110 protein-coding genes and 5 pseudogenes (2 of these 115 running past the window's edge) are annotated in these 115343 nt (G+C 59.4%); 51 read left to right on the plus strand and 64 right to left on the minus strand.

The features are described 5' to 3' along the window. The 5 genes from BI364_RS10555 to BI364_RS10575 form a co-directional block, all read left to right on the plus strand. Window positions 1-261 carry the end of a c-type cytochrome gene (locus BI364_RS10555; protein WP_197495680.1) on the plus strand. The gene continues 582 nt to the left of window position 1, outside the view, so the window shows 261 of its 843 coding nt (coding positions 583-843); its start codon lies off the left edge, out of view; the stop codon is at window positions 259-261. Between the two features lie 63 nt (window positions 262-324). Beyond that, complete coding sequence (locus tag BI364_RS10560) at window positions 325-1740, plus strand: cytochrome b (RefSeq protein ID WP_070078707.1); 1416 nt, start codon at window positions 325-327, stop codon at window positions 1738-1740. Next, complete coding sequence (locus BI364_RS10565; protein WP_070078708.1) at window positions 1737-2483, plus strand: cytochrome c1; 747 nt, start codon at window positions 1737-1739, stop codon at window positions 2481-2483. Before BI364_RS10560 ends, BI364_RS10565 begins: the two co-directional genes overlap by 4 nt. Before the next feature lie 114 nt (window positions 2484-2597). Beyond that, complete coding sequence (locus BI364_RS10570; protein ID WP_070078709.1) at window positions 2598-3065, plus strand: GNAT family N-acetyltransferase; 468 nt, start codon at window positions 2598-2600, stop codon at window positions 3063-3065. A gap of 42 nt (window positions 3066-3107) precedes the next feature. Then, entirely contained in the window at window positions 3108-3614 is a 507-nt protein-coding gene (locus BI364_RS10575; protein ID WP_070078710.1) for a DUF7931 domain-containing protein, read from the plus strand. Between the two features lie 13 nt (window positions 3615-3627). On the opposite strand, the gene dacB is transcribed toward BI364_RS10575, so the two are convergent. The 4 genes and pseudogenes from dacB to crcB form a co-directional block, all read right to left on the minus strand. Then, window positions 3628-5199, minus strand: a complete 1572-nt coding sequence (gene dacB / locus BI364_RS10580) for a D-alanyl-D-alanine carboxypeptidase/D-alanyl-D-alanine endopeptidase (RefSeq protein ID WP_070078711.1) — start codon at window positions 5197-5199, stop codon at window positions 3628-3630. Window positions 5200-5207: 8 nt separating this feature from the next. Then, window positions 5208-6481 (minus strand): annotated as a pseudogene (serS, locus tag BI364_RS10585) (serine--tRNA ligase). Between the two features lie 44 nt (window positions 6482-6525). Beyond that, window positions 6526-6840: a DUF190 domain-containing protein gene (locus tag BI364_RS10590; protein WP_070078712.1), complete on the minus strand. Its 315-nt coding sequence runs from the start codon at window positions 6838-6840 to the stop codon at window positions 6526-6528. Beyond that, window positions 6837-7214 (minus strand): fluoride efflux transporter CrcB, encoded by a 378-nt coding sequence (crcB, locus tag BI364_RS10595; protein ID WP_197495681.1) that lies wholly within the window; start codon window positions 7212-7214, stop codon window positions 6837-6839. The genes BI364_RS10590 and crcB overlap by 4 nt, the downstream gene beginning before the upstream one ends. 163 nt (window positions 7215-7377) lie before the next feature. Here crcB and BI364_RS10600 point away from each other — a divergent pair, with 163 nt between their 5' ends. Next, window positions 7378-8589, plus strand: coding sequence for a pyridoxal-phosphate-dependent aminotransferase family protein (locus BI364_RS10600; protein WP_083251317.1), 1212 nt, complete (start codon window positions 7378-7380; stop codon window positions 8587-8589). A 300-nt stretch (window positions 8590-8889) separates the two neighbouring features. Here the strand turns inward: BI364_RS10600 and BI364_RS10605 are convergent, their stop codons facing one another. From BI364_RS10605 to BI364_RS18710, 8 genes and pseudogenes are all read right to left on the minus strand, one after another. After that, window positions 8890-10287: a hypothetical protein gene (locus tag BI364_RS10605; protein WP_070078714.1), complete on the minus strand. Its 1398-nt coding sequence runs from the start codon at window positions 10285-10287 to the stop codon at window positions 8890-8892. Further along, complete coding sequence (locus tag BI364_RS10610; protein WP_233279491.1) at window positions 10284-11681, minus strand: ParA family protein; 1398 nt, start codon at window positions 11679-11681, stop codon at window positions 10284-10286. The genes BI364_RS10605 and BI364_RS10610 overlap by 4 nt, the downstream gene beginning before the upstream one ends. After that, complete coding sequence (locus tag BI364_RS10615) at window positions 11678-12097, minus strand: SAM-dependent methyltransferase (protein WP_083251318.1); 420 nt, start codon at window positions 12095-12097, stop codon at window positions 11678-11680. The genes BI364_RS10610 and BI364_RS10615 overlap by 4 nt, the downstream gene beginning before the upstream one ends. A gap of 655 nt (window positions 12098-12752) precedes the next feature. Continuing rightward, window positions 12753-13583: a co-chaperone DjlA gene (gene djlA, locus BI364_RS10620; protein ID WP_070078715.1), complete on the minus strand. Its 831-nt coding sequence runs from the start codon at window positions 13581-13583 to the stop codon at window positions 12753-12755. Next, window positions 13580-15859, minus strand: a complete 2280-nt coding sequence (ligA, locus tag BI364_RS10625; protein WP_070078716.1) for an NAD-dependent DNA ligase LigA — start codon at window positions 15857-15859, stop codon at window positions 13580-13582. Before ligA ends, djlA begins: the two co-directional genes overlap by 4 nt. Beyond that, window positions 15856-16662: a cell division protein ZipA gene (locus BI364_RS10630; RefSeq protein WP_070078717.1), complete on the minus strand. Its 807-nt coding sequence runs from the start codon at window positions 16660-16662 to the stop codon at window positions 15856-15858. The genes ligA and BI364_RS10630 overlap by 4 nt, the downstream gene beginning before the upstream one ends. Before the next feature lie 9 nt (window positions 16663-16671). After that, a complete protein-coding gene (locus BI364_RS18705) occupies window positions 16672-18564 on the minus strand; it encodes a coiled-coil domain-containing protein (RefSeq protein ID WP_407639317.1) in 1893 nt (630 codons plus the stop codon). Continuing rightward, window positions 18543-20111, minus strand: a pseudogene (locus BI364_RS18710) (chromosome segregation SMC family protein); the annotation flags it as partial. The gene BI364_RS18705 and the pseudogene BI364_RS18710, both read right to left, overlap by 22 nt. A 147-nt stretch (window positions 20112-20258) precedes the next feature. Here BI364_RS18710 and queF point away from each other — a divergent pair. Beyond that, window positions 20259-20648 carry a preQ(1) synthase gene (gene queF / locus BI364_RS10640; protein WP_070080018.1) on the plus strand — a complete coding sequence of 130 codons (390 nt, stop codon included), beginning with the start codon at window positions 20259-20261 and terminating at the stop codon, window positions 20646-20648. A gap of 10 nt (window positions 20649-20658) precedes the next feature. Further along, window positions 20659-21939, plus strand: a complete 1281-nt coding sequence (locus BI364_RS10645; protein ID WP_070078718.1) for an FGGY-family carbohydrate kinase — start codon at window positions 20659-20661, stop codon at window positions 21937-21939. Window positions 21940-21944: 5 nt separating this feature from the next. On the opposite strand, the gene rnhB is transcribed toward BI364_RS10645, so the two are convergent. Then, window positions 21945-22547 (minus strand): ribonuclease HII, encoded by a 603-nt coding sequence (gene rnhB, locus BI364_RS10650; RefSeq protein ID WP_070078719.1) that lies wholly within the window; start codon window positions 22545-22547, stop codon window positions 21945-21947. Between the two features lie 169 nt (window positions 22548-22716). On the opposite strand from rnhB, the gene BI364_RS10655 reads away from it, so the two are divergent. The 3 genes from BI364_RS10655 to lpxB are packed head-to-tail and all read left to right on the plus strand — an operon-like array spanning window position 22717 to window position 26002. Further along, entirely contained in the window at window positions 22717-23664 is a 948-nt protein-coding gene (locus BI364_RS10655) for a Gfo/Idh/MocA family protein (protein WP_197495682.1), read from the plus strand. A gap of 44 nt (window positions 23665-23708) precedes the next feature. Continuing rightward, window positions 23709-24806: a DegT/DnrJ/EryC1/StrS family aminotransferase gene (locus BI364_RS10660; protein ID WP_070078721.1), complete on the plus strand. Its 1098-nt coding sequence runs from the start codon at window positions 23709-23711 to the stop codon at window positions 24804-24806. Between the two features lie 11 nt (window positions 24807-24817). Continuing rightward, entirely contained in the window at window positions 24818-26002 is a 1185-nt protein-coding gene (gene lpxB / locus BI364_RS10665) for a lipid-A-disaccharide synthase (protein WP_070078722.1), read from the plus strand. A gap of 38 nt (window positions 26003-26040) precedes the next feature. On the opposite strand, the gene lpxA is transcribed toward lpxB, so the two are convergent. The 13 genes from lpxA to rpsB all read right to left on the minus strand — a co-directional run bounded on the left by lpxA (window position 26041) and on the right by rpsB (window position 38442). Next, window positions 26041-26814, minus strand: a complete 774-nt coding sequence (gene lpxA, locus BI364_RS10670) for an acyl-ACP--UDP-N-acetylglucosamine O-acyltransferase (protein ID WP_070080019.1) — start codon at window positions 26812-26814, stop codon at window positions 26041-26043. After that, window positions 26811-27263 (minus strand): 3-hydroxyacyl-ACP dehydratase FabZ, encoded by a 453-nt coding sequence (fabZ, locus tag BI364_RS10675; protein ID WP_197495683.1) that lies wholly within the window; start codon window positions 27261-27263, stop codon window positions 26811-26813. The genes lpxA and fabZ overlap by 4 nt, the downstream gene beginning before the upstream one ends. Window positions 27264-27297: 34 nt before the next feature. After that, window positions 27298-28329, minus strand: a complete 1032-nt coding sequence (gene lpxD / locus BI364_RS10680; protein ID WP_070078724.1) for a UDP-3-O-(3-hydroxymyristoyl)glucosamine N-acyltransferase — start codon at window positions 28327-28329, stop codon at window positions 27298-27300. A 30-nt stretch (window positions 28330-28359) separates the two neighbouring features. Further along, window positions 28360-28878 (minus strand): OmpH family outer membrane protein, encoded by a 519-nt coding sequence (locus BI364_RS10685; protein WP_070078725.1) that lies wholly within the window; start codon window positions 28876-28878, stop codon window positions 28360-28362. Between the two features lie 8 nt (window positions 28879-28886). Further along, window positions 28887-31112 (minus strand): outer membrane protein assembly factor BamA, encoded by a 2226-nt coding sequence (bamA, locus tag BI364_RS10690; protein ID WP_197495684.1) that lies wholly within the window; start codon window positions 31110-31112, stop codon window positions 28887-28889. A gap of 71 nt (window positions 31113-31183) precedes the next feature. Continuing rightward, window positions 31184-32545 carry an RIP metalloprotease RseP gene (gene rseP, locus BI364_RS10695; RefSeq protein WP_070078727.1) on the minus strand — a complete coding sequence of 454 codons (1362 nt, stop codon included), beginning with the start codon at window positions 32543-32545 and terminating at the stop codon, window positions 31184-31186. Beyond that, a complete protein-coding gene (ispC, locus tag BI364_RS10700) occupies window positions 32542-33777 on the minus strand; it encodes a 1-deoxy-D-xylulose-5-phosphate reductoisomerase (protein WP_070078728.1) in 1236 nt (411 codons plus the stop codon). The genes rseP and ispC overlap by 4 nt, the downstream gene beginning before the upstream one ends. Next, window positions 33753-34580 (minus strand): phosphatidate cytidylyltransferase, encoded by an 828-nt coding sequence (locus tag BI364_RS10705; protein WP_070078729.1) that lies wholly within the window; start codon window positions 34578-34580, stop codon window positions 33753-33755. Before BI364_RS10705 ends, ispC begins: the two co-directional genes overlap by 25 nt. Then, a complete protein-coding gene (gene uppS / locus BI364_RS10710; protein ID WP_070078730.1) occupies window positions 34573-35304 on the minus strand; it encodes a polyprenyl diphosphate synthase in 732 nt (243 codons plus the stop codon). The genes BI364_RS10705 and uppS overlap by 8 nt, the downstream gene beginning before the upstream one ends. A 37-nt stretch (window positions 35305-35341) precedes the next feature. Next, window positions 35342-35899, minus strand: a complete 558-nt coding sequence (gene frr, locus BI364_RS10715) for a ribosome recycling factor (protein WP_070080020.1) — start codon at window positions 35897-35899, stop codon at window positions 35342-35344. 2 nt (window positions 35900-35901) lie between these two features. Continuing rightward, window positions 35902-36630, minus strand: a complete 729-nt coding sequence (gene pyrH, locus BI364_RS10720; RefSeq protein WP_070078731.1) for a UMP kinase — start codon at window positions 36628-36630, stop codon at window positions 35902-35904. 117 nt (window positions 36631-36747) lie between these two features. Beyond that, complete coding sequence (gene tsf, locus BI364_RS10725) at window positions 36748-37632, minus strand: translation elongation factor Ts (RefSeq protein ID WP_070078732.1); 885 nt, start codon at window positions 37630-37632, stop codon at window positions 36748-36750. 39 nt (window positions 37633-37671) lie between these two features. Next, window positions 37672-38442 carry a 30S ribosomal protein S2 gene (rpsB, locus tag BI364_RS10730; RefSeq protein ID WP_070078733.1) on the minus strand — a complete coding sequence of 257 codons (771 nt, stop codon included), beginning with the start codon at window positions 38440-38442 and terminating at the stop codon, window positions 37672-37674. Window positions 38443-38714: 272 nt separating this feature from the next. Here rpsB and map point away from each other — a divergent pair, with 272 nt between their 5' ends. The 7 genes and pseudogenes from map to dapE all read left to right on the plus strand — a co-directional run bounded on the left by map (window position 38715) and on the right by dapE (window position 46264). Next, entirely contained in the window at window positions 38715-39503 is a 789-nt protein-coding gene (map, locus tag BI364_RS10735; RefSeq protein ID WP_070078734.1) for a type I methionyl aminopeptidase, read from the plus strand. Further along, window positions 39490-42213, plus strand: coding sequence for a [protein-PII] uridylyltransferase (glnD, locus tag BI364_RS10740; protein ID WP_070078735.1), 2724 nt, complete (start codon window positions 39490-39492; stop codon window positions 42211-42213). Before map ends, glnD begins: the two co-directional genes overlap by 14 nt. A gap of 61 nt (window positions 42214-42274) precedes the next feature. Beyond that, window positions 42275-43467: pseudogene (dapC, locus tag BI364_RS10745) on the plus strand (succinyldiaminopimelate transaminase). 20 nt (window positions 43468-43487) lie between these two features. Continuing rightward, window positions 43488-44309, plus strand: coding sequence for a 2,3,4,5-tetrahydropyridine-2,6-dicarboxylate N-succinyltransferase (gene dapD / locus BI364_RS10750; protein ID WP_070078736.1), 822 nt, complete (start codon window positions 43488-43490; stop codon window positions 44307-44309). Window positions 44310-44335: 26 nt separating this feature from the next. Next, window positions 44336-44752 (plus strand): YccF domain-containing protein, encoded by a 417-nt coding sequence (locus tag BI364_RS10755; protein ID WP_070078737.1) that lies wholly within the window; start codon window positions 44336-44338, stop codon window positions 44750-44752. Then, the gene (locus BI364_RS10760) at window positions 44749-45099 is read left to right on the plus strand and encodes an ArsC family reductase (RefSeq protein WP_070078738.1); all 351 of its coding nucleotides are present in this window, start codon (window positions 44749-44751) and stop codon (window positions 45097-45099) included. Before BI364_RS10755 ends, BI364_RS10760 begins: the two co-directional genes overlap by 4 nt. Window positions 45100-45115: 16 nt before the next feature. After that, entirely contained in the window at window positions 45116-46264 is a 1149-nt protein-coding gene (dapE, locus tag BI364_RS10765) for a succinyl-diaminopimelate desuccinylase (RefSeq protein WP_070078739.1), read from the plus strand. A gap of 87 nt (window positions 46265-46351) precedes the next feature. Here dapE and BI364_RS10770 read toward each other — a convergent pair whose 3' ends face one another. After that, window positions 46352-47194, minus strand: coding sequence for a hypothetical protein (locus BI364_RS10770; RefSeq protein ID WP_070078740.1), 843 nt, complete (start codon window positions 47192-47194; stop codon window positions 46352-46354). Between the two features lie 182 nt (window positions 47195-47376). Between BI364_RS10770 and BI364_RS10775 the strand changes: the two genes are divergently transcribed. Continuing rightward, a complete protein-coding gene (locus BI364_RS10775; protein ID WP_233279498.1) occupies window positions 47377-47859 on the plus strand; it encodes an RDD family protein in 483 nt (160 codons plus the stop codon). Here BI364_RS10775 and lptG read toward each other — a convergent pair. Together lptG and lptF are read right to left on the minus strand one after the other, a co-directional pair. Then, the gene (lptG, locus tag BI364_RS10780) at window positions 47809-48876 is read right to left on the minus strand and encodes an LPS export ABC transporter permease LptG (protein WP_070080021.1); all 1068 of its coding nucleotides are present in this window, start codon (window positions 48874-48876) and stop codon (window positions 47809-47811) included. The genes BI364_RS10775 and lptG overlap by 51 nt on opposite strands. Beyond that, window positions 48873-49970: an LPS export ABC transporter permease LptF gene (gene lptF / locus BI364_RS10785; RefSeq protein WP_070078742.1), complete on the minus strand. Its 1098-nt coding sequence runs from the start codon at window positions 49968-49970 to the stop codon at window positions 48873-48875. The genes lptG and lptF overlap by 4 nt, the downstream gene beginning before the upstream one ends. 107 nt (window positions 49971-50077) lie before the next feature. Here lptF and BI364_RS10790 point away from each other — a divergent pair, with 107 nt between their 5' ends. The 5 genes from BI364_RS10790 (at window position 50078) to BI364_RS10810 (ending at window position 56493) form a co-directional block, all read left to right on the plus strand. After that, window positions 50078-51577, plus strand: coding sequence for a leucyl aminopeptidase (locus tag BI364_RS10790; protein WP_070078743.1), 1500 nt, complete (start codon window positions 50078-50080; stop codon window positions 51575-51577). A gap of 16 nt (window positions 51578-51593) precedes the next feature. Then, entirely contained in the window at window positions 51594-52028 is a 435-nt protein-coding gene (locus BI364_RS10795) for a DNA polymerase III subunit chi (RefSeq protein WP_070078744.1), read from the plus strand. Then, window positions 52025-52888 (plus strand): hypothetical protein, encoded by an 864-nt coding sequence (locus tag BI364_RS10800; protein ID WP_070078745.1) that lies wholly within the window; start codon window positions 52025-52027, stop codon window positions 52886-52888. The genes BI364_RS10795 and BI364_RS10800 overlap by 4 nt, the downstream gene beginning before the upstream one ends. Window positions 52889-53147: 259 nt before the next feature. Further along, entirely contained in the window at window positions 53148-55913 is a 2766-nt protein-coding gene (locus BI364_RS10805) for a valine--tRNA ligase (protein ID WP_070078746.1), read from the plus strand. Between the two features lie 25 nt (window positions 55914-55938). Continuing rightward, window positions 55939-56493, plus strand: a complete 555-nt coding sequence (locus tag BI364_RS10810) for a hypothetical protein (RefSeq protein ID WP_070078747.1) — start codon at window positions 55939-55941, stop codon at window positions 56491-56493. 41 nt (window positions 56494-56534) lie between these two features. Here the strand turns inward: BI364_RS10810 and BI364_RS10815 are convergent, their stop codons facing one another. The 5 genes from BI364_RS10815 to pstS form a co-directional block, all read right to left on the minus strand. After that, window positions 56535-57872 carry a D-amino acid dehydrogenase gene (locus BI364_RS10815; RefSeq protein WP_267887957.1) on the minus strand — a complete coding sequence of 446 codons (1338 nt, stop codon included), beginning with the start codon at window positions 57870-57872 and terminating at the stop codon, window positions 56535-56537. A 41-nt stretch (window positions 57873-57913) separates the two neighbouring features. Next, window positions 57914-58777, minus strand: a complete 864-nt coding sequence (pstB, locus tag BI364_RS10820) for a phosphate ABC transporter ATP-binding protein PstB (RefSeq protein ID WP_233279499.1) — start codon at window positions 58775-58777, stop codon at window positions 57914-57916. Window positions 58778-58794: 17 nt separating this feature from the next. After that, window positions 58795-59637, minus strand: a complete 843-nt coding sequence (gene pstA / locus BI364_RS10825) for a phosphate ABC transporter permease PstA (protein ID WP_070078749.1) — start codon at window positions 59635-59637, stop codon at window positions 58795-58797. Between the two features lie 9 nt (window positions 59638-59646). Further along, complete coding sequence (gene pstC / locus BI364_RS10830; protein WP_233279500.1) at window positions 59647-60621, minus strand: phosphate ABC transporter permease subunit PstC; 975 nt, start codon at window positions 60619-60621, stop codon at window positions 59647-59649. Between the two features lie 172 nt (window positions 60622-60793). After that, window positions 60794-61855 (minus strand): phosphate ABC transporter substrate-binding protein PstS, encoded by a 1062-nt coding sequence (gene pstS / locus BI364_RS10835; protein ID WP_070078750.1) that lies wholly within the window; start codon window positions 61853-61855, stop codon window positions 60794-60796. A 286-nt stretch (window positions 61856-62141) separates the two neighbouring features. Here pstS and BI364_RS10840 point away from each other — a divergent pair, with 286 nt between their 5' ends. From BI364_RS10840 to BI364_RS10870, 7 genes are all read left to right on the plus strand, one after another. Further along, entirely contained in the window at window positions 62142-64463 is a 2322-nt protein-coding gene (locus BI364_RS10840; RefSeq protein WP_070078751.1) for a mechanosensitive ion channel family protein, read from the plus strand. Then, on the plus strand, window positions 64460-64933 hold the full coding sequence (locus BI364_RS10845; RefSeq protein WP_070078752.1) for an ATP-dependent zinc protease family protein: 474 nt from the start codon (window positions 64460-64462) through the stop codon (window positions 64931-64933). Before BI364_RS10840 ends, BI364_RS10845 begins: the two co-directional genes overlap by 4 nt. After that, entirely contained in the window at window positions 64930-65835 is a 906-nt protein-coding gene (gene rimK / locus BI364_RS10850; protein WP_070078753.1) for a 30S ribosomal protein S6--L-glutamate ligase, read from the plus strand. The genes BI364_RS10845 and rimK overlap by 4 nt, the downstream gene beginning before the upstream one ends. Before the next feature lie 5 nt (window positions 65836-65840). Continuing rightward, the gene (locus tag BI364_RS10855; protein ID WP_070078754.1) at window positions 65841-66893 is read left to right on the plus strand and encodes a succinylglutamate desuccinylase/aspartoacylase family protein; all 1053 of its coding nucleotides are present in this window, start codon (window positions 65841-65843) and stop codon (window positions 66891-66893) included. 82 nt (window positions 66894-66975) lie between these two features. Further along, on the plus strand, window positions 66976-67422 hold the full coding sequence (locus BI364_RS10860) for a phosphate-starvation-inducible PsiE family protein (protein WP_070078755.1): 447 nt from the start codon (window positions 66976-66978) through the stop codon (window positions 67420-67422). A gap of 65 nt (window positions 67423-67487) precedes the next feature. Beyond that, window positions 67488-68810 (plus strand): citrate synthase, encoded by a 1323-nt coding sequence (locus BI364_RS10865; RefSeq protein ID WP_070078756.1) that lies wholly within the window; start codon window positions 67488-67490, stop codon window positions 68808-68810. Between the two features lie 60 nt (window positions 68811-68870). Continuing rightward, entirely contained in the window at window positions 68871-69071 is a 201-nt protein-coding gene (locus BI364_RS10870) for a YgaP family membrane protein (RefSeq protein WP_070078757.1), read from the plus strand. A 33-nt stretch (window positions 69072-69104) separates the two neighbouring features. Here BI364_RS10870 and BI364_RS10875 read toward each other — a convergent pair whose 3' ends face one another. From BI364_RS10875 to BI364_RS10890, 4 genes are all read right to left on the minus strand, one after another. Next, window positions 69105-70700, minus strand: a complete 1596-nt coding sequence (locus BI364_RS10875) for a peptide chain release factor 3 (protein ID WP_070078758.1) — start codon at window positions 70698-70700, stop codon at window positions 69105-69107. Window positions 70701-70768: 68 nt separating this feature from the next. Next, entirely contained in the window at window positions 70769-71233 is a 465-nt protein-coding gene (gene rimI, locus BI364_RS10880; RefSeq protein WP_407639319.1) for a ribosomal protein S18-alanine N-acetyltransferase, read from the minus strand. Then, window positions 71230-71784 carry a uracil-DNA glycosylase gene (locus tag BI364_RS10885; RefSeq protein WP_267887982.1) on the minus strand — a complete coding sequence of 185 codons (555 nt, stop codon included), beginning with the start codon at window positions 71782-71784 and terminating at the stop codon, window positions 71230-71232. The genes rimI and BI364_RS10885 overlap by 4 nt, the downstream gene beginning before the upstream one ends. A 258-nt stretch (window positions 71785-72042) precedes the next feature. Further along, window positions 72043-73587, minus strand: a complete 1545-nt coding sequence (locus BI364_RS10890; RefSeq protein ID WP_070078760.1) for a 2-isopropylmalate synthase — start codon at window positions 73585-73587, stop codon at window positions 72043-72045. Between the two features lie 388 nt (window positions 73588-73975). On the opposite strand from BI364_RS10890, the gene BI364_RS10895 reads away from it, so the two are divergent. Genes BI364_RS10895 through BI364_RS10910 form a run of 4 tightly spaced genes read left to right on the plus strand, consistent with a single transcriptional unit; the run spans window position 73976 to window position 79355 of the window. Beyond that, entirely contained in the window at window positions 73976-75562 is a 1587-nt protein-coding gene (locus tag BI364_RS10895) for an ABC transporter substrate-binding protein (protein ID WP_070078761.1), read from the plus strand. Window positions 75563-75575: 13 nt separating this feature from the next. Beyond that, the gene (locus BI364_RS10900) at window positions 75576-76535 is read left to right on the plus strand and encodes an ABC transporter permease (protein ID WP_083251326.1); all 960 of its coding nucleotides are present in this window, start codon (window positions 75576-75578) and stop codon (window positions 76533-76535) included. Beyond that, window positions 76513-77337: an ABC transporter permease gene (locus tag BI364_RS10905; protein ID WP_070078762.1), complete on the plus strand. Its 825-nt coding sequence runs from the start codon at window positions 76513-76515 to the stop codon at window positions 77335-77337. The genes BI364_RS10900 and BI364_RS10905 overlap by 23 nt, the downstream gene beginning before the upstream one ends. Next, complete coding sequence (locus BI364_RS10910; RefSeq protein ID WP_070078763.1) at window positions 77334-79355, plus strand: dipeptide ABC transporter ATP-binding protein; 2022 nt, start codon at window positions 77334-77336, stop codon at window positions 79353-79355. Before BI364_RS10905 ends, BI364_RS10910 begins: the two co-directional genes overlap by 4 nt. Window positions 79356-79361: 6 nt before the next feature. Here the strand turns inward: BI364_RS10910 and pssA are convergent, their stop codons facing one another. The 5 genes from pssA to ilvB all read right to left on the minus strand — a co-directional run bounded on the left by pssA (window position 79362) and on the right by ilvB (window position 84135). Further along, window positions 79362-80147 carry a CDP-diacylglycerol--serine O-phosphatidyltransferase gene (gene pssA / locus BI364_RS10915; protein ID WP_070078764.1) on the minus strand — a complete coding sequence of 262 codons (786 nt, stop codon included), beginning with the start codon at window positions 80145-80147 and terminating at the stop codon, window positions 79362-79364. 40 nt (window positions 80148-80187) lie between these two features. Continuing rightward, window positions 80188-80790 (minus strand): phosphatidylserine decarboxylase, encoded by a 603-nt coding sequence (locus BI364_RS10920; RefSeq protein WP_070078765.1) that lies wholly within the window; start codon window positions 80788-80790, stop codon window positions 80188-80190. A gap of 84 nt (window positions 80791-80874) precedes the next feature. Continuing rightward, window positions 80875-81891 carry a ketol-acid reductoisomerase gene (gene ilvC / locus BI364_RS10925; RefSeq protein ID WP_070080026.1) on the minus strand — a complete coding sequence of 339 codons (1017 nt, stop codon included), beginning with the start codon at window positions 81889-81891 and terminating at the stop codon, window positions 80875-80877. 47 nt (window positions 81892-81938) lie between these two features. Further along, window positions 81939-82430: an acetolactate synthase small subunit gene (gene ilvN, locus BI364_RS10930; RefSeq protein WP_070078766.1), complete on the minus strand. Its 492-nt coding sequence runs from the start codon at window positions 82428-82430 to the stop codon at window positions 81939-81941. A 10-nt stretch (window positions 82431-82440) separates the two neighbouring features. Next, entirely contained in the window at window positions 82441-84135 is a 1695-nt protein-coding gene (gene ilvB / locus BI364_RS10935) for a biosynthetic-type acetolactate synthase large subunit (RefSeq protein ID WP_070080027.1), read from the minus strand. 654 nt (window positions 84136-84789) lie between these two features. On the opposite strand from ilvB, the gene BI364_RS10940 reads away from it, so the two are divergent. From BI364_RS10940 to BI364_RS10950, 3 genes are all read left to right on the plus strand, one after another. After that, a complete protein-coding gene (locus BI364_RS10940; RefSeq protein ID WP_070078767.1) occupies window positions 84790-85479 on the plus strand; it encodes a Pr6Pr family membrane protein in 690 nt (229 codons plus the stop codon). Window positions 85480-85547: 68 nt separating this feature from the next. After that, on the plus strand, window positions 85548-86246 hold the full coding sequence (locus BI364_RS10945; RefSeq protein WP_322111762.1) for an aspartate/glutamate racemase family protein: 699 nt from the start codon (window positions 85548-85550) through the stop codon (window positions 86244-86246). 173 nt (window positions 86247-86419) lie between these two features. After that, window positions 86420-86776 carry a DUF4870 family protein gene (locus BI364_RS10950; protein WP_070078768.1) on the plus strand — a complete coding sequence of 119 codons (357 nt, stop codon included), beginning with the start codon at window positions 86420-86422 and terminating at the stop codon, window positions 86774-86776. 115 nt (window positions 86777-86891) lie between these two features. On the opposite strand, the gene BI364_RS10955 is transcribed toward BI364_RS10950, so the two are convergent. Next, on the minus strand, window positions 86892-88514 hold the full coding sequence (locus tag BI364_RS10955) for a methyl-accepting chemotaxis protein (protein ID WP_070078769.1): 1623 nt from the start codon (window positions 88512-88514) through the stop codon (window positions 86892-86894). Between the two features lie 689 nt (window positions 88515-89203). On the opposite strand from BI364_RS10955, the gene BI364_RS10960 reads away from it, so the two are divergent. Genes BI364_RS10960 through BI364_RS10970 form a run of 4 tightly spaced genes read left to right on the plus strand, consistent with a single transcriptional unit; the run spans window position 89204 to window position 90318 of the window. Further along, the gene (locus BI364_RS10960) at window positions 89204-89419 is read left to right on the plus strand and encodes a MerR family transcriptional regulator (RefSeq protein ID WP_070078770.1); all 216 of its coding nucleotides are present in this window, start codon (window positions 89204-89206) and stop codon (window positions 89417-89419) included. Window positions 89420-89452: 33 nt separating this feature from the next. After that, entirely contained in the window at window positions 89453-89599 is a 147-nt protein-coding gene (locus BI364_RS17950; RefSeq protein WP_156782723.1) for a MerR family transcriptional regulator, read from the plus strand. Between the two features lie 21 nt (window positions 89600-89620). Next, window positions 89621-89848, plus strand: a complete 228-nt coding sequence (locus BI364_RS10965) for a hypothetical protein (RefSeq protein WP_070078771.1) — start codon at window positions 89621-89623, stop codon at window positions 89846-89848. After that, on the plus strand, window positions 89848-90318 hold the full coding sequence (locus tag BI364_RS10970; protein WP_070080029.1) for a YaiI/YqxD family protein: 471 nt from the start codon (window positions 89848-89850) through the stop codon (window positions 90316-90318). The genes BI364_RS10965 and BI364_RS10970 overlap by 1 nt, the downstream gene beginning before the upstream one ends. Before the next feature lie 223 nt (window positions 90319-90541). On the opposite strand, the gene BI364_RS10975 is transcribed toward BI364_RS10970, so the two are convergent. From BI364_RS10975 to BI364_RS10990, 6 genes and pseudogenes are all read right to left on the minus strand, one after another. Beyond that, window positions 90542-91336: a COG4705 family protein gene (locus tag BI364_RS10975; protein WP_070078772.1), complete on the minus strand. Its 795-nt coding sequence runs from the start codon at window positions 91334-91336 to the stop codon at window positions 90542-90544. Between the two features lie 565 nt (window positions 91337-91901). Continuing rightward, a complete protein-coding gene (locus tag BI364_RS18715; protein ID WP_233279502.1) occupies window positions 91902-92045 on the minus strand; it encodes a hypothetical protein in 144 nt (47 codons plus the stop codon). A 121-nt stretch (window positions 92046-92166) separates the two neighbouring features. Then, window positions 92167-92355: pseudogene (locus tag BI364_RS19200) on the minus strand (helix-turn-helix domain-containing protein); the annotation flags it as partial. A 367-nt stretch (window positions 92356-92722) separates the two neighbouring features. Continuing rightward, complete coding sequence (locus tag BI364_RS17955) at window positions 92723-93124, minus strand: hypothetical protein (protein ID WP_156782724.1); 402 nt, start codon at window positions 93122-93124, stop codon at window positions 92723-92725. Window position 93125: 1 nt separating this feature from the next. After that, a complete protein-coding gene (locus BI364_RS18375; protein ID WP_070078773.1) occupies window positions 93126-93368 on the minus strand; it encodes a flavodoxin domain-containing protein in 243 nt (80 codons plus the stop codon). 55 nt (window positions 93369-93423) lie between these two features. After that, window positions 93424-93948 carry an EamA family transporter gene (locus tag BI364_RS10990; protein WP_233279503.1) on the minus strand — a complete coding sequence of 175 codons (525 nt, stop codon included), beginning with the start codon at window positions 93946-93948 and terminating at the stop codon, window positions 93424-93426. Window positions 93949-94040: 92 nt separating this feature from the next. On the opposite strand from BI364_RS10990, the gene BI364_RS10995 reads away from it, so the two are divergent. After that, window positions 94041-94433: a MarR family winged helix-turn-helix transcriptional regulator gene (locus BI364_RS10995; protein ID WP_070078775.1), complete on the plus strand. Its 393-nt coding sequence runs from the start codon at window positions 94041-94043 to the stop codon at window positions 94431-94433. An 88-nt stretch (window positions 94434-94521) separates the two neighbouring features. Here BI364_RS10995 and BI364_RS11000 read toward each other — a convergent pair. Continuing rightward, window positions 94522-94752 (minus strand): annotated as a pseudogene (locus tag BI364_RS11000) (transposase); the annotation flags it as partial. 81 nt (window positions 94753-94833) lie between these two features. On the opposite strand from BI364_RS11000, the gene BI364_RS11005 reads away from it, so the two are divergent. After that, on the plus strand, window positions 94834-95580 hold the full coding sequence (locus BI364_RS11005) for an SDR family oxidoreductase (protein WP_070078777.1): 747 nt from the start codon (window positions 94834-94836) through the stop codon (window positions 95578-95580). Here the strand turns inward: BI364_RS11005 and merA are convergent. The 3 genes from merA to BI364_RS11020 form a co-directional block, all read right to left on the minus strand. Beyond that, window positions 95577-97193 carry a mercury(II) reductase gene (merA, locus tag BI364_RS11010; RefSeq protein ID WP_070078778.1) on the minus strand — a complete coding sequence of 539 codons (1617 nt, stop codon included), beginning with the start codon at window positions 97191-97193 and terminating at the stop codon, window positions 95577-95579. The two genes, BI364_RS11005 and merA, sit on opposite strands and share 4 nt — an antisense overlap. 71 nt (window positions 97194-97264) lie before the next feature. Further along, window positions 97265-97585, minus strand: coding sequence for a mercury resistance system periplasmic binding protein MerP (gene merP, locus BI364_RS11015; protein ID WP_070078779.1), 321 nt, complete (start codon window positions 97583-97585; stop codon window positions 97265-97267). A 21-nt stretch (window positions 97586-97606) separates the two neighbouring features. Then, window positions 97607-97960: a mercuric transporter MerT family protein gene (locus BI364_RS11020; protein WP_070078780.1), complete on the minus strand. Its 354-nt coding sequence runs from the start codon at window positions 97958-97960 to the stop codon at window positions 97607-97609. A gap of 174 nt (window positions 97961-98134) precedes the next feature. Here BI364_RS11020 and BI364_RS11025 point away from each other — a divergent pair, with 174 nt between their 5' ends. Further along, window positions 98135-99436, plus strand: a complete 1302-nt coding sequence (locus BI364_RS11025) for a sensor domain-containing diguanylate cyclase (protein WP_083251330.1) — start codon at window positions 98135-98137, stop codon at window positions 99434-99436. A 137-nt stretch (window positions 99437-99573) separates the two neighbouring features. Here BI364_RS11025 and soxA read toward each other — a convergent pair whose 3' ends face one another. Beyond that, entirely contained in the window at window positions 99574-100428 is an 855-nt protein-coding gene (gene soxA, locus BI364_RS11030; RefSeq protein WP_070078781.1) for a sulfur oxidation c-type cytochrome SoxA, read from the minus strand. Window positions 100429-100472: 44 nt separating this feature from the next. After that, window positions 100473-100862 carry a sulfur oxidation c-type cytochrome SoxX gene (soxX, locus tag BI364_RS11035; protein ID WP_070080031.1) on the minus strand — a complete coding sequence of 130 codons (390 nt, stop codon included), beginning with the start codon at window positions 100860-100862 and terminating at the stop codon, window positions 100473-100475. A gap of 220 nt (window positions 100863-101082) precedes the next feature. Here soxX and ettA point away from each other — a divergent pair, with 220 nt between their 5' ends. Further along, window positions 101083-102750 carry an energy-dependent translational throttle protein EttA gene (ettA, locus tag BI364_RS11040; protein WP_070078782.1) on the plus strand — a complete coding sequence of 556 codons (1668 nt, stop codon included), beginning with the start codon at window positions 101083-101085 and terminating at the stop codon, window positions 102748-102750. Window positions 102751-102945: 195 nt separating this feature from the next. Here the strand turns inward: ettA and BI364_RS11045 are convergent, their stop codons facing one another. The 4 genes from BI364_RS11045 to BI364_RS11060 form a co-directional block, all read right to left on the minus strand. Continuing rightward, window positions 102946-104655: a GTPase gene (locus BI364_RS11045; RefSeq protein WP_070078783.1), complete on the minus strand. Its 1710-nt coding sequence runs from the start codon at window positions 104653-104655 to the stop codon at window positions 102946-102948. 9 nt (window positions 104656-104664) lie between these two features. Beyond that, window positions 104665-106770, minus strand: a complete 2106-nt coding sequence (locus tag BI364_RS11050) for a GTPase (RefSeq protein ID WP_070080032.1) — start codon at window positions 106768-106770, stop codon at window positions 104665-104667. A gap of 486 nt (window positions 106771-107256) precedes the next feature. Further along, window positions 107257-107550 (minus strand): HigA family addiction module antitoxin, encoded by a 294-nt coding sequence (locus BI364_RS11055; protein ID WP_070078784.1) that lies wholly within the window; start codon window positions 107548-107550, stop codon window positions 107257-107259. Further along, window positions 107550-107828, minus strand: coding sequence for a type II toxin-antitoxin system RelE/ParE family toxin (locus tag BI364_RS11060; protein ID WP_070080033.1), 279 nt, complete (start codon window positions 107826-107828; stop codon window positions 107550-107552). The genes BI364_RS11055 and BI364_RS11060 overlap by 1 nt, the downstream gene beginning before the upstream one ends. 465 nt (window positions 107829-108293) lie before the next feature. Between BI364_RS11060 and BI364_RS11065 the strand changes: the two genes are divergently transcribed. The 4 genes from BI364_RS11065 to BI364_RS11080 all read left to right on the plus strand — a co-directional run bounded on the left by BI364_RS11065 (window position 108294) and on the right by BI364_RS11080 (window position 111564). Then, window positions 108294-108953, plus strand: coding sequence for a class I SAM-dependent methyltransferase (locus BI364_RS11065; protein WP_070078785.1), 660 nt, complete (start codon window positions 108294-108296; stop codon window positions 108951-108953). A 148-nt stretch (window positions 108954-109101) separates the two neighbouring features. Next, window positions 109102-109950 (plus strand): ATP-binding protein, encoded by an 849-nt coding sequence (locus BI364_RS11070; RefSeq protein WP_070080034.1) that lies wholly within the window; start codon window positions 109102-109104, stop codon window positions 109948-109950. 285 nt (window positions 109951-110235) lie between these two features. Then, window positions 110236-110592 (plus strand): TfoX/Sxy family protein, encoded by a 357-nt coding sequence (locus BI364_RS11075; protein WP_070078786.1) that lies wholly within the window; start codon window positions 110236-110238, stop codon window positions 110590-110592. Window positions 110593-110679: 87 nt separating this feature from the next. After that, complete coding sequence (locus tag BI364_RS11080) at window positions 110680-111564, plus strand: phospholipase D-like domain-containing protein (protein ID WP_070078787.1); 885 nt, start codon at window positions 110680-110682, stop codon at window positions 111562-111564. On the opposite strand, the gene BI364_RS11085 is transcribed toward BI364_RS11080, so the two are convergent. Then, window positions 111561-112154 carry a DUF3617 domain-containing protein gene (locus tag BI364_RS11085; RefSeq protein WP_156782725.1) on the minus strand — a complete coding sequence of 198 codons (594 nt, stop codon included), beginning with the start codon at window positions 112152-112154 and terminating at the stop codon, window positions 111561-111563. The two genes, BI364_RS11080 and BI364_RS11085, sit on opposite strands and share 4 nt — an antisense overlap. A gap of 13 nt (window positions 112155-112167) precedes the next feature. Next, window positions 112168-112746, minus strand: coding sequence for a LysR family transcriptional regulator (locus BI364_RS18380; protein ID WP_197495686.1), 579 nt, complete (start codon window positions 112744-112746; stop codon window positions 112168-112170). Window positions 112747-113023: 277 nt separating this feature from the next. Between BI364_RS18380 and BI364_RS11095 the strand changes: the two genes are divergently transcribed. Next, on the plus strand, window positions 113024-113842 hold the full coding sequence (locus BI364_RS11095; protein WP_070078790.1) for a hypothetical protein: 819 nt from the start codon (window positions 113024-113026) through the stop codon (window positions 113840-113842). Window positions 113843-113881: 39 nt separating this feature from the next. On the opposite strand, the gene BI364_RS11100 is transcribed toward BI364_RS11095, so the two are convergent. Both BI364_RS11100 and BI364_RS11105 read right to left on the minus strand, forming a co-directional pair. After that, window positions 113882-115057, minus strand: coding sequence for a lipocalin-like domain-containing protein (locus BI364_RS11100; RefSeq protein ID WP_070078791.1), 1176 nt, complete (start codon window positions 115055-115057; stop codon window positions 113882-113884). Further along, window positions 115054-115343, minus strand: the final stretch of a protein-coding gene (locus BI364_RS11105; RefSeq protein WP_070078792.1) for an ABC transporter permease. 2206 nt of this gene lie beyond the right edge of the window; only the last 290 of its 2496 coding nucleotides appear in the window; its start codon lies beyond the right edge, outside the window; it ends in the stop codon at window positions 115054-115056. Before BI364_RS11105 ends, BI364_RS11100 begins: the two co-directional genes overlap by 4 nt.

Genomic DNA, 115343 nt, shown 5'->3' on the forward strand with positions numbered 1-115343 from the left:
CGCGATGGAGAACGGCACAACGACCCTCATGAAATGATGCGCATGATCGCGGGACGCCTCAGCAAAAAAGAAATAACTGCTGTCGCATTTTATGTGCAGGCACTCAGGCCGAACTTGATTCTTGGAGACGGGCCGAAGAACTACGAACAAACACAAAAACAAGGGCAGCCGACACCTCTGATCGGTGTGCCAACCGATCAGATCGCCGCGCCCGCGGCCGAAAAAACGGCGGCCTCGACAACTTCATCGCCGAAACTCTGAGCATCACGAATCAGCGGCCAAGAGCAGACCGCCCCACATACCTGCCGCGTCAAGGAAATCGCCATGGATACGAGTCAATCTGAGCAAAAACCCGGCATCATGGGATGGATAGATCGTCGCTTCCCAGTCACCAGCATGATGCGCGAACACCTCACTGAATACTACGCACCCAAGAATTTCAACTTCTGGTATTTTTTCGGATCGCTACTGATTCTGGTTCTCGTTCTGCAGATCGTAACCGGCATTTTCCTCACCATGCATTACCAACCCAATGCGAAGCTCGCCTTCTGGTCGATCAACCAAGGCATCATGAACGACGTCGAGGGCGGGTGGTTCATTCGTTATATGCATGTGCTCGGCGCTTCGAGCTTTTTCGTGCTGGTTTATTTCCATATGTTCAGAGGCTTGATCTACGGTTCCTACAAACAACCGCGCGAACTGCTCTGGATCATCGGGGTCCTGTTGTACGTCGCCCTATGCGCCGAATCTTTTTTTGGTTATCTACTGCCCTGGGGCCAGATGTCTTTCTGGGGTTCCAACGTGGTGATTTCGCTGTTCGGGGCGATCCCGGTCGTGGGGCAAACGATCGCCCAGTGGATTCGCGGGGATTTCGTGGTCGGCTCCCCTACGTTGGATCGCTTCTTCGCACTACATGTCATCGCGGTGCCGTTGGTCCTGGTGATTCTTGTTTTTGTACATATCCTGGCGCTGCATCAGGTTGGATCAAACAACCCGGATGGTGTGGAAATAAAGAACTATAAAAATGCAGACGGCGTACCCATCGATGGCATCCCGTTTCATCCCTATTACACCGTCAAGGATATCTTCGGCGTATCCGTATTCCTCGCCATTTACCTGGCCTTCATATTCTTCAAACCCTCTGGCTGGGGCATTGTGCTCGACAAGCTCAACTACGTACCGGCCAATGCTCTGAAGACCCCACCAGACATTCATCCGCTGTGGTTCCTCACACCTTATTACGCCATGCTGCGCGCTTGGCCCAGCAAGATCATCGGCGTGCTGAATCTCGTCGCCGCATACATGCTGATGTTTCTGATCCCTTGGCTCGATCGGAACCCGGTGAAATCGGTTCGCTACCGTGGCGTATTCGTTCGCATCAATATCCTTGTGCTTTCATTTTCATTCATAGTGCTCGGATACCTCGGCATCCAGAAGGCAGAAGCGATCTATGTGCTGCTAGGTTATCGCTTCACCGAAATATTCTTCACCACTTTCTGGCTGATGATCTACTTAAACCGCGTACGCAGCCACCTGGCCACACTGATCTGGTGGGTCGTAATGACCGCGTTCTTCGTTGCCATCGATGCGTGGATGGTGTCGGTCAAGGCGCATAGCTGGGGGGTCTTACTGGAAAGCCTGTGGATGCCGGTCGGTTACGTCACGCTCATTTTCGCTGGTGCTCGATGGAAACCCTCGCTGGTCGCCGACAAACTTGTTCCGGAGAGGGTGCAAGCATGATCAAATTACTCACAAAACTCGCGACCTTCCTGCTGCTGGCCACCCTGCTCGTACCCGTTGCGCAGGCAGACTTCGCGCTCAAGTCGGTACAAATCGATACCGCGAACAAGGCCGATCTGCGCAACGGCGCGGCCTATTTCATGACCTACTGCATGGCCTGCCATAGCATTCGTGCAGATCGTTTCAGCGACATGAGTCATGTGCTCGGGCTACCACTGGAAAAAATCCAGAGCGAGTTCAATTCGACCAGCCTCAAGGTGCACGACGCCATCGTCAGTCCAATGGCACCTGCCGACGCAACCCATTGGTTCGGCCTGGCACCGCCGGATCTATCGGTCATCATCAAGATGAATGGCGCCAATTGGGTCTATACCTATCTGACCTCGTTTTATCTAGATCCCTCACGCGCGACCGGCGTCAACAATGCCGTTTTTCACAATGTCGCCATGCCCGACGTACTTTGGCAGCTTCAAGGCCTGCAAATGCCGGTCTACACGCAAGGCACGAAGAACGGCCACTCGACCCAGGTTTTGACCGGGCTGAAGTTGGTTTCGCCCGGCACGCTGACACCCGCCGAGTTCGACAAAACCATGCGCGACATCGTGACCTTCCTGTATTGGGCCAATCACCCTCACCAGGCGGAACGCGAGCACATCGGCCTTTGGGTCATGCTGTTCATGGCCCTGTTCATCGTCGTCGCCTATCTGCTCAAGCACGAATACTGGCGGGCAGTCAAACACTGAAAGGGGGAGGCTTGGCGCCCTGCGGGTGTCTGCCTATACTGGCGGCGGCGGCATCGAACGGATATGCGTTCGATGCCGCCGCCGTTTTTTTTCGCCCGCGAGATCTGAAACCACATGCCGCCGCCAACCGCCCCACGCATACGTCAAGCCGACTGGCAGTCTGATCGCACAATTTTGATCGCGCTGCGCGAAACCGTCTTCGTCCATGAGCAGGGCGTGCCGCTGGAAATCGAGATCGACGAAGCCGACCCGATCTGTCTGCATCTACTGGCCGAAAAGGCCGGACATCCCGTCGGTACTGGCCGCTTGCTCGAAGACGGCCATATCGGGCGCTTAGCCGTCCTGCGTGAATACCGTGGCCAGGGGATCGGTCGCGCCCTACTCGACGCATTGATGCACGAAGCAGCCCGACTCGGCCACCGCCACGCCATCCTCAACGCCCAGCTGCAGGCCATCCCCTTTTACGAGCGCGCAGGATTCACCGCGAGCGGCCCCGAATTTCTCGATGCGGGAATACCGCATCGAGAAATGCACTGCGCCTTGTCAGCCAGCATCGAGGCAACGAGACCGGCGTTGGACTAAAGTCGTTCTGAGGACACTCTCGCGCAGACAGGTATGTAAACCATGGCTGAACCTCCCGCCCCTGCGCCCAAGCAGCGACACGATCCTCTCCAAGGCCGCGAGGCTCTGCAGACCGCCTCGCTGGCGCTTATTGAATCGACACGGAGAAGCGTCGACATTCTGAGTCGCACGCTCGACCCACCGCTCTACAGTACCGACGACTGCAGCGATCGCCTATTCGCCCTGATCAAGCGCAACCGGCACTGCCGTATCCGTATTCTGGTCGCCGACATCGATCCCCTGAGACGACAAGGGCACCGCCTACTCGCGCTCGCCCAGCGCGTCCCCAGCTTTGTCGAAGTCCGTCAGCAAGCCCCCCGGCATCGCATGGAGCGTCGTGAATGGCTCATCAGCGACGCACAAGCCGTGCTCTATCGCGAGCAGGCCGATCGCGATGACGCGATCATCAGCCGCCACGACCCACGCTGGGCGCTCGCGCTTACGAATGAATTTCAGGCGATGTGGGACGTGGCGGAACAACATCCGGATCTACGTCGGTTGTCGCTCTAGGATGGGTGATCGATCAAGGATGTGCGGCATCGTCGCGCGCCAGCAGGGCCTCTAGGTCCGATCTGACCGCAGCGATGGCGTCGAACAAACCAACGTGCGGGCGCCGATGCCCGCCGTTCACGAGCACCGCGAATGCACCCCAACGACCGTGCGCCAGGCGGAGATACCCCGCCAGCGCGAATACCGACACCGGCTGATTCAGCGAACCCGTCTTGGCCGCGATGCGCGTATCCCACGCCGTCGAACCGCCCTTAAGCATGGCCACCGGGGTCTGGTCCGGCACGGTCAGCCCCGCCAGAAAGGCCGGAAAATCGCCGTAACGATGGTATTCGTGCGCGAGTAGCGCCGTGATGTCGTTGGCCGACAAGCGATTGCCCACGGTCAGGCCGCTGCCGCTTTCAAGCAACGGTCGACCGTCACGCGCCCAGGCGAAGAGCGAAGCGACATCGACGGCTCGGGCGTAAGCGCTCAAGCGTCGCCCCGCCTCCGGCAGATTAACGGGCACGGGCGCACCGTCGGCCGCGGCCCAGTCGAGTGCCAGGGTATCGGCCATGTAGTTGTTGCTGTACACCAGCATGCCGCGTAACTGCTCGCCTAGCGGTGTACCCTCAACTTTAGCGACAGGCACACCGGCCATAACCTTGCCGCCCGCGCGGACGACCGCCACCCCGCCATGCACCGCCACCCCGGCCTGCTCGAGAAACGCACGGAATACCTCTCCGGCAAAGCGGTCAGGGTGTGCAATCGAGCGGTAGAAGCGGCGGGGCTTGCCGCCCAGCGGGATGCCACCGGAGACTTCGAAGACCTCGCGCGCACCCTCGCTGCGGCGTACGACGCGGATATGCGCCGGTTGGCCGGGCGGCAGAGTTTCGACACGCCCGCGGATCGCCAGCATGGGCAGATCGAACGGCTCGAAGGCAAGTCGTGCGGGTGCCCCCGCCTGCGCGCCAGGACGCACGCTCAGACAGGCATTGCTGAAATCCACCCCGGCCGATGACAGCGGTGCGTTATAGGCGTCCTCGCTTTCGCGCTTCGCCCGGCAGCGATCGCGCGTCACACAGGGCACCGGGCCAAAGCGGCGCGCATCGACCAGCAAACGACCGTCAACGACGCGGATGCCGGACTCGCGCACGCGCTGGGCCAGCGTCCAGAGCTGCGCGTTGACCAAACCCGGATCGCCGCCACCGACGAACACGAGGTCGCCGTGCAGCACCCCCTGCTTCACTGACCCAAGCCGGGTAACTCGGGTTGTGAATCGCTTGGCCGCGCCCCAGCGATCGAGCGCGGCGGCCGACGTGTACAGCTTCGTCACCGAGGCCGGGATCAACGCCTGCCCCGGATCCAAGGTGGCCAGCGTACGGCCGCTCTCGATGTCGATCACCCGCGCGCTGACCCGCGCGCCAGACGCCACCAGATGGTTGAGCGCGGGCAGCGAATAAGGGGGCGCTTCCACGGCCTTGTCCGTCGCGTGGGCCGCGGCGGCGGACAAGGCGAAACACAGGGCGAAGAGCCAACCCGTCAGCACACCGCCCCGTCGGGTCGAGGCCAGCGGCGGGAAGACAGCGGGGCGGCGGCGATGTATCACCGTGCGCGTCAGCCGATGAATTCGCTGCCGCCGAGATAAGACCGCAGCGCCTCTGGAATACTGATACGCCCGTCAGCCTGCTGATGGTTTTCAAGCAACGCCACCAGCGCGCGACCGACCGCGAGTCCCGAGCCGTTGAGTGTGTGTAATAGCTCGGGTTTGCCGGTTTCCGGGTTGCGGAAGCGCGCCAGCATGCGGCGGGCCTGGAAGTCCTCGAAATTCGAACAGGAGGATATCTCGCGATAACGCGCCTGCCCCGGCAGCCACACTTCAAGGTCGTAGGTCTTCGCCGCGGAAAAACCCAGATCGCCGGTACACAGCGTTACGACCCGATACGGCAACTCCAGGCGCTGCAGAATCGCCTCGGCATGGCCGACCAAGGTCTCCAGCGCCTCCCAGGAGTGCTCGGGTGCACCAGATGCACCATTTCCACCTTCTCGAACTGGTGCTGGCGGATCAGTCCGCGAGTGTCGCGACCGGCCGAACCGGCCTCGGAGCGGAAACACGGCGTGTGCGCGACGAAGCGCAGCGGTAGCGTTTCCGCCTCGACGATCTGATCGCGTACCAGGTTGGTCACCGGCACCTCGGCCGTGGGGATCAGATAGAAGGGCGTGTCGCCTTCGACCTTGAACAGATCCTCCTCGAACTTCGGGAGCTGCCCGGTTCCGCGCAGCGCGTCCGCGTGCACGAGGTACGGCACGTAGACTTCCTCGTAACCGTGCTCGCGGGTATGCGTGTCGAGCATGAATTGCGTCAGTGCGCGCTGTAGGCGCGCCAGCTCACCGCGCAGCACGGCGAAGCGGGCGCCGGAGATACGCGCGGCCGCCTCGAAATCGAGTCCACCCAGCGCCGTGCCGAGATCCACGTGGTCGCGCGGCTCGAAGTCGAACGCACGCGGGGTGCCCCAGCGGCGCATCTCCACGTTGTCATCCTCGCTCGCCCCTTCCGGCACCGAGTCGTGCGGCAGATTGGGGACGCCCAGCAACAGCGCCTCAAGCTCACCCTGAACGGCCTCCGAGGCATTTTTGGCTTCGCTCAAGCGGTCACCCAGCGTCGCCACCTCGTCCAGTAGCGGCTGCGCGTCCTCGCCTTTGGCCTTGGCCTGACCGATGGCCTTGGAGCGGGTATTACGCAGATTTTGCAGCTCCTGGGTCTCTATCTGAAGCCGCTTACGCGTACCTTCCAGCGTATTGAAGCGCTCAAGATCGAAGCTGAAGCCGCGACGGGCCAACAGACGGGCGATGCCCTCGGGGTCGTTGCGCAGGTGTTTGATGTCGAGCATGGCATTCCGTGGACTGTGCGGGGAAGGCGCGTCAGTTTACACGCTCAGGCATCGCCGTTCGACGCATCGTGCGCGGTAGCATCGAAGGTCAGCACATGACTGGGATCAACCATGGTCAATATCTGCGCAACCACCTCTGCCACCCGCTCTGAACTGTCGTAGAACTCGATCACCACCGGCAGATCGAGCGACAGGCTCAGCAGCGAACTCGTATGTACCTCGCCCGAACGGCCGAAGCCGCTGATACCGCGAAACAGCGTGGCGCCGCGGACCTTTGCATCGTCATGCAGATAGTGCAGCACCTTCTCATGCGCGTTGGCGCTTTCGTGCAGGTAAATCCGTGCGATGGTGACTTTCATAGCTGCCTCCCGAGCAATAGACCCAACCAGCAGACGCTGACGCAAACCAGCACGCTGACCAACATGTTCACGCCCGCCTTGAGCACATCCCCCTGCTCGATCAGGCTCAGGGTTTCGATGGAAAAGGTGGAAAACGTGGTGAACGCCCCCAGACCGCCGGTCAATATCGCCGCACGGACCTCCGGACCCACGTTGAGGCGCTCGACCAGCATGGCGGTCAAAAAACCCATGGCCAGCGACCCCAGCACATTGACCGCGAGCGTACCCCAGGGGAATCCCCTGCCCAGCCAATGATAAACCCCGTTGGAAACACCGAAGCGCATCATCGCGCCCACCGCGCCACCGAACGCGATGGCCAGCAACTGCAATCCCATGGATAGTACTCCTCGTGGTTCGTACGCGGCCGGACGGCGCCCGGCTCGCCCATTCTTGCGACACCGCAGCAAAGCGTCAATGTGTGTTCGGCCATCGTTGGCGTGCGCGGGTGAGGACTCTATACTCCGGAGCCTCAGCAAGCAGGAGCAGGAGACCATTACAATGACAAACAGCTTCCACCCGCCCAGACGGGTGCTCATGGGGCCCGGCCCCTCCGATGTCGACCCGCGTGTCCTCGAAGCCATGGCACGCCCCACCATCGGCCACCTCGACCCGCTGTTCGTGGATATGATGGACGAACTCAAAGGCATGTTGCAGTACGCCTTCCGCACACGCAATGCACTCACCCTACCCATTTCCGCCCCCGGTTCGGCGGGCATGGAAACCGCCTTCGTCAATCTAGTCGAGCCCGGCGACACCGTGATCGTCTGCCAGAACGGCGTGTTCGGCGGCCGCATGAAGGAAAACGTCGAACGCTGCGGCGCCACCCCAGTGATGGTGGAAGACGAATGGGGCAAACCGGTCGACCCGCAGAAGCTCGAAGACGCCCTCAAGGCACATCCCGAGGCGCGCACCGTCGCCTTCGTGCAGGCCGAGACCTCCACCGGCGCGGAGTCCGACACCCGCACTCTGGTCGAGATCGCACACCGTCATGACTGCCTTGCCATCGTCGACACCGTCACCGCGCTCGGCGGCACCCCCATCGAAACCGATGCCTGGGGCATCGACGCGGTGTATTCCGGCAGCCAGAAATGCCTCTCCTGCACGCCGGGGCTGTCGCCGGTGAGCTTCAGCGAAGCCGCCATCGCGCGCATCCGCAACCGCAAAACCAAGGTGCAAAGCTGGTTCCTAGACCTCAACCTCGTCATGGGCTATTGGGGCGAAGGCGCCAAGCGCGCCTACCACCACACCGCGCCGATCAACGCCCTCTACGGTCTGCACGAGTCGTTGGTCCTGCTACAAGAGGAAGGCCTCGAGAACGCCTGGGCCCGCCATCGCCGCAATCACGAAGCCCTGCGTGACGGCCTGGAGGCCATGGGGCTGTCCTTCGTGGTGGCGCCCGAGCATCGCCTGCCTCAGCTCAACGCCGTGCGCGTGCCTGAAGGTGTCGACGAGGCCACTGTGCGCAGCGCGCTGCTCAGCGATTACAGCATCGAGATCGGCGCCGGTCTCGGCCCGCTGGCCGGCCGCATCTGGCGCATCGGCCTAATGGGCTACGCCAGCAACCCGCGCAACGTCTATCTGCTGCTCAGCGCCTTGGAAGCCATCCTCGCCGCACAGGGATACGCACTGCCTCGCGGCGCAGCAGTCGATGCCGCGCGGGCCGCCTACGCCAGCGGCAACGAAAACCTTAAGACCGCCGCGAACGGTTAAGACTCAATGGGCAACGTTTCCTCAGGGGCGCTTCAGCGCCCCTTTTTTTGGGGAAATCTGCGCTTTGCAAGCGCAAGAAGAATTGAATATCCGGATTTAAGTGTGTTTGACGACAGCGCTCGGGATACAAATCGATGCCGCTCTTCACTAGAGTTAGCGCAGACCAACAGCGGTCAGCAGCCCAGCGCTGCTGTGAGGCAACAGTCGGCCATGAGCGGTCGGACTTGCTATTTCAATATTGGGCTATGCAATGGCAAGTTTGCAGCGAGAAGAAGTCTTTAGCCTATAGCTTAATTAGCATCAACTCCGAGGCTTCACACCGCCCTTGCGACCCAGACCAAAACCGACACGGTACAAATCGGGCATGTCGATGCGACCGTCTCTTTTGGTTTCCAGCAAACCAAGACGCTGCAAATCTTCACGCACACCATCCCAACCACGATCGATATGCTGAGCTGGGAGGCGCGTCATCGTCATCCCTTTGGCGCCGTCCGGAAACTTCATTTCCCACTGCGTCAGTATTGCCTCGAATTCACAGGGCACATTCATGCCGCTCAAAGCTGAGAGGACGTCAGGTACCCATGGGTAATCTTCTGCCATCTCCTGCACGCGAATTTCCGAAGCCTTCTGGATACCACGCTTGATGCTTTCGAAGTGCAGTGCGCGTTCATGTTGTGAGTAACGCTCGCTGGAGTCTTCAGCCGCTTGTCGAATGGCGGCGAGAAATGAGCGCGGCGAAGTCTGTCCACGTCCGTCAGCCAAGTGCCCCACCGACCATATGTATGGCACACCACGTCGTTTGTCACGCCCCATCCATGGGCCAGCCAGCGCCTCAAAAGCCTTTCGTTGCGACTCGGATTCAGATTTCATGTCCTGAGTAAGTCGCCACACACCATCTTGCTCGACGACTTGCAGACAAATATCGCGCAAATACAGGCCATGAGCATCCGGTGAATTGATGAGCCTTTGCCATAGCAAACCGTGTAAATCGTGCCTTGCCCACGTCAAGTCGGCCTTGGTCGCCATCAACTTGGAGGCATCAGGAAAATTAAACACTGTACGTTCCGCCTGATCCTCTCGGAGAAATACCTTGGCATGCAGACCCTGGAAGGCCTTCAACCAAAGAACTGTACGCATCAAGCCTCGCACGATGTCATCCATGCGCTTCCAGTCAGTGCTCGTGCGGTCCAGCGCATCGAACAGAATCAAACCCCTCCAATCCCGCGGGCGTTGCATCAAGCGCGCAGCAGCCTCGGGCTCAGCTTTTAACCAAGCGACAGTACTCGGCCAACTATCACTGGGAATTGAGTCGCCAGCACGCTGCGCTACCCAACGCAAAACAACTGCTCGCCACAGGTCATATGGGTCGCCCGCCTGATCAAGAAATGTCGAAAACACATCGGCATTCGGGTAGCTTTCAATTTTCTCTACACTAGCAAAGCCTACACGCACTTCAATCTCGTGTAATTCAGAGGCGGCTTCCCCCAGGTTTATGCGAAGTGGCATTGATTGAAGCGCAGCTGTCCAGAAAGACTTCCCAACGCCTCGACCGCCCACTACTACATGAGCATCCAGCCGCAATGCTTTCAGGTGCGAGGGCGGTAGATACAGGGTCTCAGGCGCGGGGGTTTCCCCGAAATTACTGGTTTCCAGCGGTGCAGCCAGAATCGCATCGCGTAGTTTCTGAGCTTGTGTCATGACCGCCCTTCCATGCCCACGAAATCCCTCACGCCATCAAGCAACCAACCAAAGATAGCGTTCACTTCCTGAACATCGATGACGGCAAGCCGCCCTTGCAACGAGCGTAGGCCAGCGAAACTACGGTGCCAGTTCACCGCCCACGGATAATGTGGGGCGCCTTCGTCAGCTTCGTCGAAGTTCCAGCCTTCGACCAAATCACCAACACGCCATTTCCCATCGCCATCTGATGACGGCCCAATTGCTTCAGGCTTGGGAGGTGCAATCTCGTCGTAGAGCGTGTCGACGAATACGCCATAGGCATGTTCGCGCAAACCATCTAAATAATTCACACGATCCAGCTCTGGCACAATGGCTCCAACGATTTTCAAACGCTCACGGATTTGTTCCGCCACGTGGGCACGTTGCCATTGCTCGAACAACATGCGATAGCCACTCCAAGTCTGCTCACCCTCAAGTGCAAACAGCAGGATCAGATTAGCACCCATGTCGGTAATACAGGTGGACGCAATTTCGTCGATGCCAGAACGTGAGTCGATCAGCACCACATCGGGTTGAATTCGCTCCTCCAATGCCTCCAACAACCGCCCTAAACGGGCCGACCATATTTCGCGCGTTCCGTCTTCATGAGACTTGGGCATCCAAACTCGGCCTAGCTTGGATACATATTCGCCATGCTCGGCGCCATGCGCTGGTACAACATAAATTTCGCCGTCATGCGAGAGATTGCTGGTGGCGACCATGCTATCGAAAACAGCATCGCCGTTGTCCACCAAATCTTCGACAAGCCAGTCAGTAATGCCGTACATGGGCTGGCGATCGAGGGGCAGCAAGGCAGAGGATAATCCGGGCGACTCCAGGTCTAGATCAAGCACCAAGACGCGACGGCCGACCTGCGCGAGATGCCATGCTGTGGCTGCAAGCGCGGTGGATCGACCTACTCCGCCCTTGATGGAAAAGAACACAATACGTGGTATGCCTTCGGTTTCAGGTGCGATGCGAGCCCAATTGGCTTCCGTCGCCAACCGGTCTACCACCCATACTTTGGGGAACCCATCCAACGCGTAAGCGGCAGCCCCTTGACATGCCATTTCGCGGCTTGTTTCAAACAGAATTTCAGCATTTTTCGGATAGGCGTGCGCTCCCAAACGGCTCATCAGATTTGACACCAGCGTGTCCCAAATCTGGCGTTGATCAGTTTCTACGAACCGATCCGGCAAGATCACACGCAAGCGCCCATTTAGATCTCGATTGACAAGCAGCCAATCGTCGTCATTGCTCATGAGGGTATTCAGGGAGCTGCTATGAGATTTCAGCCACTCCTGAACTTCCGGCAAAATTCGATCAAAGGTCGGAATAGACTCAGGGATCAGCTCAAAGAGATTTTTTCTCACATCAATAGCCCCTCTAGCTGTGCTTTCTTTATGAGATCGCAAACGACTTTGGTACCGGCTCGATGGGTCTGCGCCCGCGTTTGATCGAAGTTAGACTGATTGGCATAGCGGTCAGAAACATCCCAGTCGTCAAACGGGTTCCCGGCAGGCAAGGAGTATCCGGTCCCTTGCGCGTGGCCGCTACGGTAGCTGTCGAAGCGAGCCCAAACGCCATTCGCGTGTACCTGATCGCCCCTATTTGTGGGTCTATCCTTGGTCGCGTCGTAAGGCATCCCAAAAGCCAGCATCATTTGCTTCAATCCGCATTCCGCTGCTATGCCATACAGGTGATCGGCATTGGCCCAGCGTTGCGACACGAGCAAGTGCTCGGCATCGTTCCAGTGTCGTACATGCGCATCAAGAAAATCCGCTAGCACTTTATCCTCTCTTGTTCATCAAAGCTCAGGTTCTTGAAGCGTGTCGATGCGAAAAGTCAGCATGCCAATTTTAATGGGAGCCATACCCTCTTTAGAATCTCCTACGAATATACTGCTCTGCAAAAACGCCTCGCTCTACTATGCACTCCCATTGCCACAATACGAATTGCGTCTATTGTCATGAGACCGATTTGCTTCACGAACAAGTACCGGTCATCACAGGACCAGCGAGACGAACGGCAGGATGGGTCGAGCTCTGCCTGATCGAAACTTCAAGCCAGTATCTGCTATCAAACAAGTGATAGGTGCTTGACTCCGAATAACGGACTGTTAACAGACCATGAAACCGGATTATGCGGCAGCGAAACACACTAAAATCCGGATACCCATAAAACCCATGGGAAATATTTCTGACTATACAGTGGATTTTTCCGCAGAGCTTGTTGAACCGATTTCGTGGCGTCCTGATACACGCCAATCAAACAATCCTTGTTGGTCGCGATACAAACTGGGCCGGGTAGCGCCACAGCATGGATATCCAGCAAGGATGAGTTACCCCCTAATGCTGGCATTACTCGGATTCTCCTTGTGAGGACATCCTGCATGAAAATAAACACGCCACGCCGCGCATCCACACGACGATCACCAATTTCCCCTAAAGCCCCCTCGCCTCTTTAACCGTTTCGTACGCCTGCTTGATCTGCTGGGTCTTCTCGGTCGCCAGCTGAATCATTTCCTCCGGCAAGCCCTTGGACACCAGTTTGTCCGGGTGATTCTGGTTCATCAGCCGTCGATAGGCGCGCTTGAGTTCATCGTCGCTAACGGTGGGTTCGATACCGAGCACGGCGTAAGACTGCTCCAGACGCGCCTTCGGGCTGGGTCCGGCGCGCCCTGCCCCTCCTCCTGCGCCCTGACTGGCGCCGGGACCTCCAAATAGGCCCATGACCGCAGCAACGCGAGTAAACAGGAGCTGGAACTGGAGTTGGGAAAAGCCGAGGCGCTCGCAGATGTGTAGCAGCAGATCGCGTTCGCGGTTGTCGAGCGCGCCATCGGCCAAGGCGGCACTGATCTGAATTTCGAGGAACATCTGCACCAATGCGCTACGGCGGTGTACGACGCGGCGAAATTGATCGAGTACGCCTTCCAGATCGAAGCCATCGGACTTGCCCTGGTTGAACAGCTCGATGGCCGCGCGCCGTTGGGCCTCGTTGAGCTGCATATGGTGCATGACGCTGCGCGCCATCTCGATTTCGCGCTCGCTGACGTGGCCGTCGATTTTGGCCAGGCGCCCCATGACCGCGAAGGTCGCGGTGAAGAAGGCTGCCTGGGTAGTCGCCTGCTGGTCAGACGAATGTACCTCAAGCCGTTCCCGTCGATACTGCTGCCGGTCGACCTGATGACCGATCACGCCACCGAGCAGCGCGCCCAATGGCCCGCCCAGCGCGAAGCCGACGCTCGCACCGATACCCTTGCCCCACCAACTCATGTCGCGTCCTCTTCATCAAGCAATATGCGCAGCCCGGCCTCATCCAGCACCGGCACGCCCAGTTTTTCGGCCTTGGCCAATTTGGATCCCGCATCGGCGCCTGCGATCACCGCCGTGGTCTTACCGGACACCGAGCCGCTGACGCGTGCGCCGAGCGCCTCTAGCGAGGCCTTGGCCTCGTCGCGGGTGAAGCCCGCGAGTGTGCCCGTGAGCACGTAGGTGCGGCCGCTCAATGCATTGGCGCGCGCATTTTCCTTGAACGCGCCCTCTTTAGACGCGTCGGCGACGTTCAGCCCGGCCTGCTTCAGACGCTCAATCACTTCACGATTGTGGCTCTGTGCGAAAAAGGTGACGATATTTTCCGCAATAATTCTGCCGACGCCCGTTACTTTCACGCGTTCGTCGTTGACCAGATCATCGACGCGCGCGACTTTGAGTGCCGCGAGAGAATCAAAGGCCTCGACCAGACCCTGAAGTACCCTACCCTTGACCTTCGGAATCGCCAGATCATCGAGGAAACCGGCAAAGTCGCCGCCCGTGTATGCGAGATCAGCGTGCGCGGCGAAAAAGTCCACGATCGTCTGACCGGTCTTGGGACCGATGCCCGGCACGCCGCGACGCTCGACGAAATCGGTGATGCGCGCACCCACGAGGGCGTCGAGATTTTTAAAATGCCGCGCCAAATCGCGTGCGGTTTCCTCGCCCACGCCCGGTATGCCCAGCGCGAAGATCAGCCGCGCCAGCGGGCGCTCTTTACTCGCCTCGATGGCGTCGAGCAGGTTATCCACCGATTTCTCGCCCATGCGTTCCAGGGAGATCAATTGTGCGCGTTCGCCGTGCAGCGCATACACGCCAGCGACATCGGTGAGCAGGCCGTGGTCGACCAGTTGGGACACGATCTTGTCGCCGAGTCCCTCGATGTCCATGGCGCGACGCGAGGCGAAGTGAATCAGCGAGCCCTTGCGCTGCGCCTCGCAAAACAGGCCGCCGGAACAACGCGCCACGGCCTCACCCTCGATACGCACGACCTCGGAACCGCATACCGGGCATGCTTCCGGCAGTTCAATCGGCGTGGCATCTGCCGGCCGCGACTCGGTCAACACCCGCGCAACCTCTGGAATCACATCGCCGGCACGACGCACGACCACGGTATCGCCCACGCGTACGTCCTTGCGTGCGACCTCGTCCATGTTGTGCAAGGTGGCGTTGCTCACCGTGACGCCACCGACGAAGACGGGCTCCAATCGAGCCACCGGGGTCAGTGCGCCGGTACGGCCGACCTGGAATTCGATGCCCACCACGCGCGTACGCGCCTCCTCGGCCGGAAATTTATGGGCGATGGCAAAGCGCGGTGCGCGCGCCACGAAGCCGAGCCGCTGCTGCCAATCGAGGTTGTTGACCTTGTAGACCACACCATCAATGTCGAAGGCCAACCCCGCGCGGCGCTGGCCGATGTCGCGGTAATAATCGAGGCAACCCTCGACGCCGGCAACCACGCGGATTTCAACGCTGACCGGCAGACCGAAGCCGCGAAGCACCTCCATCACCGCGGCATGCCGCCGCTCAAGCGGGAGTCCTTCGATCTCGCCCAGGCCATAGGCGTAGAAGGCCAGCGGACGGGCGGCGGTGATCTGCGGATCGAGCTGGCGCAGGCTGCCGGCGGCGGCGTTACGCGGGTTGACGAAGACCTTCTCACCGCACTCACGAGCCACTGCATTCATTTTTTCGAAGCCGGCGAGCGGCATGTAGACCTCACCGCGCACCTCCAGCACTGGCGGCGACTCGCCGCGCAGTCGCAGTGGGATACTGGCGATGGTGCGTACGTTGAGCGTGATGTCTTCACCGGCGACGCCGTCGCCACGGGTGGCGGCCTGCACCAGGCGGCCAGACTCGTAGCGCAGGCTGACGGCGAGCCCGTCGAGCTTCGGTTCGGCCACGTACTCAATAGGCCCGGTCACGCCCAGGCGATCCCGCACGCGACGGTCGAAGGCGCGTAACTCGTCCTCGTCGAAACAGTTTTCCAGCGACAGCATGGGCACGCGGTGGCGTACCTCACGAAACCCACCGTCCGGCTTGGCGCCGACGCGCTGGGTGGGTGAATCGGGCGTGATCAGCTCGGGAGACGCGGCCTCCAAGGCCTGCAACTCGCGCAGCAGTGCGTCGTATTCGGCGTCGGAAATATCGGGGTCGTCGAGGACGTAGTAGCGGTAATTGTGGTGTTCGATGCGCTCGCGCAGGGCCCGCGCCCGCTCCGCGGGCGCCTCGACCGCGCTCACCGCAGCGGCCCCGCAACGCGCGCGCGGTGCTGGATGAACAGGCGCACGCGCTCTTCCATGTATGTCAGGGTCTGCGCGCTCAAGGCGCTGTGAGTCTCGTCTTCCAGACGGGCGTCCAGACGTTCGGCGAGACGTTTGGCGCAGTCGCTCATGGCCCGAAAGGCCCTCATCGGCGCTTCCGGCCCCGGCAGGGTCAAGAACAGGCTGATGCCAGGGGTTTCGAGGTCGTCGAACGCACCTGGCGCAAACACCCCGGGCTTGACCATGTTCACCACCCCGAACAGCGGCACCTCGCCGCGCTCGTCGGCACGGATGTAAACCCCGCGCTCGTCCAAGCTAAGATCCAATACGTCGAAGGCCTTGGCCAGCGCCTCGCCGGTCAGCGGCGCGTCGGCCGCCACGATGTGCATGATCAGAATATCCTGGAAATCGTCCTCCATTTCATCGGAGACCGCTTCCGACTCAGGTTCCATGGCGGCTCGATGCGCCGTTGGCTCTGACCGCTTACTTGTTGATGGTGCGACCCATTGTTCGGGGGCTGGCTCATGCGCCATCCCGCCTCTATCCACCGACACTTCGGACCGCTCTGCCGTCTGTCGACGCACGGGGATGATCTCCCACTCGTCTTCTGGCGCAGCCGCATCATCCGCCAGATGCGCAGGGTAACTATCGTCGTCGAAGTGCGGCTCGTCACGTGCCTCATCGCGTCCCTTGCGGCGCAATTCAGCTTTTTTACCCAGCCAATACATCGCGATCAGAACGACCGCACCCAGTAACAGCAAAATCCAACGCAATGCATCCATGGGGAATCCTCAGCCTGCCGCCATTTGGGCCGCTTCGTCGATATCCACGGCCACCAGACGCGAAACGCCGGCTTCGCGCATGGTGACCCCGATCAACTGATCGGCGGACTCCATGCTGACCTTGTTGTGCGTGATCATAATGAACTGTACTCGCTCCGACATTTCCTGAACCAACCGTGCAAAGCGCCCAACATTAGCCTCATCAAGCGGCGCGTCGACCTCGTCGAGCATGCAGAACGGCGCGGGGTTGAGCGCGAAAATAGCGAACACCAACGCTACGGCGGTCAGCGCCTTCTCACCGCCGGACATAAGATTGATCGTAGACAGGCGCTTGCCCGGTGGCCTCGCCAGCACGGCCACGCCGGTGCTCAGCAAGTCATCGCCGGTCATCTCCAGGCGCGCCTCCCCGCCGCCGAACAAGCGGGGGAACATTTCCTTTAGGCCGTTGCTGATCTGATCGAAGGTGTCGCGGAATCGCTGGCGCGTCTCGCGGTCGATCTTCTGGATCGCCGCCTCCAGCGTTTCCAGCGCGGTATTCAGGTCCTCATGCTGGCCGGCCAGATACTCGGCACGTTCGTTCTCTGTCTTGAACTCGTCGATGGCCGCCAGATTGATCGAGCCCAAGCGCTGAATACGCTGCGTCAGCTCCGCCACACGGGCCTCCCAAGCCGGGATATTGGCCTCTGGATCAAGCTCGGCGCGCAGCGGTTCCTGCTCGAAGTCGGTTTCCGTCAACTGTTCGATCAGGGTTTCATGGCGTACGCGCACCGACTCCAGCTCGACGCGTCGCGTGCCCAGCGCCTCGCGCAGGGTCTCAACCTCGCGCTCGATACCCACGCGCGCCTGTTCCGCCTCGCGCAACGCGGCCTCTGTTGCCTGTACGCCACTCCGCGCTTCCGTCAATTCGCGTTCCAGCAGGCTGCGCCGTTCGAGCGCGCGCGTGCGCTCGGCCTGTAACTCGGTCGTCGGTGTGGCATCTACCTCCAGCGCCTCGCGCAGGGTATTCACCCGCTGTTCGAGCGCATCGCATTGCCCGCGTCCACGTGTGAGCGCCTGCTCGGTCGCAGCGGACTCGACACGCAAGGATTCCAACGACAAGGTCAGACGGTGACGGGCCTCGCGGGCCACCTGCGCGGCCTGGCGGGCCGCGCCCAAGGTGTCCTGGCATTGCGCGCGTTCGGCGGCCAGCGCCTCGCGCTCGCTACTCAACTGCTCCATTTCGGCCACCGCGCGATTGCGCGCCGAGGTTGCCTCGTCGAGCGCTGCGCGGTCGGTCTGTACGCGTGCTGCCAACTCGGCCAGCTCCTGGGCAATTACGTTCGCGCGCTCCCCGAGCTGTCGCAGGCGCCCTCGCTGGCTGTTCAGGCGTCCCTCGGAGGCCGCCAGCTCTCGATGGGCCTGATTCACCGCCTGTTGGACCTGCTGACGCGCCGCTTCCAGCTCGTGCAGCTCGGCCTGCCCCGCATCCAGCGAGGTCACGCGCGTGCGCGCCTCGGCCTCCAGCGACGTCCGTTCCGCTTGCAGGGATTCGATTTCCTCGGCGCGCGCGAGCACGCCCGCATGGGCTTCCTCGCGATCCGGCAGACGCAGCCAGCCGTGGCCGACCCATTCCCCGGCAGGCGTCACAAGCGATTCACCCGGCAATAGCGCTGTCCGGCGCGCCAGTGCTTCCTGCAAATCGCTGGCCGTACCCACGCCAGCCAGCAAATCGGCCAAGGGCCAGGGCGCCTGTACGTGCGCGGCGAGGCCACCACCATCGGTCAGCCCCGTGCGGGTGCTTTGATCAACGAAATGGCGTGGCGCCTGGGCATCTTCCCCGCGGCTCCGGCCACTGCCGCGAGATCGTCCACACAGACGGCGCCCAGCAGACCACCCAGCACCGCCTCCACCGCTGACTCCCAACCGGCATCCACACGCAGGCACTCGCCGAGGCGACGCGCCTCGGTCAGTGCCTGCTGCGCCAGCCAGGTCGCTTGCCCGCCCTCGCGCTTGCCAAGTGCGGCCTGCTGCAAGGCCTCCAGAGAAGCCAAACGGCCGGTCACGGTCTGTACCTGGCGGCGCAACTGATCGAGCCCCTGAGTATCCTCGCGAATCCCGATACGGCATATCTCGATACGCTCAAGCACCTCTGCCAGACGGCGATCCAGATCCACGACCGCCTGCCGCTGCGCCTGCACGTCTGCCTCGATGCGAGTGATCTCGCCCTCGATGCCGACCGTATCGAGTCCGTCGGTCTCGCGAGTCAGGCGTTCACGGCGTTCACCAAGACTGTGAACCTGGCGTTCCAGATGCTCCATGCGCGTGCGCTCGACCTGCGCGCGCTGGGCCGGCTCGTTGGCGCGGCGATTGAAATCATCCCAACGGCGCTGCCAATCCGCCATCGCCTGCTCCGAGCGTTCAAGCGCCTGCACCGATTCGCCTTCGCTCACCTCCGCATTGGCCACCTCCGGCGCGCGCGCCGACAAATCCTGCGCCAGACGCGCGGCCTTGAGTTCGTCGGTCTCCAACACTCGCCGCGACTCCACCAGCGTGGCCTCGGCCTGCTCGAGTGCCTGGTTGCGCTGCGCACGCAGGTTCTCCGCGTGCTGAATGGCCTGCTCGATCTTCGAAATCTCAGCACCGGCCTGATAGTAGCGACCCTGCACTTCGTTGAAGGCTTCGTTGCCCGTATTCAGGCGTTCGCGCCCCTGCACCAGCTCGGTCTCCCGCGCGCGCAGGCGTGCAATCGCTTCTTCCAGCGCGGTCTGTGCCTCGCGGATGGCCTGCTCTCGCTGGCCGATGTCGGCGGTGAGGGCGTCAAGCCGCAGCACGATCAATTCCGCCTGCGTGCGGCGTTCGTCCTGCCGCAGGGCCTTGTAACGCTCAGCTGTCTGCGCCTGGCGCTTCAGGTGGGTCAGATGTTTGTCGATCTCCTCGCGCAGATCGTTGAGACGGTCCAGGTTCTCGCGGGTGTGGCGTATGCGATTTTCGGTCTCGCGGCGACGCTCCTTGTACTTCGAGATGCCTGCCGCTTCTTCGATGTAGACGCGAAGCTCCTCCGGCTTGGCCTCGATCAGGCGCGAGATCATGCCCTGCTCGATGATCGCGTAGCTGCGCGGTCCCAGACCGGTGCCGAGGAAAATGTCGGTGATGTCGCGGCGGCGGCAGCGCGTGCCATTGAGGTAATACTGGGACTGCCCGTCGCGCGAGGCCACGCGCTTGACCGAGATCTCGGCATACTGCGCGTAGGCGCCGCCAAGGGTGCCATCGCTATTGTCGAAGACCAGTTCGACAGAGGCCTGCCCCACCGGCTTGCGCGCTGACGAACCGTTGAAGATCACGTCTTCCATGGACTCGCCACGCAGGTATTTGGCCGAGGACTCGCCCATGACCCAGCGCACCGCATCGATGGTGTTGGATTTGCCGCAGCCGTTCGGGCCGACGATGGCCACGCGCTGGCTGGACAGAGGGATGGTGGTCGGATCCACGAAAGACTTGAAACCCGACAGTTTGATTTTGCTAAGCCGCATGCGCTAATTGTGCCAGGAAGCCGGCGGAGTGTACGTCCGGCCGATGATATACTGCATGGTTTTCCCCACCTCTGTCAGGACATGCCCATGCCGAGTCAGCCGAGCAAGGCGCTAGAGACTTTCGCCAACCCGGAACCAAACCGCGATTATACCATTCGCATTCGCATCCCGGAGTTCACCTGCTTATGTCCGGTGACCGGGCAACCGGACTTTGCCACTCTGCACCTAGAATACGTGCCGAACCAGCGCTGCGTCGAACTTAAATCGCTCAAGCTATACGTCTGGTCCTACCGTGACGAGGGCGCGTTTCACGAAGCGGTCACCAATCGCATCGTGGACGACATCGTCGCCGCCATCGCCCCGCGATTCGTCCGCCTGACCTCCGAGTTCAATGTGCGCGGCGGGGTCTATACCAACGTGGTCGCCGAGCATCGTGCGGCTGGCTGGACGCCGCCCACGCCGGTCACCCTGCCCTAACCCGACTCCCGTGACGCGCCCGCTCGCCATCGGCGTTGATGTGGGCACCTCGGGCATCCGCGCCCTTGCCATTGATGACAAGGGCGCGATCCACGCACAGGCTACACGTTCGATGCCCGCCCCCATGGGCACCGACGGTCGACAGGAACAATCGCCCACAATCTGGTGGGATACGCTGCTCGACACGCTGGGCGCACTGACGCGGACACTTCCCGCCGACCACCAACCCCGCGCACTGGCCCTGGATGGCACCTCGGGCTCGCTACTGCTCGCTGGTCGCGACGGTCGGGCGCTGGGCCCCGCGTTAATGTACGCCGATCAGCGTGCGAGCACAGAGGCGGCGCACATAGCCGAGCTGGCACCAGCGGAAAGCGGTGCGCACGGCCCCAGCTCAGCGCTGGCCAAGCTGCTCTGGCTACTGCGCCATCAACCGCCGCCACCAGGATTTCGCGCGTTACATCAGGCCGACTGGCTACTGGCCTGCCTCGGTGCACCGCTGGGCACGAGCGACGAGAACAATGCCCTCAAGCTGGGCTACGACCCGGTGAATCGACATTGGCCTGAATGGCTGGCAAGGCTGGGGATACCGCCGGAGGCGCTACCCGAACCACGTATACCGGGCACGCCGGTCGGCACCCTGAACCCGTCGCTGGCACACACGCTGGGGCTGCCGGCCGGATTGACCCTGGTCGCGGGGACCACTGACGGCGTGGCCGCCTTTATCGCCACCGGTGCGAACACACCGGGCGAAGGCGTCACCTCGCTGGGCAGCACCCTCGTGCTCAAGCAGCTCTGCAGTCACCCGATATTCCAAGCCGAAGCCGGCATCTACAGCCATCGACTCGGCGACCTGTGGCTCGCCGGCGGAGCATCCAACAGCGGTGGAGCCGTACTGCGCGCCCATTTCGACGACGACGAGATCGCGCGTTGCACTCAGGCCCTGCGCCCCGAGGAACCGACCGCGCTGGACTATTATCCGCTGCTGCGCCCCGGTGAACGATTCCCCATCGCCGATCCCGGGCTGCCACCTCGACTGACACCCCGACCCGCCGATACCTGTCGTTTTTTCCAAGGCATGCTGGAAGGCATGGCCGAAATCGAACGCCAGGGATATGTACGTCTGCGAGAGGCTGGGGGTGAACCGCTCATCAGCGTGCGCAGTGTCGGCGGGGGCGCCATCAACACCGGCTGGACACGCATCCGCGCCGCACACTTGGGCGTTCCACTACTCGATCCGCACCACCAGGACGCCGCTTACGGCGCAGCACTACTCGCACGTCGAGTCCTGTAAGCACATTACTCCAGACAGCGGCGCACGGGGGCGAAGCTTCGCCGATGACAATCCGCTGGACCATGCCGTTTCAAAGCGTCGATATGTCGAGCGGTCGGATAGCCCATGTGGCGATCGAAACCGTACTGTGGGAGCAATGCATGCAGGGCGAGCATTTCGGCGTCGCGCGCGGTCTTGGCCAAGATCGAGGCCGCGCTGATCGCCGGCTCACTGTCATCGCCGCCCACGATTGCCACGCTCTCGCATGCAAGCGCCGGGCAGCGGTTACCATCGATCATCGCGCGGTCGGGCAGCCGTGGCAGCGCCGCCACCGCGCGCTGCATCGCCAGCATCGTCGCATGCAGAATATTGAGCCGATCGATCTCCTCGACATCCGCACGGCCGATGCCCCAGGCCAGCGCGTGGGCACGAATTTCTATGGCCAGGGCCTCACGCCGCCGGGCGCTGAGTTTCTTGGAATCGGCCAAGCCGTCGATCGGCCACGCGGGGTCGAGCACCACCGCGGCGGCAACCACCGGCCCAGCCAGCGGCCCGCGGCCCGCCTCGTCGATACCCGCCACCCACGGCAGTATCCCGTTAACGATCGCCGAGTCGTGTGTATTCACCATCGCTCACCTCGCGCACCCATTCCGGCGCGCACGATACCATCGCCCGCTAACGCCCGCATTGCCTAATCCCCCTGCTAAATGCGAACATGCGCCGACGCGACAATCGAGGGATTTCGGCCATCGGCCTATCCAGCGCCCGCAACCCTGACATAACGGCAAGCCCCCAATCTTGAGCGAAACACTAAAGACAGCAGTCATCGGCGTGGGCTACCTGGGCCGTTTTCACGCGCAAAAATACGCTGCCCTGCCCGAAGCCGAGTTGATCGCGGTTGCCGACCCGAACCGCGAACAGGCTGCACGCGTCGCCGACGAATGCGGCACGCGTGCAGTTGCCGACTACCGGGACATCCTCGACGAAGTCGATGCCGTCAGCGTGGTCGTACCGACCCAGCGCCACTATGAGGTCGCCCGGGAATGTCTCGCCCACGGCGTGCATGTGATGCTCGAAAAACCGATGACCACCACCGTGGCCGAAGCAGACGAATTGATCGCTCTCGCCCGGACGCACGGTCTGGTGCTGCAGATCGGCCACCTCGAACGCTTCAATGCCGCGATCCTCGCACTTGACGGCGTACTCAATATCCCGCGTTTCATCGAGTCACACCGGCTGGCTGCCTTCAATCCGCGCGGCGCCGACGTCAACGTCGTGCTCGATCTGATGATCCACGATATCGACATCATCCAGACGTTGGTGCGCGCACCGATCGACAAGATCGACGCCAATGGCGTCTCCGTGCTGACCTCCGAGATCGACATCGCCAACGCGCGCCTGCACTTCACCAACGGCTGCGTAGCCAACGTCACGGCCAGCCGTGTGAGCATGAAGCCACAACGCAAAATGCGCGTGTTCCAGAACGACGCCTACATCTCGATCGACTTCCAGGACAAAATCCTCAGCGTGCACCGCAAGGGCGAGCGAGAGATATTCCCTGGCATCCCCGAGATCACCTCGCAAGAAAGCCTGTTCGAGAGCACAGATGCGATCCGCGACGAAATTATCGCCTTCATCGATGCCATCCGGCGCGGCGTGCCGCCGCTGGTGACCGGCGAGGATGGCCGTCTGGCCCTGCAAACGGCGCTCCGAATCTCCGAGCTACTCGCCTCGGCACCTGCCTGATACCCCTTCCCGCTCACTGACACGCGACTCGCGGAGACACCAGCATGATCCCGATGGTTGACCTGAAAACCCAATACCTGGCGCTGCGCGAGGAAATCGACCGGGGCATCCTGCAGGCGCTCGAAGCAACTCAATTCATTCTCGGGCCGAACGTGCGCGCCTTCGAAGAAGAAGCCGCCGCCTATCTTGGGACGGGACATGCGGTGAGCGTCGCCTCCGGAACCGATGCCCTGCACCTGGCCTTGATCGCTGCCGGCATCAAACCTGGCGACGAGGTGATTACCTCACCGTTTACCTTCATCGCTACCGCGGAGGCCATTCTCTACGTCGGCGCCCAGCCCGTTTTTGTGGATATTGACCCACATACTTTCAACCTGGACCCGGAACGAGTGGCCGCGGCAATCACCCCGCGCACCCGTGCGATTCTGCCGGTACACCTATTCGGCCAACCTGCCGACATGGATGCTCTGACAAAACTCGCCGAACACCATGGATTAACTATGGTCGAGGATTGCGCGCAGTCCTTCGGTGCGCAATCCGGCAGACGCCAGACCGGCACGATGGGCGCCGCAGGCTGCTTCAGCTTCTTCCCAAGCAAGAATCTCGGCTGCTATGGCGATGGAGGACTGATCAGCACCGACTCCGCCGACATGGCCGAGCACTTGCGTGTATTGCGCAACCACGGTTCCTGGCAGCGCTACCATCATTCCGAACTGGGCTACAACAGTCGCCTGGACGAGATTCAGGCGGTCATCCTGCGCATCAAGCTCAAGCACATCGACGACTTCAACAAAGGCCGCCGACGCGTTGCCCAGCGCTATAGCCAGGCACTCGCCACGATTGAGGGCGTGACGCCACCGCACGAGGCCGTGGCCGGCGAGCACGTCTATCATCAATACACACTGCTCAGTCCTCATCGCGACAAAATCATGTCCGCCTTGCAGGCCGCCGGGATCGCCAGCGCCGTCTACTATCCGATCCCGCTGCACCAGCAGGATGTCTTTGCGGCCGAATATCACGGCGTGCAGCTCCCCATCGCCGAACACGTCGCCAGCCAGTGCCTGTCATTGCCCGTCTATCCAGAGCTTGCCGACGCCGATGTCGACCGTATCCTCGAAGCCATACGTGCATGCCTCGCCTGAGGCGCTGAAGTATGGCTGAACAAGATATACCGTCATCGCCGGCGGATACGCCCCGCGTGTTGATCGTCGCGGGCGAGGCTTCGGGTGATCAGCATGCGGCGCAATTGATCGAACAGATATCAAAGCTTGCGCCTGAGATCCACTTCTCAGGCATCGGCGGCGAATGCATGAAACGCGCCGGCGTGGAAATCCTCATCGATTCGGCCGAGCTTGCGGTCGTCGGCCTGGTCGAGGTGTTGATTCATTATCGGACGCTGCGCGGGGCGCTAGAACGCATGCGGCAAAGACTGCGCGACGAGCGTCCCGATCTGCTGATACTCGTCGATTACCCCGACTTCAACTTGCGCCTGGCCAAAACTGCCAAGGCACTCGGCATCAAAGTGCTTTACTACATCAGCCCACAGGTCTGGGCTTGGCGCCAAAAGCGGGTACACGTCATCCGTGAACGCGTCGACATGATGGCCGTCGTCTTCCCCTTCGAACTGCCCTTCTACGAATCGGCGGGTGTGCCCGCACGCTTCGTCGGCCACCCCCTCACCGAAGAGGTGCACTCCGCTCTCACCCGCGATCAGGCCGCCGCCCGCTTCGGCCTCGACCCGACGCGGCCGATCGTTGGATTGTTCCCCGGTAGCCGACGTGGTGAATTGCAGCGCCTGCTGCCACTACAACTCGCAGCCGCTCGAAACCTGCAGGCCGAAATGCCGGCGCTGCAATTCATCCTGCCACGTGCCTCGACTCTCAACGAAGACAGCATCGACGCACACCTGCATGAGGCAGGCATTGAGGTCAAACGGGTATCCGCCGATTTTTATGACGTCATACAGAGCTGCGACGCCATCGTGAGTGCTTCGGGCACGGCTACCCTGGAGATTGCGCTGATGGGGAAGCCGCTGGTGGTGATCTATCGCGTCAACCCGATCAGCTACCGGATCATGCGCCGCCTGATCCGCGTCGATCACATCGCATTGTGCAATATCGTCGCGGGTCAGCGAGTAGCCGTTGAGCTGATTCAGGATGCCGCCACGCCGGAGGCCATCGCCCATGAACTCCGACAATTGCTCACCGATCCGACGCATGCGGCACGCGTACGCGAGGGCTTCGCGCGTGTGCGTGAGCAATTGCGTGGCGAACATCGTAGTATCGATATCGCCAATCTGACCTTGGAAATGCTGGGACGAACGGCGAATACGGATTGAATTTCAGATAGCAAGTACGCGCCCGAAACGTCCGTCGCTTAACGGATGATGCTGCGCCGCACGTCCTTCTGCAGAAAATCCAGCAACGGACGAATCGCGGGTTCCGTCGTCGCCAGCACCGTCAATTCCGCCAACGCATCGTCAAGGGTCAGACCCTGTCGATACAGCAGCTTGTAGGCACGCCGCAACTGGCTAATCTGTTCAGGCGAGAAGCCCCGCCGCTTCAGCCCTTCCTTGTTGATGCCATGCGGATGTGCCGGGTTGCCCGATACGATCATATAAGGCGGCACGTCCTTGGCAATCGCACTACCCATGCCGGTGAACGCATGGGCGCCGATACTGCAAAACTGATGTACCAGCGTGAAGCCGCTGAGAATCACCCAATCGTCGATATGCACGTGCCCAGCCAGTGAGGCATTGTTCGAAAAAATCGTGTTGTTGCCGATCCGGCAGTCATGGGCGATATGAATATAGGCCATCAGCAAATTGTCATCGCCGATGAGCGTGCGGCCATTACCGTTGAGCGTGCCGCGGTTGATCGTCACGCTCTCGCGAATCAGGTTACGGTCGCCGATCACAAGTTCCGTCGGTTCGCCGCGATACTTCTTATCCTGCGGATCCGAACCAAGCGAGGCGAACTGCAGAATGCGATTATCGCGACCAATGCGGGTCGGTCCCTCGATCACCACGTGCGGGCCGATATAGGTGCCGGCATCTACGGTAACATTTGGACCGATAACGCTGAACGGGCCAACCGTCACATCCCCAGCCAGCTCGGCGCTGGAATCGATGATGGCTTGTGGATGAATCAAGGCATCACCTCTCGTCCCGCGCACATCAGCTCGGCCTCCGCGGCCAAATCGCCATCGACTCGCGCTTCCGCCGAAAATTTCCACATATCCCGCTTCACGCGCAGCAATTCCACACGCATGACGAGTTGATCACCCGGAATCACTTGTCGCTTGAAGCGTGCTCGATCGACCGATACGAAGAGATACAGGTAATTTTCTGGCGGCGGGGCTTCTCCACGCGTCTTGAATGCGAGCAGTCCAGTAGCCTGGGCCATGGCCTCCAAAATCAGCACGCCAGGCATGACGGGGCGATTTGGGAAGTGCCCTTGAAAAAAGGGTTCATTGACCGTGACGTTTTTTACCGCGGTCAGCCATTCTCCCGGCACATAGTCGACCACCTTATCCACTAACAGGAAGGGATAACGATGTGGCAGAAAATTCATAATTTCCTGAATATTAAAAGAATTCAAAGTACTCGCCTCAAATGATTCCATCGACCACGATTCAGGAATTGTCCCCGTGGTCATTTCTGCTCTGCTCTTCAAGCCTTTTGAGTTCCTTGGCCATCTCATCCAAATGACGGAACCGAGCAGCATTGCGTTGCCAGCTACGCATCGGCTGTGCCGGCATGCTGGACGAATACGCACCGGCTTCGTCGAGTGAACGCGCCACCAAACTCATACCCGTCACATGCACATGATCGACGAGTCGCAAATGGCCTGCGATACCAACACCACCACCGATCGTACAGTAGGCACCGATTTGCGCACTCCCGGCGATGCCAGCGCAAGCTGCAATGGCGGTGTGATCGCCAATTTTCACGTTGTGGGCCACCTGGACGAGATTATCGATCTTCACGCCGTCACCCAGGATCGTGTCTTCTATCGCTCCGCGATCAATCGTGGTGTTCGCACCGATTTCGACATCCTCACCGAGGATCACCCGACCCAGCTGAGGCACCTTGAGCCAGCGACCGTCATCTGATGCCAGACCGAATCCATCGGCGCCAATCACCACGCCGGGATGAATCTGCGTGCGCGCACCGATCCTACAATCAGGACCGACAGTCACGCGCGCCACCAGCCAGACACCCTCGCCCAATTCGACATCATCAAGGAGCACGCAACCCGGTCCGACTATCGCACCGGCACCTATGCGGCAGCCTTGACCGACTACGGCCAGAGCACCGATGTGCGCAGCCGGGTCCACGTGTGCACCCGCATCGACCACCGCGCTCGGGTGTATTCCAGGCGGGGGGCGCTTAGCGGGATGCAGCAATGCCGCTGCGCGTGCGAAGGCGGCATGCGGATTGTCGCAGACCAGGCAAGGCACGGGAGATTCTGCCACGTGCTGCTCGCATAACAGGACAGCGCCGGCATGGCTCGCGCGTAAGCGCTCGAGATAACGCTCGTCCGCCAGGAACGTCAACGCTTCCGGCCCTGCGCTATCCAGAGTCGAGACACGTGAAACTCTGTTCCCGGCCTGATCGGCCGCTACCCGTGCGCCGACTGCCTGGGCCAACTGCCCCAGGGTCATGCTCACGGCTACGTCCCCTCCTGCTTCGCCTTATTTGGCTGTTTTCTTCAAATCCGCGAGCACTTTATCGGTCAGATTGATCTTGTCGCTCACGTACACTACGCCATCACTGAGAATCATATCGTAATTGCCCGCTTTGGCGACATGCAGAATAACTTCGGATATTTTTTTCTGCAGCGCCTGCAGCACCTGATTACGCTTGGTGCCGAAATCTTCACGGAAAGAGGCCAATTCCCGATTGAAGTCGTTTTCCTTCTTCTGCAAATCGATTTCTGCCTGCTTCTTACGCTCGGAAGACATTGCACTAGCATTGCGCTTGAGATCCGCCTCCTCTTTCTGAATCCCGTCACGAAGCTCACCCAGCTTCTTTTCGCGCGGCTGGAATTCTTTCTGCAATTCAGCTCGTGCGGCTTCGGCCTGTGGCGACTTGGCCATGATTTCGGCAACATTCACGAAGCCGATTTTCCCACTAGCCGCCTCGCTGGCGGGAGACAGCAACAATAATGCGGAGATCGCGAACAGAGCCAGCAAGCTTTTACGTACGGACATATAACACCTCAGAAATAGGTACCGATGTTGAACTGGAAGAGTTGCAAATGATCACCCGGACGGGCGTTAAGTGGCTTTGCCACACTAAAGCTCAAGGGTCCAATGGGCGACAGCCATTCCAGGCCGATACCCGCTGAAGCCCTCAGATTTTTGGTCTTGTAATCCTGGGGTGTGGCAAAGACATTACCGACATCGACAAAGGTGCTCAATCGGACAGAGCTCGAATTTTTTAGGAAGGGCATCGGGAAGATCAGGCTGACTCGCCCGACAACCTTTAAATCACCGCCCACCGGTAATCCTGACACCGGATCCTGCGGGCCCAATGAGTAATCCTGGTAGCCCGCTACGCTGTTAATGCCGCCCGCATAGTACGTGTCGAAGAAAGGCAATGTATGAGTGCCACCGTAACCTGCGCCATAGCCCAGCGTACCACTGAGCGACAATGTCAGGTTGTGCGTGACAGGCAGATATTGGTGATTGTCGTAACCCAGCTTGTAGTATTTGATCGAGCTACCAGGCGTGATCAGGCTCAAATTAAGCGTCTGGTAGTTGCCTTCGGTAGGGAATACGGTGCGGTTACGCGAGTCATGCGAATACCCCATCCCTAAAGTAAACATACTGTAACTATTACCGTGACGAGCGATGAAATCTGTCACAGTTTGCGAAGGCGTCGTGCCAGGCTGAACCTTGATACCTTGATAACCATAGCTGGCATCCAGACGGTCATATTCAGAAACAGGGATACCGTAGCTAACCGTACCGCCTATACGATCCGAGCTGTAGTCAACCACATAGACTTGGGTGGTATTGGTCTGCTGGTAATACAGATTGATCGAGCGACTAACACCGTTAAGCGTGTAATAGGGATTGCGATAGTTGAGCTGGTAAAGCGTGTTGATGCTGCTGGTATTCACACCCAACTGAATCGCCTTACCTTCGCCTAGAAAATTATTGGTGCTCACGCTGGTCGAAAGGATCACGCCTTCAAATTGTGAATATCCCACGCTGGCCATAAAGCTGCCAGCCAGGCGTTCCTTCACGTGCACATCCAGGTTAACTTCATTGTCACTACCAGGCACTCGCTGGGTATCGATATTGACGGATTCGATAAATGGCAAACGCTGGAGGCGAATCTTGGAACGCTCGATCTCTTTGGCGGAATACTGAGATCCTTCCAATTGCCGCATTTCCCGCCGCAAAACCTCTCCCAGGGTGCCTTTATTGCCGAAGAAATGTATCTGATTCACGTAAACCCGCTTGCCCGGATCCACGAAAAAAGCCAGACTTATTGTTTTGTTTTTTCGATCGATCTCCGGAATTGGATTGACATTCGCAAACGCATATCCGTGATCACCGTACAGTTTGGTCAATGCCTTAATACTATCCGTGACTTGTTTGCGCGAAAATATCTGTCCGGCCTTGACACTAATCAGCTTATCTATCTCCGCTTTCGGATAAAGCAAATTACCCGCAAGCTTGACGCCAGATACGCGGTACTGGTCACCTTCATGAACGTTGATATCGATATAAATATGACGATGTGAAGGCGTCAATGCAACTTGGGTCGAATCTAGAGCAAAATCGATATACCCATGGTTGAGATACTCTGAACGAAGACTTTCGAGCGAAGTATTCAGCCGCTCACGGGAGTATTTATCGCGATCACTGAAAAAAGCCCACCAAGGCGGAATACCGACATCGAGCAATCCACGCAGATGCTGTTCCGTATAGGCCTGATTGCCGACAACATTAACCTGCTTGATCTTCGCCGTACGACCTTCGACGATCTTGATGTCAATATTCACCCGATTGCGCGGCAAGTGCTTAACCACTGCGTCTATTTTGACGTTATATTTCCCGCGTGAGAAATATTGATCGCGCAGTGCGTTCTGCAGCTGCTCAAGAACGGCCGGCTTGTATATTTGGGCCTTGGCGACATGCGCCTGCATCAATACCAGTTTGAGCTGAGCTTTGCTGATGACTTTATTGCCACTGAACTTAATGTCATTGATCGCCGGCCGCTCCTGAACCTTGACGATCAAAACGTGATTCTGTCGATACAGACTCACATTGCTGAAAAATCCCGTGTGATAAAGCGCACTGATGATCTTGCTGGATTCGGCATCATTGAAGGTTTCTCCCTTGTGGATCGGCAGATAGGCAAAAACCGTCCCCTCTGATATCCGTTGCAAGCCCTGCACCTCAATACCAGATACCTTGAACTTGTCGGCCACGGTTGCGGCATGCGCCTCCCCGCACAGTAAAGTCAGCAGGACTGGGATACACAGTGAACGCTTTAAAATCATTAAGTCAGCAACCTGGAAATGTCATTGTAAAAGGCGAGCGACATGAGCGCTCCGAGGAAAACCAGCCCGATCTTCTGACCGATCAATTCGGCGTGTTCAGATAGCGGGCGCCCGCGTAATAGCTCAATGGTCTGATACAGAAGATGTCCGCCATCGAGTACGGGCACTGGAAGCAAATTAAGCACGCCCAGACTCAGACTGACGACCGCGAGAAACCCAAGAAAGGCAGACAAGCCGATCGCGGCCGTAATGCCTGCATATTCGGCGATGGTAACCGGCCCACTGAGATTCCGGACGGATGCCTCTCCAACGATCAACTTGCCCATCACTCGGAGGGTCAACACCGTCATGTCCCAGGTCCTGGCAGCCCCTTCTCTCAGGGCCTGCAGCGGACCATACCGCACCTCTGTGCGCAATATTGCTTGTACTGACTTGGGCACGATGCCACCAATCTGGGCATCGATAAAGCCCTGCACATGCCCATCCCTCATTTTGGGGTGTGGCGTAAGCGTAAGCGGTATTTGCTTGCCATCACGCTCGACAACGAGTGACATACCCTGGCCAGCATGTTGCTGAATCTCCTTGATCCAGGCTGAGGTCGAGGTAACCCCCTGACCATTCATACTCAGAATGTGGTCTCCGGGCTGCAGGCCGGATTTTGCCGCCGCTCCCCCAGGCATGACCTTGGCGATCACCGGCGTCGACGGCCGCCAGATCGAAAGCCCCATCAACTGCAAGACTTTGTCACCGTGTTTGAGCAGGCCCAATTCGGCAGTTGGCATCTCTCGCGTTTCGACTGCGCCAGAAGCGGTGCGCACACGCAGGACAAGACTGCCATGGCTGATACCATCGGCCAGCAACATGAGACGAGCTTGCTCCCAGGTCTGAACCGGACTGCCATTGACGTCTAGAATCAAATCTCGCTCATGAAAACCCGCAAGGGCCGCCGGGGTTTCGGGCGTCACGGTTCCGATGTAAGGGCGAATGCCCTGCACACCAACAATGAACATCGCGGCATACAGCAGGATCGCAAGCAGAAAATTGGCGATTGGTCCCGCCGCCACGATCGCCATGCGATGGGTCACTGGTTGTCGGTTGAATGCACGATCCCGAAATTCCTCCGCTACCTCACCTTCCCGCTCATCCAGCATTTTGACGTAACCACCGAACGGTAGAGCGGCGATCACATATTCAGTCTGATCCTTACCCCGCCATCGCAGCAGCGGGCGACCGAAACCGATGGAAAAACGCAAGACGCGAACGCCCAAACGTCTGGCGACCCAGAAATGGCCAAATTCATGCACCGTCACCAGGATGCTGACGGCCACAATAAATGCTGCGATATCCCACAATACGTTCACGATGTGACCTGCAAGCGGGTATAGCGCGCGTCGACGCTGCGCTGCGCGGAAAGTCGGGCACGGGCATCCCAGTCCAATATCTGTTCGAGATCACCGGCGTCGCCGGGTGCCAGCGCAGATAGGGTGTCGTCGATCACACCCGGTATATCGGTAAATCGCAATCTCCGATCGAGGAATGCCGCAACGGCAATTTCATTGGCAGCATTGAGTATTGCGGTGGCTGCGCCACCGGCCGCCATCGCCTCGTAGGCGAGTCTCAGGCACGGGAAACGCGCCATGTCCACGACCTCGAAATCCAACCGCGCAACGGATATGAGATCCAGCGGCGCCACGCCCGAATACATGCGTTCGGGCCAAGCCAGTGCGTGAGCGATGGGGGTCCGCATGTCCGGATTACCCAATTCGGCCAACACCGAGCCGTCGCTATAACTGACCAATGAGTGAATCACGCTCTGCGGATGCACGACCACTTCGACACGGGTGGGATCGACGCCAAACAGCCAGCAAGCCTCGATGACCTCCAACCCTTTGTTCATCAGCGTTGCCGAATCCACCGATATCTTGCGTCCCATCGACCAATTGGGATGAGCGCAGGCTGCTTCCGGTGTGACTTGATGCAGTTCCTCGGCAGCATGGCGCCGAAACGGGCCGCCCGATGCAGTCAATACGATACGCTCCACGCCCCGTGACGGCAGATCGCCACCACGCGTGCCGCAAGGCAGACATTGAAAGACGGCGTTGTGTTCGCTGTCGATCGGTAGCAGTACAGCCTGGTGTTCAGCAACCTCGGCCATGAACAAGCCGCCGGCCATCACCAACGCCTCTTTGTTCGCCAACAGTATGCGTTTGCCCGCGCGCACGGCCGCCAGGGTGGGTAATAGCCCTGCGGCCCCAACGATTGCTGCCATCACCACGTCAACCTGTGGCAGGGCCGCCACTTCGGTTAGGCCCGAGGGTCCGGTCAACACCTGCGTATCGATATCCGCACCCCGTATACGCTGTGCGAGATCGCGCGCGGCGGCCGGATCCGCCATCACGGCATATTCAGGCTGATGCTGCAGGCAAAGCTCGAACAATCTTGCGCTATCGCGGTGTGCTGTCATCGCCGTGACGCGAAAACGATCAGGGTGCCTGGCAACCACGTCGAGGGTGCTAGCACCGATACTTCCGGTTGCGCCCAGAATTGCCAGTCGCTGCACCGCTTGGGTCACAAACCGCTCCCGCGCAGCCATAGCCATCCCATCAGAAAGACGGGTGCTACCGCCAAATGGCTGTCAAAACGGTCGAGAACACCACCATGCCCAGGCAACAGGCTCCCGCTGTCCTTGGCCCCGGCTAGACGCTTGAGCAGGCTTTCGAAGAGATCGCCGACCACGGATGCCAGCACCGTCAACAGGCACAAACCCACGAAGCCCATGCGCAGCCACACGTCATCGGCGACGAAGTGCCATGCACCCGCGATGGCCAGCAGCAAAGACATCAACATTTCTCCCATCAGGCCTTCCCACGTTTTGCCAGGGCTCAGGCGGGGCGCCATGCGATGACGTCCGAAGCGCTTACCTGCCAGATATGCGGCGCTGTCACCTACTGCGGCCAGCACGACCAGGAACACGAGCAGCCAAGGATCATACCTTTGGAGCCACACGATGGCGAGCCATGCAGGCACCAGAGATGGCAGAACCGCCAGACGCATGACCATCCGCATGCCGCCGATCACGTCCAACGGGCGGTTGGGGCTGTATACCAATAGCAGCACGGTGGCAGCGAGCCACCAGATCACGCCAATCAGGATCGGAAGACGCACATCTCCATGCTCCGCCAGGCCCCAAGCCAAGCCGGCGACCACCGCTACGACGGCCACATAAGCCAGCCGGATCAAGGGCGTATGCCCCCCGGTCAGGCGCGCCCACTCGTCCGCACCAATCAAAAACGTCACCAAGACGAAAATGCCGAAGGCAATATTCGGCAGACCCAAGATCGCCGCGAAGGCGACGCCGGCCAGCAGCAAACCCGTGACCAAGCGCTGTTTAAACACGTGATTCCACCTGCTCTCCGGTGCGTCCGAATCGTCGCTGCCTACGGCCATAATCGACAAATGCCTGATCCAGCTCGGCAACGTCAAAATCAGGCCACAGCACATCGGTGAAATAGAGTTCTGTATAGGCCAGCTGCCACAACAAAAAATTACTGAGGCGTCGTTCTCCGCCAGTACGGATGAACAGGTCTGGATCTGGCAGTCCTGCAGTAGCCAACCCGCTCGCGAGGGCAGTTTCGTGCGATTCCTGCGCCACCTCCTCCAGCTTCATATGCTCAGCCGCCTGAGTGATATCCCAACGCCCGCCATAATTAACCGCGACAACCAGGGTCATAACGTGATTGTCCCGAGTACGCACCTCCGCCTCCGTCATCGCCGCCTGCAAACGCACGGTGAAAGCCTCTCTCGCACCGATGAAGCGCATACGTATGCCTTTTGCCGCCAACGTGCCGATTTCCCTGCGCAGTGCGGTGATGAACAACTCCATCAGAGCACTGACCTCGCTCTCGGGGCGGCGCCAGTTCTCGCTGCTAAAGGCAAACAAGGTCAGCACCTCGACGCCACGTTGCGCACATGCCTCAATGACGGCGCGTGCCGAATTCACGCCACGGCGATGGCCTTCGGTCCTGGGCAAATGACGGGAACGCGCCCAGCGACCATTGCCATCCATGACGATCGCAAGGTGCTTGGGAACGGGGGCTTTGCTGGCGTTATCTGTTTGCACGTAATCGAAGGACCACCGGGATCGGAACCGTCAACGGTCAAATTTCCATCAGTTCCTTTTCTTTCTGCGTCAGCAGGGCATCAACATCGGCGATGCTTTGATCCGTCGCCTTCTGTATCAAATCCTGTGCGCGATGCTCTTCATCCTCTGAAATCGCCTTGTCTTTGACCAGAGACTTGAGATCGTTGTTCGCATCCCGACGAATATTTCTGACGGCCACTCGAGCACTCTCAGCCTCATGCCGAACCACCTTGACCAAATCGCGCCGACGCTCTTCGGTCAGCGGCGGCATGGGCACACGAATCACCGTTCCTGATGTGGCCGGATTCAAACCCAGATCCGAGGTCATAATGGCCTTCTCAATCGGCCCAACCATCGTCTTTTCCCAGGGTGTGATACTCAAGGTCCTGGCATCTTCGATCCCGACCTTTGCCACCTGATTCAGCGGTGTGGCATTGCCGTAATAATCAATCATGATGTGTTCGAGTAGACTTGGCGTCGCACGACCGGTCCGAATTTTGGCAAATTCATGCTTGAGCGACTCGATGCTTTTCTGCATCCGAGTCTTCGCATCACTAAGCGTTTCGTCAATCATCATCAGTCTCGCTTTACTAAGGTACCGACAGACTCTCCCATCACCACGCGCTTGAGATTGTCCGGCTGGTACACATCAAAAACCCTAAGCGGGATCGAATTATCGCGGCACAGAACCAGTGCGGTTTGGTCCATGACTTCGAGGCGAGAACTCAGCGCCTCATCATACGTCAGGCTGTCATAACGTAGCGCGTCAGGATTATGCATCGGGTCGGAATCGTAGACGCCGTCCACCTTGGTGGCCTTGAGCATCAGATCCGCGTTGATCTCGCTGGCGCGCAGGCTCGCGGCCGAGTCGGTGGTAAAATAAGGATTGCCCGTGCCGGCCGCGAAGACCACCACGCGCCCCTTTTCAAGATGACGGACCGCGCGGCGACGGATGTAATCTTCACAGACTTGGTTGATTTTGATCGCCGACATCACCCGGCAGAAGGCACCGTGGTGCTCCAATGCATCCTGCATTGCAAGCGCATTCATCACGGTTGCCAGCATGCCCATTTGGTCAGCGGTCACGCGGTCCATGCCTGCCTGGGCTAGCCCAGCGCCGCGAAACAGATTACCACCTCCGATCACCATGGCAACCTGTACGCCAAGTCGACTGATTTCGGTGACTTCCCTCGCCATGCGCTGGATCATGTCAGGGTCGATACCGAAGGACAGATTGCCCATCAGCGCCTCGCCACTGAGTTTCAGGAGAATACGTCGATAAGCGGGTTTGGCAGGTTCGCTCATGAGGCGGAGATATCCCGTGGTGAGTGGCGAAACCCAGGCAACCGAGAGCTACCTGGGGTCACATGCAAACGCGCGGACCGACCCGGGGTCGATCCGCGCGGAGACCAGGACACGCAGTCAGGCGCCCTTGACCTGCGCCATCACTTCCTCGGCGAAATTTTCCGCCTGTTTCTCGATACCCTCGCCGACCTCGAAACGAACGAAGCGATTGACCGAAGCGCCCGCATCGGACAGCAACTTAGCGACGGTGGTATCGGGCTGCTTCACGAAAGGCTGCCCAAGCAAGGTGATCTCACCCAGATATTTCTTGAGGCGCCCCTCGACCATTTTCTCGATGATCTCGGCGGGTTTGCCGCTTTCGGCTGCCTGCGCGGTATAAATCTCGCGCTCTTTGGCCAGCAACTCTTGCGGCACCTCCTTCGGGTCGACGCAAACAGGGCGCGATGCCGCAATATGCATGCAAATATCGCGTGCCAGAGCGTCATCACCACCGACCATATCCACTACCACGCCAATCCGCATACCATGGATATAGGTACCCAACCGGTCACCGGTAGCCTCGAAACGGGCGAAGCGACGCACCTGTACGTTTTCGCCAACCTTGGAAACCAGCTCCTGGCGACGCTCTTCGACAGATTTGCCGTCAACGCCCGAGGGTAGCGCCGCCAAAGCGTCGATATCCGCCGGATTTTCGCCCAGCGTCCGCTCGGCCACCATGGCCACGAAGCCACCGAAATTCTCATCCTTGCCGACGAAATCAGTTTCGCAATTGACTTCGAGGAGCACTGCGGTCTGGCCGTCTACCGATTGCGCTGCGACGACTTGGCCCTCGGCCGCGATACGCCCAGCCTTCTTGACCGCCTTCGCAGCACCGGATTTACGCATGGCCTCGATAGCGGCCTCGATGTCGCCATTACTCTCGGTCAGCGCCCGCTTGCACTCCATCATGCCGGCTCCGGTACGCTCACGAAGCTCTTTGACCAGACTTGCGGTTATTTGCATGCCTTTTAACTCTCCTAAATTCAGGTGGTGACCAGCGGATCAGGATGCAGCATCTGCGGCATGGGCCGCGAGCTCTGCCTCGACCGCATCCGCCTTGTCCTTGGCAGCGGCACCCGCGGTGTTACGCGCGATCAGGCGACCTTCGTTGATCGCATCGGCCGCCGCAGTAACATACAGCTGAATGGCGCGCATGGCGTCGTCATTGCCGGGAATCACGTAGTCGATATTGTCCAGCGGGTTGTTTGTATCCACAACCGCGATCACTGGGATACCCAGCTTGGCCGCCTCGCTCACGGCGATGCGTTCATGACCGACATCGATCACGAACAATGCGTCCGGCAGGCCACCCATATCCTTGATGCCACCCAGGCTTTTCTCGAGTTTTTCCATCTCGCGCCGAAGCCCCAAGGCTTCCTTCTTGCTCACGCGATCAAAACCACCATCACGCTCGATGGTTTCCAGGTCCTTGAGGCGCTGGATCGACTGACGCACGGTCTTGAAGTTGGTCAGCATGCCGCCCAGCCAGCGGTGATTGACGAAAGGCATGCTCGCACGCTCGGCCTCTTCGCGAATGGCCTCTCGGGCCGAGCGCTTGGTACCCACGAACAACACCTTGCCGCCCTTTGAAGCCAACTTGCCAAGGAAATTCATGGCATCGTTGAACAGGGGCAACGTGTGCTCAAGGTTGATAATATGTATGCGATTCCGTTCCCCGAAGATGTAAGGTGCCATCTTGGGGTTCCAATAACGGGCCTGATGGCCGAAGTGCACGCCGGCTTCTAGCATCTGGCGCATGGTAATGTTTGCCATGATGATCTGTTCTCCAGTTTTGGGTTAGACCTCCATGTGCCCCGACCCGCAACCCGCCTCCAAAAGAGGCTTGGGCACCCAGCGAGCCGTGACGGCGCATGTGTGTCGTTAAATGACGCCCGACGGCGTCGAAATCCACGAGGCGCGACCCCACCTCACGAGAGCTTCGGGGAGACGGGTTTGCGCCACGCGCCGGCGCTTTATACCATAAAGGACTTGGCCAACCAACTCCGCCACCCGCCGCCACGACTGGGGCCCAATTGCGAGCAACCATGACAGTTACGATCAAGACCGCGGAAGAAATCGAGAAAATGCGCGTTGCCGGCCGCCTGGCGGCAGAGGTACTCGACATGATCGAGCCTCATGTCAAGCCCGGCGTGACCACCGACGAGCTGGACAAAATCTGTCATGACTACATCGTCGACGTGCAACAGGCTATCCCCGCGCCGCTCAACTATCACGGCTTCCCCCGGTCAATTTGCACCTCGGTCAATCACCAGGTCTGCCACGGCATCCCAGGCAATCGCCGCCTCAAAAACGGCGATATCGTGAACATCGACATCACGGTCATCAAGGATGGCTTCCACGGCGACACCAGTAAAATGTTCTACATTGGCAAATCCAGCGTCGCCGGGCGCCGCGTCTGTGAGATCGCACACGAGGCGCTGTGGATCGGCATTGGCCTGGTGCGGCCCGGCACGCGACTCGGCGACATCGGCGCCGCCATCCAACAGCACGTTGAATCCCGCCATGCCAGCGTCGTGCGCGAATACTGTGGGCACGGCATCGGCCGCGGATTCCATGAAGACCCACAGGTACTCCACTACGGCACCCCCGGCACGGGCATGACGCTCAAGACCGGTATGACCTTCACCATCGAACCGATGGTGAACGCCGGACGGGCCGACGTGAAGGTGCTCGCCGACGACTGGACGGTCGTCACCCGAGATCACAGCCTCTCTGCCCAGTGGGAACACACCATCTTGGTTACCGAAGACGGCCACGAGGTCCTGACCCTACGACGAGAAGAACTGGAGGCGAAAACCCTTGGCGTCGCCTGAGTTCGGAATTGATCCACTATCATCCCTGATTGTCTGGCCACCGATACTCGATCAGTATCTGGAACTCGATCAAGCCCTGAGCAAGCTGCTATCGGATACTACGCGCGATCCGACACGCTATCGCGACTTGATCCAGGCCGTTACTCAGGCACTCGAACAGGCGTTCGAAACCGGTGTGGCTGCGGACGAGCTCGTGCACGGCCGAGCCGCGTTCGTAGACCGTCTCCTACGGCAGATATGGGCCGACACCGGCCTCGGCGAGCAACCCGATATCGCCTTGTTCGCCGTCGGTGGCTACGGCAGAGGCGAGTTGCTGCCTGCTTCCGACATCGATCTGCTGCTGCTGACACCCGACGGCGCCTCGGAAAACCAACAAGCATCCATCGCAGAATTCCTGCGTCGCCTCTGGGACGGCGGACTCAATGTCGGCCATAGCGTCCGCACACTTGACGAGTGCATCAGCGAGGCCACGCGCGATATCACCGTCGTGACCAACCTGATGGAGGCACGTCTGCTCGCCGGCTGTGATCGACTCTTCGGTACATTGATGGATGCCATCGGCCCCGCACGCATCTGGCCAAGCCGGGAATTCTTTGCCGCCAAGCTGACCGAGCAATCGCGACGCCATCAGAAATTCGGCGACACGGCCTATCGCCTGGAACCCAACGTCAAGGACGGGCCAGGCGGTTTGCGCGATATTCAGATGATTGGCTGGGTCAGCAAACGGCACTTGGGCGCGCGACGCATGAGTGACCTAGTACGCCACGGCTTCCTGACCGAGGACGAATACCGCGAGCTCAAGGCCGGGCAATCCTATCTATGGCGTATCCGCTTCGCCCTGCATACCCTCACCGGCCGTGCGGAAGACCGGCTCTTGTTCGACCATCAGGTCGCGCTGGCCAAGCAAAGCCACTTTGCCGACGAGGACCACAATCTTGCGGTCGAGCAATTCATGCAGGGCTACTACCGCATCGTCATGAATCTCGAACGGCTCAACGAAATGCTGCTGCAGCATTATCGCGAATGCATTCTGCATGCCGACGATGCCTGTGTCTCCGAACCGCTCAATGAACGATTCCAGATTCGACTCAATTTCATCGAGGTTCGGCACGAGTCGGTATTTCGCGATTATCCACCGGCACTCCTGGAGATATTTCTGCTCTGCGCACGGCATACGCATATAGAAGGTGTACGTGCCGCGACCATTCGTCTGATCCGCCAGCATCGTCATCTGATTGACGACGCCTTCAGGCGCAACCCGATCTGCCGAGATCTATTCATGCAGATCCTGCGTGAACCCAGCGGCATTACGCTGCAGCTGCGCCGCATGAATCGCTACGGCATCCTGGCAGGCTACTTACCCGCCTTCGGCAGTATCGTCGGGCGCATGCAGTACGACCTGTTCCACGTTTATACGGTGGACGAACATACGCTCATGGTCCTGCGCAACGTAAGACGCTTCAGCCTGCCTCAGGTTGCCGGCGACTCGCCACGCTACCACGCGCTTTTCCGTATACAACCGAAGCCAGAACTACTCTATCTCGGCGCCTTATTCCATGACATTGGCAAGGGTCGCGGTGGCGATCATTCTCAGGTTGGCGCCGTGGAGGCAGAAACTTTCTGTCGGCTGCACGGGTTGTCAGAGGCCGACGGTGAATTGGTCAGCTGGCTGGTACGCAACCACCTACTGATGTCCATGACGGCCCAGCGCAAGGACATCAGCGATCCCGAAATCATCCATGCCTTCGCATCTCAAATCGGCTCGCAATTGCGCCTTGATAGCCTCTACCTGCTCACTATTGCAGATATCCGCGCGACCAATCCCGAGCTATGGAATACCTGGCGGGAAACGTTGCTGGCCGACCTCTACGCAGCCACAAGGCAGCTACTGGCGCGAGGCCTGCACGTGCGCCAAGACCATACGGACATGATCGAGTCGGTGCAACGCGAATCACTGGCACGCCTCACCAAGCTCAACCTCCCCTCCGAACCCGCCCAAGCCTTATGGCACGAACTCAGCGACGATTATTTCCTTCGTCATTCCGCGGATGAGATCGCCTGGCATACCGCTTCGATCCTGGAGAGCGAACAACGTCCCGTCGTGCGCATCCGGCAGACCACCGAGCGCGGCGGCAGCGAAATCTTCGTCTATGCCGGCGACTCGACGCAGATATTCGCGCATATCACCAGCACGCTCGACGGACTCGGGCTCGACATCGTCGACGCCCGCATCACCACCGCACAACACGGCTGGGTACTCGATAGCTTCATGGTCCTTGAAGAAGGCGGCGAAACCATAGATGGCGGATTCCGCGCAGAGGAAATCGTCACCCGCCTGCGGGAAACGCTCACCCAGCTCCACCGCCCGCCAGAAAAAGTCCGACGCCGCATGCCCCGACGGCTCAAGCATTTCGACATTCCACCACGCGTCACCTTCAGCCATGACGCTCCGCGTCATTGGACCGCGCTCGAACTCAATACCAATGATCGGCCCGGACTACTATCCGCCGTGAGCCAAGCGATGGCGGATCAGGGGGTACGCATCCACAATGCGAAAATATCAACCATCGGAGAGCAGGCCAGCGACGTGTTTTATGTGACTACCGTGGACGGGCATCCGATCGACGATCCCTCAACCCAGGAACGCATACGCACTGCCATGCTCAAGGCGTTAAGCGATATCAACCGCAACGGGAGCAAGACGCCTTAGTACCGGCATCGCACACACGCGCTTCATTTATACTACGCCCCCACTCGGAAAATCCTGGCCGATGAACCCAGAACTCGACCGTCTTCACCCCTATCCCTTTCAAAAGCTTGCCAAGCTATTCGCGGGCACGTCTGCCGCCGATATGTCGCGCATCGCCTTTTCCATCGGCGAACCCAAGCACCCGACCCCAGGCTTCATCCGCGAGGCCATGCTTGAGCACCTGCACACCTTATCGAGCTATCCGACAACCCAAGGCAGCAGCATGCTGCGCGAGTCTATCGCCGATTGGTTGACCCGCCGCTTCGATCTCCCTGCTGCTGCCGTCGACCCGAACGGCACGTGTTACCGGTCAACGGCACTCGAGAAGCCTTGTTCGCCTTCGCGCAAACGCTCGTGGCCCGAGGTGATCAGGCGCGCGTGTTCATGCCCAACCCCTTCTATCAGATCTACGAAGGCGCAGCCCTACTGGCCGGTGCTGAACCCTATTTCCTCCCTTGCGACGCCGCCAACAACTTTCTGCCCGATCTCGACCGCGTACCAGCCAGTGATTGGGATCATTGCCAATTGCTCTATCTATGCACACCAGGCAACCCAACCGGGGCGGTCATGAGTGAAGCCACGCTCATGCGCCTGATCGAACTGGCAGAACGCCATGATTTCGTCCTCGCCTCCGACGAGTGCTATAGCGAAATCTACCCCAACGAAGACCTCCCGCCGGCTGGGTTGCTGGGCGCCTGCATACGCGCAGGCAACACCGCTTTCGAACGCTGTGTCGTCTTTCACAGTTTATCGAAACGCTCCAACGCACCAGGCCTGCGATCCGGCTTCGCCGCCGGCGACGCCGAAATACTCCAACGCTTTCTGCAATACCGCACCTATCAAGGCGGTGCGATGCCGCCACCGGCACAAGCAGCCAGCGCACTGGCTTGGCAGGACGAAACGCATGTACGAGAAAATCGCGCACGCTATCGTGCCAAATTCGATGCCGTACTGGAAATTTTATCGCCCGTCATGGAAGTCGCTCGACCGGACGGCGGCTTCTATCTCTGGCCAAAAACCCCGATTGCCGACACGAAATTCGCCCATTTGCTGTATGCCAGCCAAAACGTCATCGTATTGCCTGGCAGTTATCTCTCACGCCCCGAACCCAATGGCGATCCTGGTGCCAACCGCGTGCGAATCGCATTGGTCGCACCGATTGAAGAATGCATCGAGGGTGCCTGGCGCATCAGGCGCCTGATCGAAACACTCTAAACCCTGCTCGGAGATTCACCATGTCAGATATTCAACACATCATCGAAGAAGCCTTTGAGCGGCGCGCGGAAATCACACCGCGCACCGTGGAAACCCACGTCAAGGACGCCATCATCGGCGCTATCAATCAGCTCGATGCCGGCACATTGCGCGTAGCGGAAAAACGCAACGGCACATGGGTCGTGAACGAATGGCTCAAGAAAGCAGTACTGCTCGGTTTCAGAATATGGGACAACGACTTCATCAAGGGCGGTTTCACCAATTACTACGACAAGGTGCCGTCTAAATACGCAGATATCAGTTCGCGTGAATTTCGAGAAGGCGGCGTGCGCGTCGTTCCACCCGCCACGGCCCGAAAAGGCGCATATATCGCACCCGGCGTCGTATTGATGCCGTCGTACGTAAACATCGGCGCCTACGTCGACACCGGGACCATGGTCGATACCTGGGCCACCGTCGGCTCCTGTGCGCAAATCGGCAAAAACGTTCATCTTTCAGGCGGGGTGGGGATCGGCGGCGTACTGGAACCGCTGCAAGCAGCCCCCACCATCATCGAAGATAATTGCTTTATCGGTGCCCGTTCCGAAATCGTCGAAGGCGTCATCGTCGAGGAAGGTGCCGTTATCTCCATGGGCGTCTACATCGGTCAAAGCACCAAAATATACGATCGCGAGAGCGGTGAAATTCTCTATGGTCGCGTGCCGGCCGGGGCGGTTGTTGTCTCCGGCAATCTGCCGTCAAAAGATGGGCGCTATAGCCTCTACTGTGCGGTTATCGTCAAGCGAGTAGATGAAAAAACCCGTGCCAAAGTCGGCATCAACGCCTTGTTGCGAGACATTTGACCTCAGCATCCCCGGAGAGCCGTCCCATGCGCGATTTCCCCTTGCTGCTAGGCAATATCCTATGGTTCATCCTGGGTGGTTTCGCTGTGGGACTGGCCTGGTGGTTTGCCGCCGCGATCATGATCATTTCCATCATTGGCATACCCTGGGCACGCGCGGCCTTCGTGATTGGGCGATTTTCTTTTTTCCCCTTCGGCTACCGAGTCGTAGAACGGCGCGCACTGTTCCAGCGCAGCGATATCGGCAGCGGCTTACTCGGCCTGCTCGGCAATCTGATCTGGTTCGTATTCGCCGGTATCTGGCTAGGCATAGCGCATCTGATGGCAGCACTGCTGTGTTTTCTGACTATCATCGGTATCCCTTTTGGGCTGCAACACATGAAGCTTGCCCAGATATCTCTCTTCCCCATCGGGAAAACCATCGTTCCGAATGATGCAATATGACACTCACACTCTATGGCATACGACCGTGCGACACCGTCAAGAAGGCGCGTCATTGGCTGGACACGCGCAACATCGAATACCGCTTCCACGATTTCCGTGTCGATGGGCTCGCCCCAGCCCTACTTCAATCATGGCTTGATCGAAAAGGCCATGAGGCATTGATTAACCGCCGTAGCACGACCTGGCGAGGCCTGTCGGATACGGCGCGGGCTGGCTTGAATAGGGAACATGCGCTAACCCTCATACTTGCCAATCCCACATTGATCAAGCGCCCGGTGCTCACCGGCCCGGATTTATTGCTCATTGGCTTCGATGAAAAAGCCTATGCGCGCCTGACGACCGACTGAACTGAGAGATGTAGCCATGTCAGATACGCTGGAACTCACTCGCGCACTGGTCGCCCGCCCATCCGTCACGCCTGATGATGCCGATTGTCAAAAACTCATCGCACAACGACTGGCCCCGCTCGGCTTCACTGCTGAACATATGCGATTCAATTCAGTCGATAACCTCTGGTTGCGCCGGGGCAAGCGAAATCCGCTATTCTGCTTCGCCGGACATACCGACGTCGTGCCCACCGGTCCATTGGAACACTGGACCACACCGCCGTTCGAAGCGACCATCCGCGAAGGTAATCTCTACGGGCGAGGCACTGCGGATATGAAGGGTTCCATCGCGGCCATGATTACCGCCATCGAACGATTTCTCATCGATCATCCCGACGCCCCCGGTTCCATTGCCCTGTTACTGACTAGCGACGAAGAAGGCCCCGCCACACACGGCACCGTCAAGGTCATCGAAACCCTGCAGACACGCGGCGAATCGATCGACTGGTGCCTGGTGGGCGAACCCTCTAGCACGGACACTATAGGCGACACCATCAAAAATGGGCGTCGTGGGTCCCTGACGGGATATATGCGCATCCATGGCAAGCAGGGACATATCGCCTATCCCCATCTCGCCATCAACCCTATTCACGAAGCAGCGCCCGCACTGCTCGAACTGACTCAAACCAAGTGGGACGATGGCAACAAACACTTCCCGCCCACCTCGTTTCAGATATCCAACATCAAGGCGGGGACAGGTGCTGGCAACATTATTCCCGGTGAGATGTTCGTTGAATTCAACTTTCGCTACTCAACCGAAAACACTTCAGAAATGCTGCAGAAGCGCGTACTCGAAATACTCGAGCGCCATCGACTGACGTTCGATCTCGATTGGACGCTCTCGGGGAAACCCTTCCTCACGGCCGCCGGTCCTCTCGTGGAGGCGGTACGCGAAGCAACGAGATCCGTAAACGACGCGCCGGCCATGCTTTCAACGGCCGGAGGTACATCCGATGGCCGTTTTATCGCGCCTTTAGGCATCCAGGTCGTTGAACTCGGACCGGTCAATCAAAGCATCCATCAGATCGATGAGCACGTCGATGTCCGCTCGCTCGATACCCTAAGCCTGATTTACCAACGCGTACTGGAAAACCTGCTGATCTCGCTCCCTTACTCCCATAACTAAAGCGGCATCACCATCTATAAAAAAGGGCTCCTTACGGAGCCCTTTTTGTTGCCAGCATCAGGTTTATTCAAACTGATGGCAGTTTAATCATGCCTTACGTGGCCGGCCACGACGCTTCTTGGGGGCCGCACCTTGCTGAAGTTTGGATAACTCGCGTGCCTGCCAATCTTCCGCAAACTTAGCAACGACCTTTTCACGCATTTCAAAAAGTTTCATCAATGCATTTTCGCGTTTCGTGACTTCCTTCAGTTCAAGCTTGAGAGTTGCAAGCTCAAGTTTGGCTTCCGCCAGCTTTTCCTTCAAATTGGCCTTAATCGCACGATCACGCTCCACCGCGCTCGTAGCGTTTGCAGAACGAACAACAGCAGCCTTCGGCGGACGACCCGGACCACGCTTCTTCTTCGGCGCGGCAGCGACGACAGAAACTGCGCTCGCAGCCTTCGGCGGACGACCCGGACCGCGCTTCTTCTTCGGCGCGGCAGCGACGACAGAAACTGCGCTCGCAGCCTTCGGCGGACGACCCGGACCGCGCTTCTTCTTCGGCGCGGCAGCGACGACAGAAACTGCGCTCGCAGCCTTCGGCGGACGACCCGGACCGCGCTTCTTCTTCGGCGCGGCAGCGACGGCAGAAACTGCGCTCGCAGCCTTCGGCGGACGACCCGGACCACGCTTCTTCTTCGACGCAACAGCGGCAACATCAGCAGCATCCGCAATCATGGCTTTTGCCGGGCGGCCAGGGCTGCGCTTTTTCTTGGTGCCATCGACGGCCTTAACAGCCGTCTTCGCCGTCTTCTTGGTCCGAACCGTTTTTTTCTTGGCAGGCGCGGCCGGACTCGCGGCCGATGCAGGCTCTGAGTTCGTCGTCACCTTAGGTTCGACGACTTCACTACCAGCGGGCTGCTGATTCATTTCCACGTTTTCGACCGACATTCAAATTCCCCTTATTAAACAATTGTGATGCAATCATACTAGAATATATTCTCAAGGCATTCCAATACAAGCGCCGATTATCTGTTTTTCTGCTCCGATGAGCGGGACAACCCAAGAAACCGGCATTACGAATGCCGCTTCGTCATCGCCACAGACACACACTAACAATAGAAGAGATGCCATTGAACCCGAACAAAAAAATGGATATTCGCGTAGGTCTGCCACGCAGATTACTCTCGATCGCGTACGACGGACTATTGATGTTCGCTTTACTTATCGTTGCGAACGCCTTACTGATTCCGTTCCTTCACGGCAAGTCGATTACACCTGGAAACCATCTCTACCAACTTTACTTGTTGTACGTCATCTATCTATTTTTCGCTTGGTTCTGGATACATGGCGGACAGACGCTGGGCATGAAAGCCTGGGGTATTCATTTGGTATCTGACGATGGAAAACCCATCGGGTGGTGGCGCGCGACCGTTCGATTCTTCAGCGCCATAATCTCATGGGCATTGCTCGGAGGTGGTTTCTTATGGTCCTTGGTCGATCGTGAAAAGCGAAGCCTGCACGACATTTTAAGTCACACTCGACTGATCCGGGTCGCAGCCACCTCATCGAAGCCGTCGCAGCGCGAACAAGCTGACGAAAAGGAAAAGGCCTAAAGGCAACATGGCACTTAACAAAGGGGCCAACCCGAATACCAAACCCACTTGGTTACTCAGGCGATTGAGGAAATAAAAACCAACTCCGACGACGATTCCGATGAACAGCCGCTGACCAGCCCCTCCTGAACGCTGCGAACCGAAAACGAACGGGATCGCCAACATGAGCATGACCAGCGCCGACAATGGCGTGGTAAAGCGCTGCCAAAATGACAACTCATAGCGTGACGCATCCAAGTGATTCCGCTTGAGATATCCCACATATTGTGCAAGAGCCGGTAACGTCATCTCCCCGGGTTGCGTGTCCAGCAAGTCGAAAAGTCGAGGCGAGATCAGCGCCGGTGTCTTCATCGTCATCAACTGTTCGACTTGCACGCGCTCGGGATCATCGAAAACACTTTTTTGGACATCATGTAACATCCAAGCTTTGTCGCCATAGCGCGCGCTGGCCGCATGTAAAGCCAAGCGCAAATGTCCCACCGGTGAAATCGTATAAACACTGATACCCATGAGTCGACGCCCAGGCAAAGCATGGTCGATATGGATATAGCGATCGCCATCCCTTGCCCAGATATCGCTACCTTCGCGAACAACCTGCTGCCCACTTTCAGCCGCAACTTTTAACGCTTGTCCCATGCGAGCTGCTTCGGGCCCCACCCATTCACCGAAGGGCAAAGCCACCACAATCATGATAATTCCGGCCATAAGCGCGGCGCGCACAACCCCGGCAACCGATACACCGACGGCCCGAATAGCAATCAGTTCGCTATGTGCGGCGAGATTGCCGAGACTGAGCAAACTTCCGATCAATACCGCAGTCGGAAACAGCGTGTACATACGTTGCGGCTCGGTATAGAGCGTAAATAAAATTGCCTGAGCCAGGCCGTAATGGCCGTGCCCGACACTGTCTATCTCCGCGAGAAAGGCGAATACCCAATCCAACAACGTCAAAAGCAAAAGCGCAACCAGGCTACCACCGATTACCGCGCGCATGAGATAGGTATTGATACGCCTCATGCCACACGACGCCGGATTGTCACCGGCCAGCGCCAACCCGCGCGGCGCCACCAGAGCAAGCTGGCCAGTGCCAGAATCACCAGATGCGGCCACCACATACCGATCCAGACCGGGACAATGCCTTTTTCCATCCAGGCTTTAGCAATCAAAATCAAATTGGCATATACCACATAAATCAGCATACCGAACACGAGTTGCCCATAACGCCCCTGGCGTGGACGCACATGACTCATCGGCACCGCCAGCAAGATTAATATCAACGTCGAAATCGGGATCGCCAGACGCCACTCCAGTTCTGCCAAATCGGCTGCGCCTCCATGGCGCCACAAGGTCAAGGTAGGCATCGCAATTCGGCGAAGCGTGCCACTCCGATGGATCGCGGCCAAAGGCATGACCGCCTGATAACGATCAAATTGTAAAATCTTGTAATTTGCAGATCCTGCATGCCCGTCATAGCGCGTGCCGTTGATCAACGACAGCACACGAAGTCCCTTGTCGCGCTCAATTTGCAATGTGCCCGAATGCGCACTGAGTACAACCGGCACGCCATTATCGACGGCATGCACGAAAATATCCTCCAACCGCTTCCCCTGGCCACTCAAATTCGCTACGAATGCAACAACTCGCCCACCGTCCAATCCCATGAAGCGACCGGATTCAACGCCAGCGAAATCCATTCGCTGCTGTCCCTCGTGCTGTATGACCACACTTTGCTGCGAAGCCCAGGGATAGGCCATGAGCATCAGGTATAGGGATAGCAAAGCCATCGGCAGGCCCAGCAGCATCAGACCTCCGTACAACCGCAAAGGACTCACGCCTGCAGCTTGAATGGCCGTCATTTCGCTATCACGGTAAAAACGGCCGAATGTCAGCATGACTGCGAGGAAGAGCGCCACCGGCATCAGCAACATCATCGCCTTGAGGCTTTCGACCGCAACCAGCGAGGCCAACAGTTCGACGGGCAAGGCGCCGCTGGCCGACAAGCCCAGCAGGCGGACAAAGGTACTTCCGATGATCACCAGCCCAAGAACGAATCCTACCGCGAGCAGCGATACAAGGACTTCAATGGCAAGATATCGAGCAAGAATGCGCATGAGAATTGACGGGAATTTTTAGACTGCGCAAGTTTGCCATAGAATAGCTCGGGTACCGTAACGGCATTAAACCGCCGCACCCTGCCAATGGATACCGGAGCCCGCGCATGGAATTCTCGCCAACCACACTCTCTACGCATGAAATCAAGACGCCTTGCCTCGTACTCGGACTTTTTACGGGGAACCGGCACGCTGGCTTGATCAAACAGATTGATGAAGCGACCGGCGGCTGGCTACAAAAACAGCTCAAGCGCGGAGACTTCAGCGGCAACAAGGGGCAGTGCCAGTATCTATACGATCCACCAGGACTATTGGCGGAACGCCTACTGTTGGTCGGATGCGGCGATTCAGACGATTTTGGAGAGCGCGCATACTTCGAAGCATGCCAGAACGCAGCAAAAACGCTGAACGAGGGGGGCGCTAAACAAGCGGTATCCTGCCTACCCGCACTGAAAGTTGGCCGCCACGATCTCGACTGGAAGCTTCGCCAAGCCACTTACAACAGCGGAATCGCGCTTTACGCCTTCAACGAATTCAAGAGCAAAGCAGAAAAAGTCAAAGCCCCGCTGCGAAACCTAGCGCTTTGGATCGGACCGGACGAAGATATCACCACAGCAGTCGAATCCATCCGCACCGGTGAAGCACTTCTCTCGGGTATCACCTTGGCGCGCGACCTGGCGAACCGCCCCGGCAACATCTGCACGCCGACGCACCTCGCGAAACAGGCCAAGGCTCTGAAGAAACAGTATGCCCGCATGAGCCTCGAAGTCCTTGAGGAAGCCGACATGGAAAAACTCGGCATGGGTGCATTTCTATCCGTATCCCGTGGCAGCGAGGAACCGGGCAAGCTCATCATTCTCAACTATCAGGGTGGCGAAAAAAGTGCGCGCCCTATCGTACTCGTCGGCAAGGGCATCACCTTCGACACTGGTGGCATTTCCCTCAAGCCCGGCGCACAAATGGATGAAATGAAATACGACATGGGTGGCGCTGCAAGCGTCCTCGGCACACTCAGCGCCTGCGCCCAGCTTGAATTGCCACTGAACGTCATCGGCGTTATCGCCGCGGCGGAAAATATGCCAGACGGACGCGCAAGTAAGCCTGGTGACATCGTCAAGACACTGTCAGGGCAGACGGTCGAAATCCTCAATACCGACGCCGAAGGTCGGCTGGTGCTTTGTGACGCGCTCAGTTATGTCGAACGCTTCAATCCTGACTCGGTAGTCGATATGGCCACCCTCACTGGCGCGTGCATTGTCGCACTCGGTCATCAGGTCAGCGCCGTGCTCGGCAACCATCCACCCTTGATCCAGGAAATCATCCAAGCCGGTCAAACCAGCTTCGACCGTGCCTGGGAACTGCCCCTATTCGAGGAATACCAGGAGCAACTCAAGAGTAATTTCGCCGATATGGCGAATATTGGTGGACGCTCGGCCGGCACTATCACGGCGGCAAGCTTCCTGGCCCGCTTCACCAAAACCTATCACTGGGCGCACCTGGATATCGCCGGCACCGCCTGGGTTAGCGGAGACAAAAAGGGCGCGACCGGCCGTCCCGTCGGCTTACTGCTGCAACTACTGCTCGATCGGGTAGCCAGTGCCCACTGAGACTGGACCGGGAACGATGACTCGCGTTGACTTCTACCTGCTGCCCACAGATGAACCCGTCGCCCGTCTACAGTTGGTATGCAGACTGGCGGGCAAGGCCTTCGCCAGTCTGCGGCGGCTGCACATCCATGCGGCCACCCCCGCGGAATGCGCCCTGCTCGACCGTCTGTTGTGGACCCATGAAGACGCGAGTTTTCTGCCGCATGCGATCACGCATGCGGCCGATCCCAATTATCCGATCACGCTCGGACACACCGTAGAATCCCTTGCCGATGGTATGGCGCTGATCAATTTGGCTGATGATGTTCCCAGCCAATTCGACTGCTTCGACCAAGTTGCCGAGATCGTCGACGAGGACCCCGACCGCAAGGCACGCAGTCGCAAGCATTATCGTCTATACCGGGAGCATGGCTGCGAGCTGCAGCATCACCAGCTGGAGCTTACGACGTGAAACGCCCTGACCCACGTGATATTCCCACGCTAGACGACCTCGTCTTTCCCGGGGAACAGCCCAGCGAATCCACGCACGTCACGCACGCCGAATCACCCAATCAGCCCCTACCGGAAAACAGCTTGACGCAGTTCTTGTCCACTGAAGCCGCCTCGCTGACAGCGTATGAACAGGGAGCTGCTGCCTCGTATGGACGCGAGCCTCAGTTTCGATCGACTGATTCCGCGGACGCGGAATCGTCAAACATCGACGACACTGAAGATCGGCCATCGCCTCATCGGCTCGAAGACATCACGCGGCCCCCTGCAGCGCCAGCACCTTTCACCCCGATTTCGGCGCTGGAAGACATAGAATACCGTCACGATCCCGTGCTTCCCTTTATCGAGCGAGAAGACGACGCTGCGCTACCAGCAAACGCTCCGATCATCGAGAACGAAACCATCGACGACCCAGCATTAGCGTCATCAAGACCAACTAATGCGCCCTTAGCTGCCACACCGAACCGAGAGGGGCACGATACTCGCTGGCGCGAACCCAGCTTCCAGCCTGATGGAAAAGACATCGCACCGGAAGGCCCTCGCCTCGGGCCGATCCAACACCTCCAGTTACTGGCAGAAGAGGATCTACAAGGACCCCTCTTCCGCGCTCAAGGCGAGCAACCAGAATCCACAACCGAGATTGCCTTCCAGGCTATCGATGCACCCGGGCTCGATCCAGAGGATCCCTGGGCATTGCGCACCCCCCTCTCGAAGCTGACCTACCAGACCCAATCCGACACCCATTTTTCCTTCGCCACGGCTGAGCCTCCCCCGATCACGCCATCCCGCCAAGCCCTACGTCGACCACCGAAGAGGCGCTGACAACACTCAAGTCACTGGAAATGTCTGTCGGTGCGCCGACCACATCCGAATCAGACAAAACGGACGCTATCGAGGCAATGGTCCAAAAGGCGATACTTGAGGCATTGGAGGTTGAATTGCCGCTACTCGCACAACGTCTTACGGAGGCAGTCATGCGGGAAATTCGCCAAAATCCCGACTGACTCGGCACAAGCGCTCGGCAGCCTCTGCCGGCACCGTTATAATCCCCGCTTCGCAATGAATGCCCATCGGATACCTCATGGATAAGAGCTACGACCCTCACTCGATCGAACAACGCTGGTATACGCAATGGGAGGCACGCGGCCATTTCAAGCCCCAGGGCGAGGGTCAGCCCTATTGCATCATGATCCCACCACCAAATGTGACCGGCACCCTGCACATGGGCCACGCGTTTCAAGACACACTGATGGACACGTTGATCCGCTACCACCGCATGCGTGGCGACAACACCCTCTGGCAAGCCGGTAGCGATCACGCAGGCATCGCCACGCAAATGGTCGTAGAACGCCAGCTCAACGCCGAGGGCCTGAACCGACACGACCTTGGCCGCGAGGCCTTCGTCGAGCGCATCTGGCAGTGGAAGGCTGAATCCGGGGGCAACATCACCCACCAGCTACGCCGTATGGGCGCGTCGCTGGACTGGAGCCGAGAACGGTTCACCATGGACGAGGGTCTGTCAAAGGCGGTGCAAGAGGTCTTTGTCCGCCTGCACGAGGAAGGCCTGATCTACCGCGGCAAGCGCCTTGTGAACTGGGACCCGGTGCTGCATACCGCCATCTCCGATCTCGAGGTCGTCTCCGAAGAAGAACAGGGGCAGCTCTGGCACTTCCGTTACCCCCTCGCCGAAGGCGACGGCTATCTGGTGGTTGCCACGACGCGACCAGAAACCATGCTTGGCGATACGGCGGTCGCCGTGCATCCTGCCGATGCCCGCTACCAGGACATGATCGGGCGCAGCATTCGCCTGCCACTGACTGACCGCCTGATACCCATCATTGCCGACGAGTACGTCGACCCTGAATTCGGCACCGGTTGCCTCAAGATCACGCCTGCCCACGACTTCAACGATTATGCCGTAGGTCAGCGGCACGACTTGCCCATCATCAATATTTTCACCCCAGATGCGCACCTCAACGATCTGGCGCCCGACGCCTTCCAGGGACTCGATCGCCTCGATGCGCGCAAGCGCGTGGTGGCCGCGATGAAGGCATTGGGGCTACTGGAGAAGATCGACGACCACAAGCTGATGGTGCCACGTGGAGATCGCTCCGGCGCCGTCATCGAGCCTTATCTGACCGATCAGTGGTACGTCAAGGCGGCGCCGCTGGCCGAACCCGCCATCCGTGCCGTCGAGGATGGACGCATCCGGTTCATCCCCGACAACTGGAGCAAGACCTACTTCGAGTGGATGCGCAACATCGAAGACTGGTGCATCTCGCGCCAGCTCTGGTGGGGGCATCGCATCCCCGCCTGGTACGATGCCGACGGCAACATCTACGTCGCGCGCTCGGAAGCCGAAGTCCGCGAGAAATACGGCCTGGCGGACACGCTTGCGCTGCGTCAGGACGAAGACGTACTCGATACCTGGTTCTCCTCCGCCCTGTGGCCATTCTCCACACTGGGCTGGCCGGACGACACCGCCGAACTCAAGCGCTATTATCCGACCAGCGTGCTGGTCACCGGTTTCGACATCATTTTCTTCTGGGTCGCGCGCATGGTCATGATGGGCCTCAAGTTCATGGGCGACGTTCCCTTCCGCGAGGTCTACGTGCACGGCCTCGTGCGCGATGCCGAGGGACAGAAAATGTCCAAGTCCAAGGGCAACGTCCTCGACCCGCTCGACCTGATCGACGGCATCCCGCTGGAAGACCTGCTGGCCAAGCGTGCCCGCGGGCTGATGCAACCGCACATGGCCGAGCGCATCGATGCCACCACACGCAAGGAATTTCCCGACGGCATTGCCGCCTTCGGTACCGACGCACTGCGCTTCACCTTCGCCGCCCTCGCCACCACGGGACGTGACATCCGCTTCGATCTCGGGCGCATCGAAGGCAACCGCAACTTCTGCAACAAGCTCTGGAATGCTGCACGCTACGTATTGATGAACACCGAGGCCCAGGACACTGGACTCGGCGACACACCGGTCGAACTGTCGCTTGCCGATCACTGGGTCATCTCCCGTCTGCAACGCCTGGAGCAAGAGGCCGCCACCCAGATCGAGGCCTATCGCTTCGACCTACTGGCACGCGCGCTCTACGATTTCACCTGGCATATCTACTGCGACTGGTACCTCGAACTCGCCAAAACCGTGCTGACGGACGAAACCGCGAGTGTGACCGCGCAACGCGGTACACGACGCACACTGGTCCGCGTACTGGAGGCTGTCCTCCGCCTGATCCATCCGATCATGCCTTACATCACCGAGGAAATCTGGCAACAGGTAGCGCCGCTGGCCGGGGAAACCGGCGATACCATCCTGCTGCGCCTTTACCCAGAATGTGATTCCACACTGATCGATGCCGCAGCGGAGGCCGAAATGGAGTGGGTCCAACAATTCATCCTCTCGATCCGCCGTATCCGCTCGGAAATGGACATCGCGCCTGGACGCCCGGTGCCGGTACTGGTGCAGGGACACGATGAGATCGAACAGCTACGTTACAAAACACACCGCGGCTTCATCGATTCACTCGCACGCCTGTCCGATGTGCAATGGCTGAGTGCCGACGAGACCGCACCCGAGGCCGCCACTGCGCTGCTAGGCGACACCCGCCTGTTGATTCCGCTTGCAGGGCTCATCGACAAAGAAGCCGAGCTCGCGCGCCTGAACAAGGAAATCGCCAAACTGGAAAATGGACTCGCTCAGTGTCAGGCAAAGCTCGCCAACGAAAATTTCGTGGCGCGAGCACCCGAAGCGGTCGTCGAACAGGAGCGCGGACGGGTTCGGGACATGGATACCGCGCTCGCGCAGCTGCGTGAGCAGGCGGCGCGTATCCAGGCCCTTTGAGACGCGGATAAGGAAGACGGACTCGATGAGCACATTGCCGACACAACACGAGCAGATCATTCAGACCCACGCCGCGCTCATCGTCAACGTCGTGCGTGCGGCTCAGAATCCGGCGCTACGTGCGCCGCTCGACGAGGTGCTCCGCGTCAGTGCCGAGAACGGCTGGGGTGCATTGGTTGCCGCCATCCGGCGCATTATCGAGGGTGTCCGCGAACTCAGCCTCTTGGCCGGGCTCGACGAAGAGGATAGCGTGATCGTGGAAGCCATCCTCCGTGGTCTACAGGACCCAGCCACCCTACCGGACCCAAATGCCAAACCCGACCCGGTGCTCGCGGCCCCCGGCCTGGCCGCCATGATTCACGCTAGCCGACGCGGCGACGTGCAAGCACTTCAGCTACTTTCGGGGATGGCCGAGCAGATGACCAAGGTCGGTGGCGATATGGGGCGAATGGGCGGCATCATGCGCCGATTGGTCGATGGTGAACGCAATCCCGAAATACTCGCCAAGGGCATGAGTGCACAGGGCGAGTCGCTATTGCTTGCCGTACTCGAAGAACTCGGCAAGCTGGACATGCATTGACACGATGGCCAGAACCGGGCTCCAGCAGAGTACCTAACCCCTCAACCGTAGCGGGCGAACGTCAGGCCATCCGGATCGATCTCGGGTGTCCGACCGGATATCAGATCGGCCAGCAGGCGCGACGACCCGCAGCTCAAGGTCCAGCCCAACGTGCCATGGCCGTTGTTAAGGAACAGATTATCGTATGACGTGGGACCGATGATCGGCGGGCCGTCAGGGGTCATCGGGCGCAGACCGCACCAGTATTCGGCCTGACTCAGATCTGCGGCATCGGGGAACCAGTCCCGCGCGACGCGCTCGATCACGCCATACCGCTGTTCTGAGAGCGACAGGTCGAAACCCGCCAACTCGGCAATCCCGGCCACGCGCAGGCGGTCGCCGAGGCGCGTAATCGCCACCTTGCGCGCCTCGTCGATCATGGTCGAGCGAGGTGCCGCCTCGGGTTCGATAATGGGCGCCGTCAGCGAATACCCTTTGACTGGGAACACCGGCAACCGGATACCCAGCGGTGCCAACATACCTGGGGCATAACTACCGGCGGCCATCACGTAGGCATCGGCCGTCACCACCCCCTGGTCGGTGTCGATACCCTCGATACGCCCGGCCGCGGCGCGTACGCTGGCCACATTCACGCCATAACGAAAGTCGACGCCGGCGGCCACGCAATGTCCAGCCAGCGTTTCGGTAAATTTACGGCAATCACCAATCTCGTCGCCGGGAAAGCTCAGCCCACCGGCCAAGCGCTCACGTACGCGCGCAAGCCCAGGTTCGACCTGCAGGCAATCTTCGACTGACATGCGGCGGGCGGGAATACCGGCCTCGGCGAGCAATTCCAGTTCCTTGTCGAGGCCCGCCATCTGCGAAGGATCGCGAAATAGCTCTAAGGTACCATCGGCACCCTCGTCGTAGCGTAGACCCAAGGTCTCGCGTAATTCGATCAGTGCAGTATGGCTGTAGCGGCCTAGGCGCAACAGCCGTGATTTGTTGATCGCATAACGTTCGGCGGAACAGTTGCGCAGCATGTCAGCAACAAAACGCCACTGCGCAGGATCGCTCCGCCAGCGCATCACCAGCGGGGCATCGGGATCGAAAAGCCAGCGCAGAGCCTTGAGCGGAACGCCAGGGGCAGCCCAGGGTGTCGCGTAGCCCCAGGAAACCATACCGCCATTGGCAAAGCTGGTTTCGAGGGCCGGGCCCGACTGACGTTCCACCACGGTCACTTCATGGCCGGCGCGTTGCAGATACCAAGCACTGGTGACGCCGATGACGCCGGCACCCACGATCAGGACCTTCATGCTGTCTCCCTTGCGTCTCGAATTGCGTGTCCAGGGCGGAATGTATGCCTGAGTGGCGGCTGCACCGACATCAGGGCATTTCAAACTCGCCGACGCGCCGCCCTACCGCCAGGAGGGAGTGGATTCTACCCGAAACGCCCGGTGATGTAGTCCTCGGTTTCCTTGCTGCCGGGATTGGTGAAGATGGTGTTGGTGTCGTTAAATTCAATCAGCTTGCCCAGATACATGAAGGCGGTATAGTCGGAGACGCGTGCCGCCTGCTGCATGTTGTGCGTCACGATGGCAATGGTGTAGTCGTTCTTCAGCTCGTAGATCAATTCCTCGATCTTCAATGTCGAGATCGGATCCAGCGCCGAAGCGGGTTCGTCGAGCAGCAATACCTCTGGCTTGACCGCAATCGCGCGCGCGATGCACAAACGCTGCTGCTGGCCGCCGGAAAGTTGTGTGCCGTTCTGCTTGAGCTTGTCCTTGACCTCGTCCCAGATAGCCGCCTTGTTCAACGCCCATTCCACGCGATCATCCATCTCCGCGCGCGCCAGTCGCTCGTAGAGCTTCACCCCAAATGCGATATTGTCGTAGATGGACATCGGAAACGGTGTCGGCTTCTGGAATACCATCCCGACCTTCGCCCGCAGCAAGTTGAGGTCTTCCCCCGGCCCCAGAATATTGTGCCCATCGAGCAGAATTTCACCCTCCGCACGTTGATCCGGGTACAGGTTGTAGATGCGATTGAAGGTGCGCAACAACGTCGATTTACCGCAACCGGAGGGTCCGATGAAGGCCGTTACCTGGCGTTCGGGTATCTGCAAACTGATGTCGTACAGCGCGCGGTACTTGCCATAGAAAAAATTGAGATCCCGGACCATCAGCTTGGGATCGGGTACCTCGTGCAATCCAACGTGCCTTTTTTCTGCGTGCGGTTGCGCGCCGCCACCGGCTGCACCAGAGGTGTCCATGGCATGCTGCTGTTTGACGGAAAGCTGTTTCATGGGAGTCACTCCGTGTTTCAGTCGGTATTACGCGAGCGCAGCACAGCGCGCGCCGCGATGTTCATGATGAGCACCGATAAGGTGATCAGCAGCGCGCCGGCCCAGGCGAGATGCTGCCAGCGTTCATAGGGGCTCATCGCGAAATTGAAGATAACCAGCGGTAGCGCCGGCATTGGCCTGTTCATGTCCAAGTTCCAGAACTGATTCCCCAGCGAGGTGAATAACAGCGGCGCGGTCTCGCCGACGATCTGTGCCGTCGCCAGAACGATGCCGGTCACCAAGCCTGTCATGGCCGAGCGATAAACGATCCACACGGTCACGCGCCAGCGCGGCGCGCCCAAGGCAACCGCGGCCTCACGCATGGTATCCGGTACCAATCCAAGCATGTTGTCAGTAGTACGCACCACGACGGGGATTACAATCAGCGCCAGCGCAACCGCCCCAGCCCAGCCACTGAATTGCCCCATGTGTACGACCATGACCTCGTAAACGAAGACACCGAGGACGATCGAGGGCGCGCTCAACAAAACGTCGTTGATAAAACGCACCAGCGGTGTGATCCACGAGCGACGCCCGTATTCGCAAAGATAGGTGCCGGCGAGTATGCCGATGGGCGCGCCGAAAAGCACCCCAAAGACGGTAAGCATCACCGTCCCCATAATGGCATTGGCGAGCCCGCCACCCGCACTGCCGGGACCGGGCGTATTTTCGGTGAATACACGCCAATCAAGATAGGCCGCGCCTTCTGAGATCAGCGTCCACATCAGCCAACCCATAAAAAACAGCCCGAACAGGGTTGCCGCCACCGACATACCTTGATTGAAGTAATTGACGACGCGGCGTCGCATATAGCGCTTCATATCGTCATCTCAGGCCTTCTGACCGCCCTGCGTCCGCTCTAGCCGCATAAGCAGCAACCGCGCGAAGGACAGGACGATGACTGTGATAACGAAAAGCAGAAAGCCGAGTGCGATCAACGACGAGGTATACAACTTGCCGTCGGCTTCGGTGAATTCGTTGGCCAAGGTTGAGGAAATGGTGCTGCCCGGCATGAACAATGAAAGATGCAGATCGTGGGCATTGCCGATCACGAAGGTCACGGCCATGGTTTCGCCCAATGCGCGCCCCAGTCCCAGCATGATGCCGCCGATGACGCCTACCTTGGTATAGGGCAGTACCACGCGCCAAACGACCTCCCAGCGAGTGGAGCCCATGGCGTAAGCCGATTCCTTGAGCGTACGTGGAACAACCTCGAATACATCACGCATGATGGCTGCGATGAAGGGGATCACCATGATCGCGAGAATGAAGCCTGCATTGAATACGCTGATGCCAATTGGCAGCCCCTGGAACATCGGGCCGATCAGCGGTAACGCACCGAACGTATCGGTCATCAGCGGCTGAATATGGTCGGTAAAAAAAGGGGCGAATACGAACAAACCCCACATGCCGTAAATGATCGAGGGTATCGCGGCTAATAGTTCGATCGCCGTACCCACTGGACGCTTGAGCCAGGATGGCGACATTTCGGTGATGAACAGCGCGATGCCAAAGCTGATCGGTATGCCGATCAGCATCGCAATCAGCGAAGTCACCAAGGTACCGACCATGGGCGTGAGCGCGCCGAACTGGAGCGTCACCGGATTCCATTCGCTGCTGACCAGGAAGTGCCAACCGAAGTGCTCGAAGGCCGGCCACGCCGACCAAGCCAGCGTGAGCAGAATCGCAGCCAGCACCGCAAGCACGAACACTGCAAAGAACAGTGTCGTCCATTGGAACAGGCGGTCGCCCCATGCTTGGGAATGCACGTTTGCAGCGACGCTCGCCGGGATCTCCTTATTCACGCTATCGGCCTCTATGGAGGTTATCGGATACATGAGCTGACTCGGAGGGTGAAATTTACAGGCTTAGCCATCCTGAGACAAAACAAAGGCAGGGAACCGGTCGAGCAACCGGCTCCCTGCACCTCGCTCGGCCCCTCGGCTAAGCCGCGGGCCGAGCATGCCTCAAACCGACTTATTCGGCGTCGCTTGAGGTCCAAACCGCCGCACCGTCAGCACCCTTGATGTCGGAGGCCCAAGTGGCTTCGACCATTTTGACAACCTTCTCGGGCATCGGAACATAATCCAGCTTCTCAGCCATCGTCTGGCCATGACGGTACGACCAGTCGAAGAACTTGAGGACCGCCTTGGTCACTTCAGGCTTGTCGGCCTGCTTGTAGACCAGAATGAAGCTGGCGCCGGTGATCGGCCAGCTCTTGGCCCCAGGCTGATCGGTCAATACCATGTAGAAACCCGGCGCATGCTGCCAATCAGCTCCGGCAGCAGCGGCCTGGAAGTTCTCAGCGGTCGGGGAAACGTATTCGCCATCAAGATTCTTCAGGCGCACGTAATTCATTTTGTTCTGCAGGGCATAGGCATACTCGACGTAGCCGATTGACCCGTTGATACGATTCACGTAATTGGCGACACCCTGATTACCCTTGCCACCCACACCCGCCGGCCAGTCGACCGACTTGTTGTTACCGATCTTGTCGGCCCAGGACTTGCTGACCTTGGTCAGGTAGTTTGTGAAGATAAAAGTCGTCCCGGAACCATCGGAGCGATGCACCACGGTAATGGCACGATGGGGCAGCTTGAGCCCCGGATTCATCGCCTCAATACGGGCGTCGTCCCAATGCTTGATCTTGCCCATGAAAATATCGGCCAGCAACTCCCCGTCAAGACGCAAATGCCCCATGTGCAAGCCCTTGATGTTGACCACTGGCACCACACCGCCCATGATCATCGGGAACTGCATCAGACCATGTTTTTCCAGCTCATCGGCCTTCAAAGGTGCATCAGAGGCGCCGAAATCGACGGTCTTGGCCTTGATCTGTTTGATGCCACCACCGGAACCGATGGCTTGGTAATTGAGTTCCACGCCGGTGGCCTTGTGATAGGCATCCGCCCACTGGGAATACACCGGATACGGGAAGGTCGCACCAGCACCATTGATCTGCGTGACTTCCGCCTGGGCCAATCCAGCGCTCATCAGAGCGACGCCGATGACCACGCCCTTGCTGAAATACTTGAGCATGTCTATTACCTCGATTTTGCTTACGAATGGAGCCAGAATCGGGGCCCCCCCTTGCGAACTGGCTGCAGGCAGTCTAGGGAGCCCGTGTGACAATGTCGTGACACCCAAACACGCCCTGTTGGCGCCCAAAACCGGGCGCTATGCTAGGATCATGCCGCCTCGACAACCACGATCCAGCAGCCCCCGACACCCACACAAAACCGGTGAAAAAACGCCGCACATGTCATTGATAAAGCGAACATTAATAATCTTTTTTACGTCCTGGGCGCTATTCGCCGGCACGGCTGTGGCAAAACCGGAAAATTTTGATGCCAGCAGCCTGCGGCAGACCCAACAATCGATCGGCGACATCGAAACCAAGCTTCAGCGCGAGGCCGTCGATGTCACTCAACTGCAACAATGGCTAGACGAGGTCGCCGCAAGCCGACAACAAGCCGAAGGCTGCGTGCAAAGCCAAGAAACCAAGGCCAAGGCATTCAAGGCGGAGATCGAGGCACTCGGGCCGCTGGTCAAAGGCGAATCCTGGCAAGTCACCTCCAAGCGCTACAGTCTTGAGCGCGAACAAGCGCAGGCGGCCCAAAATCTCGCCAACTGCCGGCTACTGCTGGTCAACAGTAACGCCCTGTACAAAACTCTGCAGGCGCGCCACAGTGAACAGCTGGCCAGTCAGCTCATGATCCGTGGCCGCGGCACCTTATCGCTATTGGCCGCCTTCGCGGCCTCGCCCCCCCCCTACAACGATTGGATTCATTGGCCGGAGCTGCGCGCCCATTTTGGCCAAATCACGCCACTCAATGCCGGTCTCCTCGTGCTGATGACCGCATTCGGCTTGGCTGCCGGGCTGGGTTGGCGAGGGCGTGTCAAATCGATGCTGAAGCCGACGGACCCGAAGCTCGATCGTGGTAGGGCGATCATGCTGGCCCTGCTCGTCAGCCTCAATCGCTATCGCCCCGGTCTCCTGATCACTGCGATGTGGTCGATATTCTGGCTCGTCGCCGGCCAGGAAGATGGCCAATGGCCGATGCTGGCGGCACTGAGCTTCGTACTACTCATCTATCACCTAGCCCTGGTACTGATCCGCAGCATTTTTGATCCGCCTCCGCCCGCCAGTCACCACCTGCCTTTTCCGGCCGCGCTGAGCCATCGTTTCGCCCGCATCCTGCGCTGGCTCACGTTTAATGCGCTGATCGGGCTGATCCTGTTTGCCACACCGCTTACCGAAGCGATGAACGAATCGGTCATCCTGCTCGCACGCTCGCTATGGGGCACCCTATTCGTCGCGAATCTGGTGGCCACCATCTGGCTGATCCGCCGGTTGCGCGACAAATCAGGCATCGGTCCCATCCGTTTGGTCTTTTCGCTGGCGCTGATCGTGGGCCTGGTGGCGGAATGGGCCGGCTACCGCAACCTCAGCCAGTTCATCGTCGGCGGTATCGTCTATTCCCTGATCGTGCTTTTGTTGACATGGCTACTCATCACGCTCATCAACGACCTGTTCAATAGCCTGGAGGAAGGACGCCATCCCTGGGAGCAACGCCTGCGCAGTCGACTGGCCTTGCGTGAGGATGGCTTCATTCCGGGACTTTTCTGGCTACGAATGCTGCTCAATACCGCCGTCTGGGCGGCCATCGCCTTCGCCCTGTTACGCATCTGGGGTTTGTCCGCCACCGGCCAGGCCCTGCTTTTCCACTATCTGACACACGGCATCACCCTCGGCAAGATCAGCATCGTACCGTCGCGTATCGCCCTGGCGCTGCTCGTGCTCGCACTGCTGCTATCGCTGGGTTCCTGGGCACGCTCGGCACTCGACCAACGGCTAAGCCACGCGCGCATGGAACGCGGCGCACGCGAGGCCGCCGTCGCCATCACGGGTTATCTCGCGGCTATCACCGCCGGGTTGATCGCACTCTCCGTGGCCGGTTTCAATTTCCAGAATCTGGCGCTGATCGCAGGCGCGCTATCGGTTGGGATCGGCTTCGGCCTGCAAAACATCGTCAACAACTTCGTCTCCGGCCTGATCCTGCTGTTCGAGCGCCCGATTCGTACTGGCGACTGGATCACCGTCGGACAAATCGAAGGCTATGTCCGGCGCATCAGCATCCGCTCCACCCAGATACAGACATTTGATCGCGCGGATGTGGTGTTACCCAATTCCGATCTAATCTCCGGCCCGGTCACCAACTGGATGCTACGCGACACATACGGTCGGGTCCGCGCCCCGGTCGGTGTGGCCTACGGCACCGATACCTTGCTGGTCAAAGAGACCTTGCTCGACATTGCCCGCGAGCACCCACAGATCATCTTTGACGACAGTGCCATTCCCAATCCCTATGTCTTGTTCATGTCCTTCGGCGACAGCTCGCTCAACTTTGAATTACGCGCGTACATTCGTGACGTGAGCAACCGCCTGTCGGTGCTAAGCGACCTTAATTTCGCGATCGACGCCGCCTTCCGTAAGGCCGGTATCTCGATCCCCTTTCCACAGCGCGACATCCATATCATCCGCCCACAGGTCGAGGATGAGCACATCGGTGACGCGGCGCATACGCCAGTATCTGAACAGCCAATGGAACCGCCCACGCCGCCTGGCCAGACACCTCCAGGATGAATATCCAATCGCCAGAATCCCCTCGCTACCTCGGCTGGCGGGAATGGGTTGCCCTCCCCGACCTGGGCATTGAATCCCTCAAGTGCAAGGTCGACACAGGCGCACGCACCTCTGCCCTGCACGCCTTCCACAGCGAGGTCTACAACGGCGCCGACGGCCGGCGGCGGGTACGCTTCCGCCTGCACCCGGACCAGGAGGATACCGGGCGCGTAATCGAGTGTGACGCACCGGTCGTCGATGAACGCCAAGTCACGGATTCGGGAGGACATCGCGAACAACGCCTGGTCATTCGCACACCGATCATCATTGGTGCGTGGGTCATGCCTATTGAATTGACCCTAACCAATCGCGATACCATGCGCTTTCGCATGCTGCTTGGGCGTACGGCGATGCACCGTCGCTTCCTCGTCGACCCAACACGCTCCTTCCTGGCGGCCACCCCGTCGACTACACCGGAATCACTCCCATGAGGATCGCGATCCTATCGCGCAACCGCAGGCTCTACTCCACGCGTCGTCTGATCGAGGCGGCGGAAGCACGTGAACACGAAGTCATCGTGCTCGACCCCCTGCGTTGCTACATGAACATTACCTCGCTCAAACCCTCAATCCACTACAAAGGCGAGGGCATCGAGGATGTCGACGCGGTGATCCCAAGGATCGGTGCCTCGATCACCTTCTACGGTACCGCCGTGCTACGCCAGTTCGAGATGATGGGCGTGTTCCCAGTCAACGAATCCGTCGCCATCAGCCGCGCACGGGACAAACTGCGCTCGCTGCAATTGCTCTCGCGCAAAGGCATCGGCCTGCCGGTCACCGGATTCGCACACTCGCCTGACGACATCGACGACTTGCTCGATCTCGTAGGTGGAACACCGATGGTGCTCAAGTTGATCGAGGGGACGCAAGGCGTCGGCGTGGTATTGGCCGAAACGCGCCAGGCAGCCGCCAGTGTCATCCAGGCCTTCATGGGCCTCAAGACCAACATACTCGCTCAGGAATTCATCAAGGAAGCCAACGGCGCCGACATCCGATGCTTCGTGATCGGTGGCAAGGTGATCGCCGCCATGAAGCGTCAAGCCAAAGAGGGTGAATTCCGTTCCAATCTCCATCGCGGCGGCAAGGGTCTTCCCATACGCCTAACCCCGCAGGAACGCTCGACGGCGGTGAGCGCCGCCAAGATTATGGGACTCAACGTGTGCGGCGTCGACATTCTGCGCTCGAACCATGGCCCCGTGGTCATGGAAGTCAACTCATCGCCCGGCCTGGAAGGCATCGAAGGCACCACCGGCAAGGACATCGCGGGCGACATCATCAGATTCATCGAGCAAAACGCCAGGCCGAATCACACGCGCACCCGAGGAAAGGGCTGAACCGCATGCGCGACGACTTCGAAATACTCGGCCAGCGCCTGCGCCCAGGTACGCGCAGCGAGATCGAACTGCCGCTGCCACCGCTCTATACTCATACGCCCCTCCCGCTCCGGCTTCACGTAGTGCATGGACGGAAACCGGGACCGCGGCTGCTGGTCTGTGCTGCGGTTCACGGCGATGAGATCAACGGCGTGGAAATCATCCGTCGTCTACTCGATCACCGCCAGTTGGATCGTCTGAGAGGGACGCTCATCGCCGCACCGGTGGTGAACGTGTATGGACTGATCAGCCAGGATCGATACCTGCCCGACCGTCGCGACCTCAATCGCAGCTTTCCAGGTTCGGATCACGGCAGTCTTGCCGCCCGAATCGCCAATAGCTTCCTAAACGAGGTCGTGGCGCGTTGCAGCCACGGTATCGACCTGCACACCGGCGCGGTCCATCGCACCAACCTACCGCAGATCCGCGCCAATCTCGACGACCCCGAGATCGACCGCCTCGCCCGTGCCTTCGGCGTCAGCGTGTTACTCAACGGTGAGTTGCCAGAGGGCTCACTGCGCCAAGCGGCGGCGGCCATCGGGGTACCCATACTGCTATACGAGGCCGGCGAGGCGCTGCGTTTCGACGACCTGAGCGTCCGCGTCGGCATCGGCGGTGTGCTGAATGTAATGCGCGCGCTCGACATGCTGCCAGCATCGCGCAGACCCGGACGCGCTACTCCGCGTCCCTTCGTGGCACGCAGCTCCAGCTGGGTACGGGCGCCGGCCAGTGGCATTCTGCGTAGCTATGCCACCCTCGGTTCACACGTCACGCAAGGGGCGTTGCTCGGCACCGTGGCCGACCCCTTCGGCGACAATGAAAGCGAGATACGTGCGCCAGCTGACGGCGTCATCATCGGGCGCACGCAGATACCCCTGGTCCACGAGGGCGAGGCTCTCTATCATCTCGCCCGGTTCAAGGCACCAGAGGCAGTCGCCAACAGCTTGGAGATATTCCAGGGCGAACCGTCTCTAGGCGCAGACTTCCAGGCACCACAGATCGCCGAACCAACATCCTGAAACGAACGCGTGCGACGGCTGGACACCCTGCGCACATGCAGCCAAGATGCCCTTGACGTAACCACTCAGCAAGGAATACGTGATGCAATTTAGCGCCAAACAGCTCTTCGACCGTGTTACCGGAGTAGTCTTCGCGGTGATGCTGCTGTTTCTGACCATCGGTATCATCATGGGCACGGGGCATCTGTTCCTGCTGCTGTTCGAAATGGCGAGAACGGGTGCTATTACAAAAGGCTACCTCGACATCATCTCCGAGGTCCTGTCGCTGTTCGTGCTGATCGAACTCTCGCGCTCGCTGGCTGAATACTTCCGCGTCAACCGTTTGCGCCTGACCTTCATCGTCGATGCGGCCATCGTCTTCGTGTTGCGCGAAATCATGATCGAGCTATTCGAACACAAACTCGTCGTTGATCGGACCTACGCCCTGAGTGCCCTACTCTTCGTGCTTGGCGCCCTGCGCATCGGCTCAGTGCTGGTCTACCAGCGTGGGCAGATAATCGGCTTGCGCAACGGAGATGGGAACGACTGAGGGCAAACCGATATCTGCTAGGATAGTCGGCCCGTCGACGCGCGCTATTGGCACAGGAGACCGCCATGACCCCCAAGGACACCGTCACGCTAACCGACAACCTGACCGGCAAGCAAATCGAACTGCCGGTGTTGCGGGGGGCTGATGGCCCGGCCGCCATCGACGTGCGCGATCTCTACCGCGAGTTGGGCTACTTCACCTACGACCCAGGATTCCTGTCCACGGCAAGCTGCAAGAGCGCCCTGACTTATATCGATGGCAACGAGGGCATACTGCGCTATCGCGGCTATCCCATCGAACAGCTGGCGCAGCACAGCGACTACATCGAAGTCTGCTATCTGCTGCTCTACGGCGAGCTGCCTGCAGCCACCGAGCTGGACGACTTCAGCCGCCATATCACCCGTCACACCATGCTCCACGAAGCGATGCGCCGCTTCATGAGCGCCTTCCGCCACGATGCCCACCCGATGGCCACCATGGTCGGCGTGGTCGGTGCGCTCTCAGCCTTCTATGGTGATTCGACGGATGTACACAACGCGCGCCAGCGCGAAATTTCAGCACACCGCCTGATCGCCAAGATGCCGACCATAGCGGCCTGGAGCTACAAACACTCCATCGGCGAACCCTTCGTCTACCCAGACAATAATCTCGGCTTCACCGAGAATTTCCTGCGGATGATGTTCGCCGTGCCCGCCGAGCCCTTCGTGGCCGATCCACGCTTCGTCCGCGCGCTCGACCTAATCCTGATCCTACATGCCGACCACGAACAGAATGCCTCGACCTCGACCGTGCGCCTAACCGGCAGTTCCGAGGCCAACCCCTTTGCGGCAATTTCTGCCGGTATCGCCTCCCTGTGGGGCCCCGCCCACGGCGGCGCCAACGAGGCGGTCATTCGCATGCTCGACGAGATCGTCGCAGAAGGGCGCCCGGTGCAGCATTATGTCGACCGCGCCAAGGACAAGGATGACCGTTTCCGGCTCATGGGCTTCGGCCATCGCGTCTACAAGAATTACGACCCGCGTGCGCGCATCATCCGCAAGGTCTGCCATGAGCTGTTGATCAGTCTGGAGCCGGGAAACCCCAATCAGGCGCTGCTCGATGTCGCCATGGAACTCGAGCGTATCGCACTGCAGGACGAGTACTTCCAGGAGCGCAACCTCTACCCGAATGTCGATTTCTATTCGGGCATCATCCTCAGCGCCATGGGCATTCCGCTGAATATGTTCACCGTGATCTTCGCCATGGCACGCACCGTCGGCTGGGTCGCGCACTGGATGGAAATGATGGCCGACCCCAAGGCCAGAATCGGCAGACCCCGTCAGCTTTATGTCGGCTATGGCACTCGCGATTACGTCCCGCTGGGTGGGCGCGCCGAGACATCGGCTTGACCCAAGACGCCATAAATATTAGATTTCACTAATATTAAGACAACTCCAGGAGACAAACGCATGTCCATTACCCGAATCGTCATGGCAACCGCCGGCACCTTCATCCTGATCAGCCTACTGCTGGCCCACTTCGTGAATCCCAACTGGTTGTGGTTCACCACCTTCGTGGGCGCCAATTTGCTGCAGTCCGCATTTACCGGCTTCTGCCCACTGGTCACCATCCTCAAAAAACTCGGCGTGCGCTCGGCCGAAGCAATCTAGACACCCCCGACTTCGCTGCGGCACGGCAACGGCTCAGGAAAGCGCCGTGCCGTGCTCCCTTGTTTCATGAAACTGTATCTCTGGCCAACGCTCCTGCGCCATCTGCAGATTCACCCGCGTCGGGGCGATGTAGACCAGATCGCCGGCGTGATCCAGTGCCAGATTGGCCGCCGCCTTTTCTCGAAATTCCCGCAGCATGCGCTCGTCGGAGGCGCTGACCCAGCGTGCCGTAGTCACGTTGACTGCTTCAAAAATGCAGTCCACACCATATTCGCCACGCAGGCGGTGCGCGACCACATCGAATTGCAAAATACCCACGGCACCGAGGATCAGATCGTTATTGCGCAGTGGATGATAGAGCTGCGTCGCCCCCTCCTCGCATAACTGGGTCAGTCCCTTCTGCAAGGCCTTCATACGCATTGGATCTCGCAGTTGCGCCCGGCGGAACAGTTCAGGGGCGAAATTGGGGATGCCGGTGAATTGCAGCGCCTCACCCTGCGTAAAGGTGTCGCCGATACGAATCGTACCGTGGTTGTGAATGCCGATGATGTCACCGGCATAGGCATGCTCCACGTGCTCGCGGTCCGAGGCCATGAAGGTCAGCGCATCACCGATCTTAACGTCCTTGCCAAGCCTGACATGGCGCAGCTTCATACCCTTCTCGAACTGCCCGGAACATACACGCATGAAGGCTATGCGATCACGATGTTGCGGATCCATGTTCGCCTGGATCTTGAACACGAAACCCGTCAATGACGGTTCCAGCGGTTCGACGCTACGCGCTGATGTCGCGCGCGGCAATGGTGCCGGCGCCTGCTCGATGAAGGCATCGAGCAGTGAGGCGACGCCGAAGTTATTAATCGCGGAGCCAAAGAACACCGGCGTCTGCCGCCCACGCAGATAGGCCGCCGAATCGAAGGTATGACTCGCACCCATGACCAGTTCGAGTTCCTCGCGCAGCTCGTCGGCCTGCGCGCCGAGAACGCGATCGAGATCCGGATTGTTCAGGCCATCGATCACTTCGCCGACCTGCGTCTTGCTCCCTTGCCCGGTGATGTAGAGATGTATGCGGTCGTTGAGCAGGTGATAAACGCCCTTGAAGCGCTTGCCCATACCGATCGGCCAGGTGATCGGCGCACATTCGATCTTGAGCACATCCTCCACTTCGTCGAGCAGTTCAATCGGTTCGCGCCCCTCTCGATCAAGCTTGTTGATGAAGGTGATGATCGGCGTATCGCGTAAGCGGCAGACCTCCATCAGCTTGATCGTACGCTCCTCGACGCCCTTGGCGGCATCGATCACCATCAGTGCGGAATCGACGGCGGTCAGCGTACGGTAGGTGTCTTCGGAGAAATCTTCATGCCCAGGCGTGTCAAGCAGATTGATGATGTGTCCCTTGTAAGGGAACTGCATCACCGATGAGGTGACCGAAATACCACGCTGCTTTTCCAGCTCCATCCAATCGGAAGTGGCGTGGCGAGCGGCCTTACGGCCCTTGACCGTGCCGGCGAGCTGAATCGCGCCGCCGAAGAGCAAGAGCTTTTCGGTGATCGTGGTCTTGCCCGCATCAGGGTGCGAGATAATTGCGAAGGTGCGCCGCCGCGTCACCTCCTGGCTGTAATCTGACATGGAAGGTCCACCGCCGGACGTGCGAAAAGCCGCCGATTATAACGCCTGGCAAGCACCACGTCGCGGAATTACAGCACCCGCGCCATGACCAGCGCGTCCTCGCGGCCCCGTGCGGCCGGATAGTATCCCTTGCGCAGGCCGACCTCGTTGAACCCTTCGCTGAGGTACAAAGCCAGTGCGGCCCGATTGGAGGGACGCACCTCCAAAAATGCAGTCTCGGCACTCTGGGTCTGCGCCCAGTTCACCAGGGCACGCAACAAAAATCGACCATAACCGCGTCCCTGAGACTCCGGTCGCACCGTGAGATTGAGGATGTGATATTCGCCCACCGCCAGCGAGGTCACGGCATAACCCGTGAGTTCGCCCTGCTGCTCCATCGCCCAACAGGTATACCCCGCCCGCAGACAGTCGCGAAAGATGGCTTCGGTCCAGGGATGCGAATAGGCGCTGCGCTCGATGGCCATCAGGGGGTCGAGATCGAGCACCTCCAGCGGACGCATACGCGGCACCGCCTCGCGCGGGCGTGTGTTCACGCCACAACCTCTAGCTGCGCCCGCGCCAGACGAAGGTCGTCCCAGGCGCGCGCCTTCTGTTCCGGGCTGCGCAGCAGATAGGCCGGATGGTAGGTAACGATCAGCGGCACCGCGTCGGCATACCGATGGACCTGGCCGCGCAGCTGCCCTACCGGCGTGTCCGTATTCAACAAACTCTGCGCCGCAAAACGCCCCAACGCCAGAATCAGGCGCGGCCGTACCAGTGCAATCTGGCGGTCGAGATAATCGGCACAAGCGGCAACCTCGTCCGGCTTGGGATCGCGGTTGCCCGGCGGCCGGCACTTGACGACGTTAGCGATATAAACCGCCTCGCGACGCAGGCCGATGGCGCTCAACATATTGTCCAACAGGTGCCCAGCCCGCCCGACGAAGGGCTCGCCGCGGCGATCCTCTTCCGCACCCGGCCCCTCGCCGACGATCATCCAGTCGGCCTCGTGTGCGCCGACACCGAACACGGTTTGCGTACGTCCATCGGCCAGCGCGCAACGCGTGCAATGCGCCACCGCCGCCTCCAGAGTACGCCAATCCATCGCGGTCACGTCGGTAGCTACGGCATCCTCAATCGGCGTCGCGACGGGCTCCGGCGTCAAGTGTGCCGGCATGTGATCCGGCACGACACGAAATTCCGGCCGCAGCGCCCAAGGCTGTATACCCATGGCCGATAGATAGTGTGTATGTCTCGTATTCACCCATGCACCCCGTTGCGCAGACTGCTGCCCGCTCTCATCGATTGTAGCGTCGCGCACGCCGCCCGTGAGATCGCCCGTATTCTTCTTGTAACGTCTCGTTCAGACGTCTCCTAGCTGCGGGTGTGCCCGTTGTACCACCGAAGCCAGCTTGTCGAGCGCATTGAGGTAGGCCTTGGCCGAGGCAATCACGATATCGGTGTCCGCGCCCTGGCCGTTCACGATCCGCCCCGCGCGCTCCATACGCACCGTCACCTCGCCTTGTGCGTCCGTGCCACTGGTAATGTTGTTCACCGAGTAGAGCTGCAGCAGCGCTTGGCTCCCGACGATGGCCTCGATCGCACGGAAGGTCGCATCCACTGGCCCGCTGCCCACCGCCTCGGCGGTCTGTTCCTCGCCGTAGACGCTCAGCGTAATGCGCGCCACCGGCACCTCGCCGGTCTCGGAGCAGACACGCATCGAGATCAAGGTGTGCTGGCCGCTTTCTGAAGCCACTGTTTCGGACACCAGTGCCTGCAAATCCTCGTCGAATATTTCATGCTTTTTGTCCGCGAGCACCTTGAAGCGCGCAAAGGCGTCATTAAGCTCCTCCTCCGAGGCAAACTCGATACCCAGCTCCTTGAGGCGTGTGCGCAGCGCATTGCGTCCGGAGTGTTTGCCCAGCACGATTCGGTTGGCGCTCCAGCCGACATCTTCAGCGCGCATGATCTCGTAGGTCTCGCGCGACTTGAGCACACCATCCTGGTGAATACCGGATTCGTGTGCGAAGGCATTCGCACCGACGATCGCCTTGTTCGGCTGCACCGGAAACCCGGTGATCGTGGAAACCAGGCGCGAAGCCGGTACGATCTGGGTGGTATCGATCCCGGTATCGCATTCGAACATATCGCGTCGGGTACGCACCGTCATCACGATTTCCTCCAGCGCGGCGTTGCCTGCGCGCTCACCGAGGCCGTTGATCGTGCATTCGACCTGGCGCGCGCCAGCCTGCACGGCGGACAGCGAGTTGGCCACGGCTAACCCGAGATCGTTGTGGCAGTGCACCGAGAACACCGCCTTGTCAGCATTCGGCACGCGCGTCATCAATGCCTCAATGAGGCTACCGAACTGCGCCGGCAGGTTGTAACCAACCGTATCCGGGATGTTGATCGTACGCGCACCGGCTTCGATCGTTGCCTCGATGATCCGGCACAGGAAATCCACTTCCGAACGACCGGCGTCCTCGGCGGAGAATTCGACATCGTCCGTATAGCGGCGGGCGTGACGCACCGCCTTGACCGCCTGCTCAACCACTTGATCCGGCTGCATGCGCAGCTTGTGCGTCATGTGGATCGGCGAGGTCGCGATAAAGGTATGAATACGGCCGGCATTCGCATGTTTGAGTGCCTCGCCCGCCCGGTCGATGTCTCTTTCCAGGGCGCGCGCCAGACCGCAAACCACGCTGTCGGTCACTGCGCGGGCCACGGCGCTCACGCCCTCGAAGTCGTCGGGGCTGGCGATCGGGAAGCCGGCCTCGATCACATCGACCCGCATGCGCTCCAGTACCTTGGCAATACGCACCTTCTCATCGCGCGTCATGGAGGCGCCGGGACTTTGCTCGCCATCACGTAAAGTGGTATCGAAAATGATCAGACGATCGTTGGACATGCGCTACTCCCGCTAACCCGACGACCAGCGCCGGATAGTATTTTGTGTATCGGTCGGAAATCCGTTCGCGCCGGCCGATGGGCGCGATCCGATGAGCGATCGACTCATCCAAGGTTGCGATTATGCTGCCTGCGGACCCTCTCAATGGGGCGTTACCACGGCGCGTGACGAGCGTGTGCGGAGCCATGATAGCCAAGCCCCGAGGGGCTGCCAAGACTTGTCAATGCCATCCCGCTGGGGTTTCGTTCATCGCCCTGACACGTTACATTGCCACCCAAACCCTTCCGGCCGGCCTGAATGGCCGCACCCAACGACGCGGACGACCGCGATGAACCACCCGCGCCCCTGGCGAGCGGGATCGGTACTGGCGCCCCGAGGAACAAGACGCATGAACGACGACACCCCACGCAACCGCAAGCACGCGACGTCACGCCGCTCAGCACCCGACCACGAACGCCGTGACTTCATCCGCGCCTCGGGTGTACTCGGATTCGGACTGGCCACAAGTGCCCTGGGGTTGCGCCCAGGCACAGCCGAAGCTGCGGAGCCCGGTCGGCGCGGTGGCACGCTACGCGTCGCCATCCCGGCCGCCAAGTCCATCGATCCACTCAAGATCGACAGCGCCGGCGCAATCGCGATCGTGCAGCAGGTCGGGGAATATCTCGTCTGGGCCGAGCCTGACCTCAGCCTACGCCCGGTACTCGCAACCGCCTGGCACACCCCCGACGGCGGCAAGACCTGGATCTTCGAGCTGCGCAAGGGCGTCAAGTTCCACGATGGCCGCGAAATGACGGCCGACGACGTGGTCGCCACCTTCGAACGTCTGGTGAATCCGAAGATGGCCTCGGTAGCGCGCGCGCAGATTCCCTTCCTCAAACCCGGTGACACCACCCGTGTTGACCACCACACGGTCAAGTTCACGCTCGACCGAGCGGTGGGTGAATTCCCCTATTACACCCAGATCTACAACGCGGTGATCCTGCCACACGACTACGCCGGCGATTTCGCGAAAAATCCGGTGGGCACCGGCCCGTTCCGGATGATCGACTACAAGCCGCAGCAAAGCGCGCGCTTCGAGCGCAACCCGGATTACTGGGATGCTGGCAAACCCTATCTCGATGCTGTGGAAATGGGGCTCTATGGTTCGCCGCAGCCGATGATCCTCGCGCTGCAGGGAGGCGATACCGACATGATGCTTGGCATTTCCTCCATCGACGCCAAGCCGCTGCTCGCAAAGCCCGACATCCGCATCGCCCGCGCCCACTCATCGGCCACCCGTCTGCTGGCGATGCGTGTCGACCGCAAACCCTTCAACGACCGACGCGTGCGCCAGGCGGTGGCCCTGTGCCTCAATCGCGAGGCGATGCTCAAGGTCCTACTCGGCGGCGCCGGCGAGCTCGGCAACGACCACCCCATCGCCCCGATCTTCGGCGACCACATTCGGCTCAAGCAACGGCATCAGGACGTCGGCCGCGCGCGTCGGCTCCTGGCTGAAGCAGGCTACCCTCGCGGATTCGAAATCGACCTTTACACGGGCGATTATCTGGAGCTGCCGCAATACGCCATCCTTGCCCAGCAAATGTTGGCACCCGCCGGCATCCGCGTAAAGCTGCGCGTCGAACCCCTCAACACCTATTACGACCACTGGACCCAGGTCGATTTCGGCCTGACCGACTGGACCGGTCGCACCACACCCTCGCAAATCCTCTCGGCCGCATTCGGCGGACACTCCGAATGGAATGCGGCACACTGGAAACACCCCGGCTTCGACGATATCGTCGCCAAGCTGGAGGCCAGCACCGACCCCCATCAGCGCGACCGCCTCGCCAATCAGGCCGCCACCATGTTGCACGATGAAACGCCCGCCGCCATCGCCTACTTCATCGACCTGCTACGGCCGATGCGACGCAAGGTCAAGGGCGTCGAGGCCAATATGTCTCAATACCTCGATCTCACCCAGGCTTGGCTGAGCTGACCGACGCGCCAGGGTGAGTGCCTATATCGTTCGCAGACTGCTGCTGCTAGGCGTGACGCTATCAGTGGCTTCGGCCCTGATCTTCGCGCTCACCAGCGTGCTGCCGGGTAATGTCGGACGCATCATGCTCGGGCCCTTCGCCTCGCAGCATGCCGTCGACGTACTGAACCTGCAGCTGGGCGCGAACTTGCCGCTGTGGGACCGCTATCTTCATTGGCTCGGCGGCATCGCCCGTGGCGACTGGGGACACTCACTGGTTTATGGCGCACCGGTACTACCTCTGGTGCTGGATCGCCTGGGACATTCCCTCGTCCTCGCCACCGCCGGTCTCGCGTTATTGCTGCCGAGCGCAATCGCCAGCGGCGTCTACGCTGCCCTGCACGAAGGCGGCGCCTTCGACCGCGTGGTTTCCGTCGTTAGCCTGTCCTTCGGCGCCATCCCGGAATTCGTCACCGGCGTGCTGCTCATTGTGATCTTCGGCATCGCCCTGCACTGGCTCCCAATCCAGGCCCTGCCCCCGAGCGGTGCCGATCTGCTGAGTTGGTTACGACACCTCCTCATGCCTGCCATCGCGCTGGCACTAACGCTGTTCTCCTATGTATTCCGTATGGCCCGCGGCGGTATGATCGAGGCCTTGGCCGCCGATTACACCCGTACCGCCGTGCTCAAGGGGCTGCCCCCGCGCCAGGTACTCTGGCGACACGTGTTGCGCAATGCCCTGCTACCAACAATCACCGTTGCCGGCGCACAAATCGGCTGGATGGTCGGCGGTCTGGTCGTAGTCGAAACCCTATTCCGGTATCCCGGTATCGGTAGCCTCACCTACAGTGCCGCCACCAATAAAGATGTCCCGCTGCTGGTCGGTTGCAGCCTGATGATCACGCTGGTCTTCGCACTGGCGAATTTCCTGGCCGATCTGCTCCATGCCCTGCTCGACCCACGCGTACGTCATGCCATCATCTATCCTGCCTGACCGCCATCGTGCGCCGCTCACCTTGCTGCTGGGCCTGTTCTTACTCGGTATGTGGGTCATCACTGCTTTGGCCGCGCACTGGATTGCCCCCTATTCGCCGACCGCCGTCGATTTCAGCGCCCTCTCGCAACCCCCCTCCTGGCAACACTGGTTCGGAACGGATCGCTTTGGGCGCGACGTGTTCAGCCGAGTGATTTACGGTGGCGCCCAGGTTCTGCAGGTGGCGCCGGCAGCCACGCTGCTCGGATTGATCCTCGGCACCCTGATCGGCCTGTTCGCGGCCTACTACGGGCGTTGGGTCGATGAGGCCATCATGCGCGTGATCGACGCCGTCATGGCCTTACCGCTGATCGTGCTCGCAATGCTCGCGCTGACGCTGCTCGGGCCCTCGACGCTCAACGTGATCCTGGTGATCGGGCTCGTGTTCTCGCCATTGGTGGCGCGCACGGTCAGGGCACGCGCATTGATCGAAACCCGCCGGGAATACCTCCAGGCCGCGCAGATGCGTGGTGAAGGTACCGCCTACCAACTGTTACGCGAAATCCTGCCCAACATCAGCGGCCCACTGGTCGTCGAGGGCACGATTCGTCTCGGTTACGCCGTCTTCACCTCGGCCACACTCGGTTTTCTCGGCCTCGGTGCGCAACCGCCCAATCCCGATTGGGGTTTGATGGTGAGCCAGAACCAGACCCAGCTCACCACCGCCCCCTGGACCGTGCTCTTCCCGGTTCTGGCCATCGTGCTGGTGGTAGTCGGCATTGGCCTGGTCGCCGACGGCCTGCGCACGCGCGTGGCGGCATGAACGAAGCCCTGTTGCGCATCGATACCCTCGGGGTCAGCTATCGCCGCGACGGCCGCTGGTTGCGCGCCATCCGCGAGCTGTCCCTCGATCTCATGCCCGGCGAGGCCTATGGTCTAGTCGGAGAATCGGGTTGCGGCAAGAGTACGCTGGCCATGAGCATCCTGCGCTATCTGCCGCGCAACGCGCGTCAGGACTCGGGACGTATCGTATTCGCCGGTCACGCGCTCGACGCGCTTGGCGAAACCGAGTTGCGACGCCTGCGCGGCGCCCGCATCGGCATGGTCTATCAGCATCCCGGCACCGCCCTCAACCCGTCGATCCCGGTCGGCCGGCAAATCGCTGAACTCTATGCACTGCACGCAGGTCTCAACCGCGCACAAGCCGATACCGCCGCGGTCGATATGCTCGCTGGCGTCCACATTGCCCGTCCAGACACTGTCGCGCGCCTTTATCCCTACCAATTGTCTGGCGGTATGCAACAGCGCGTCGTAATCGCCATGGCGCTGGCCACCGACCCCGAACTCCTAATCCTGGACGAACCCACCACGGCACTGGACGCCACCGTGCAGGCGGGCATTCTAGAGTTGTTCGAGGAACTGCGCCGCGATTATCGCGCCGCGCTGCTGTTCATCAGCCACAACCTCGGTGTGGTTCGCCAAGTCTGCGACCGCGTGGGCGTGATGTATGCCGGCCGGCTGGTCGAGGAGGGGCCCTCCGCCGAGGTTTTTTCGCAACCGCGACATCCCTACACCGCCGCACTGCTTGCCTGTCTGCCCGATACGGGCGCACGTCGCGACCTGCGCCCGCTACAACCAATCCCCGGCACCGTACCGGCCGCGCATTTGGCCGAGGCCGGCTGCCTGTTCGCGCCACGCTGCACGCTGGTCCAGGCGGCGTGCGAGGCCAATATTCCGCCACCCGAGGTGCGCGCAGGACACCTCAGCCGCTGCCTGTTTTCCGAGGCGGTATTGCCCCCTTCGATTGACGTCCCCATGGCACCGCCCTTGCAGAGTATCGCCGATCCGCTGACCTCACCTCCCCGTCAGCCCCTGATCGAGATCGAGGGCCTGCACGTCCGTCACGGAGCAGCGCAGATACTCGATGCGATCGACCTGCAAATCGTCCCCGGCGAGACCTTCGGGCTGGTGGGCGAGTCCGGCAGCGGCAAAACCACCCTCGCCCACGCCATCGCCGGCCTGGTGTCCCCTGCCAGCGGCACGATTCGACTGGACGGCAAGCCGCTAGCGGCTCGGATCACGCGACGCCGTGATGAACAACGACGCGATATCCAAATGGTCTTCCAATCGCCGGACACCACACTCAATCCGCGTCGACGCGTGGGCGCAGCCCTGCGGCGCGCGATCCGCAAGCTCTCGCGCCTCAACATCCCCCTTCGCGAGCGACTGGCCAGACTGCTGCGCGAAGTCGCCTTGCAGCCAGAGCAGGCACGCGCATTGCCGGATCAGCTCTCCGGCGGACAGCGCCAACGCGTCGCCATCGCGCGCGCCTTCGCCGGCGAGCCCCGTTTGGTCATTCTGGACGAGCCGACATCGGCCCTCGATGTTTCGGTTCAAGCCGCGGTCCTGCGCCTGCTGGTCGAGCTTCAGGCGCGCCACGCCGTCGCCTATCTATTCATTTCTCACGATCTAGCCGTAGTGCGCTATCTCGCCGACCGAATTGGCGTGCTGTATCGAGGCGTACTCGTCGAAACAGGTCCGACCGAAGCACTCTTCAGCGGTCCCAATCACCCCTACACCCGTGCTCTGATCGCCGCCATGCCGCGCCTGGATGGCAAGGCAAATCGGCCGCCTGATGCTGGCATAACGGAGGCGCCTCTGGTCGACGGACCTACGGCCTGCGTCTATGCCGGGCACTGCGATCGGGCCATGACCCAGTGCCAGACAGAACCGCCACCCTGGCAGGAAGGCGCGGCCCGTCATCGGATACGCTGCTGGCTACCGGCCGAGCGTCTGGGCACGCCAGACGCCGGTGATACGCGCCCGACCGATGTCGCGTAAGGCAATCTATTCCGGCTGCGCCCGCCGCTGGCGGAACTTGCGCCAGCGGCGCCACGCGAAGTGTAGCGGGCCGGACAAGGTATAGAGTACGAAGAGAGCGTACAGCACAATCGAAGGCCACAATGCGATCAGCACGAACAGGCTGAGCACGGCAATCACGCTGACGAAGGGTACCCGCTTGCGCAGGTCGATGTCCTTGAAGCTGTAATAGGAAAAACCCGACACCATCAGACCGCCGGCGAGCAGAGTGATCACCAGAGCGGGAATCATCATCGTGCGTCCAGAGATTGAAAACTGCTCCCACATCCACACCGTTCCCATCATCACCGCGGCGGCGGAAGGGCTGGGCAGCCCCTGGAAAAAACGCTTGTCTAGATTTCCCACCTGGGTGTTGAAGCGCGCGAGTCGCAAAGCTGCGGAGGCAGTATAGATAAAGGCTGCCAACCAGCCCGCCTTGGCCCAGAACCAGCCCAGGTCGTGCAAATGGACCAGGGCCCATTGATACATGACCAGCGCGGGTGCGAGCCCGAAGGACACCATGTCCGAAAGACTGTCGTATTCGGCACCGAAGGCACTTTGCGTATTGGTCATGCGGGCCACGCGACCATCCAGACCGTCGAGTACCATGGCGATGAACACCGCGATGGCTGCGGCGGTGTAGCGGCCATTCATGGCCGCGACGATGGCATAGAATCCACCGAACATCGCGCCCGTGGTCAGCAAATTGGGCAGCAGGTATACCCCCCGCGGATGTTTGGTACCGGTACCCGGCTCGCGAATCTCGTTGCCCATGCGTCTCCTCATGATTTGCAGCCCTTACGGTTTACTCGTTTCACGGGCGCAGTAACTTGCCGATCACCTGCCCCGCACGCACCCGTGCGCCGGGGGTCACCTCAATGCGTGAGGCCTCCGGCAGGTACAGATCCAGGACCCTGCCGAAACCGGCAAAACCGCAACGACTGCCCTGACCGACACGCTCCCCCGCGCGTACTTGGCATCGTAGATAGCCCGGCAGTCGCGAGCGATGAATGGCCACGACGATATCATCGAGTTCATCGGTCTGCACCCAAAGCGCGGCCTGACGGCCATTGCCCGCGGGCGTATCACGCCAAACCTTGAGCAGCTTGCCCTCGATCGGCGCATACAAACCGTACGGACCGATCGCGTCCTGCATCACACGCACGCAGCGCGCTGCACGCTCGCGGTAGGGGTCACGACAGGCATCGACGGAGAGGATGCGACCGTCCACCGGACTGAGCACCGCCAGCGGCGAGGCCGGCGTGGGCCGCGGTAGTTCGCGGAACACGAAGCCCAGCCCCAACGTCACCACCCACAAGGGTAAGGCGGCAAGTCCCCCTTCGGTGGCCGTCAGCGCCAAGGCCAACGCCAACATGCCGAAAACCGGCACGCGTCCCTCACGGACGATGGGCATCATCGGCGGAATCCCTTGGGTTTTACAGGCGGGGGTGATAGTGCGGGAGATATGGCGGGGCGGCAAGCCTTGCCGCCCCGCTCCGGCTCAGTTCCGGGTCTTGTCGACGATCTTGTTGGCGGCGATCCAGGGCATCATGCTACGCAGGCGCTCACCCACGGCCTCGATCGGATGCTCCATGCCCAGACGGCGCTTAGCCTTGAGCGTGGCGGCACCGGCCTGATTCTCGAGAATGAACTCGCGCGCGAACTCGCCGCGCTGGATTTCCTGAAGAATCCGGCGCATCTCAGCCTTAGTTTCGTCGGTCACGATACGCGGACCGCGGGTCAGATCACCATATTCGGCGGTATTCGAGATCGAGTAGCGCATGTTGGCGATGCCGCCTTCATACATCAGGTCGACGATCAGCTTGAGCTCATGCAGACACTCGAAATAGGCCATCTCGGGTGCGTAGCCGGCCTCGACCAGGGTCTCGAAGCCTGCCTGCACCAGCGCACTGGCGCCACCGCACAGAACGGCCTGTTCGCCGAACAGATCGGTTTCGGTCTCTTCGCGGAAGCTCGTCTCGATAACGCCAGCACGACCGCCGCCAATCGCCGAGGCATAGGCCAGAGCGACGTCGCGGGCACGGCCGCTGGCATCATGGCTGACTGCGATCAGGCACGGCACGCCGCCACCCTGGGTATAGGTCGAACGCACCAGATGCCCCGGTCCCTTGGGTGCGATCATGACCACATCGAGATCGGCACGCGGCACAATCTGCTCGAAGTGGATGTTGAAACCATGCGCAAAGGCCAGCGTCGCACCCGATTTCAGGTTCGCGGCCATCTCGTCGCGATACAGCGCAGCCTGATGTTCATCCGGGGTCAGCACCATGATCAGGTCGGCGGACTGCACCGCCTCGGCGATCGGCTTGACCGTTAGGCCCGCGGCCTCGGCCTTCGCGGCGGAGGACGAACCGGTGCGCAGACCGACCACGACCTCGACGCCCGATTCCTGGAGATTGTTGGCGTGAGCATGACCCTGGGAGCCATAGCCGATGACCGCCACGCGCAAGCCCTGAATGAGGGAAAGGTCAGCGTCCTTATCGTAATAAATGTTCATATCGTCCTCTTGCCGTCTGTCGTTTTCGTTGCGTTGGATGGTCTGGCTCAAACTCTGAGCACTCTGTCCCCGCGGGCAATACCCATGGCGCCAGAGCGCACTACTTCCAGAATGTATTGTTCGCCCACCGCCTCCATGAAGGCGTCAAGCTTTTCACCAGTGCCCGTCAGCTCGATGGTGTAGACCTCCGCCGTCACGTCGATGACACGGCCACGGAAGATATCCGACAGCCGCTTGATCTCCTCACGTCCGGCATCGGCAGCATGCACCTTGATCAGCATCATTTCGCGTTCGATGTAGCGGTATTCGTTCAGCTCCATCAATTTGATCACATCGATAAGCTTGTTGAGCTGTTTCACGATCTGCTCGACGATCTGCTCGTTACCGGTGGTAACCAGCGTCATGCGCGACAGCGTCGGATCGTTAGTCGGCGCGACGGTCAGCGATTCGATATTGTAGCCGCGCGCGGAAAACAGCCCAGCGACGCGCGACAGGGCCCCAGCCTCGTTTTCCAGCAGGATGGATATGATATGGCGCATGAATCCCCCGTCAGACCAGAATCATTTCGTTTTGACCGGCACCGGCCGGGATCATCGGATAGACGTTCTCGGTGTCGTCGGTCACGAAATCCATGAACACCAGCCGATCCTTGATCGCCAGGGCCTCGCGCAGCGCACCCTCGACATCGCCTGGACGCTCGATACGCATGCCGACGTGCCCATAGGCCTCGGCCAGCTTTACGAAATCCGGTAGTGCATCCATGTACGACATCGCGTAGCGGCCCTGATAGAAGAATTCCTGCCACTGGCGCACCATGCCCATGTAGCGGTTGTTCAGGGTGATCACCTTGATCGGCAAGTGATATTGCAGGCAGGTGGACAGCTCCTGGATACACATCTGGATGCTCGCTTCGCCGGTAACGCAGACGACGGTCTCTTCCGGGTGCGCGAGCTGCGCGCCGATGGCAAACGGCAGGCCGACACCCATGGTGCCAAGACCACCCGAATTGATCCATCGATTGGGCTTGTCGAATTTGTAGAACTGCGCGGCCCACATCTGGTGCTGTCCCACGTCGGAAGTCACGTAGGCATCCCCACCGGTCAGTTCGTAAAGCTTCTCGAGCACGAACTGTGGCTTGATCAACTCACTGCCGCGGTCGTATTTCAGGCAATCCATCCCGCGCCATTCCTGGATCTGTTTCCACCACGCCTTGAGCGGCGCCGCCTTGGGTTTCTTGGAGCTGGCCTCAAGCACGGCAATCAGATCGGCGAGCACATCACCCACCTGGCCAACGATCGGAATGTCCACGCGAACGGTCTTGGAGATCGACGCCGGGTCGACGTCGATGTGCACGATCTTCGCGTGCGGACAAAACTTGTCCACGTTGCCGGTCACGCGATCGTCGAAACGCGCACCGATGGCGATCACCACGTCTGCCTGGTGCATCGCCATGTTGGCCTCGTAGGTGCCGTGCATGCCGAGCATGCCGAGACACTGACGGTCCGTTGCCGGATAGCCGCCAAGTCCCATCAGGGTATTGGTGATCGGGTAATTGAGCATGCGCGTGAAGGTGGTCAACGCCTCGGCGGCCTGCCCCAGCACCACGCCGCCCCCGGCATAGATGATCGGACGCTCGGCCTGCAGAATCAGCTCCGCAGCACGCTTGATTTGCCCAGGATGCCCCTTGATCGTGGGGTTGTACGAGCGCATCCGTATCGACTTGGGATACTTGAAACCCGTCTTCTCCGCGGTGATGTCCTTAGGGATGTCGACCACAACCGGCCCCGGACGACCGCTGGCAGCGAGGTAAAAGGCCTTCTTGATCGTCTCGGCGATGTCCTCGACGCGCTTGATCAGGAAATTGTGCTTGACGATCGGGCGCGTAATGCCCACCGAGTCCGTCTCCTGAAAGGCATCGCTACCGATCGCATGGGTCGGCACCTGGCCGGTGAACACCACCAGTGGCACGGAGTCCATATAGGCGTCGGCGATACCGGTCACCGCATTGGTCGCGCCCGGCCCAGAGGTCACCAGCGCAACGCCCACACGGCCGGTCGACTTGGCATAGCCCTCGGCCGCATGCACCGCGCCCTGCTCGTGACGCGCCAGGATATGACTAATGTCGTCCTGCCTGTACAAGGCATCATAGATGTGAAGTACCGCGCCGCCGGGATAGCCGAAAATCAGATCAACGCCCTCTGCCTTCAGGCAACGCACAAATATCTCGGCACCAGTCAGTTCCACCACGTTCTTCTCCGCCTCGCAATGCGCGACGGCGCCACCCCGGGCGCCGTCGGCTGATCCTCGATCACATCAGCGCGTATCACTCGCGCCTCGACTAGAACATTGCATAGTAATAGGTCGTCACAAAAAAATCATCGCCCAACCGGGTTTAATCTCGGACAGCCTTCAGCTGCCTGGATATCTTACAAGCACGGCACCCTCCCCTGTTTGCGATGGCTTGGGCGTCGGCCCGAGTCCCGCCAGGCCTTCCAGGGAGCACGTCCAAGGACACAGGCACGCCCTGGCGGATACAAGAAACGGCACGTAGGCGGGAGAGACGCCCATGCTCGACCGAGCACGCGATGCGCGCCATCGAGCGTTGATGGCATACGACCGCGTGTGCCAATCTTCGCCAATGATACGAGCGGAAGCCCGGAGCATTCGATGACATCGTAAAGCAGGCTTCACGATCTGCAGATGCCTGGGGTCAATCTTTCGGCCGATACCCTCGCATAGCCCGATTATGGCAACGCCGATCCGAATCTCTGCCGCCCGAACTCATCACACGCCTCCACATCGGCGCACATGCGCCTTCGCTACACTGGCTCTGGGTCCGCGAATCGAGCGGGGCCATGCCGCACTACCGCACATCAAGGAGAGGCCATCCCCGTGAAAATGAGAGTCGACGATACCATCGGCGGTAATACCGGCATTCGGATATTCACAGCGATCAAGGTTATCGCCCTCTCGGGTGCGCTGGTCACCTGGCTCGCACTTGCGGCCCAGCTGTCATTGACGACTTCATTCGCCCATGCGCAGCATCGTAATTTTCTTTATGCCGTATTTCTCTATTCGGGTTATTTCACCATTCTGACCAATACTCTTTGCGCACTGATATTCACGGCGCAGATAACGCCTTGCAGATGGGCCATCTTCAACTGTTTTTTCCAAACACCACGCATATCCACCACGGCGGCCATATCGATCGCGATCGTAGGGGCAATTTACTTCGCACTCCTGAGAAACGAATGGCACCCCACGGGTTGGCAATTGATCGTCGATATCGCATTGCACTACGTCACGCCGATCTTGTTCCTTGTCTTCTGGTGGTTGGGCACCCCCGCCCATGCACTCAGTTGGCGTGATGTCGGGTGGCTGCTGGCATATCCAATGCTGTACATGACCTATATTTTTCTACGCGGCACCCTAACGCAAAATTATCCGTATCCGTTCATCGATATGGACAAGATCGGCGCGGTCAGCGCCCTACTCAACGCGGCGATGATTCTGTTCCTTTATCTGGCACTCGCGTTCTTGCTCATCAGCCTCAACAGATCGTTCAATCTCAGTAATACACGCTCGTAAATGCGGGGTTATCGCACGGATAAACCATTGAAGTAGGACGCACACCCACCCTTTTGGATAAACGTACCATGATGAAAACCATCGGCCTGATCGGCGGCATGAGCTGGGAATCCACCGTGCCCTACTATCAATACATCAACACCCGCGTGAAGCAGCGTCTAGGCGGCCTGCACTCCGCCCGGCTGCTGCTTTACAGCGTGGACTTCCACGACATCGAGCTATTGCAACACGCCGATCGCTGGGACGATGCCGGCAGATTGCTGGCCGATGCGGCGAGAACGCTCGAAACGGCGGGGGCGGACTGCGTCGTGCTGTGCACGAACACCATGCACAAGGTCGCGCCCGCGATCGCCGCGGCGGTCGCCGTTCCTCTGCTACACATCGCCGACGCAACCGCGGCTGCCGTGCTGCAGCGGGGCATCCGCCGCGTGGGCCTACTCGGCACACGCTTCACCATGGAACAGGATTTCTATCGCTGCCGCCTCCAGGCGCACGGCATCGAGGTCCTCATACCCGAAGCGCGGGACCGCGAGATAATCCACTCGGTGATCTATGAGGAGCTATGCCTCGGCATCGTCGAGCCGGCCTCGCGCGCGCAATATCGCGAAATCATCGAGCGTCTCGTCGGACGCGGCGCCGAGGGCATCATCCTCGGCTGCACCGAAATCGCCATGCTGATCTCCGCCGACGACGCCTCGGTGGCGCTCTTCGACACGGCCGAATTGCACGCCACGGCCGCAGTCGATTTTGCCCTGGACATTCGCTGAATCGACAGCAACCTCACCCCGTCCGACCAGCGCCTGCAGCCATAACCTGCTGTTATAAAAATGTTACCGACGACGGATAACATCCTCCCGGCACGTCCATGACAAGCCAGTCATGGGCGCGCAAGCGCGCCACGAAAGGCCATATGCGAATAACGAAAAACAGGAGACAACCCATGACCGAAGTGACGGCCGATCAAACGAAACCCAATACCGCCGGCACCGCGAAAATCATCTACATTCTCTATCTCATCGGCCTAGTGCTCGGCATCACCGGACTGATCGGCGTGGTCATGGCCTACGTCAACAAGGGCGACGCGCCCGAGTGGCTCGCGACGCATTATCGCTTTCAAATCCGCACCTTCTGGATCGGCAGCTTGTATCTCGTGATTGGCGGCCTGCTCAGCTTGGTGATCATCGGCTACCTGATCCTGCTGTTCTGGGCGATCTGGCTGATCGTGCGCTGCGTCAAGGGGATGAAGGCGCTCGAACAGCAGGTGGCGCCGGCCAATCCAGGCGGTTGGTTCTTCTAGACCGCAGCACAGCAACAACCTGGGTGCCCGGCAACAGGCACCCAGGCACCCAGGCACCCAGGCACCCAGGCACCCATCCTCAAGATAAACCTAACCATCCTGGCGAAAATCCCATTCAAACCTTGAACTGCGCCACCAGCCCCTGGAGCTGTTCGGCCAGCTGCGTGAGCGAACGGCTCGCCGTCAATCCATTGAGCGACCCCGTTGCTGTGCGTTCCGTCATCAGGCGGATATCGCTCACGTTGCGATCGATATCCGTGGTAACCGCCGTCTGCTCGACGGCCGCACTCGCGATATGCGCCGTCATGTCCTTAATGCGCGTCACTTCCTGACTGATCAATTGCAAAGACTCATTCGCATCCCTTGCCTGTTTGACGTTGGCTTGCGCATGCTCACAGCTATCCTTCATGCCTTGCACGGTCTGTTGCGTACCTTGCTGCAAGCGTTCGATCACCTGACGGATCTCCTCGGTCGACTCCTGCGTCCGCCGAGCAAGATTGCGGACCTCGTCCGCCACCACGGCGAAACCGCGTCCCTGTTCGCCGGCACGCGCCGCCTCGATGGCCGCATTGAGTGCGAGCAGATTGGTCTGCTCGGAGATATCGCTGATCACAGCCAACACCATCCCGATTTTCACGGTATCGGAGGCGACTGCCTGCGTCATTCTGGCGGCTTGCTCGATCTCTGAGGCCAAGCCCTCGATGGCACGCGCAGTTCCGCTCACCGCTTCCCGACCCGATTGGGTCGCCCCCTCCGCGCTTTGCGCCGCGCCCGCGGCCTCTTCAGCATTGCGCGCCACCTCGTGTACCGTAACCGTCATCTCATTGATGGCGGTGGCAATCTGTTCGGTGCCTGATTGCTGTCTGTCCATGCTTTCGCGCATGGCTTCGCTGTTACCCGCCAACGATTTGGCCGCGGATACCAGCTCGGATGTGGAGACATTCACCTTCCTGACCAACTGTTGTACGCGCTCGACAAAGCTATTGAAGGCACCGGCAAGCTGTGCCAGTTCGTTGCTCCCCCTGATCGGCATACGGCGCGTCAGATCGCCCTCACCTCGAGCGATGTCGTTCATGCCCAATACGGCCTCCCTCAAGGGTCCAGTGATGCTGCGCGTAATCATCACCGAAGCCAGCACGGCCAGCAGAATCGCAAATCCACCAAGCGCAATCGACAACGTCCGTGTGAGTTCATAGCGCCGGTCGCTGCGCTGATAATCGCGTTCAATCTGCGCGTCGACCGTGTGCTGAAGCTCGATGACCGCTTCCCCCTCCGGTCGAACCAACGGCAGGACCTTGCCAAGATATTCCGCTGTGGCCGCCTCAATATCACCCTGGTTTATCGCGGCAATCACGTGCTGCTGGAGCGGACGAATTTGGGCAAGATATTCGCGTATACGTTCGATGCGGTCGACCGTGCCGGGGGAACTGTCTGCGCCAAGCAGGTCATGTATGGCCTCGTTGGTCTTCTGATGATTGGCCAGCAGAACCGCATGATCCGCCTGCGTAAAGGTTCGCCTGAGCAGCGCTTCCAGGAACACCCTCGCGTTGCTGATCGGCCCCGCATAAATCTGCCGCACGTCCGAGGCACGCGATTGACTATTGGCCACGATGAGCGTCATACGGTCGTGCAACTGACGCAGTTCATGCAACTCAAAGGCCGTAATCACAAAAATCATCACCACCAGAACCGAAAACCCCAGCGCCAGGCGCGTCCCGATCCGTAAGCCGTTAATCACAGGTTCACCTCATTCCTTATGTGCCAATACATTCCCCGAATTCGAGGTCGGATATACAACGATCTCTCGCTGGCGCCTAAATTAAAGCGGCGCCTTGTGACACCGCAGTGAATCACTTATATCCCGCCGAAAAACAACGGACGAATATGCCCGTGCGGCACCATACGGCATCCTCCATACAGAATCGATCCCGACGAAACTTGATCTCGCTTAGCGCTTGACCTGACGGTTACCGTCAGCGGCAAGCTGCGCACCTTTCACACCCCCGGAGCCAACAGACATGCATCCCCACCCTTGTCCGACGATGAGCTGCTGGACGCCTTCGTCGACGGCACACTTCCGCCAGCGATGCTCAATCATCGGACACACCTGCGAATCGCCTAGATATACCTGCAGCGCGCACCGCTACCGCTGGCGATCGCCCTAATCTGCGAAGGACTCGCTGGATTCGCAAGACATCACGGTGCAACGGATAAATTCAACCGCACGCTGACCGAAACCCTGATCCGCCTGATGGCATACGGCGGCGCTACCGACGCCTCACTGGCCTGACCCGATTTCCTCCAGACCAATCCAGACTTGCTGAACGATCCGCAAGGCCTTGTCTCACGCTACTATTCACCGGCGCGTCTCGCCTTGCCGCAGGCGCGCGAACGTTTTCTGCCGTCAGACATTGAACCGCTACCCATATGTCCTACAGCACCCTGGGCCAACTGGCTCGCGACAGCGGGCTCGCACGCGCCTCATTGCTGCATTACGAAGCGCTCGGCCTACGCCTACCGGCGACCCGAAGCGCCCGCGGTTATCGCCCGTACGGCGAACGCGAAATCGAGCGACTACGTGACATCCATCGCTATCGCGAGGCCGGCCTCCCGCTGGCGATCATCGGTGCGCTCCTCGCCTAGAACACCGCAGCTGACGCGGGCGATCCCAGTCCATTGCTGAAACAACGCCTGCTTGCACTCAACGCGGAAATCGCCCGGCTGCGAAAACAGCAGAAACGCCTAGCCACCCTGCTCGCCCAATCGGCCTTGCGCCGGAACCGACCGCAGAACAAGGCCGGCTGGGTCGAACTGTTGCGCTAGGCAGGCTTTGATGAACAAGACATGCAACGCTGGCATGCCGAATTCGAACGGGCATCACCCGCCGCGCATGTCGAATTCCTGGGTACACTCGGTTTGTCTCGGACGGAAATCGAGCACATCCGGCGCCGACCTACGCGCACGGATATTTCTTCGGAGATGCCGGTCGGAGACACAGACGAAATGGGCGAAGACCGTTGCTTCCCGGCAAAATATCCAGACGGCGGACCGCCGCGTACAGAGGAATGCTGATGACAGCACAGATATGGGTCGACGCCGATGCTTGCCCGGTGGTGATCAAGGAAATCATTTTTCGCGCGGCCGTGCGTACAAAGACCCAAGTCACCCTGGTGGCGAACCACGCACTGAAAATACCGCCCTCGCCCCTGATCCGCTTCGTGCAAGTCGCCTCCGGCTTCGATGTCGCGGACAACGAGATCGTGCGGCGGGCGACGGCAGGCGATCTCGTGATCACCAGCGACATCCCACTGGCCGCCGAGGTGATCGATCAAGGCGCCGAGGCACTCAGCCCGCGCGGCGAATTGTATGCCGAAGGCAACATCCGCGACCGTCTCAACATGCGCGACTTCATGGACACGCTGCGTGCCAGCGGCATCGACACCGGCGGGCCCTCGGCGCTGAGTCAGGCCGACCGCAAGGCCTTCGCCAACCATCTCGATCGATGGCTGGCCCGTCGTGACGTACCGCCAGCCACGCGATAATCTGGCGTTTGCGGCACTTGTTGCCACCCGGCATTGCGCGCTTTGCAACCGCGGAGACTTCAATAGCTTCATCGGGCCTTAACACTTCCAATCCATTCCGCAGGCTTGGCTGTTTCGAACCCGTAATAACCAAATGGCGAGCTACAGCAAGACAGCGAAAAGGTGCTGATATATGTGTGTTTCTCAACTACCGGCGAAAGTGAACTGTCGGGCTGTAGACGATTCAGTGGACATCCATCACGCGAGCACGGTTTGGGTCATCTAGTTTGTAAATCATGACAAGGGCGAGCAACATCAAGATCACTAGTGTAAGCGATATACTCACTGGGCCAGAGCCAAAACCAAGGCCACCAAACCGAATCGGCTTGTCTGTCCAGTCAGCAAATGATGCGCCGAGTGGCCGAGTCAGGATATAGGCAATCCAGAAGGCTGCGATTTCGTTCAAATCAAACATAAAATAAGCAGCCATCGGAATCGCAAACAAAAGAACAAATAGTAAACCAGCCCCTAGGTACCCCAAACCCAAGCCTGACGCGGTCATGTCACCAGCGGCCGTGCCCAGTGCAAACGTCGCGACAATAGTTGCCCAATAGAATGCTTCTCGCCTTGGAGTATGCACACTATGAATGGAGAGGGTTTTCTCTTTAAGCTTCCAAGCGACTAGAATTCCGATCAAGGCGACTAAAAAAACGGAGGTGGAAATCTCATAGGGAACGCCTAACACAACATGGGTTACATCCGCAATTTGGGTCCCAAAAATACTTACCATAATAACCGCAAACCAATAGTAGTGTGCGGAGTATTGATCTCGTCGCATCTGTAGCCAAATAGCAACCAGGAATAACAAACCACAACCCACTACGGCCAGATAGGGATTCATGTGAGAAACGAGATAATCCGATGTGGCCTCACCCATAGCAGTGATCAGCAGCTTCATAACCCAGAAATATGGCGTGACTTTGGGTACTTTGAGCGATCGCGTATTTTCACCAACAATACCAATTGCATCTCTGGTCATTAACGTTCCTTAGATTCACCAAGCAGGGGAAATATGCGCTGGTTCATGGACCTGATATTGACCCGGAGAGTTCCATTTCTTAGAACCGAAAACTTACAGATTAAAGATTCTTATGCCGCAACACGATTAGTGTGATTAAAATCCAACCGGGCACCCTGTCGAACACATGGCATAAGTTCGACAGGAGTCGAATCACCCATCGTCATATGCCTCGATATGAGTTGCAATACATCATGATGTGCGTCCTCACGTCGACGGCAGCATCTTACCTTGTCGGATGGATTCCTCACGTCAACATTACAGTAGGATGAAAGTTTCGTGCGCTATCGACCTCGTCCAATTTCTGGTTATTATCGGCGACGAAACAATTATTGATATGACCCCGTGCAACAACTGATTGCTGTTTTTCCGATATCCAGAACGCGGGGAAACGATTATCCCTGCAACGGCCAAACCCCAGCATTACACAGAACTCAGCACAGCTGGGAAACCGGATTCTGTACCTACCGGCAATACTCAATAATTCTTATATCGACGATATTGAAGGAATCATGCGGCGCGTTGCTCAGCAGTCAGTAATATAGGCAACACTTGGATGCCTGAAGAACAAGCGGATCAGATTCGGCTGGGCGGCCATGTCCGCGAGTTGAAACTGGATGCGGTCTTCCAGACGTTCTCCGGCACGCAGCGGCCGACGGGCATTGCCCATGTCTTGCCATGCACCGAGTCTGCACGAAAACCTGATTCGTCCCCAAAACAGATGTCGGACTTGTCCCACTTGGCTTGGCGGGCAATCGCCGGATGGTTTCCCGTTGCCCGCGCTCGATCACGTCAGGGTCCCGCTGATACGCACGCTGGAGTGGCTTTTGCGCGGTCAAGCCGATCCGCGCCAGCAACGCGACCACTGAGGCCAAGCTCAGCGAAACGCCCAATCGCTGTGCGATCAGTTCGCGCACGATCTGGCGTGTCCATAAACCGAAGTCGAAGCATACTGCCGCGGGTTCTTGCCGTTGACCCACCGGAACACTGGGCCTTCTTCCAGCAGGGTACGCAGAAACATTCCGTGGAATTGCACGCCATGAATCCCCACCTTAAGCCTCATCACTCAACCCTTCGAAAAATGGTACCGACAGGTTCTATTTCCAACCTTGCAAGTTGCTTTCGCAGATCCTCCAGCGAGGCGCTCGTAAGGCACTCGCCAGTGTCTACAAAGCGGATGTGCGGGATGGTGAGAATCCGTAGATTTCTGGCCTCATATCGGTCGGTCGCAACCGCCTCTCTCGTTTCGGGGGCATGCATCTGGGGAGCGAAATTCATGCGGGTCGTGTCCCAACGATCGTGCGACACCCAGCAGCACGTCAAAATCCGCGATATTGCGCGCTTCGCTCAGGTGGGTGCGCTGGATCGCATCGAACATATCCCAATGCGCGTTCTGCCCACCGAAAATTCAGCTGTCTTGCAGGCCAGCGCCGCATGCAGGCCATGCGGATAATCGAAACTCACGCCACGCATGACATCGACATCGACATCGACATCGACATCGACATCGACATCGAGCAATTCTGACCTATCACTGACGTCGCGACAAGCTTCCCAGTGACGGAGGATTTCGTTACGCGTCTGTTCGGGATCGCCCCAGCGCCGCCGCATTTCCGCGACGCTGTCCTGCAACACAAATGTCTTGTGGCGCACGTCGAGCCCATATTCGTCTGCCAGCACACGCAGGCGCGATGACATGTTGAAGCAGACGACATCGTGGAAGAACTCGACGGTGATCTTATGTTGCATGTCATGCCCCCCCGTTCTTCAGGCGCTGTGCGATGCGGGCGACGTGCTCGCCCTGAAACGGTGCCCCCGGCGTCGCATCATCGACGTAACAGGATTTGCTGCGCACCTCCGCGGGCACCGTTTCCGAAACGCGCCGCAGGTCGACAGTGACATGGTCAATCGTGTGTGCACCTTCGGCAACGGCGTGCGCCATCTGCTGAATGTGACCATATGCAGAATAATACAAAACGAGTACTTTCGTCATGAGTGTTCTCCCTCGTAAATGATCAGGAACTGCGCCCAACACTGCCCGGACGGAATCAAAGGCCGGGCACTTTAGGCAAGACAAACGCCTGCAGCGCATCGGTGTGTTGACTCAGCCACACCCCACCCAGCACCAACGCCATGCCAACGATTTGCAGCACGCTGAGTGTTTGACCGAGGATCGCCCAGCCCAACAGCACCGCGGTCAGCGGACTAAAAAAACCCAGCGCCGACACCACTATCGGCGACAGGCGCGAAAGTCCGCGGAACCACAGCAGGTAAGTCATCGCCGCTCCGATCAGGCTCAGATAGGCAAGTCCACCGAGATTGGTCGCGCTCAGTTGCGTCAGCTGCGTGCCCTGCCATAAAGCAAACGGCAGGAGCAGCACGCCGCCTGCGGTGAGTTGCCATGCAGTGAAGGTGAGTAGCGAGACGGATGGCTGCCAGCGCCGGCTGAGCACGGTGCCTGCCGCCATTGAGGCCGCACCGATCAGGCCTGCGACGATGCCGAGCGGATTTAGGGAGGCCTGTGGCGCCAGGATCAACAGCAGAACGCCAACAGCGCCCAATCCCGCCGCCAACAAGGCACCCGCGCGTATTGGTGAGCCGAGCAATCCGCGCGATAAAAAGATGACCAGTAGCGGTTGGATAGCCAGTACCGTGGAATTTCACCATGGACAAGATCGATCAGATACTGGCGCAATGGCAACGTGAACGACCGGATATTGATGTCACGCCCATGGGCGTGATTGGCCGGTCGCTGCGGATCGCAAATTATTTTTCGCGTGAGATGGAAAAAACCTTCACCGAGTACGGACTCAACGCAGCGGGCTTCGACCTGCTCGCCACACTGCGCCGTTCCGGCCCGCCCTATCGGCTGCTACCTGGGGACCTGATGGAAACGATGATGATTACCTCGGGTACCATGACGAACCGCATTGACCGCTTGGTGCAGTCAGGGTTGGTCGAGCGCCAGCAGAACCCGGAGGATGGCCGCAGCGTGTTCATCGCCTTGACTAAGGCAACGCTGAATAAGTCGTCACAATCAATCAACCCTCAAGGTTGATCAGTTTTGCCCCTGATCAGACGTCTAGATCCCGGTTTTTTGCTCTCGGTTTTCACCCTTCTCGCGCCTTGAGGCACGTTGTGGGCCCTCAACGCGCTATCAGGTGGGTACTCGGGTCCGTGATTAGGTACAGGTTAGCTAACCCGAGGACCACGAAGCTGCGGTTGGCATTCTTGTCCAAACCCCGGTAGCGCACTTTGCTGAACCCCCACAGCCGCTTCACCACCGCAAAGACGTGCTCGACCCGGGCCCGGATCCGCGATTTGTTGCGGTTACGCAAACGTTCGGCCTCGTCAACTTCGCCACGCTTGCTGATGCGTTATTGGTTTGCAGGACTGTTTCAACAGCCTGTTAATGACTACAAGACACCGAACGGCTGCCACTCAACGGAGACACCCGCATGCAGAAGGTTCTGATCGTCACTGGCGGTAGCCGAGGCATCGGCGCAGCACTCTCGCGATTGGGCGCCGAGGCCGGTTATGCGATCTGCGTGAACTACCGGCGCGGACGCGAAGCGGCCGAAGCGCTAGTCACCGAAATCAACGCGCGTGGCGGACACGCCATCGCCGTGGCGGCGGATGTCGCCGTGGAGGCCGATGTGATGCGTCTCTTTGCCCGAGTGGACGAGGACCTCGGTTCAGTCACCGCCCTGGTCAACAACGCGGGCATTCTGGAAAAGCATGCCCGCGTGGAAGACATGGACGCCGCGCGCCTCGGCCGCGTGCTCGCCGCCAACGTGACCGGCAGCTTTCTGTGTGCCCGCGAGGCGATACGACGCATGTCGACGCGGCATGGCGGCCAGGGCGGCGCCATCGTCAACGTCTCCTCTCGCGCCGCGCGATTGGGCAGCCCCGGCGAATATGTCGACTACGCCGCCTCCAAGGCAGCCGTCGACACGCTGACCATTGGCCTGTCGCGAGAGGTCGCCGCCGAAGGCATTCGGGTCAACGCCGTCAGTCCCGGCATCATCTACACCGACATCCACGCCAGCGGTGGCGAGCCGGGGCGCGTCGACCGCCTCAAGGATGCCGTGCCAATGAAGCGCGGTGGGCAGCCCGAGGAAGTCGCGCACGCGATCCTGTGGTTGCTCTCGGGTGAAGCTTCATATGTCACCGGTGCCAATCTCGACGTTTCCGGCGGGCGTTAGCCCGCGCAGCAGGAAAGCTCCGAGACATCGCGCGTGAAGGTCTGTGCGCACAGCTTGAGGCCCTCGACCATCGTCAGGTAGGGAAACAGACGCCCGGCCAGGTCGTTCACCGTCATGCCCGCGGCCAGCGCAAGCGCTGCGGACTGGATCACCTCGCCACCCTCCGAGGCCAGGATCTGCGCGCCCAGCAAACGCCCGCTATCGCGCTCGGCAACCAGCTTGATGAAGCCACGAGTATCGAAATTCGCCAGCGCGCGTGGGACGTTTTCCAGCCCAAGCGTGCGGCTTTCGGTTTCCAGACCCTGCGCGTGGGCTTGATTCTCGTCCAAGCCCACGGTGGCAACCTGCGGATCGGTGAACACCACTGCGGGCATCGCCGTCAGATCGAGGGTCGCCTCGCCGCCAGTCATATTGATCGCCGCCCGCGTGCCCGCTGCCGCGGCAACGTACACGAACTGCGGCTGCGCGGTGCAATCGCCTGCGGCGTAGACCCAATCGACACTGCTCTGCAGACGTTCGTTTACCGCGATCCGCCCGTGGGGATCGGTGGCTACGCCGACCTCGGATAATCCCAGCGTGGCGGTATTGGCGCGCCGGCCGGTGGCCACTAACAGGGCATCGCCACGCAACGCGCCGTCGGCGAGTGTCAGATCGAACGTCGTGCCATCGTGCGCCACCCGCTCGGGAACGCTGTGCAGACGCACGTCGATCCCTTCGGCGCGTAAGGCCTCGGTCAGCCCGGTCCCCAGCGCCGGATCTTCACGCGAGAGCAGCGTGCTGCGCGCCAACAGGGTTACCCGGCTGCCCAGACGCGCGAAGGCTTGTGCCAACTCGACGGCCACGACAGAGCCACCGATCACGATCAGATGCGCAGGCAGTTCACGCGTCGCCAATGCTTCCGTCGAGGTCCAGAACGGCGTCTGCGCAAGCCCGACAATATCGGGAATATCCGCCGAGGCGCCGGTCGCGATCAGCACCCGGTCGGCCAGCAGCGTCGTTTGACCACCCTCGGCGAGATCCACGGTCACACGGTGATCCCCATCCAGACGCCCCTCGCCCCGAACCAGTTGCAAAGCGGGATTGGCGGCCAAGATATCCTCGTATTTGGCCTGGCGCAGCGCATCTACCCGCCCCTGCTGCTGCGCCTGGAGCGCGGCACGATCCACCGTGAGCGCATGGCGCTCCAACCCCTCGAAAGGATGCCTCGCGGCCAAATGCGCCACCTGTGCCCCACGGATCATGATCTTGGACGGCACACAGCCGATATTCACACAGGTCCCGCCGATCGTGCCACGCTCGACCAGCGTCACCTGTGCGCCCGCATCGGCGGCGCGAATGGCGCAGGCGAAGGCCGCCGATCCGGAACCCAAGATCACGACCCTGAGTTCAGGTCCAGGGCATTCGCTGCGATCTGACGACGGCAGTGGATAGGCGTCATAACCGGCCCTCTGCACCTGCCCGATCATCGCCTGGGTCTCGCCGCCCTCGGCCCGCGCCAAACCTTCTGCGTAGGACACCGTTGCACTTACGCCGGCAAGCGCCGAGAGCGCCTGCTCAACCGTTATCGCGCAATGCTCGCAGGTCATGCCGGTGATGCGCAGTGTCGTGCTCATGATGCAATTCTCACTCTGTCGATGAACGTATTGATTCGGGGGCACCCATGATGCCGATCGCCGCACCGATCTTATTTAACCGAAGACACCAGATGTGCAGGATAGCCCGCATCCTCCGTAGCACGGGTCAACGCCTTCACATTCGTCTTATGCGGATCGAAGGTAACCGTCACCGTCTTATGGTCAAGGTCGGGGCGGGCCTGAGTCACGCCCGGCACCTTGTCCAGCGCAGCCTTGATCGTGACCGGACACAAGCCGCAAGTCATGCTGGGCACGGACAACGTGATGCGGCTGAGCGCCTGCGCATCGTTCATGGGCGGCGCATCGGCCTGCCCTGCCCAAGCCAGTGGAGACAATCCCAATAGGGCGATAATGGCCAACGTCTTTTTCATAAATTCAACTCCTCGTGGTGATCAGTATCCCAACAGGTAGGGGGCCAGATAGGGGAACGCCATCGCGCTAATCAACACCGCACCGACGCCCCAGAAGATAATCCGCTGTCGGCGCAAAACCTTGGGGTTGGCGCAGACGCGAGCCTCGTCGCATGGCTGCGGCGCACGGTACAATCGGCGAAAAGCCAGACCGAGGAAAATCAACGTGACGGCGATGAAGATCGGGCGATAGGGCTCCAAAGCAGTCAAATTGCCGATCCAGGCACCACTGATACCCAGACCCAGCAATATCAAAGGGCCAAAGCAACAGGCAGAAGCGCCAATACCCGCCAAAATAGCGCCTGCCAACGTCCAACGTCCTCGATCCTGTTTCACGCTGCACCGTACTCCTCGATTCAGACCCGGCAACGCTAACGCCGTACTTGAGTACGGTTGCAACCCCCCTCAAGTTGGAACATCCGCCAAGCACATGCGAAGAGGCTTTGCCATGACCCAGGGCAACGACTAAGATCGAATAGGTAAAAAAACGACACCATACGCAGGGAATTTATGACGAACCTTGACGAGGTCACCCACTTGACCGACGACGAGGGCAGCGACTTGACATCGGCGGGCCACGGTTGCGATCTATTTGCACAAGCCCCCGCGGCACTCGCGGTGATCGTGGATGGGCGCATCGCCCGTATCAATACACTTGCCCAACACATACTGGAAGCCGACACGCCGGACGAACTGATCGGGCGGGCGCTGTTCGATTTCGTTCACCCGATGGACCTGGCGCAGACACAGATCCGCCTGCGCCGGCTCGAATCGAGCCAGGAACCCAATCCCGCGACGGAGCTTCGCCTGCTCAGTCTGCGCGGTAACCTCAGGGTGGTCGCGACCAGCAGCCGCTTGTGCGCATACCGGGGCGGGCAAGCCTTGCTCATCGTTGCCCTCGACATGACCCGAAGGCACCTGATACAGGCGCAAATGCGCGATAACGAGCAGAACCTGCGTCGCCTGTTCGAGAGCATGCAGGACGTGTACTACCGAACCGACACCCAAGGTGTGGTACAGATGGTTGGCCCAGGCGTACGTCGCGTCCTCGGCTACGACCCGCAGGAAATCATCGGACGGCCGGCTGAAGACTATTACCCCAATGCTGCGGATCGCGACGCCTTCAAGCAGGCCATCCGCGAATACGGGGAGGTCTCCGACTTCCCTGGGCAAATGGTGCGCAACGATGGCCGTGTGATCGACATTTCGATCAGCAGCCACGCCCTGTTTGACGAAGACGGCAATTTTGCCGGTGTCGAGGGCATCTATCGCGATGTCACCGAGCGCACGATGCTCGAACGTGAATTGCGCCTCCTGGCCACTACCGATTCCTTGACCGGCATTGCCAATCGGCGGGCCTTTCTGGAGCGTGCCAGCGAACGCCTCAAGCACTGCCGACGTTACGGCTCGACCCTGGTGCTCCTGATCCTAGACCTGGATCACTTCAAATCCGTCAACGACCGATTTGGGCATGTCGCCGGCGACCGTGTGCTGGTGCGCTTCGTCGAAGCGTCACGCGCCGAACTGCGCGAGACCGACCTTCTTGGGCGTCTCGGCGGCGAGGAGTTCTGCGTGATTCTGGAGGAGGCTGCCGCCAACCACGCCATGCAAGTGATCAAGCGCATCCAGCAGCGCATGCGGCATACCGTCTTCAAAGACGATGGCGAACGCTACACGGTCACGGTCAGCGCCGGCGCCACCACAAACCAGCCAGACGACCGCCTGATCGAACGCCTGCTCGAACGCGCGGACAAGGCGCTCTATCAAGCCAAGCGGGCCGGCCGCGACCGCGCGGTGTGGTATCAGCCCTGAAGCTCACGACACCCACCTCCCCGGCGCGCTGACCCTTCCACGCCCAGGCACGCGACCCTGGCATCAAGCACCCACACGCGATCTCGGTGGCGATCTCGGTGGCGAAGTGTCGTTGATGTACGGCGAGACGCAGAGCCTCAGTTGCGATACGCCGGCCCCGTGATCGGCAAGCCGTTGCTCATATAGCTCAGAAAATAGGCCAGATCGCGATAGCGCACGCTTTGCGGTTTGAACGGCTTGGCCCGGATCTTCTTATTGCAACCGATGAAGCGGCGGTCGAGTGTACCCAGCCCACCCCATTTGGCCCGATACACGGGAAAGCCGTTGGGCATGCCCAACGCCGGGCTGATCAGTTGTGCGCGCAGACGCTGCCCCGAGTGCACCATGTGACAGTCTGCGCAGGAGAGATTGAGCCGACCGATGCGCGCGTAGAAGAAGGCTTTCCCACGCGCATAGGCCGCGAGCGCCGCCGGCGTATTCGGCGTCGCGATCTGCATCGGTTTCCCGACCGACGTACTCGCCATATAGGCAAGAATGTCGGCCAGCGGGCCGCGCTTCCAGGCCAGCGGCTTGAGGCCATTGTCGCGGCGGCACTGATTGACGGCGACCGCCAAGCTCACTACCTGCCCCGTTGCCGGATCGAAGCGCGGATAGTCCTGACGGATGCCGATGCCGCCGTGCGGAAAACAGTCTGCGTAATGGTGTCCATTGGGAAACGGCGTATCGAACAATTGTTTGCCCTTGCCAATCGCCAGGCTCTGCGGCGGGAACTGCATCACGCTACGGTATTGCGCCAGCGCATCGGCACCCGCAATGCCGGGTATCCACTCGCCCTGCGCGTAGTCCTTGAGGGGCACGCCAGGGAAGCGCGTCTGAAAATAGCCCTGGAACGCGGCGAGATCCTGAGCCGGCGTCGACCGGGCGCTCGCAATCCCCGGCATCAAGCTCGACAGCAGCACGGCGATCGCAGACAGAATCGACAATCTCTTCATCGTGAGTCATCCATCGGTAGTGACATGGCGTGGGCGACAACGCCTCATTTGAGCGAATACAGAAAATCCATGATCTGATGGATCTGTTTTCGCGTCAGCAGGTGATTCGCGCCGAAGGGCGGCATGATCGTATTGGCGTAATTCTGTCGCGCGTCCCATATCTGGGCGAACAGACGTTGCCGGTCGGGAAACGGCGGTGCCAGAGGTTGGGCGATGTCGCCCGCCATCACCGCGCCCTTAACCATATGGCAGGCAATGCAGTTCCCAGCCTCGCGGCTGAACACCAGATGTCTGCCGGCGGCGATATTGGCTGCCGAGGCAGGTGCCGGTGCGGCAGCAGGCCGATCGGCCGCCAGTACGGCCGCAAGCAACACAGCCACGAGGAATACGGTTCCGCACAAGATCGGGAATCCGCGGCAGGGATTGACCTTCATGTCGACTCCTTGGAGGGCATCGGCTGCCGGCAGCGAAGCCTGCCGGAGGGCCAAACGCACCAATGCAGTGCATGTTACAACGATCAACTCTGACTATCAATCATATTAGCAATCAATTGATTAAAGTTATCGCAGGTGAACGCCCGGCATCCCGCTGGCATGCCGACGCCCGATTCCCGATAATGTGCCCCCTTCACTCATTCTTTGAAAGCGGTCCCCCATGGCGCAATACATCTTCACCATGAACGGCGTCGGCAAGATCGTGCCGCCCAAGAAGCAGATCCTCCGCGATATCTCGCTCAACTTCTTCCCCGGCGCCAAGATCGGCGTACTCGGCTACAACGGCTCGGGCAAGTCCACGCTGCTGCGCATCATGGCCGGTGTCGACACCGACATCGTCGGCGAGGCCCGCCCGCAGCCCGGCACCAACATCGGCTACCTCCCGCAGGAGCCGAGCCTGAACCCGGACAAGGACGTGCGCGGCAACGTCGAGGAAGGCCTCGGCGAGATCAAGGAGGCGCAAGCCAAGCTGGACGCCGTCTACGCCGCCTATGCCGAACCGGACGCCGACTTCGACGCGCTGGCCGCCGAGCAGGCCCGCCTTGAAAACATCATCCAGGCCGCCGACGCGCACAACCTCGACCACAAGCTGGAAGTCGCCGCCGAGGCGCTGCGCCTGCCGCCCTGGGACGCCGACGTCACCAAGCTCTCCGGCGGCGAACGCCGCCGCGTGGCGCTGTGCCGACTGCTGCTCTCGGCGCCCGACATGCTGATCCTCGACGAACCCACCAACCACCTCGACGCCGAGTCGGTGGCCTGGCTCGAACGCTTCCTGCAGGAATTCCCCGGCACCGTCGTCGCCGTCACCCATGATCGCTACTTCCTCGACAACGTAGCCGGCTGGATTCTCGAACTCGACCGCGGCCACGGCATCCCCTGGGAAGGTAACTACTCCTCCTGGCTGGAACAAAAGGAACGCCGCCTCGCGCAGGAAGAAAAGAGCGAAGGCGCGCGCGTCAAGGCCATGGAGGCCGAGCTCGAATGGGTGCGCGCCAATCCCAAGGGCCGTCAGGCTAAATCCAAGGCCCGCCTCAAGCGCTTCGAGGAGCTGAGCTCCAGCGACTACCAGAAGCGCTCCGAAACCAAGGAAATCTACATTCCACCCGGCCCGCGCCTGGGCGACAAGGTCATCGAGGTCGAAAACCTCAGCAAGTCCTTCGGCGACCGCGTGCTCTACCAGGGCCTGTCGTTCAGCCTGCCGCGCGGCGGCATCGTCGGCGTGATCGGCCCCAACGGCGCCGGCAAGACCACGCTATTCCGCATGCTCACCGGCGCCGAACAGCCCGACGCAGGCACCATCAGCGTCGGCGAAACCGTGCAGATCGCCTACGTCGACCAGAGCCGCGACGCCCTCGGCGGCGACAAGACCGTGTGGGAGGAACTTTCCGACGGCCAGGACATCATCACCGTCGGCAACTACGAGGTGAACTCCCGCGCCTACGCCAGTCGCTTCAACTTCAGAGGCCCAGACCAGCAAAAGCGCGTCAAGGACCTCTCCGGCGGCGAACGCAACCGCGTGCATCTGGCCAAGCTGCTCAAGAGCGGCGGCAACCTCCTGCTGCTCGACGAACCCACCAACGACCTCGACGTGGAAACCCTGCGCGCGCTGGAAGAAGCCCTACTCGACTTCCCCGGCAGCGCCGTGGTCATCTCGCATGACCGCTGGTTCCTCGACCGCATCGCCACCCACATCCTCGCCTTCGAGGACGACGGCAGCGTGACCTGGTTCGAGGGCAACTACACCGACTACGAAGCCGACCGCCACGCGCGCCTCGGCACCGCCGCCGACCAGCCACACCGCATGAAATACCGGCGCCTCAACGCCTGACCGCCACGTACATCCACCCGTCTTGGCGGGTGGATGTACGTAGTGCTTTCGACCCTCTCCGGCCAGTCGAGTAATGGTGACGCGCTGTCGGCTACAGGCCCAACAGCGGCCGCCGCGCTCTGCGGCAAATTTGCAGCGCAGCGAAAATTTTGTCCGACAGCAGCGCTTTGTTAGCAGAGTTCGCTGCAATTAAGCTCAATATAATGATTGTATTTCTTCGCGAAGCATGACTACGTCTTCTAGTTGCAAGCGCAGCGCATTAGCGCTATCTGACTTACCCTCAGCCTGTGAACGTATTTCTTGAAGGGCCTCATCGATATTCGTGATAGGCAGATCAAAGCCGGTATCAAGTAGTTTCTCGAGCTGGGCGTCGATGCTCTTACGCACGGCATCACTGTACTCTTTGAAACTCTTGCGAATATCCCGCTTTATTTTAAGAATCTTTTTTGCATGCTCGGACTGCTGATAGTCGTCATACATCTGCATACCAACCCCAAAAATCGCCATGGCTGGACCTAGAAACTTCGCGCCCCTCCCTATTTTATCCGCTATTTTCACGGCCTCCCAAGCCTTGTACTTGTAGCCAAAAAAACCGCCAATCTCTTTAATAGCGCTGTGTAGCGTACTACCCGAAACTGATTTGAGTCCTGTTTTAGATGCATCGCCAACAGCACTTTTTGCAAGGAAGGAGAATCCTTTTTCTGCGGATTTCGTCATACTCTGGCTGAGGGCACTGTTAAGCTTCACGGGATCATCCTTGGAGAAGCTGCCGACTTTCCTATTTTCAGCATCAGGATTGAAATTCTTTGCAGCATCCAAAGCTTCATTTATCTTCAAACTAGCAGGAGTATTAGCTAACTCGACTAACTCAGCCTCAAGATCTGATAAGCATTCGCTCACAGTGACCTGCAGATCCTCCAAGGCAGAGTTTATGAGTCGCTCACATTCATATATTGAGCTGTCCTGTACCTTTTCAAATTCTTCCTGCTCTCCACCCAAAGCATCGGCAAGCTGATTTCCTTGCTCAACAATCTGGCCGTTAAGCTTGTCTAGGTCCGCTCCGACCTTTTTGATGAGGTCTCGTTTATTGGCTTGAAAAACACGCTTGTTTTGCATGAGTAGGCTAACCAAGCCCTTTTGCAGCGGGTCAGATATGGTCAGTTCGTCAATTTTTGATTCCAGCGTGATTTGAAGCTGCTGGAGCGGCGTCGTCAGTCTGGCATATAGACCGCGTTGCGCGACAAAATCATCAATTGCTTTGGTGAGCCCTTCAGCATTGGAAAGCGCCAATAACTCTTGGCGCTCTTGCACGTCTTTCTCATCCAATGAGTCGAAGAATGACTGGGCGTCAGTGAAGACGATGGGAAAGTCCTCTGGAATTTTGGGCTCAAGCAGCTGCGTGATGCCCATGATCTTGGTCTCTTTGTCAGCCGAGTCACTTTCAAACTTATTGATAACGATCATCATCTCCTTGGCGCGACCTTGGTTGAAACAAAGGTCGCGGAAGGCGGCGCCCACGACATCGTCGAACAGTTCATTGGTAATTACGTAAACAAGCAGGTCTGCTTTCGCTATGGCCTCAAGCGCTTTGGCATCATGTTGCTCGCACTCACCCGCATGGATCCCAGGGGTATCCCAGATATTTATCGATTTATGTTGGTATTGAGTGACCACATCTGTTGTTACGCCGGCCCCAACCTTAATGTGCTCAATGCCTGTCAACATTTTAATTAAGGAGGACTTACCAGCATTGTACTGGCCAGCAAAAACAAGATTCAAAGGCGCTAAATTAATATCAAACTCCGCCTCCGATGCCTTGAAGTTGCTGGCGTTCCATAGCTCATTAGAACGCTGGTAAAGGCTTGCGACCTTTTCTTTGAGAGCACTGTAACCAAATTCAGTCATGACTCATCCTTAAATGGCGACGAGGGTAATTTCACAGGAGCAAAGTGCAGCCACCATTTTTATTCGGCGGTGGTCTTTTCCAATGATCTTGCTAATATTTCTCTTCTGGGCAAACATGGACACTTTATCTTGTTCGGAAATCTCGATTTTCTCTACAAGCCCCCTATAAAGATGGGAGATTTTTTTATCCAAGCCAGTGTCATACACTACAATAATTTTCTCTCTCATGGCATTACTCATAGCCCAAAGCAGTTCAGAATTTCGAAAATAATCTGAGATCAGAAAATAACAAGCATAGCCAGGAATCCTCACTATCTTTAAAGCATTCGGCAGAACAAAATGCTGCTTTTTGATGATGTAAGAAACTCGATTAAGTAGGCGAAAGTTAATCTCATGCCTTAGAGTATAGAGCTGGCTATCAGTGCCATCCAGCTCGCTTATAAACCCATTAATCGCTTGACAGAGAAGAGATAGATTATTTTCTACCGGCACAATAACTGCTCGATAGATACTTGTGTCGAACCAGCTTTCTAAATTAGCTTTTATTTTCCGCTTGCCTTTCTCTATATCATCAAGCAAAGCATGACGTTGTTTAGACTTAGCCTCTTTGAGTTTCTTAGCACGACTATCAGAAAAAAATGAAAATGTTATGAACAAAATACCGACAGCAGCCGCCACCCAGCCGACAGGATTCCAAGAGTTAAAAAAGGCAATTGCGCTTACAACCCCGGTTATAGCAGAGCCCCAACCGTTTATGCGCTTGAAGTCGAATTCACTGAAGTTCCGACCATCGTGAGCAACCTCGAAAGACAAGGTAATGTCCAAGCCCTCATTCATTTCTCGATTGAAATCCTGAAGTTCTTCTACCACCTGTTCTGCCAAAGCTTGTATCGATCGCTCTACCTTTTTTGTAATTTTAAAACTCTTGTAATGACGGTCCCAAGCTACTGCTGCATTCTCATCCTCAATGTGGTCATCAACAAAATCTGCAACAGAGTCAACTAGTGGTTTAAAAGCAACATCCACTTCCTTAGAGAGCAACCGCGGCGCATCACGAAGAGTTTTTACCTTCCATTGAGATATACGGGTGAAACTACTTTCATACTGTTGCAAGAGCTTGGTGAGCCGATCCCTTTGGCTTAAAATGAGCAAGCTCTGTTCATCAAGATGATGAAGGCTTGAATCGAGAAACGTCTGGACTCTACGGATCGGCCCGTTACCTTCAACCTCATCTATGAGCGCATTAAGAACCTGATCTATTCGGCTCAGCTCATGTAATTGCGATCCTTCTTCCCCCTTCATGACGGTTGCCAAGAATGCGGCCTGGGCATGAATTGGGATGATTCGGACTGTGCTCGGATTTATGCCTGCACGGCCGGCAAGGTTCTTTAATCGGTCAGTATGCCCCTGAATATCTTCTTCTTTAAAAATATATTTTTCCGGACTTCTCAATGCCCGGCGCCGGTTACCGCTATTCTCTAGATCTTTTTTCATGTTCAACACGAAGATCAAGGGCTTGTTAAGCTTATGAACATGGTCAAGCTCAACAAAGGTCGACTCTTGGATGCTGTCGCTGTTAAGCATGAACAGCACGACGTCTGACTGTTCAAGAATCTCGTGGGCAATCCGCGTGTCCTCCTGACCGTTATAGGCACCGAAGCCAGGGGTGTCGATTATCCTCAAGTTGTTCCATTCGTACTCTTTGACGTCGCGCGTGGTTCTTTGTGCTCCTTTACCAATGGTCTGGCCATCCCCGCGAGTGATAGCCTCACGAATAGTGCTCTTGCCAGCCATCGTTCTGCCAAAAAGCATGACATTGAAGCAATCTAGGCTTCGTTTCAGCTTGGCGAGATTGGCGTTTCGTTTCGAGAGAAGCTTTCCATAGTCTCTCTCAAGATCCTGCAGCATGTTGGTCAGGCCATCCTCCACCATTTTGTCTTCGGATAGCGTCTGGCTACTAAGTTCAATCACGCCCTGCAGTTTTTTTCTCAGAGCCTCAATGATGGTATCGCAGCACTCAAAATAGCCTTGAACGGCTGTATATTCTTCTCTAGCAACTCGATTACAACTCTGGAGAGATGATAAATAAGGTGTATCGTCTACTGCTTCTTTCATTCTTTCTCCGATTCTTATAGAGCCCATAGATTCCACTCAAGATAGAGCTTTTGATTTTTCTGCTAACAGTTGATTAGACCGAATCGGCCATAACAATGCTAAATGGATTCGGTATAGCACCGATTGAGCGGCATCTTTGATTTCTTACTAGGACCTTGATTATGCCTCACTTTTCTCAAACCCATCGTTTTCACTACGCTGCGCCCATCGATGCTATACGGAATCTATAATATCACCGGCATACGGATTACGTCGGCCCATGTCCTGAAACGCTATCAGTTTTCCAGACACCATACTGCCCCCTTTAATCGTGCTCCTGTAAAGACATCAGACCGATAAGGTTGATGTCCGTTCACGGGGTGAAGGCAGACGGCCAAATGTAGTGGCCAAGGAGACCGCTTTTGGCCGAAAGCCGTCTACTTCCCAGCGTTTATCAAGACCATGGACGCTAAACCGCGTAAAATATTGGGCGGCGTCAACCAGTTATTATGCTGCACGGAACTCGATTTTTTGCACGGCATTAAGATTTACCGATTGGCGAGCCTGCCAAAGATCAAAGTTGCCTTGCATAGCCAGCCAGCTCTCGGGTGTACGGCCCAAAGCCTTAGACAGCCGGAGCGCCATCTCCGAACTGATGCCACTGCTGCCATTCAGTACACGATTGAGCGTGGACGGGGCAACGCCCAACTTGGCGGATAACTGTCGTCCGGTGATCTCGAACGGTTCTAGGTAGACCTCCCGAATAAATGCTCCGGGATGAGGCGGATTGTGCATGGCCATTAGTGGTAATCCTCGTAGTTCAGCACATAGGCATGGCCGTCTCGAAATTCAAAGGTGACGCGCCAATGCCCATTGACCCATATAGACCAGCGGCCTTTATTCGAGCCTTTCAACGGATGGAGTTCGAAGCCAGGCATGTTCATGTCCTCAATTACATGGGCAGTATCCAGGGCTACGAGCTGCATCCTCAATCGCTTCGCATGTTGGGGTTGAATTATCGAGGCCGCGCCGGAGTCGTAGAATTTCAGCAGCCCCTTGTGGCGAAACGATTTGATCATGTACCGATGATAGCATGTTGCGCGCCACGCAACAATCGATGCGTGGCCGATGAAGAAATCGATCATCGTGTCCGAGGTCAAGGTAGCCTGGGAAGTGACGCGCAGCACGTAAACAACTGGCCATAAAAGCCGCGACTCGGCGTTGCTCGTCGCTTATTTTGAGCAATCAAGCTGCGCGCCTCGCGCCTTGATTGGCAGCTTTTTCAGACACAACAGTATCGCTCAATCGTGTGAACAGGCCTTAGAACCATCGCCCTGAACAGGCGTCTAAACACATCAATTACGACAGTCTAACCACGAACGCATGCCCACAGTCCAAATCAGCCGGATCGATGGAAGGAGCGACGCCCTGACACATAAACTCGCCTTTCGTGACACGCCGCGTAACGAATAGACCGTGGACGCACGCCATCGCCCGAGGCAGGCGGTGGCGATGGCATGCACTCACAAAACAGGGAGCATCACATGACGAAACAGGAAACAGGCAAACCAGCCGTCAGCGCGGCGCCGCCCATACACAACAGCGAGTTCTGGAACCAGCGCTACGCCGACAAGGCATTCGTGTGGACCGCGAACGCGAACCGCTTTGTGGCGGAGGAAACGGCTGGCCTACCGCCGGGCAAGGCGCTCGATCTCGCTGCGGGCGAAGGCCGCAATGCGGTCTGGCTGGCGGAACAGGGTTGGCAGGCGCACGCAGTCGACTTCTCGGATGTGGCCATGGAAAAGTGCCGCCGTCTGGCGGTCGAGCGTCAGGTGGCGGAGCGTGTGACCTGCGAAGTGGCCGATCTGCACGACTATGCACCCACGCCCGGAGCCTACGACCTTGTACTCCTGATCTACCTGCAGATTCCGCAGGACGAGCTGGCCCCAGTTATCGCGAGGGCAGCCGAGGCGGTAGCGCCCGGCGGCACCTTCCTGCTGGTCGCGCACGATTCGGCCAACCTGAAGGACGGCTACGGCGGCCCGCAGAACCCCGACGTGCTGTACACCGCCGAGCAGGTGCTCGTCGCACTGGACGACCGACTCGACATCGAGAAAGCCGGCGTCGTCGAGCGCCCAGTGGAAACCGACAACGGTATCAAGGTCGCGCTCGACTGCCTCGTACGAGGCAAGCGACCCGATTAAGCGACGCCTCGCAATAAAGGCACGTAGGCACATCCTCGGCACGAAAGTTTCGGCGAGGAGATTCTGGTCCGCGCAGCTATCGCCGATGGGCACCTCAATCGGCGCGCGGCGCGGTAATATTGATCCTTTTGACACGTCTAACGAGACCATGACCGACATCGACCGCCTGTTTACCCGTCTCGACGCCCTCCTCGACCGCCTAGAGCCGTTGCTGCCTCCCACCGTGCAGGCAACCGACTGGGACGCCCTTGCCTTCCGCTGGCGCCGCCCCGGCCACTTGCAGGCGGTGCGTCATCCGCAGCTCATCGAGCCCGAGGCCTTGCTCGGCATCGAACGGCAAAAAGCCCTGCTGGCGCGTAATACCGAACAGTTCGTGCGCGGCCTGCCGGCCAACAACGCGCTGCTCTGGGGCTCGCGCGGCACCGGAAAATCCTCGCTGATCCGCGCCATGCTGGAGCATTTCGGCGCACAGGGGCTGCGCCTGATCGAGGTCGAAAAGCGCGATCTGGCCGACCTGCCGGAAATTGTCGAGCCGCTGTACGAGCGCCCCGAGCGCTTCGTGATCTTCTCCGACGATCTTTCATTCGAGGCCGACGACCCGAGCTACAAGGCGCTCAAGGCCACGCTCGACGGCTCTGTCGCGGCCGCGCCGGACAACGTCCTCATCTACGCCACGTCCAACCGCCGCCACCTGCTGCCCGAATATCAGCGCGACAACCAAGACGCGCGCGTGGCCGATGGCGAACTCCATCACGGCGAGGCGGTGGAGGAGAAAATATCCCTGTCCGAACGCTTCGGCCTGTGGATCGGCTTCCACGCCTTCCGCCAGGATGACTATCTCAACATCGTCTTCCACACCCTGCGCCGCATGCAGGTCGTCTTCGAAGAATCCGAGGTGCGCCCCGAGGCCCTGCGCTTCGCACTGGAGCGTGGCTCACGCAGCGGTCGCGTCGCCGCGCAGTTCGCCCGTGACTGGGCCGGGCGTACCGGACTTTAACGCTGTCGCCCCCGGAAGCCGCGAAGGCCGGACCCCGGCCCCGAACAAACGCAGAGACTGCAACTCGACAGGCGATCCAATCCAAGGCCGATCCATCTCGCGAGCACTCCCATTCGGACACGGCTGTCGGTCGCAACACCAACGCCCATTTTCATGGCGATATAGATGACTCGCGTCGGCCCGAATCTCGGGCACCGAATCGTTCCTGCGCGTCATCTACATGTCGAAAAAATCCAGACACGAGTACCTTGATCGTCACCAGCTGCGCCAAGGCCAGACGAAGACATGCCTGCATCCACCCAAGAAACAGAATTCGTGGCCTATGTCCTCGAACTCATGCACCCACTCGGACCGATTCGAGCCAAACGCATGTTCGGCGGGCACGGGGTTTTTCTCGACGATCTCATGCTCGCCCTGATTGTGGACGGCATCCTCTACCTCAAAACGGACGCACGAACGCAGAGCGAATTCACCGCGAGAGGGCTGAATGCCTTTTCCTATATACGGCGCAATCGCGAGGTCCGGCTCTCGTATCATCAAGCCCCGGAAGAAGCGCTGGAGAATGCCGAGGATATGCGGCTGTGGGCAGGCAAGGCCCGGCAGGCTTCACTGCGCGCGGCATCGGGGCGTAACGGCAAATAACATCGCCCTTACCCATCGCGCCGACAATGGCCGGAACTTTCAGGCCTAACGCCCGGTCTTTGCAAACAGGCCCAACGTTGCGAAACCATGCTGTACACGGAACCCCACGCAGGGACGCTGCCGATCACCCAGGTCATCGCGCAGGCGCATCACCTGGTCGCCATCGTCGCCTATGAAATCGATGCGCCCGAGATCCTCGACGCCATTCGCGGCGCGGTTCGGCACGGCGTCACCGTCCAAGTCATCATTGCGCCTCATCCGCAGGGACGTCCGGTCGGCTGGGCACGCGCCGAGTTTCGGCGTCTGGTAGCCGCCGGCGCCCAGGTCCGCTGGAGCCCCTACCGCTTCACGCACCACTATGCTCGTGAGCATGCCCGCTACCTGATCGACGACGACGGGCACGGCCCAGGTCTCATCTCGGATGCGAACCTGACCCGTCACGCGCTCACGCATGGCCGGGATATGCTGTGGCTCAGTCACGAACCCACGGTCATCCGAGCGCTGGCCGAGGTTTTCGATGCCGACTGGACGCGCCAGCATGTCGGCGCTGTCCCGCGCCGTATCCTGATGGTGTCCCCCAGCAAGTCACGCCCGCTCGCCCGACTCCTGTCGCAACCGGGAGCAGTCGATCTCGAAAGTCGGAAATTCGGCTATCTGCCGCGCGTCATCCATGCACTGGAGCACAAGGGGCGCGAGGCGCGCGTCATTCTGCCGGCCTCGCTGAGTGCCTACGATCACGGCAACCTCAAATCGATGTTGCACGCCGGCGTACAGGTGCGTTACCTGCGTGACCTGACGCCGCACGGCACCGTCATTGCCGGTAATACGTTGGGATTCATTGGCTCGCAGAATCTGTCCTGGAGCAGCCTGCACTCAAGCCGCGATGTCGGCATCATCCTGCACGGGCGATCCACCGCGCCACTACGCGCCGAATTTGACCGCGACTGGCGCCGGGCCAGCCCCGTCGCCTAGCCGACGCGGGTCGCGCTCGTGGGTTTGCAGGGCCCCACGCGATGCCCTCGCAGCTGTTCGCTTAGATGCAGCCGGATGGGGTGCGAGGTATGCAGCAGACTGCGCCCACCGGCAATCAGCAGGTGGATGCGGCCTTTGAGGTGCTGCCCTTTGTAGTCGATGATGGCTTGCCCGTTCGCAGGCATCGCGCCCGGTGGCGTGCAATGCAGGCGCCAGCGCAAAATTGCGCCCGTATCGCCGATCAGCGTTTGCCGGCAGTCCTGCTCGCCGGCGCCCGGAAAAGGCTGCTTGGGCGTCAGACACACGCTGCGATGACGTTTCATGAATGGCAGCGCCGCGCCGGCGATATGCTGGCGGGTCACGATGCGCCAGCGCCCTGGTGCAATCGGTGCAATCGGTGCAATCGGTGCAATCGGTGCAATCGGTGTGGCGGGTGTGGCCGCAGCATGAACCGCAGGTAGCAGCGCGAGACCCGCAAATAGCACGCCGACCAAACACAGAAGCACTCGCCAGACGCGAGCGACCGCGCGCCGACACGACGACGGCAGGCAGCACAAGGATTGGAGGGTGGTATTTGCGGCGTCAGGCACGGAGACGCGAGACTTAGCCTACCTGAGTGTGATCGCGGTGCAGGTTATCGATCGCCTGGCGGGCCTGATCGACTTGTTCGAGGATGCGGCGCGCATGCTCAAGCATCACCAACCCTGCCTCGGTCGGGCTGACCCCACGATGATGGCGGGTGAACAGCGAGACACCGAGTTCCCGTTCCAGCTTACACAATTGCTGAGACAGAGCCGGCTGGGAAATATGCACGCGTTGCGTGGCCCGGCCGACATGTCCGACCTCTGCGATTGCTAGCAAGTATCTGAGTTGTCTTAATTCCACGCAGATATTGACCTTCATTTCGCATGAAAAGTTGCAGCAATTGACGATAAAACATGGATTTAGTGATCGTTTTTTCTTATTGATTGGCAAAAATGTCCCATTCAGGCGATAAAATAACCACACAAAATTATATTGCATTGCGCGATATCGCCACGCCCTATCCCCGAAAATAAAGGCTTGAAGCCGTATTACCGTCATATCGTCACGTCCATCCATCTTGTTCCGTGGCCACCATCCCAGAACGCGCCCAGATGTGTCGAAATGACGAATCAAAGCGGTCTCACCCAATTTCTGCATGCACGAAAACGCCACGCACTCGTCTGGTGGATGCACGTCCCTGATCGATCAATCTCTCGAAGCCGCATCTGCGCGTGAACAAAAACGCTAAGCCGGCGCAAAAATGAGGTCCTTTCACGACCCTCGCCCCTGATAACCCGGGATGCGTGAGTTCGGCACACGGCGTCAGCCGCCCGTGCGGCGGTTTACCACTCTGGATGGCCTGATTATCATTACCGCGCTTCAGCAGGTTTGAAGCCATCCTCATAATAAGTCAACAACGACAAAGGACTGTGAAATGCGACGTATAACGCTCTATTCGATTCTTGCCATAACCTGCGCGAGCCCTGCCACGAGCTTCGCAGCATCGATCCCTGGCGCGATCATGCGCAATGACAACATCGGCTCGATCGGATACGTGAATCTGCACCAGCACTACACGGAATCGGGCACCAACATTGCCACCAACGGCAACGTGCTCACCGGCACTCTGGACAAGGAGACCGGCAATCTCAGCGGTATCGAACTCGACACCGCTTCCCAGTGGAGCCATATCGGCATCCGCACGCACATCCTCTATGCTGCAGGCAACACGGCCTACGACGGACACGCTCTTTCCAACAACGCGCCGGCCACGGGCACCACGCAGAACAAGCTCTTCGACGCGAGCTTTGGCCTGAATTACGGTTTTTCCTTCGCGGCACTGCCCGATCTGGCCTTCATGCCAAGCCTTGAAGTCGGTTACAACATCTGGAATCGCGACCTCGGCAGCTACAGCGAGGTCTATCTGAACGGTTACTGGCTGGGCAAGCTGGGGCTGCAGTACGCCGTGACGCCGTATCTGATCGTCGACGGTGGTTACGGCGCCGGACGGACCGTGTCGCCACGCATGGACTCAGGCCTCACCAGTCAGACCTATACGCTCGGCACAGCCGGTATTTCCAGAGGCTGGATCGGTGTGGATTTCGTGCTCGGCGGCCATCTCAAGCTTTATGCGAAATACAGCACCACGTCGTATCGCTACCTGGCCAGCGCCGCCGATGCCAACGGCTATTACGAGCCGGACAGCAAAACGGTGCACGATGCGGTCAGCGCCGGCATCGGCCTGCGTTTCTAGCCACTCCCGCAGCGCGAGCGAGGCGGCCCGGCACGTCCATCAGCGCCGCGCCGGACCGCCCTTGCCGTAGCCGGTCAGCTCCAGATAGCCATTACCGCGTACCAGATGACCGGATTGCGTGCCCTCGACCGATACCAGGCCCTCCCAATAGCGCACGGCCAATGGCAACCATTGATCGTCCAGCCGGGCACGCACCTGCAGGTCCAACCCCAGCGAGGGCACGGACAGGCGCCAGGCCACCGGATACCGCCCACCACCCGGCGCGGTCCACCAATCCGTCGGCACGGCCTTGACTGCATCGGCCTTTAGATGGGTCACGCGGCCGTCGGGGGCCACCCAGGTGCCGGCGCTGAACGGATCGGTTTGCCCGTCGCGGTCGCGCAGGCGATAAAACATCAGGTCCGCGCCATCGTCGAGGCGCAGCCCAAACCAGTCCCAACCCACCTGATCCGGCCCCAGCGCGCTGGTGCTCCACTCGTGATCCATCCACACGTCGCCGGTAACACGATAGCTATGCCCTTGCAGCCTAAGCTCGCCGTCGGCCGCCAGACGGGGCATCGAATAATAATACGAAGCATCACCCGCTGCCGGTCCCTTGCGACTGAGCCCCCGGTCGCCGTTGAGAATGACGCCCTGTCCAGCGGATAGCGTCAGATTCAATCCCAGATCGCCTCGCTGCGCCCGCAGACGCCAGGGAAAATCCCCACTGCCCATCGACGCCACCGACCAGTTACCCAGCCAAATTCTGAAGGGTTTGGCCTGTGCGCCGGCGAGCCCCAGGGCGCCACGCGAGAAGCGCTGATAGGCCCTGAAGCGATGCCCGGTCACGTCGGTCACGGCAAAATCGGCCATGTAAACCTGATTGCTGCGCCAGGGCGAGTCACCCGTCGGGCGATGCGGTGTGAGCGCGAAGCGGAACACGGTCAGTTCGAAGCCGAAGGTGCGCCCAGCCGCATCGCGCAGATGACCGGTGTAATACCACCATTCGGTGCGAAATCGCGGATGAGGGCCCTGATCGGCAGGGAATTTCAACGGTCGCGGCACGAGCGCACGGGCGAAGCCGGTCGTGTCCGCCTGCGCGCCCAGCAGCGTCTGTATCGTGGTCGCGGCAGACCGCTTCGTCGCATCCGTCCCCTGCGGCTGACAAGCGGTCAAGGCCAGCACGCAGAGGATGGGGTACACAAGATGCGCAAGATGCGAGCGGCGACGCATCATTCCGCTCGCAACGCGCGCGCCGGCGAGACACTGGCCATACGCCAGGCTGGGTACAAGCCGGCGAGCAGAGCCGCGCTCAACGCGACCGCGAGCCCCTCGACCAGAAAAACAGCGTCGATGTGCAGCGGTAACGTCCAACCAAAGGCGCGGCGATTGATCACCTCCGTCAGCACCCATGATAGCCCCACGCCCAGCGGCAGGGCAGCCAGCCCTGCGGCCAGCCCAAGCACTGCTGTCTGGGCGGTGACCACGCCGAGCATTTCAAATGGCGTGACGCCCAACGCAC

Source organism: Acidihalobacter yilgarnensis (assembly GCF_001753245.1).
GTDB classification, from domain to species: Bacteria; Pseudomonadota; Gammaproteobacteria; order DSM-5130; family Acidihalobacteraceae; genus Acidihalobacter; species Acidihalobacter yilgarnensis.

Coding starts and splice junctions, on each gene's coding strand:
- BI364_RS10560 (WP_070078707.1), top strand. CDS start 325: ATGGATACGAGTCAATCTGAGCAAAAACCCGGCATCATGGGATGGATA.
- BI364_RS10565 (WP_070078708.1), top strand. CDS start 1,737: ATGATCAAATTACTCACAAAACTCGCGACCTTCCTGCTGCTGGCCACC.
- BI364_RS10570 (WP_070078709.1), top strand. CDS start 2,598: ATGCCGCCGCCAACCGCCCCACGCATACGTCAAGCCGACTGGCAGTCT.
- BI364_RS10575 (WP_070078710.1), top strand. CDS start 3,108: ATGGCTGAACCTCCCGCCCCTGCGCCCAAGCAGCGACACGATCCTCTC.
- BI364_RS10590 (WP_070078712.1), bottom strand. CDS start 6,840: ATGAAAGTCACCATCGCACGGATTTACCTGCACGAAAGCGCCAACGCG.
- crcB (WP_197495681.1), bottom strand. CDS start 7,214: ATGGGATTGCAGTTGCTGGCCATCGCGTTCGGTGGCGCGGTGGGCGCG.
- BI364_RS10600 (WP_083251317.1), top strand. CDS start 7,378: ATGACAAACAGCTTCCACCCGCCCAGACGGGTGCTCATGGGGCCCGGC.
- BI364_RS10605 (WP_070078714.1), bottom strand. CDS start 10,287: ATGACACAAGCTCAGAAACTACGCGATGCGATTCTGGCTGCACCGCTG.
- djlA (WP_070078715.1), bottom strand. CDS start 13,583: ATGAGTTGGTGGGGCAAGGGTATCGGTGCGAGCGTCGGCTTCGCGCTG.
- BI364_RS10630 (WP_070078717.1), bottom strand. CDS start 16,662: ATGGATGCATTGCGTTGGATTTTGCTGTTACTGGGTGCGGTCGTTCTG.
- queF (WP_070080018.1), top strand. CDS start 20,259: ATGCCGAGTCAGCCGAGCAAGGCGCTAGAGACTTTCGCCAACCCGGAA.
- rnhB (WP_070078719.1), bottom strand. CDS start 22,547: ATGGTGAATACACACGACTCGGCGATCGTTAACGGGATACTGCCGTGG.
- BI364_RS10660 (WP_070078721.1), top strand. CDS start 23,709: ATGATCCCGATGGTTGACCTGAAAACCCAATACCTGGCGCTGCGCGAG.
- lpxB (WP_070078722.1), top strand. CDS start 24,818: ATGGCTGAACAAGATATACCGTCATCGCCGGCGGATACGCCCCGCGTG.
- lpxD (WP_070078724.1), bottom strand. CDS start 28,329: ATGACCCTGGGGCAGTTGGCCCAGGCAGTCGGCGCACGGGTAGCGGCC.
- BI364_RS10685 (WP_070078725.1), bottom strand. CDS start 28,878: ATGTCCGTACGTAAAAGCTTGCTGGCTCTGTTCGCGATCTCCGCATTA.
- ispC (WP_070078728.1), bottom strand. CDS start 33,777: ATGGCTGCGCGGGAGCGGTTTGTGACCCAAGCGGTGCAGCGACTGGCA.
- frr (WP_070080020.1), bottom strand. CDS start 35,899: ATGATTGACGAAACGCTTAGTGATGCGAAGACTCGGATGCAGAAAAGC.
- pyrH (WP_070078731.1), bottom strand. CDS start 36,630: ATGAGCGAACCTGCCAAACCCGCTTATCGACGTATTCTCCTGAAACTC.
- tsf (WP_070078732.1), bottom strand. CDS start 37,632: ATGCAAATAACCGCAAGTCTGGTCAAAGAGCTTCGTGAGCGTACCGGA.
- rpsB (WP_070078733.1), bottom strand. CDS start 38,442: ATGGCAAACATTACCATGCGCCAGATGCTAGAAGCCGGCGTGCACTTC.
- map (WP_070078734.1), top strand. CDS start 38,715: ATGACAGTTACGATCAAGACCGCGGAAGAAATCGAGAAAATGCGCGTT.
- dapD (WP_070078736.1), top strand. CDS start 43,488: ATGTCAGATATTCAACACATCATCGAAGAAGCCTTTGAGCGGCGCGCG.
- BI364_RS10755 (WP_070078737.1), top strand. CDS start 44,336: ATGCGCGATTTCCCCTTGCTGCTAGGCAATATCCTATGGTTCATCCTG.
- BI364_RS10760 (WP_070078738.1), top strand. CDS start 44,749: ATGACACTCACACTCTATGGCATACGACCGTGCGACACCGTCAAGAAG.
- dapE (WP_070078739.1), top strand. CDS start 45,116: ATGTCAGATACGCTGGAACTCACTCGCGCACTGGTCGCCCGCCCATCC.
- BI364_RS10770 (WP_070078740.1), bottom strand. CDS start 47,194: ATGTCGGTCGAAAACGTGGAAATGAATCAGCAGCCCGCTGGTAGTGAA.
- lptG (WP_070080021.1), bottom strand. CDS start 48,876: ATGAGGCGTATCAATACCTATCTCATGCGCGCGGTAATCGGTGGTAGC.
- lptF (WP_070078742.1), bottom strand. CDS start 49,970: ATGCGCATTCTTGCTCGATATCTTGCCATTGAAGTCCTTGTATCGCTG.
- BI364_RS10790 (WP_070078743.1), top strand. CDS start 50,078: ATGGAATTCTCGCCAACCACACTCTCTACGCATGAAATCAAGACGCCT.
- BI364_RS10795 (WP_070078744.1), top strand. CDS start 51,594: ATGACTCGCGTTGACTTCTACCTGCTGCCCACAGATGAACCCGTCGCC.
- BI364_RS10805 (WP_070078746.1), top strand. CDS start 53,148: ATGGATAAGAGCTACGACCCTCACTCGATCGAACAACGCTGGTATACG.
- BI364_RS10810 (WP_070078747.1), top strand. CDS start 55,939: ATGAGCACATTGCCGACACAACACGAGCAGATCATTCAGACCCACGCC.
- pstB (WP_233279499.1), bottom strand. CDS start 58,777: ATGAAACAGCTTTCCGTCAAACAGCAGCATGCCATGGACACCTCTGGT.
- pstA (WP_070078749.1), bottom strand. CDS start 59,637: ATGAAGCGCTATATGCGACGCCGCGTCGTCAATTACTTCAATCAAGGT.
- pstS (WP_070078750.1), bottom strand. CDS start 61,855: ATGCTCAAGTATTTCAGCAAGGGCGTGGTCATCGGCGTCGCTCTGATG.
- BI364_RS10845 (WP_070078752.1), top strand. CDS start 64,460: ATGAATATCCAATCGCCAGAATCCCCTCGCTACCTCGGCTGGCGGGAA.
- rimK (WP_070078753.1), top strand. CDS start 64,930: ATGAGGATCGCGATCCTATCGCGCAACCGCAGGCTCTACTCCACGCGT.
- BI364_RS10855 (WP_070078754.1), top strand. CDS start 65,841: ATGCGCGACGACTTCGAAATACTCGGCCAGCGCCTGCGCCCAGGTACG.
- BI364_RS10860 (WP_070078755.1), top strand. CDS start 66,976: ATGCAATTTAGCGCCAAACAGCTCTTCGACCGTGTTACCGGAGTAGTC.
- BI364_RS10865 (WP_070078756.1), top strand. CDS start 67,488: ATGACCCCCAAGGACACCGTCACGCTAACCGACAACCTGACCGGCAAG.
- BI364_RS10870 (WP_070078757.1), top strand. CDS start 68,871: ATGTCCATTACCCGAATCGTCATGGCAACCGCCGGCACCTTCATCCTG.
- BI364_RS10875 (WP_070078758.1), bottom strand. CDS start 70,700: ATGTCAGATTACAGCCAGGAGGTGACGCGGCGGCGCACCTTCGCAATT.
- BI364_RS10885 (WP_267887982.1), bottom strand. CDS start 71,784: ATGGATTGGCGTACTCTGGAGGCGGCGGTGGCGCATTGCACGCGTTGC.
- BI364_RS10890 (WP_070078760.1), bottom strand. CDS start 73,587: ATGTCCAACGATCGTCTGATCATTTTCGATACCACTTTACGTGATGGC.
- BI364_RS10895 (WP_070078761.1), top strand. CDS start 73,976: ATGAACGACGACACCCCACGCAACCGCAAGCACGCGACGTCACGCCGC.
- BI364_RS10905 (WP_070078762.1), top strand. CDS start 76,513: ATGCCATCATCTATCCTGCCTGACCGCCATCGTGCGCCGCTCACCTTG.
- BI364_RS10910 (WP_070078763.1), top strand. CDS start 77,334: ATGAACGAAGCCCTGTTGCGCATCGATACCCTCGGGGTCAGCTATCGC.
- pssA (WP_070078764.1), bottom strand. CDS start 80,147: ATGGGCAACGAGATTCGCGAGCCGGGTACCGGTACCAAACATCCGCGG.
- BI364_RS10920 (WP_070078765.1), bottom strand. CDS start 80,790: ATGATGCCCATCGTCCGTGAGGGACGCGTGCCGGTTTTCGGCATGTTG.
- ilvC (WP_070080026.1), bottom strand. CDS start 81,891: ATGAACATTTATTACGATAAGGACGCTGACCTTTCCCTCATTCAGGGC.
- ilvN (WP_070078766.1), bottom strand. CDS start 82,430: ATGCGCCATATCATATCCATCCTGCTGGAAAACGAGGCTGGGGCCCTG.
- BI364_RS10940 (WP_070078767.1), top strand. CDS start 84,790: ATGAGAGTCGACGATACCATCGGCGGTAATACCGGCATTCGGATATTC.
- BI364_RS10945 (WP_322111762.1), top strand. CDS start 85,548: ATGATGAAAACCATCGGCCTGATCGGCGGCATGAGCTGGGAATCCACC.
- BI364_RS10950 (WP_070078768.1), top strand. CDS start 86,420: ATGACCGAAGTGACGGCCGATCAAACGAAACCCAATACCGCCGGCACC.
- BI364_RS10960 (WP_070078770.1), top strand. CDS start 89,204: ATGTCCTACAGCACCCTGGGCCAACTGGCTCGCGACAGCGGGCTCGCA.
- BI364_RS10965 (WP_070078771.1), top strand. CDS start 89,621: ATGCAACGCTGGCATGCCGAATTCGAACGGGCATCACCCGCCGCGCAT.
- BI364_RS10970 (WP_070080029.1), top strand. CDS start 89,848: ATGACAGCACAGATATGGGTCGACGCCGATGCTTGCCCGGTGGTGATC.
- BI364_RS10975 (WP_070078772.1), bottom strand. CDS start 91,336: ATGACCAGAGATGCAATTGGTATTGTTGGTGAAAATACGCGATCGCTC.
- BI364_RS18715 (WP_233279502.1), bottom strand. CDS start 92,045: ATGGGCAATGCCCGTCGGCCGCTGCGTGCCGGAGAACGTCTGGAAGAC.
- BI364_RS17955 (WP_156782724.1), bottom strand. CDS start 93,124: ATGCAACATAAGATCACCGTCGAGTTCTTCCACGATGTCGTCTGCTTC.
- BI364_RS18375 (WP_070078773.1), bottom strand. CDS start 93,368: ATGACGAAAGTACTCGTTTTGTATTATTCTGCATATGGTCACATTCAG.
- BI364_RS10995 (WP_070078775.1), top strand. CDS start 94,041: ATGGACAAGATCGATCAGATACTGGCGCAATGGCAACGTGAACGACCG.
- BI364_RS11005 (WP_070078777.1), top strand. CDS start 94,834: ATGCAGAAGGTTCTGATCGTCACTGGCGGTAGCCGAGGCATCGGCGCA.
- merA (WP_070078778.1), bottom strand. CDS start 97,193: ATGAGCACGACACTGCGCATCACCGGCATGACCTGCGAGCATTGCGCG.
- merP (WP_070078779.1), bottom strand. CDS start 97,585: ATGAAAAAGACGTTGGCCATTATCGCCCTATTGGGATTGTCTCCACTG.
- BI364_RS11025 (WP_083251330.1), top strand. CDS start 98,135: ATGACGAACCTTGACGAGGTCACCCACTTGACCGACGACGAGGGCAGC.
- soxA (WP_070078781.1), bottom strand. CDS start 100,428: ATGAAGAGATTGTCGATTCTGTCTGCGATCGCCGTGCTGCTGTCGAGC.
- soxX (WP_070080031.1), bottom strand. CDS start 100,862: ATGAAGGTCAATCCCTGCCGCGGATTCCCGATCTTGTGCGGAACCGTA.
- ettA (WP_070078782.1), top strand. CDS start 101,083: ATGGCGCAATACATCTTCACCATGAACGGCGTCGGCAAGATCGTGCCG.
- BI364_RS11045 (WP_070078783.1), bottom strand. CDS start 104,655: ATGACTGAATTTGGTTACAGTGCTCTCAAAGAAAAGGTCGCAAGCCTT.
- BI364_RS11050 (WP_070080032.1), bottom strand. CDS start 106,770: ATGAAAGAAGCAGTAGACGATACACCTTATTTATCATCTCTCCAGAGT.
- BI364_RS11055 (WP_070078784.1), bottom strand. CDS start 107,550: ATGGCCATGCACAATCCGCCTCATCCCGGAGCATTTATTCGGGAGGTC.
- BI364_RS11060 (WP_070080033.1), bottom strand. CDS start 107,828: ATGATCAAATCGTTTCGCCACAAGGGGCTGCTGAAATTCTACGACTCC.
- BI364_RS11065 (WP_070078785.1), top strand. CDS start 108,294: ATGACGAAACAGGAAACAGGCAAACCAGCCGTCAGCGCGGCGCCGCCC.
- BI364_RS11070 (WP_070080034.1), top strand. CDS start 109,102: ATGACCGACATCGACCGCCTGTTTACCCGTCTCGACGCCCTCCTCGAC.
- BI364_RS11075 (WP_070078786.1), top strand. CDS start 110,236: ATGCCTGCATCCACCCAAGAAACAGAATTCGTGGCCTATGTCCTCGAA.
- BI364_RS11080 (WP_070078787.1), top strand. CDS start 110,680: ATGCTGTACACGGAACCCCACGCAGGGACGCTGCCGATCACCCAGGTC.
- BI364_RS18380 (WP_197495686.1), bottom strand. CDS start 112,746: ATGCAGAAATTGGGTGAGACCGCTTTGATTCGTCATTTCGACACATCT.
- BI364_RS11095 (WP_070078790.1), top strand. CDS start 113,024: ATGCGACGTATAACGCTCTATTCGATTCTTGCCATAACCTGCGCGAGC.
- BI364_RS11100 (WP_070078791.1), bottom strand. CDS start 115,057: ATGATGCGTCGCCGCTCGCATCTTGCGCATCTTGTGTACCCCATCCTC.